At 59.9% G+C, this 112,856-nt stretch carries 107 protein-coding genes and 1 pseudogene (1 of these 108 running past the window's edge); 53 read left to right on the top strand and 55 right to left on the bottom strand.

Annotation, left to right across the window (positions count from 1 at the left end):
• Positions 1–865, top strand: the 3' end of a protein-coding gene (locus J2Y86_RS07470; protein WP_253429275.1) for a long-chain-acyl-CoA synthetase. The gene continues 974 nt to the left of window position 1, outside the view; only the last 865 of its 1,839 coding nucleotides appear in the window; its start codon lies beyond the left edge, outside the window; it ends in the stop codon at positions 863–865.
• 96 nt (positions 866–961) lie between these two features.
• The gene (locus tag J2Y86_RS07465) at positions 962–1,480 is read left to right on the top strand and encodes an ankyrin repeat domain-containing protein (RefSeq protein ID WP_253429272.1); all 519 of its coding nucleotides are present in this window, start codon (positions 962–964) and stop codon (positions 1,478–1,480) included.
• A 222-nt stretch (positions 1,481–1,702) separates the two neighbouring features.
• Here the strand turns inward: J2Y86_RS07465 and J2Y86_RS07460 are convergent, their stop codons facing one another.
• Positions 1,703–3,043 carry a substrate-binding domain-containing protein gene (locus J2Y86_RS07460; RefSeq protein WP_253429270.1) on the bottom strand — a complete coding sequence of 447 codons (1,341 nt, stop codon included), beginning with the start codon at positions 3,041–3,043 and terminating at the stop codon, positions 1,703–1,705.
• A gap of 188 nt (positions 3,044–3,231) precedes the next feature.
• Positions 3,232–4,044, bottom strand: a complete 813-nt coding sequence (gene xthA / locus J2Y86_RS07455; protein WP_253429269.1) for an exodeoxyribonuclease III — start codon at positions 4,042–4,044, stop codon at positions 3,232–3,234.
• 329 nt (positions 4,045–4,373) lie between these two features.
• Between xthA and J2Y86_RS07450 the strand changes: the two genes are divergently transcribed.
• From J2Y86_RS07450 to J2Y86_RS07420, 7 genes are all read left to right on the top strand, one after another.
• A complete protein-coding gene (locus J2Y86_RS07450) occupies positions 4,374–5,024 on the top strand; it encodes a GNAT family N-acetyltransferase (protein WP_214377235.1) in 651 nt (216 codons plus the stop codon).
• Positions 5,025–5,090: 66 nt separating this feature from the next.
• Positions 5,091–6,818: an autotransporter assembly complex protein TamA gene (locus J2Y86_RS07445; protein WP_253429267.1), complete on the top strand. Its 1,728-nt coding sequence runs from the start codon at positions 5,091–5,093 to the stop codon at positions 6,816–6,818.
• Positions 6,815–10,483, top strand: coding sequence for a translocation/assembly module TamB domain-containing protein (locus J2Y86_RS07440; RefSeq protein WP_253429265.1), 3,669 nt, complete (start codon positions 6,815–6,817; stop codon positions 10,481–10,483). The genes J2Y86_RS07445 and J2Y86_RS07440 overlap by 4 nt, the downstream gene beginning before the upstream one ends.
• A 274-nt stretch (positions 10,484–10,757) precedes the next feature.
• Entirely contained in the window at positions 10,758–11,231 is a 474-nt protein-coding gene (locus J2Y86_RS07435) for a MarR family winged helix-turn-helix transcriptional regulator (RefSeq protein WP_253429263.1), read from the top strand.
• Positions 11,228–12,697 (top strand): efflux transporter outer membrane subunit, encoded by a 1,470-nt coding sequence (locus tag J2Y86_RS07430; protein ID WP_253429261.1) that lies wholly within the window; start codon positions 11,228–11,230, stop codon positions 12,695–12,697. Before J2Y86_RS07435 ends, J2Y86_RS07430 begins: the two co-directional genes overlap by 4 nt.
• Before the next feature lie 15 nt (positions 12,698–12,712).
• The gene (locus J2Y86_RS07425; RefSeq protein WP_253429259.1) at positions 12,713–13,918 is read left to right on the top strand and encodes an HlyD family secretion protein; all 1,206 of its coding nucleotides are present in this window, start codon (positions 12,713–12,715) and stop codon (positions 13,916–13,918) included.
• Between the two features lie 236 nt (positions 13,919–14,154).
• On the top strand, positions 14,155–15,684 hold the full coding sequence (locus J2Y86_RS07420; RefSeq protein WP_253429257.1) for a DHA2 family efflux MFS transporter permease subunit: 1,530 nt from the start codon (positions 14,155–14,157) through the stop codon (positions 15,682–15,684).
• Positions 15,685–15,808: 124 nt separating this feature from the next.
• On the opposite strand, the gene lpxH is transcribed toward J2Y86_RS07420, so the two are convergent.
• Both lpxH and J2Y86_RS07410 read right to left on the bottom strand, forming a co-directional pair.
• Positions 15,809–16,561 (bottom strand): UDP-2,3-diacylglucosamine diphosphatase, encoded by a 753-nt coding sequence (gene lpxH / locus J2Y86_RS07415; protein ID WP_253429255.1) that lies wholly within the window; start codon positions 16,559–16,561, stop codon positions 15,809–15,811.
• Positions 16,558–17,061, bottom strand: coding sequence for a peptidylprolyl isomerase (locus J2Y86_RS07410; RefSeq protein ID WP_253429253.1), 504 nt, complete (start codon positions 17,059–17,061; stop codon positions 16,558–16,560). The genes lpxH and J2Y86_RS07410 overlap by 4 nt, the downstream gene beginning before the upstream one ends.
• Before the next feature lie 260 nt (positions 17,062–17,321).
• On the opposite strand from J2Y86_RS07410, the gene J2Y86_RS07405 reads away from it, so the two are divergent.
• Complete coding sequence (locus J2Y86_RS07405) at positions 17,322–19,022, top strand: glutamine--tRNA ligase/YqeY domain fusion protein (RefSeq protein WP_253429251.1); 1,701 nt, start codon at positions 17,322–17,324, stop codon at positions 19,020–19,022.
• 17 nt (positions 19,023–19,039) lie between these two features.
• Positions 19,040–20,422, top strand: a complete 1,383-nt coding sequence (gene cysS / locus J2Y86_RS07400; RefSeq protein ID WP_253429249.1) for a cysteine--tRNA ligase — start codon at positions 19,040–19,042, stop codon at positions 20,420–20,422.
• A 216-nt stretch (positions 20,423–20,638) separates the two neighbouring features.
• Here the strand turns inward: cysS and J2Y86_RS07395 are convergent, their stop codons facing one another.
• Complete coding sequence (locus J2Y86_RS07395) at positions 20,639–22,486, bottom strand: sigma-54-dependent Fis family transcriptional regulator (protein ID WP_253429247.1); 1,848 nt, start codon at positions 22,484–22,486, stop codon at positions 20,639–20,641.
• Between the two features lie 383 nt (positions 22,487–22,869).
• Between J2Y86_RS07395 and J2Y86_RS07390 the strand changes: the two genes are divergently transcribed.
• Genes J2Y86_RS07390 through J2Y86_RS07365 form a run of 6 tightly spaced genes read left to right on the top strand, consistent with a single transcriptional unit; the run spans position 22,870 to position 28,806 of the window.
• A complete protein-coding gene (locus J2Y86_RS07390; RefSeq protein WP_084321340.1) occupies positions 22,870–23,964 on the top strand; it encodes an ABC transporter ATP-binding protein in 1,095 nt (364 codons plus the stop codon).
• On the top strand, positions 23,964–25,061 hold the full coding sequence (locus J2Y86_RS07385; protein WP_253429244.1) for an ABC transporter ATP-binding protein: 1,098 nt from the start codon (positions 23,964–23,966) through the stop codon (positions 25,059–25,061). The genes J2Y86_RS07390 and J2Y86_RS07385 overlap by 1 nt, the downstream gene beginning before the upstream one ends.
• Complete coding sequence (locus J2Y86_RS07380; RefSeq protein WP_253429242.1) at positions 25,058–25,924, top strand: carbohydrate ABC transporter permease; 867 nt, start codon at positions 25,058–25,060, stop codon at positions 25,922–25,924. The genes J2Y86_RS07385 and J2Y86_RS07380 overlap by 4 nt, the downstream gene beginning before the upstream one ends.
• 8 nt (positions 25,925–25,932) lie before the next feature.
• Positions 25,933–26,733 (top strand): carbohydrate ABC transporter permease, encoded by an 801-nt coding sequence (locus tag J2Y86_RS07375; protein ID WP_017339615.1) that lies wholly within the window; start codon positions 25,933–25,935, stop codon positions 26,731–26,733.
• 10 nt (positions 26,734–26,743) lie between these two features.
• A complete protein-coding gene (locus J2Y86_RS07370; protein ID WP_253440156.1) occupies positions 26,744–27,016 on the top strand; it encodes a DUF2160 domain-containing protein in 273 nt (90 codons plus the stop codon).
• Positions 27,017–27,063: 47 nt separating this feature from the next.
• Positions 27,064–28,806: an ABC transporter substrate-binding protein gene (locus tag J2Y86_RS07365; protein ID WP_253429240.1), complete on the top strand. Its 1,743-nt coding sequence runs from the start codon at positions 27,064–27,066 to the stop codon at positions 28,804–28,806.
• A gap of 1,567 nt (positions 28,807–30,373) precedes the next feature.
• Here J2Y86_RS07365 and nuoN read toward each other — a convergent pair.
• The 14 genes from nuoN to J2Y86_RS07295 form a co-directional block, all read right to left on the bottom strand.
• Positions 30,374–31,837 carry an NADH-quinone oxidoreductase subunit NuoN gene (nuoN, locus tag J2Y86_RS07360; RefSeq protein WP_253429238.1) on the bottom strand — a complete coding sequence of 488 codons (1,464 nt, stop codon included), beginning with the start codon at positions 31,835–31,837 and terminating at the stop codon, positions 30,374–30,376.
• 7 nt (positions 31,838–31,844) lie between these two features.
• Positions 31,845–33,377 (bottom strand): NADH-quinone oxidoreductase subunit M, encoded by a 1,533-nt coding sequence (gene nuoM, locus J2Y86_RS07355; protein WP_253429236.1) that lies wholly within the window; start codon positions 33,375–33,377, stop codon positions 31,845–31,847.
• 40 nt (positions 33,378–33,417) lie between these two features.
• On the bottom strand, positions 33,418–35,271 hold the full coding sequence (gene nuoL / locus J2Y86_RS07350) for an NADH-quinone oxidoreductase subunit L (RefSeq protein ID WP_253429234.1): 1,854 nt from the start codon (positions 35,269–35,271) through the stop codon (positions 33,418–33,420).
• Positions 35,268–35,576: an NADH-quinone oxidoreductase subunit NuoK gene (gene nuoK / locus J2Y86_RS07345; RefSeq protein ID WP_007940879.1), complete on the bottom strand. Its 309-nt coding sequence runs from the start codon at positions 35,574–35,576 to the stop codon at positions 35,268–35,270. Before nuoK ends, nuoL begins: the two co-directional genes overlap by 4 nt.
• A 2-nt stretch (positions 35,577–35,578) precedes the next feature.
• The gene (nuoJ, locus tag J2Y86_RS07340; RefSeq protein WP_253429232.1) at positions 35,579–36,082 is read right to left on the bottom strand and encodes an NADH-quinone oxidoreductase subunit J; all 504 of its coding nucleotides are present in this window, start codon (positions 36,080–36,082) and stop codon (positions 35,579–35,581) included.
• A 9-nt stretch (positions 36,083–36,091) separates the two neighbouring features.
• Positions 36,092–36,637 carry an NADH-quinone oxidoreductase subunit NuoI gene (gene nuoI, locus J2Y86_RS07335; RefSeq protein WP_007946418.1) on the bottom strand — a complete coding sequence of 182 codons (546 nt, stop codon included), beginning with the start codon at positions 36,635–36,637 and terminating at the stop codon, positions 36,092–36,094.
• A 12-nt stretch (positions 36,638–36,649) separates the two neighbouring features.
• Positions 36,650–37,657 carry an NADH-quinone oxidoreductase subunit NuoH gene (nuoH, locus tag J2Y86_RS07330; RefSeq protein WP_214377217.1) on the bottom strand — a complete coding sequence of 336 codons (1,008 nt, stop codon included), beginning with the start codon at positions 37,655–37,657 and terminating at the stop codon, positions 36,650–36,652.
• Positions 37,654–40,368: an NADH-quinone oxidoreductase subunit NuoG gene (nuoG, locus tag J2Y86_RS07325; protein ID WP_253429230.1), complete on the bottom strand. Its 2,715-nt coding sequence runs from the start codon at positions 40,366–40,368 to the stop codon at positions 37,654–37,656. Before nuoG ends, nuoH begins: the two co-directional genes overlap by 4 nt.
• 136 nt (positions 40,369–40,504) lie before the next feature.
• Complete coding sequence (nuoF, locus tag J2Y86_RS07320) at positions 40,505–41,860, bottom strand: NADH-quinone oxidoreductase subunit NuoF (RefSeq protein ID WP_017339604.1); 1,356 nt, start codon at positions 41,858–41,860, stop codon at positions 40,505–40,507.
• Positions 41,857–42,354, bottom strand: a complete 498-nt coding sequence (nuoE, locus tag J2Y86_RS07315; RefSeq protein WP_253429228.1) for an NADH-quinone oxidoreductase subunit NuoE — start codon at positions 42,352–42,354, stop codon at positions 41,857–41,859. The genes nuoF and nuoE overlap by 4 nt, the downstream gene beginning before the upstream one ends.
• A 2-nt stretch (positions 42,355–42,356) precedes the next feature.
• The gene (gene nuoC, locus J2Y86_RS07310) at positions 42,357–44,141 is read right to left on the bottom strand and encodes an NADH-quinone oxidoreductase subunit C/D (RefSeq protein WP_253429225.1); all 1,785 of its coding nucleotides are present in this window, start codon (positions 44,139–44,141) and stop codon (positions 42,357–42,359) included.
• Positions 44,142–44,213: 72 nt separating this feature from the next.
• Positions 44,214–44,888: a NuoB/complex I 20 kDa subunit family protein gene (locus J2Y86_RS07305; protein ID WP_007946424.1), complete on the bottom strand. Its 675-nt coding sequence runs from the start codon at positions 44,886–44,888 to the stop codon at positions 44,214–44,216.
• 10 nt (positions 44,889–44,898) lie between these two features.
• Entirely contained in the window at positions 44,899–45,312 is a 414-nt protein-coding gene (locus J2Y86_RS07300; RefSeq protein WP_003223812.1) for an NADH-quinone oxidoreductase subunit A, read from the bottom strand.
• Positions 45,313–45,958: 646 nt separating this feature from the next.
• Positions 45,959–46,720 (bottom strand): SDR family NAD(P)-dependent oxidoreductase, encoded by a 762-nt coding sequence (locus tag J2Y86_RS07295; protein ID WP_253429223.1) that lies wholly within the window; start codon positions 46,718–46,720, stop codon positions 45,959–45,961.
• A 26-nt stretch (positions 46,721–46,746) separates the two neighbouring features.
• Between J2Y86_RS07295 and J2Y86_RS07290 the strand changes: the two genes are divergently transcribed.
• The 9 genes from J2Y86_RS07290 (at position 46,747) to J2Y86_RS07250 (ending at position 54,834) form a co-directional block, all read left to right on the top strand.
• Positions 46,747–46,923 (top strand): hypothetical protein, encoded by a 177-nt coding sequence (locus J2Y86_RS07290; RefSeq protein WP_253429221.1) that lies wholly within the window; start codon positions 46,747–46,749, stop codon positions 46,921–46,923.
• 123 nt (positions 46,924–47,046) lie between these two features.
• Positions 47,047–48,285, top strand: a complete 1,239-nt coding sequence (locus J2Y86_RS07285; protein ID WP_253429219.1) for an aminotransferase class I/II-fold pyridoxal phosphate-dependent enzyme — start codon at positions 47,047–47,049, stop codon at positions 48,283–48,285.
• Positions 48,286–48,294: 9 nt separating this feature from the next.
• Positions 48,295–49,122, top strand: a complete 828-nt coding sequence (locus J2Y86_RS07280) for an HpcH/HpaI aldolase/citrate lyase family protein (protein ID WP_253429217.1) — start codon at positions 48,295–48,297, stop codon at positions 49,120–49,122.
• Between the two features lie 10 nt (positions 49,123–49,132).
• Complete coding sequence (locus J2Y86_RS07275) at positions 49,133–49,657, top strand: MaoC family dehydratase (protein ID WP_253429215.1); 525 nt, start codon at positions 49,133–49,135, stop codon at positions 49,655–49,657.
• 66 nt (positions 49,658–49,723) lie between these two features.
• Positions 49,724–50,713, top strand: a complete 990-nt coding sequence (locus J2Y86_RS07270) for an ornithine cyclodeaminase family protein (RefSeq protein WP_253429213.1) — start codon at positions 49,724–49,726, stop codon at positions 50,711–50,713.
• Positions 50,714–50,776: 63 nt separating this feature from the next.
• Positions 50,777–51,760, top strand: coding sequence for a C-terminal binding protein (locus J2Y86_RS07265; RefSeq protein ID WP_253429211.1), 984 nt, complete (start codon positions 50,777–50,779; stop codon positions 51,758–51,760).
• Positions 51,748–52,491: a class II aldolase/adducin family protein gene (locus tag J2Y86_RS07260; RefSeq protein WP_253429209.1), complete on the top strand. Its 744-nt coding sequence runs from the start codon at positions 51,748–51,750 to the stop codon at positions 52,489–52,491. The genes J2Y86_RS07265 and J2Y86_RS07260 overlap by 13 nt, the downstream gene beginning before the upstream one ends.
• Positions 52,488–53,612: a pyridoxal phosphate-dependent aminotransferase gene (locus J2Y86_RS07255; protein WP_253429207.1), complete on the top strand. Its 1,125-nt coding sequence runs from the start codon at positions 52,488–52,490 to the stop codon at positions 53,610–53,612. Before J2Y86_RS07260 ends, J2Y86_RS07255 begins: the two co-directional genes overlap by 4 nt.
• A 28-nt stretch (positions 53,613–53,640) precedes the next feature.
• A complete protein-coding gene (locus J2Y86_RS07250; RefSeq protein ID WP_253429205.1) occupies positions 53,641–54,834 on the top strand; it encodes an MFS transporter in 1,194 nt (397 codons plus the stop codon).
• A 127-nt stretch (positions 54,835–54,961) separates the two neighbouring features.
• On the opposite strand, the gene aceA is transcribed toward J2Y86_RS07250, so the two are convergent.
• The 9 genes from aceA to J2Y86_RS07205 all read right to left on the bottom strand — a co-directional run bounded on the left by aceA (position 54,962) and on the right by J2Y86_RS07205 (position 65,599).
• Complete coding sequence (gene aceA, locus J2Y86_RS07245; RefSeq protein WP_008032724.1) at positions 54,962–56,287, bottom strand: isocitrate lyase; 1,326 nt, start codon at positions 56,285–56,287, stop codon at positions 54,962–54,964.
• A gap of 476 nt (positions 56,288–56,763) precedes the next feature.
• A complete protein-coding gene (locus J2Y86_RS07240) occupies positions 56,764–57,525 on the bottom strand; it encodes a secretin N-terminal domain-containing protein (RefSeq protein ID WP_253429203.1) in 762 nt (253 codons plus the stop codon).
• Between the two features lie 216 nt (positions 57,526–57,741).
• Positions 57,742–58,167, bottom strand: a complete 426-nt coding sequence (locus J2Y86_RS07235) for a GNAT family N-acetyltransferase (protein WP_253429201.1) — start codon at positions 58,165–58,167, stop codon at positions 57,742–57,744.
• On the bottom strand, positions 58,160–59,329 hold the full coding sequence (locus tag J2Y86_RS07230) for a ribosomal protein uL16 3-hydroxylase (RefSeq protein ID WP_253429199.1): 1,170 nt from the start codon (positions 59,327–59,329) through the stop codon (positions 58,160–58,162). Before J2Y86_RS07230 ends, J2Y86_RS07235 begins: the two co-directional genes overlap by 8 nt.
• 86 nt (positions 59,330–59,415) lie before the next feature.
• Positions 59,416–60,786, bottom strand: a complete 1,371-nt coding sequence (gene purB, locus J2Y86_RS07225) for an adenylosuccinate lyase (protein ID WP_027925117.1) — start codon at positions 60,784–60,786, stop codon at positions 59,416–59,418.
• A 127-nt stretch (positions 60,787–60,913) separates the two neighbouring features.
• Positions 60,914–61,537 (bottom strand): high frequency lysogenization protein HflD, encoded by a 624-nt coding sequence (hflD, locus tag J2Y86_RS07220; RefSeq protein ID WP_017339598.1) that lies wholly within the window; start codon positions 61,535–61,537, stop codon positions 60,914–60,916.
• Complete coding sequence (gene mnmA, locus J2Y86_RS07215) at positions 61,534–62,667, bottom strand: tRNA 2-thiouridine(34) synthase MnmA (RefSeq protein WP_253429197.1); 1,134 nt, start codon at positions 62,665–62,667, stop codon at positions 61,534–61,536. The genes hflD and mnmA overlap by 4 nt, the downstream gene beginning before the upstream one ends.
• Before the next feature lie 59 nt (positions 62,668–62,726).
• A complete protein-coding gene (locus tag J2Y86_RS07210; protein WP_253429194.1) occupies positions 62,727–63,173 on the bottom strand; it encodes an NUDIX hydrolase in 447 nt (148 codons plus the stop codon).
• A gap of 200 nt (positions 63,174–63,373) precedes the next feature.
• Positions 63,374–65,599, bottom strand: a complete 2,226-nt coding sequence (locus J2Y86_RS07205) for an NADP-dependent isocitrate dehydrogenase (protein WP_253429193.1) — start codon at positions 65,597–65,599, stop codon at positions 63,374–63,376.
• Between the two features lie 494 nt (positions 65,600–66,093).
• On the opposite strand from J2Y86_RS07205, the gene icd reads away from it, so the two are divergent.
• Positions 66,094–67,350, top strand: coding sequence for an NADP-dependent isocitrate dehydrogenase (gene icd / locus J2Y86_RS07200; protein ID WP_027925122.1), 1,257 nt, complete (start codon positions 66,094–66,096; stop codon positions 67,348–67,350).
• 62 nt (positions 67,351–67,412) lie between these two features.
• Here icd and J2Y86_RS07195 read toward each other — a convergent pair whose 3' ends face one another.
• On the bottom strand, positions 67,413–67,694 hold the full coding sequence (locus J2Y86_RS07195) for a cold shock domain-containing protein (RefSeq protein WP_253429191.1): 282 nt from the start codon (positions 67,692–67,694) through the stop codon (positions 67,413–67,415).
• A gap of 225 nt (positions 67,695–67,919) precedes the next feature.
• Here J2Y86_RS07195 and clpS point away from each other — a divergent pair, with 225 nt between their 5' ends.
• Positions 67,920–68,282, top strand: coding sequence for an ATP-dependent Clp protease adapter ClpS (gene clpS / locus J2Y86_RS07190; protein WP_015094394.1), 363 nt, complete (start codon positions 67,920–67,922; stop codon positions 68,280–68,282).
• Positions 68,283–68,312: 30 nt separating this feature from the next.
• Positions 68,313–70,583, top strand: coding sequence for an ATP-dependent Clp protease ATP-binding subunit ClpA (gene clpA, locus J2Y86_RS07185; RefSeq protein WP_007946437.1), 2,271 nt, complete (start codon positions 68,313–68,315; stop codon positions 70,581–70,583).
• Positions 70,584–70,757: 174 nt separating this feature from the next.
• On the opposite strand, the gene infA is transcribed toward clpA, so the two are convergent.
• From infA to trxB, 4 genes are all read right to left on the bottom strand, one after another.
• Positions 70,758–70,976: a translation initiation factor IF-1 gene (infA, locus tag J2Y86_RS07180; RefSeq protein WP_002553999.1), complete on the bottom strand. Its 219-nt coding sequence runs from the start codon at positions 70,974–70,976 to the stop codon at positions 70,758–70,760.
• Positions 70,977–71,076: 100 nt separating this feature from the next.
• Positions 71,077–71,784: an arginyltransferase gene (locus tag J2Y86_RS07175; protein ID WP_253429189.1), complete on the bottom strand. Its 708-nt coding sequence runs from the start codon at positions 71,782–71,784 to the stop codon at positions 71,077–71,079.
• Between the two features lie 57 nt (positions 71,785–71,841).
• Entirely contained in the window at positions 71,842–72,522 is a 681-nt protein-coding gene (aat, locus tag J2Y86_RS07170) for a leucyl/phenylalanyl-tRNA--protein transferase (RefSeq protein ID WP_253429187.1), read from the bottom strand.
• A gap of 63 nt (positions 72,523–72,585) precedes the next feature.
• Positions 72,586–73,545, bottom strand: a complete 960-nt coding sequence (gene trxB, locus J2Y86_RS07165) for a thioredoxin-disulfide reductase (RefSeq protein ID WP_253429185.1) — start codon at positions 73,543–73,545, stop codon at positions 72,586–72,588.
• Positions 73,546–73,839: 294 nt separating this feature from the next.
• Between trxB and J2Y86_RS07160 the strand changes: the two genes are divergently transcribed.
• From J2Y86_RS07160 to cysG, 6 genes are all read left to right on the top strand, one after another.
• Complete coding sequence (locus tag J2Y86_RS07160) at positions 73,840–76,248, top strand: DNA translocase FtsK (RefSeq protein WP_253429183.1); 2,409 nt, start codon at positions 73,840–73,842, stop codon at positions 76,246–76,248.
• Positions 76,249–76,314: 66 nt separating this feature from the next.
• Entirely contained in the window at positions 76,315–76,938 is a 624-nt protein-coding gene (lolA, locus tag J2Y86_RS07155; protein ID WP_017339587.1) for an outer membrane lipoprotein chaperone LolA, read from the top strand.
• A gap of 212 nt (positions 76,939–77,150) precedes the next feature.
• Positions 77,151–78,473 carry a replication-associated recombination protein A gene (locus J2Y86_RS07150; RefSeq protein ID WP_253429181.1) on the top strand — a complete coding sequence of 441 codons (1,323 nt, stop codon included), beginning with the start codon at positions 77,151–77,153 and terminating at the stop codon, positions 78,471–78,473.
• On the top strand, positions 78,473–78,847 hold the full coding sequence (gene crcB, locus J2Y86_RS07145; protein WP_027614675.1) for a fluoride efflux transporter CrcB: 375 nt from the start codon (positions 78,473–78,475) through the stop codon (positions 78,845–78,847). Before J2Y86_RS07150 ends, crcB begins: the two co-directional genes overlap by 1 nt.
• A 15-nt stretch (positions 78,848–78,862) precedes the next feature.
• On the top strand, positions 78,863–80,143 hold the full coding sequence (gene serS / locus J2Y86_RS07140; RefSeq protein WP_253429180.1) for a serine--tRNA ligase: 1,281 nt from the start codon (positions 78,863–78,865) through the stop codon (positions 80,141–80,143).
• Positions 80,144–81,538 carry a siroheme synthase CysG gene (gene cysG / locus J2Y86_RS07135; RefSeq protein WP_253429178.1) on the top strand — a complete coding sequence of 465 codons (1,395 nt, stop codon included), beginning with the start codon at positions 80,144–80,146 and terminating at the stop codon, positions 81,536–81,538. It begins immediately after the preceding gene.
• 132 nt (positions 81,539–81,670) lie between these two features.
• Here the strand turns inward: cysG and J2Y86_RS07130 are convergent, their stop codons facing one another.
• The 9 genes from J2Y86_RS07130 to J2Y86_RS07090 form a co-directional block, all read right to left on the bottom strand.
• The gene (locus tag J2Y86_RS07130; protein ID WP_253429176.1) at positions 81,671–82,672 is read right to left on the bottom strand and encodes a glutathione S-transferase family protein; all 1,002 of its coding nucleotides are present in this window, start codon (positions 82,670–82,672) and stop codon (positions 81,671–81,673) included.
• Between the two features lie 90 nt (positions 82,673–82,762).
• Positions 82,763–83,764, bottom strand: a complete 1,002-nt coding sequence (locus J2Y86_RS07125; RefSeq protein WP_253429174.1) for a glycosyl transferase family protein — start codon at positions 83,762–83,764, stop codon at positions 82,763–82,765.
• A complete protein-coding gene (locus tag J2Y86_RS07120) occupies positions 83,761–84,096 on the bottom strand; it encodes a TusE/DsrC/DsvC family sulfur relay protein (protein WP_253429172.1) in 336 nt (111 codons plus the stop codon). The genes J2Y86_RS07125 and J2Y86_RS07120 overlap by 4 nt, the downstream gene beginning before the upstream one ends.
• On the bottom strand, positions 84,093–84,386 hold the full coding sequence (gene tusB / locus J2Y86_RS07115; protein WP_253429170.1) for a sulfurtransferase complex subunit TusB: 294 nt from the start codon (positions 84,384–84,386) through the stop codon (positions 84,093–84,095). Before tusB ends, J2Y86_RS07120 begins: the two co-directional genes overlap by 4 nt.
• Entirely contained in the window at positions 84,386–84,748 is a 363-nt protein-coding gene (gene tusC, locus J2Y86_RS07110; RefSeq protein WP_253429168.1) for a sulfurtransferase complex subunit TusC, read from the bottom strand. The genes tusB and tusC overlap by 1 nt, the downstream gene beginning before the upstream one ends.
• 1 nt (position 84,749) lies before the next feature.
• Entirely contained in the window at positions 84,750–85,142 is a 393-nt protein-coding gene (tusD, locus tag J2Y86_RS07105; RefSeq protein WP_253440154.1) for a sulfurtransferase complex subunit TusD, read from the bottom strand.
• A gap of 195 nt (positions 85,143–85,337) precedes the next feature.
• Complete coding sequence (locus J2Y86_RS07100) at positions 85,338–86,042, bottom strand: YoaK family protein (protein WP_253429166.1); 705 nt, start codon at positions 86,040–86,042, stop codon at positions 85,338–85,340.
• Between the two features lie 28 nt (positions 86,043–86,070).
• A complete protein-coding gene (locus J2Y86_RS07095; RefSeq protein ID WP_253429164.1) occupies positions 86,071–86,400 on the bottom strand; it encodes a DUF6388 family protein in 330 nt (109 codons plus the stop codon).
• A 20-nt stretch (positions 86,401–86,420) separates the two neighbouring features.
• Entirely contained in the window at positions 86,421–86,669 is a 249-nt protein-coding gene (locus tag J2Y86_RS07090) for a hypothetical protein (RefSeq protein ID WP_253429162.1), read from the bottom strand.
• A 160-nt stretch (positions 86,670–86,829) separates the two neighbouring features.
• On the opposite strand from J2Y86_RS07090, the gene J2Y86_RS07085 reads away from it, so the two are divergent.
• A complete protein-coding gene (locus tag J2Y86_RS07085) occupies positions 86,830–87,180 on the top strand; it encodes a hypothetical protein (protein WP_253429160.1) in 351 nt (116 codons plus the stop codon).
• A 148-nt stretch (positions 87,181–87,328) separates the two neighbouring features.
• Here the strand turns inward: J2Y86_RS07085 and J2Y86_RS07080 are convergent, their stop codons facing one another.
• Entirely contained in the window at positions 87,329–87,754 is a 426-nt protein-coding gene (locus J2Y86_RS07080) for a GNAT family N-acetyltransferase (protein ID WP_253429158.1), read from the bottom strand.
• Between the two features lie 149 nt (positions 87,755–87,903).
• On the opposite strand from J2Y86_RS07080, the gene J2Y86_RS07075 reads away from it, so the two are divergent.
• Positions 87,904–88,341, top strand: coding sequence for a hemerythrin domain-containing protein (locus tag J2Y86_RS07075; protein WP_253429156.1), 438 nt, complete (start codon positions 87,904–87,906; stop codon positions 88,339–88,341).
• A gap of 52 nt (positions 88,342–88,393) precedes the next feature.
• A complete protein-coding gene (locus J2Y86_RS07070) occupies positions 88,394–88,981 on the top strand; it encodes an NUDIX domain-containing protein (protein WP_253429154.1) in 588 nt (195 codons plus the stop codon).
• 107 nt (positions 88,982–89,088) lie between these two features.
• Here the strand turns inward: J2Y86_RS07070 and J2Y86_RS07065 are convergent, their stop codons facing one another.
• Positions 89,089–89,598, bottom strand: a complete 510-nt coding sequence (locus tag J2Y86_RS07065) for a methylated-DNA--[protein]-cysteine S-methyltransferase (protein WP_253429153.1) — start codon at positions 89,596–89,598, stop codon at positions 89,089–89,091.
• Positions 89,599–89,747: 149 nt separating this feature from the next.
• Here J2Y86_RS07065 and ggt point away from each other — a divergent pair, with 149 nt between their 5' ends.
• Both ggt and J2Y86_RS07055 read left to right on the top strand, forming a co-directional pair.
• The gene (gene ggt / locus J2Y86_RS07060; RefSeq protein ID WP_253429152.1) at positions 89,748–91,475 is read left to right on the top strand and encodes a gamma-glutamyltransferase; all 1,728 of its coding nucleotides are present in this window, start codon (positions 89,748–89,750) and stop codon (positions 91,473–91,475) included.
• Between the two features lie 69 nt (positions 91,476–91,544).
• Complete coding sequence (locus J2Y86_RS07055) at positions 91,545–92,078, top strand: cysteine hydrolase family protein (protein WP_253429151.1); 534 nt, start codon at positions 91,545–91,547, stop codon at positions 92,076–92,078.
• On the opposite strand, the gene J2Y86_RS07050 is transcribed toward J2Y86_RS07055, so the two are convergent.
• Positions 92,075–92,434 carry a DUF3630 family protein gene (locus tag J2Y86_RS07050; protein ID WP_253429150.1) on the bottom strand — a complete coding sequence of 120 codons (360 nt, stop codon included), beginning with the start codon at positions 92,432–92,434 and terminating at the stop codon, positions 92,075–92,077. The two genes, J2Y86_RS07055 and J2Y86_RS07050, sit on opposite strands and share 4 nt — an antisense overlap.
• Positions 92,435–92,797: 363 nt before the next feature.
• Between J2Y86_RS07050 and J2Y86_RS07045 the strand changes: the two genes are divergently transcribed.
• Both J2Y86_RS07045 and J2Y86_RS07040 read left to right on the top strand, forming a co-directional pair.
• Positions 92,798–93,904, top strand: a complete 1,107-nt coding sequence (locus J2Y86_RS07045) for a sterol desaturase family protein (protein ID WP_253429149.1) — start codon at positions 92,798–92,800, stop codon at positions 93,902–93,904.
• Positions 93,805–94,263, top strand: coding sequence for a GNAT family N-acetyltransferase (locus tag J2Y86_RS07040; RefSeq protein ID WP_253429148.1), 459 nt, complete (start codon positions 93,805–93,807; stop codon positions 94,261–94,263). The genes J2Y86_RS07045 and J2Y86_RS07040 overlap by 100 nt, the downstream gene beginning before the upstream one ends.
• Before the next feature lie 4 nt (positions 94,264–94,267).
• Here the strand turns inward: J2Y86_RS07040 and J2Y86_RS07035 are convergent, their stop codons facing one another.
• From J2Y86_RS07035 to msrA, 4 genes are all read right to left on the bottom strand, one after another.
• A complete protein-coding gene (locus tag J2Y86_RS07035) occupies positions 94,268–95,704 on the bottom strand; it encodes a M15 family metallopeptidase (RefSeq protein ID WP_253429146.1) in 1,437 nt (478 codons plus the stop codon).
• Positions 95,705–95,756: 52 nt separating this feature from the next.
• Complete coding sequence (locus tag J2Y86_RS07030) at positions 95,757–96,083, bottom strand: NIPSNAP family protein (protein WP_253429144.1); 327 nt, start codon at positions 96,081–96,083, stop codon at positions 95,757–95,759.
• Positions 96,084–96,184: 101 nt separating this feature from the next.
• A complete protein-coding gene (locus J2Y86_RS07025) occupies positions 96,185–96,472 on the bottom strand; it encodes a helix-turn-helix transcriptional regulator (protein ID WP_437180653.1) in 288 nt (95 codons plus the stop codon).
• A gap of 59 nt (positions 96,473–96,531) precedes the next feature.
• Positions 96,532–97,038 (bottom strand): peptide-methionine (S)-S-oxide reductase MsrA, encoded by a 507-nt coding sequence (gene msrA, locus J2Y86_RS07020; protein WP_253429142.1) that lies wholly within the window; start codon positions 97,036–97,038, stop codon positions 96,532–96,534.
• 226 nt (positions 97,039–97,264) lie between these two features.
• On the opposite strand from msrA, the gene J2Y86_RS07015 reads away from it, so the two are divergent.
• The 6 genes from J2Y86_RS07015 (at position 97,265) to J2Y86_RS06990 (ending at position 103,952) form a co-directional block, all read left to right on the top strand.
• The gene (locus tag J2Y86_RS07015; RefSeq protein WP_253429140.1) at positions 97,265–97,792 is read left to right on the top strand and encodes a hypothetical protein; all 528 of its coding nucleotides are present in this window, start codon (positions 97,265–97,267) and stop codon (positions 97,790–97,792) included.
• A gap of 484 nt (positions 97,793–98,276) precedes the next feature.
• Positions 98,277–99,626 carry a GntT/GntP/DsdX family permease gene (locus J2Y86_RS07010; RefSeq protein WP_253429138.1) on the top strand — a complete coding sequence of 450 codons (1,350 nt, stop codon included), beginning with the start codon at positions 98,277–98,279 and terminating at the stop codon, positions 99,624–99,626.
• A 143-nt stretch (positions 99,627–99,769) separates the two neighbouring features.
• Positions 99,770–101,095 (top strand): OprD family porin, encoded by a 1,326-nt coding sequence (locus J2Y86_RS07005; protein WP_253429136.1) that lies wholly within the window; start codon positions 99,770–99,772, stop codon positions 101,093–101,095.
• A 963-nt stretch (positions 101,096–102,058) separates the two neighbouring features.
• A complete protein-coding gene (locus J2Y86_RS07000; RefSeq protein WP_253429134.1) occupies positions 102,059–102,700 on the top strand; it encodes a hypothetical protein in 642 nt (213 codons plus the stop codon).
• The gene (locus tag J2Y86_RS06995; protein ID WP_253429132.1) at positions 102,700–103,131 is read left to right on the top strand and encodes a phage holin family protein; all 432 of its coding nucleotides are present in this window, start codon (positions 102,700–102,702) and stop codon (positions 103,129–103,131) included. The genes J2Y86_RS07000 and J2Y86_RS06995 overlap by 1 nt, the downstream gene beginning before the upstream one ends.
• Positions 103,128–103,952 carry a DUF3618 domain-containing protein gene (locus J2Y86_RS06990; RefSeq protein ID WP_253429130.1) on the top strand — a complete coding sequence of 275 codons (825 nt, stop codon included), beginning with the start codon at positions 103,128–103,130 and terminating at the stop codon, positions 103,950–103,952. The genes J2Y86_RS06995 and J2Y86_RS06990 overlap by 4 nt, the downstream gene beginning before the upstream one ends.
• 60 nt (positions 103,953–104,012) lie before the next feature.
• Here J2Y86_RS06990 and J2Y86_RS06985 read toward each other — a convergent pair whose 3' ends face one another.
• Both J2Y86_RS06985 and J2Y86_RS06980 read right to left on the bottom strand, forming a co-directional pair.
• Positions 104,013–104,252 (bottom strand): hypothetical protein, encoded by a 240-nt coding sequence (locus J2Y86_RS06985; protein ID WP_253429128.1) that lies wholly within the window; start codon positions 104,250–104,252, stop codon positions 104,013–104,015.
• 93 nt (positions 104,253–104,345) lie between these two features.
• Positions 104,346–104,534, bottom strand: a complete 189-nt coding sequence (locus J2Y86_RS06980) for a hypothetical protein (protein ID WP_253429126.1) — start codon at positions 104,532–104,534, stop codon at positions 104,346–104,348.
• Between the two features lie 52 nt (positions 104,535–104,586).
• Between J2Y86_RS06980 and J2Y86_RS06975 the strand changes: the two genes are divergently transcribed.
• The gene (locus J2Y86_RS06975) at positions 104,587–105,471 is read left to right on the top strand and encodes a manganese catalase family protein (RefSeq protein ID WP_253429124.1); all 885 of its coding nucleotides are present in this window, start codon (positions 104,587–104,589) and stop codon (positions 105,469–105,471) included.
• 62 nt (positions 105,472–105,533) lie between these two features.
• Positions 105,534–106,454, top strand: a pseudogene (locus J2Y86_RS06970) (ZIP family metal transporter).
• A gap of 17 nt (positions 106,455–106,471) precedes the next feature.
• Here J2Y86_RS06970 and J2Y86_RS06965 read toward each other — a convergent pair.
• Positions 106,472–106,729: a DUF6555 family protein gene (locus tag J2Y86_RS06965; protein WP_253429123.1), complete on the bottom strand. Its 258-nt coding sequence runs from the start codon at positions 106,727–106,729 to the stop codon at positions 106,472–106,474.
• Between the two features lie 207 nt (positions 106,730–106,936).
• On the opposite strand from J2Y86_RS06965, the gene J2Y86_RS06960 reads away from it, so the two are divergent.
• Positions 106,937–107,191: a hypothetical protein gene (locus tag J2Y86_RS06960; protein ID WP_253429121.1), complete on the top strand. Its 255-nt coding sequence runs from the start codon at positions 106,937–106,939 to the stop codon at positions 107,189–107,191.
• A gap of 60 nt (positions 107,192–107,251) precedes the next feature.
• On the opposite strand, the gene J2Y86_RS06955 is transcribed toward J2Y86_RS06960, so the two are convergent.
• A complete protein-coding gene (locus tag J2Y86_RS06955) occupies positions 107,252–108,964 on the bottom strand; it encodes an amidase (protein WP_253429119.1) in 1,713 nt (570 codons plus the stop codon).
• A 186-nt stretch (positions 108,965–109,150) separates the two neighbouring features.
• On the opposite strand from J2Y86_RS06955, the gene solA reads away from it, so the two are divergent.
• Complete coding sequence (solA, locus tag J2Y86_RS06950; RefSeq protein WP_253429118.1) at positions 109,151–110,320, top strand: N-methyl-L-tryptophan oxidase; 1,170 nt, start codon at positions 109,151–109,153, stop codon at positions 110,318–110,320.
• Between the two features lies 1 nt (position 110,321).
• Here the strand turns inward: solA and J2Y86_RS06945 are convergent, their stop codons facing one another.
• Positions 110,322–111,167 (bottom strand): LysR family transcriptional regulator, encoded by an 846-nt coding sequence (locus tag J2Y86_RS06945; RefSeq protein ID WP_253429116.1) that lies wholly within the window; start codon positions 111,165–111,167, stop codon positions 110,322–110,324.
• A 124-nt stretch (positions 111,168–111,291) separates the two neighbouring features.
• Here J2Y86_RS06945 and J2Y86_RS06940 point away from each other — a divergent pair, with 124 nt between their 5' ends.
• Complete coding sequence (locus J2Y86_RS06940; protein ID WP_253429113.1) at positions 111,292–112,218, top strand: DMT family transporter; 927 nt, start codon at positions 111,292–111,294, stop codon at positions 112,216–112,218.
• Here J2Y86_RS06940 and J2Y86_RS06935 read toward each other — a convergent pair.
• The gene (locus J2Y86_RS06935) at positions 112,215–112,631 is read right to left on the bottom strand and encodes an ester cyclase (RefSeq protein WP_253429111.1); all 417 of its coding nucleotides are present in this window, start codon (positions 112,629–112,631) and stop codon (positions 112,215–112,217) included. The genes J2Y86_RS06940 and J2Y86_RS06935 overlap by 4 nt on opposite strands.
• Positions 112,632–112,856: the final 225 nt, after the last annotated feature.

Raw genomic sequence — 112,856 nt, 5'->3', positions numbered from 1 at the left:
CAGCCGCCACGGTGTGACGAAAATGATCGGCAACGGCCTGCGCCCCGGCGCCTGGCGCGAATTCAAGACGCGCTTTGGCGTGAACCACATCTGCGAGTTGTACGCGGCCAGCGATGGCAATATCGGTTTCACCAACATGCTCAACTTCGACAACACCGTCGGTTTTTCCCTGATGTCCTGGGAACTGGCGGCCTACGACCACGACACCGGCGCGCCGACCCGGGACGCCACGGGTTTCATGCGCAAGGTAGCCAAGGGCGAGCAGGGGCTGTTGCTGGCGAAGATCGACGAGAAGGCGCCACTGGACGGCTACACCGATCCGCAGAAGACCGAAAAAGTCGTGCTCCACGACGTGTTCGAGAAGGGCGACCGTTACTTCAACACCGGCGACCTGCTGCGCAACATCGGTTTTGGCCACGCGCAATTCGTCGATCGCCTGGGCGATACCTACCGCTGGAAGGGTGAAAACGTCTCGACCACCGAAGTCGAGAACATCCTGCTGCAACACCCGAACATTTCCGAAGCCGTGGCCTATGGCGTGGAAGTGCGCAACACCAACGGGCGGGCGGGGATGGCGGCGATCACACCGGCCGAATCCCTGGCGACCCTGGACTTCAGCGAACTGCTGGCCTTCGCCCGTGAACACATGCCGGCATATGCGGTGCCGTTGTTTTTGCGGGTGAAAGTGAAAATGGAGACCACCGGCACCTTCAAATACCAGAAGACCCGGCTCAAGAATGAAGCCTTCGACCCTGGCAAGACCGGCGACGATCCGATCTACGCCTGGCTGCCGGGGAGCGAGACTTACGTGCAGGTCACCGAACAATTGCTGGCGGACATTCACGGTGGCAAGTACCGCTATTGAATGTGGCTATGGCGTGCCTTGAGAAAAAAGAAGTGACAGTGTCGGGGCCGCTCGGGAAACTGTCGGCTTTGCGAATAACTGTAAGTGGAGTCCCCAATGTCCGATCAAAGCCGCCAGATGTCCCCCGAAGAAGCCGCCGAGTTTGCCGAACAGGTCTTCAACAAGGCGCGCGAGGGCGATGCGGCCATGATGGCTGCGCTGCTGACCAAAGGCCTGCCGCCGAACCTGCGCAACCACAAGGGCGATACCCTGTTGATGCTCGCCGCTTACCACGGTCATGTGGAAACCGTGAAAGTCCTGCTGGAGCACAAGGCCGACCCTGAGATCCGCAACGACAACGGCCAGAGCCCGATAGCCGGTGCGGCGTTCAAGGGCGACCTGGCGGTGGTCAAGGCACTGGTCGAAGGTGGCGCGCAAGTGGAAGGCTCGTCGTTCGACGGCCGTACGGCGCTGATGATGGCGGCGATGTTCAACCGCGTGGAAATCGTCGATTACCTGATCAGCAAGGGGGCTGACCCGAAAGCCAAGGATGCCAATGGTGTGTCCGCGCTGGACGCCGCTAAAACGCTGGGCGCGGTGGATACCACGGCGCAGCTTGAGAAACTGCTGGGCTGATTTTGCAAAATCCTGAGGCGAGTAGAAATCCTGTGGCGAGGGGATTTATCCCCGTTGGGTGGCGCAGCCACCCCATTCCAGTCACCGATGTTTTTCAGGAAGACCGCGTTAACCGGATTGACGACTGCTTCGCAGCCGAACGGGGCGGTGCGACGTTTCGCTAAATCCCCTCGCCACAGGTAATTCCCCTCACCAGACTGCGGTAACTGAATCAGGCGGGTTTCAGTACACCCAAACCTCAACCCGCCGATTCTTGATCCGCCCTTCATCCGCACTGTTGGCCGCCACCGGCATCTCGGCGCCAAAGCCGCGAATCTCGCGAAACACCACGCCGCTTTTCACCAGCTCCCGCCGCACCGCCATGGCCCGCAGTTTCGACAGCAGGTCGGCCCGCGCCGGATCGCTTTTGGCATCGCCAAACCCCACCAGCGTCACCTGCCGGTTGGTCTTCTCGTTCTGCCGGATGTAATCGAGCACCCGCGTCAGGTCCTGCCGGGCCTTGTTGTCCAGCGTCGCGCTGCCTTCTTCAAAACGGAAATTCACGGTCAGGCGCTGGGCGTGGCGGCTGAGTGCCTGATAGCCTTCGGGCATCAGCGCATTCGGTGTGACGGCCATGGCCTGGACGGTCTGGGCAATAAACCCGTTGGCCGCGACGATGGCCTGGCCTTTGCTGCTCTGTGCGAATTTCACCAACGCGTCGGCCCAGGGATTCTTACCGTTGGGCGGCAGGTATAAGAACAGCCGGCGCGACAGCGGATAGTCTTCGGTGGCAATCAGGCTGTTGAGCGGCAACATGGCCTGGGACTGGCCGTCGACGATCGCCACGGCTTTGGCCTGGCGCACGTAGGGCAGGCCGATGAAGCCGATGCCTTGCGGGTCGAGGCTGACTGCGTCAGACAATTGCTCGCTCGATTCGAAACGTTTCGCTGCGCTGTTCAGCGTTTTCCCACGACGACTGAGCACCACTTCCTTGAAGGTGTCATACGTGCCCGATTGGTCATCCCGCGCATACAGATGAATCGTCCCACCGCTGCCGCCGATCTCTTCCCAGGTGCGTGCCTCGCCACTGAAGATGCGCGCCAGTTGTTCGGTGTTGAGTTGATTCAGCGGGTTTTGCGGATGAAGGATGATTGCCAGGCCGTCGATGGCGATGACCTGTTCGGCGCCGGGGCTCTTCAGATCGCCGAGGGACTGCAGGGCCAGCAGTTCGCTGTCCTTGATCGGACGCGAGGAGGCGGCAAGGTCCGCGGTGGCGTTTTTCAGGGCGCTGAAGCCGGTGCTGGAACCGTGGGCCGCGATTTCCACCTCGACCCGTCGCCCTTGCACGGTTTCGCCGACCACCCGCAGTTCGTTGGCGGTGTCCGGGGCTTCGCTGTGAACCTTGAGCAAGCCTTGCTCGCGCATCAAACCCTCGACCAGCGCGGGCCCCAATGCCGCGCCAATGGTGTTGGAACCCTGGATGCGCAACACCGGACCCTGCTTGGGCGTCGGCAAGTCACCCGCCGATGCGGTGACTGGCAGCCCGGCGCACAGTATCAACAGGAAAAAAACGCGCAGCGTCATGCCCGCACCTTATAAAGCCAAAGAAAGTGCGGGGAGAATAAGTCAGTAAGGTTTCTGAAAGATGACAGATCATTCCCACGCTCTGCGTGGGAATGCATCCCGTGACGCTCTGCGTCACCCTCACATTCGGGACGCGGAGCGTCCCAGGCGGCATTCCCACGCGGGAGTGGGAACGATCACTGCAAATTTCAGCTCAACTCAAGCCAGATCGGCGCGTGATCCGAAGGCTTTTCCATCCCGCGCAGGTCGTAATCCACGCCGGCGTCCTTCACCCGCGGCAACAAACCGTGGGACGCCATGATCACGTCGATCCGCAGCCCGCGCTTGGGTTCATCTTCGAAGCCGCGGCTGCGGTAGTCGAACCAGCTGAAACGGTCGGCCACGTCCGGGTTCAGGTGGCGGAAACTGTCCACCAGGCCCCAGTTCTTCAAGCGGGCCATCCACTCGCGTTCTTCCGGCAGGAAACTGCATTTGCCGGTTTTCAGCCACCGTTTCATGTTGTCCGGGCCGATGCCGATGTCGCAGTCTTCCGGGGAAATGTTCACGTCGCCCATCACCACCAGCGGCTGCTCGTTGTTGAACTGGCTTTCCAGCAGGTGCTGCAGATCGTTGTAGAAACGTTCCTTGGCCGGGAACTTGGTCGGATGGTCGCGGCTTTCTCCCTGTGGGAAATAGCCGTTCATGATGGTCACCGGCACGCCATTGGCGTCGGCAAACGTGCCCCAGATGAAGCGGCGCTGAGCGTCTTCTTCATCGGTGACGAACCCTTTGTGCAGCGCCAGCGGTTCCTTGCGCGAGAGCAGGGCGACGCCGTAGTGACCCTTTTGCCCGTGGAAATACACGTGATAACCCAGCGCCTGAACCTCGGCCAACGGGAACTGGTCATCGTGGACCTTGGTTTCCTGCAGGCCGATCACGTCGGGTTGATGCTTTTCGATCAGCGCCGCCAGCTGATGGGGGCGAGCGCGCAGCCCGTTGATGTTGAAGGAGACGATCTTCATGGTCGGCAGTCCTGGCAAAAGGGCGATGCTAGCTGACCTGTGGGATTGGGGCCAGTCTGGGGTGAGGGGATTCTCGGTGTTCTGTCAGATCTTCATTGGCTGTTTCGGGCCTCTTCGCGGGCAAGCCCGCTCCCACAGGTTCCGTGTTTGCCGAATCATTTGGGTACGACACAAAACTTGTGGGAGCGTGGCTTGCCCGCGAAGAGGCCGGTTCAGTCGATAAAGATCCTGACTTTGGTCTATACCTGTCTGGGGAACTGTGAAGCCACCCAAACGCTCGTACCAATAAGAGCACAGCCATTTGAGCTGTGCCGGGGAGATCTACCGCTATGCCCGAAACCTCGACCGCCATCGCCGATATCCACATGCTCGACAGCGGCTACTCCCGCGAAGCCCGCTCCCTGCTTTATCAGGCCTACCGCCACGAACCGACGTTCGGCTACCTCTTCGAAGCCGAGCGCCCCGGGTATGAACAGCGGGTCCGAGCCACCGTGCGCGAACTGGTCAAGCAACACTTCCTTCAGGACTTGCCCGCCATCGGCCTGCTGGTCAACGACCGCTTGATCGGCATCGCCCTGATCGCGCCGCCGCAACGTCGCCTGGGCATTACCGAAAGCTGGGCCTGGCGCCTGCGAATGGTGCTCAGCACCGGGTTTCGCTGCACGCGCCGCTACCTCGAATACCACGATGCGGTGATGGCGTGCGTGCCGTCCGACTCGGTGCACTTGCTGCCGTTGCTGGGGATTCATCCGCAATTCCAGGGCAAACACTTCGGCGAGCAGCTGTTGCAAGCCGTGCACAACTGGTGCGCGGTCGATGAGCACTCTGAAGGTGTAGTGCTCGATACCGGTAATCCGCGTTATCTGGAGTTCTACAAGCGTCAGGGTTATGAGGAAATCGGTGAGGTCGCCGTAGGACCGATCCGCGAACACGTGTTTTTCCATGCCAATCCGCAGGTGCTGCAAACCGCTTCGGCATAAACGGTAGAACTTTCGCGGGACGCGAGGCTCTATCACGCTCCCAAGCTCGTGATAGCATCCGCGCCTATGAAGTTTCCAGGAAGAATTACCAGCGGCGTGCTGATGCTGATCACCAGCTGCGCGGCGCTGGCGCAAAGTGAATTGGATGTGCGGATCAAACCGTCCAACGACGAACTGAAGGCCAATATAGAAGGCTATATCGGCAGCCTCGGCGATCGTGATGAAGAAGCCTTGTTGCGCTTCAGTCGTGGCGCCGAAGAACAGGCACGCAAGGCCGCCCAGGCCCTGGGTTATTACCAGCCGCAGATCGACACGGACGTGAAGGGCGGCAAGACGCCGCGCCTGGTCATGAACATCGAGCCCGGCGAACCGGTGCATTTGCGCACTGTCACCATTCGCATCGACGGTCCGGCCGCTTCCCTGAAATCCTTTCGCGTACCGAAAAGCGACGCGCTGAAAACCGGCGCAGTGCTCAATCATGGCCGCTACGAAGACGCCAAGCGGCTGATCCAGAACCAGGCGTCGCGTTTCGGTTTTTTCAGTGGCCACTTCACGCGGCAGAAACTGGCGGTCGACCCGCGAGCGGGCGTTGCCGACATCGAACTGATCTATGAAAGCGGCCCGCGCTACGCCCTCGGCAAGGTCAGTTTCGAGGGGGATACGCCGTTCGACGAAGAACTGCTGCAACGCATGGTGCCGTTCAAGGCGGGTGCGCCTTACGACTCCGAACTGATCGCCGAACTGAATCAGAATCTGCAATCGAGCGGCTACTTCGAAGGCGTTCGCGTTGATGCCGCGCCAACGGCGTCCAAGAACGACGTGATCCCGGTGGACGTCAAACTCGAAACCCGCAAACCACGGACGATGGGCCTCGGTCTGGGTTATTCCACCGACGTTGGCCCACGGGTCAAGGCCAACTGGACCCGGCACTGGGTCAACCCGCAAGGCCACAGTTATGGCTGGGAAACCGAAGTCTCGGCGCCACGGCAGAACGTCGGGCTGTTCTACGACATTCCGCTCGACCCGCCGCTGACCGACAAGCTGCGCTTCGCCGGTGGCTATCAAAGTGAAGAAATTGCCGACAAGGACAGCCTGAGCAAATTGCTGACCCTCGGTCCCGAGTGGCACAGCAAGTTGCCCAGCGGTTGGCAGCGGGTGGTGTCGCTGAAATGGCAGCGCGAAGAATATCGACTTGGCGACGACTCGGGGCTGAGCAACTTGCTGATGCCCGGCGTCAGCTATTCGTACCTGAAAAGCGACAACCGCATCGATCCGCACAACGGCTATCGCCTGCAATTCGAAACCAAGGTTGCCAAGGAAGGATTGGGTTCGGATACCAACCTGGTTTACGGCACGGCGCTGGTGAAAGGCCTGACCACGGTGTTCGATAAACACCGCTTGCTCGGTCGGGTACAAGTGGGCGGCAGTGCCACCAACGGCTACAAATCGGTGCCGCCGTCGCTGCGTTTCTTTGCCGGTGGCGATCAGAGCGTGCGCGGTTACGATTATCAAAGTCTGTCCCCGGAAAACTCTGACGGCGACCGCATCGGTGGCCGCTACATGATTGCCGGCAGCGTCGAGTATCAATATTCCATCGCCGAAAAATGGCGGGTTGCGACCTTCATCGACCAGGGCAACTCCTTCAACAAACTCGAACTGCCCGATCTCAAGACCGGCGTCGGCATCGGCGTGCGCTGGGTATCCCCGGTGGGGCCGATTCGCCTCGACCTGGCCCACGCGATGGACGACGACGGCGGCATTCGACTGCACTTTTCCATGGGGCCTGAGCTGTGAAGCGTGGTTTGAAAGTAACGCTGCTGGCGATTCTGGCGCTATTGATGCTGGTCCTGCTGACCGTGACCACGGTGCTGGGCACGGCGACCGGCAGTCGTTGGGCGCTAGGGTTTGTGCCGGGTTTGACCCTCGAGAATTTCCAGGGCCGTCTGGGCGGGCAGTGGAGCGCTGACCATCTGGTCTGGCAGCAGGACACCAGCCGGGTTGAACTGAGCAAAGTGATTTTCGCCTGGTCGCCGTTGTGCCTGACGCGCATGACGTTGTGTATCGAGCAGTTGAAGGCCGACCAGGTCAGCCTGCAATTTCCACCGGGCGACGAAGAAGCAAGCAGCGGACCGATTACGCTGCCGGACCTGAAGTTGCCATTGGCGATCGAACTGGGCGACGTGCAGATCGGCAGCTTGCTGTTCAATGGCAGCGAAGAACTCAAAGGCCTGCAACTGGCGGCGCACTGGACCGAACAGGGCTTGCAGATCGACGCCGTGAGTCTGCAACGCGACGAGCTGAGCCTGAATCTGTCGGGCCTGCTGCAGCCCTCCGGCAACTGGCCGCTCAAGGCCGAGGGCAAACTGACCCTGCCAGCCCCGGAACCCTGGGCGCTGGCCCTGAAGATTGACGGCGACCTGCTGAAAACCCTGAACCTGAAAGCCGACAGCAGCGGTTACCTGAACGGCCAGTTGACCGGCGAATTGCAGCCGCTGGTGGATAACCTGCCAGCCAAGGTGCGAATCACCGCTGACGGGTTCAAACCCGCCGCCGACCTGCCGGACACCCTGCAACTCAATCAACTGGAGCTCACCGGCGACGGCGACCTGAAAAACGGCTACCAATTGCACGGCAGCGCCACGCTGCCCGCCGAACAAGGCCCGGTCGCGTTGTTGCTGCAAGGCAAGGTCGACGCCAACGGTGCGCAGATCGCCGCGCTGGACCTGACCGCCAACGACAAGCAAAGCCTCAAGCTCACCGGCGTACTGGACTGGAGCAAAGGCCTGAACGCCACGGCGAAAATCGATTGGCTGGATTTCCCCTGGCATCGGCTCTATCCGGTGATCGACGAGCCGGAAGTGGCCCTGCGCAGCTTCAACGGTGAAGTCTCTTACACCGACGGCAAATACCTCGGCAACTTCAAGGCCGCGCTGGATGGCCCGGCCGGCGCGTTCAGCCTGAGCAGCCCTTTCGCCGGTGACCTGACGAAAATCTACCTGCAACAAATCCAGCTTGAAGCCGGACAGGGCAAGGCCGAAGGGCACTTGAACCTGCAATTTGCCGATGGCATTGCCTGGGACACTGCGCTCGACCTTTCGGCGATCAACCCGGCGTATTGGGTCGCCGAGTTGCCCGGCACCCTGGCCGGACCGTTGCGCAGCAAAGGTGAGATGAAGAATGAAAAACTCAGCCTGAACGCGGACCTTGATCTGAAGGGCAAGCTGCGCGGCCAACCGGCCGTCCTGCAAGCCAAGGCGGATGGTGCCGGAGAACTGTGGAACCTCAGCGCGCTGCAAATCCGTCTGGGTGATAACAGCATCACCGGCAAGGGCAGCCTGCAACAAAAACTCACCGGCCAGATCGACATCAAACTGTCGCGCCTGGCCCAGCTCTGGCCGCAATTGCGAGGTCAGCTCAACGGCCGCGTCGATGTCGCCGGCACGCTCAAGGCGCCACAAGGCAAACTCGGGTTGCAGGGCACGCAATTGGCATTCCAGGACAATCGCCTGCAAAGCCTGAACCTCGACGCTACCCTCGACAGCGCGCAGCGGGCGAAAATCGACCTCAAGGGCAGCGGCATCCAGGCCGGCGATACCTCGCTGGGCACGCTGACCGCCAGTGGCAGCGGCGATATCAAAAACCAGAAACTCAGCCTCGACCTGCAAGGCCCGCAACTGAAGCTGGCCCTGGGACTCGACGGTAATCTGGACAAAGGCAACTGGCGCGGGCGTCTGGCCAGTGGCGATATCCAGGCCGGCGGTCAGGACTGGAAGCTGCAAGGGCCGGCGAAACTCGAACGGCTGGCGGACGGCAAAATCAATTTCGGCGCCCATTGCTGGATGTCCGGACCGGCCAGTCTGTGCGGTGAAGACCAGCGGCTGATGCCGGAGCCGAAGCTGCGCTACCACCTCAAGCAATTCCCGATCGACAGTATGGCGCAGTGGTTGCCGAAGGATTTCGCCTGGAAGGGCCGGCTCAACGCCGACCTGCAACTGGACCTGCCGGCCAGCGGCCCGAACGGCCAGATCAGCCTCGATGCCAGCGGCGGCACCTTGCGTATCAAGGACAAGGATCAGTGGCTGGATTTTCCCTACCAGACCTTGAGACTCATCAGCAAACTGACGCCCAAGCGCATCGACACCGACTTCAATTTCGTCGGCGGCAAGCTCGGCGAATTGAGTGTGCAGGCGCAGATCAATCCGCTGCCGAAGAACAAACCGCTGACCGGATCGTTCCGTCTCAATGGCCTGGATTTGTCCGTCGCTCGACCGTTTGTGCCGATGGTCGAGAAACTGACCGGACGCCTGAACGGCAGCGGCACGATTTCCGGTGGCTTGATGGCGCCTTTGGTCAACGGCAACCTGTTGCTCAGCGACGGCGAAATCTCCGGTCCTGAATTGCCGATGGACCTGGAAGCCTTGCAGCTTCAAGCCGTGATCGCCGGTGAAACCGTGCAATTGAATGGCGGCTGGAAAAGCGGCAAGAACGGGCAGGGCAGTCTGAACGGCAATATCGCCTGGGGTCAGGCGCTGGTGGTGGATCTGGCGCTCAAGGGCACGCAATTGCCGGTTACTGTCGAGCCTTATGCCAAGCTGGAAGTGGCGCCAGACCTGAAGATCTCAATGAAGGGCGACGAGTTGGCCATCGCCGGCAAAGTGCTGGTGTCGCGGGGGGACATCACCGTGCGCGAGTTGCCGCCGTCGACGGTCAAGGTGTCCGATGACACGGTGATCATCGGTCAACAGACCGAAGAGGGCAAACCGCCGCTGGCAATGAAAATGGACATCGATGTGGTGGTCGGCGAGGACAAACTGAGCTTCGCCGGGTTTGGCTTGACCGCCAATCTGCAAGGGCACGTGCACATCGGCGACAACATGGACACGCGTGGCGAGCTGTGGCTCAACGACGGGCGTTATCGCGCCTATGGCCAGCGGTTGACGGTGCGCCGGGCGCGCTTGCTGTTTGCTGGCCCGATCGATCAGCCCTATCTCGACATCGAAGCGATTCGCCAGACCGACGACGTCATCGCCGGTATTCGCCTGAGTGGCAGCGCCGAGCAGCCGACCACGCAGATTTTCTCCGAGCCGGCGATGAGTCAGGAACAGGCCTTGTCCTATCTGGTGCTCGGCCGTCCGCTGAGCACCACCGGTGAAGACAACAACATGCTGGCCCAGGCCGCACTCGGCCTGGGGTTGATGGGCAGTTCCGGGATGACCGGCAAACTGGCCAGCGATCTGGGGATTCAGGATTTCCAGCTGGATACCGAAGGCAGCGGCAACACGACGAGCGTGGTGGCCAGCGGCAACATCTCCGAGAAGCTCAGTTTGCGGTATGGCGTTGGGGTATTCGAGCCGGCCAACACCATTGCCTTGCGCTACAAGCTGAGCAAGAAGGTGTACCTCGAAGCGGCGGGCGGCGTGGCCAGTTCGCTGGATATCTTCTACAAGCGGGATTTCTAGACCTGTGGCGAGGGGGCTTGTCGGAGCGCCGCATCGCCCCGTTGGGCCGCGCAGCGGCCCCCTCAGCTGCAACTCCATTCCTTCTGAAACCCTGCACATCTAAAAGTGACGACTGCTGCGCAGCCGAACGGGGGTGAACCCCCTCGCCACAGGATTTGTGGGTCGCCATTTATCCGCTAAATACAAAGCAACCTAACTATTACGTTGACATTCGCTGCCTAGGCAGTAACATCTCGACATACATTCTCTGCCTAGGCAGCTAATTGGTGGTCAGATGAAGCATTTCACCCCGGACGAATTCCACACCTGCCATCTCGGCCTCTTGCTCGGGCGCGCTGCGCTGCTCAAAGACCGGATCATCGACACGCACATGGAACCCCATGGCATCACCGCCGCGCAGTTCAAAGTGCTGATCATCATGGCTCAGTTCGGCGTTGATACCCCGGCCGAGCTGTGCCGCCACCTGTCGCTCGACAGTGGTTCGATGACCCGCATGCTCGATCGTCTGGAACAGAAAGGTTTCCTCGCCCGCCAGCGTTCCGAGGCAGATCGCCGTCAGGTGCAGCTTGTGTTAACTGAGCAAGGCCAACGGTTGACCGACCGCCTGCCGGAAATCGGCGCCGACGCCATGAACGAACTGGCCGGCGCGATCACCCCGGAAGAGTTGAAAACCCTGGAACAGATCCTGAAGAAAATTTTGGTGGCAGCCGGTGACTCGATCACGCTGCTGCGGGTAGGTGACAAATGAGCAGCAAAACCTTGCGCGCCGGCCTGAGCCTGGTGCTCGCGGCCATGACCCTGGCCGGTTGCGCCAGCTACAGCGGCCTGACCACCGAAGGCAAAAGCCTCGATGCGAAAACCCTCAAGGCCGGGCAATCCCTCAGCGGCGTGACCCTGTCGCCGGCGGCCTGGCCGAAAAGCGACTGGTGGAAAAGCCTCGGCGACCCACAGCTTGACGGTCTGATTCGCGAAGCCCTGCACGACAGCCCGGACATGCAGATCGCCGACGCTCGCGCCCATCAGGCCAGCGCCGCCGCGTACGCCGCCGATGCTGCGCGCATGCCGACCCTCGATGCCAGCGCCGGCGTCAGCCGTTCGCGTCTGGCCCGGGATCAAGACCCGCGAGGCGAGGGCGATGCGTACTCCACCGTGCGTAACATCGGCGCCAGTTTCAATTACAACTTCGACCTCTGGGGCGGTCAGCGTGACGCCTGGGAAGCGGCGTTGGGCCAGGCCCGCGCGGCCGAAGTCGATCAGCAGGCCGCGCAACTGACCTTGGCCGCCGACGTTGCCCGCGCTTATAGCGATCTGGGGCAGGCGCATATCGTCCATGACCTGGCACAGGAAGATCTCAAGCGCACCAAACAAATGCTCGACCTGAGCCAACGGCGCCTGAGTTCCGGGATCGACAGTCAGTACCAGTTCCAGCAAACCGAAAGCCTTGAAGCTACCTCCGAAGCCAGCCTGATCGACGCCGAAAAACGCCTGCAAAGCGCGAAAATCGCCTTGGCGGTATTGCTCGGCAAAGGCCCGGATCGGGGCAACGACATCGCCCGGCCGAAGATTCTGCAGGCCAGCGCCGTCGCATTGCCATCGGTCCTGCCCGCCGAGTTGCTCGGTCGGCGCCCGGATCTGGTCGCCGCACGTTGGCGCGTAGAAGCCGCGAGCAAGAACATCGACGCCGGCAAAACCCGGTTCTATCCCAACCTCAACCTGAGCGCCGCCGCCGGTGCCGAATCGTTGCTGGGTGACGCGATGTTCGGATCGGCCAGTCGTTTCTTCAACATCGCGCCGACGATCTCGGTGCCGATTTTCGACGGTGGCCGCCTGCGCGCCGACCTCGATGCTCGCGACGCCGATTACGACCTCGCGGTGGCGCAGTACAACAAAAACCTGGTGAGAGCGCTGGGTGATGTCAGCGACACGATCAACCAGTTGCGCGATATCGGCCGGCAGATCGGCGCTCAACAGCACGCCACCGACATTGCCCAGGATTCTTACAACACCGTGGTCCAGCGTTACGGTTCCGGCATCGGAAACTACCTGGACGTGCTCAGCATCGAGCAGCAATTGCTCCAGGCCCAGCGTCAGCTGGCCAACCTGAATGCCGAGCAGATCGACCTGTCGATCCAACTGATGCAAGCGCTGGGCGGCGGTTTTCAGGGCGAAACCCTGACCGCGGCCAACGCAACCCCAGCCACGCAGCACAACTAATTCAAGGTAATTGTCATGGCCACTGCCGATACAACTCCTGCTTCAACTGACAACGCACCAGGCACCAGCAATCCGCGCAAACGCAAAGTCATGCTGGTGATCCTCGCGATCGTGGTGATCCTCGCCGGTATCGGCGTCTGGGGTTATCACGAGTTCTACGGGCGCTGGAACGAAAGCACCGACGATGCCTATGTGAACGGCAACGTGGTGGAAATCACCCCGCTGGTCACCGGCACCGTGGTCAGCATTGGCGCCGACGATGGCGACCTGGTCCATGAAGGCCAGGTGCTGATCAACTTCGACCCGAACGACGCCCAGGTCGGTCTGCAAAGTGCCCAGGCCAACCTGGCCCGCACCGTGCGCCAGGTGCGCGGTTTGTACAGCAACGTCGACGGCATGAAAGCCCAGGTCAACGCCCAGCAGGCGGAAGTGCAAAAGGCCCAGGACAACTTCAATCGCCGGAAAAACCTGGCCGCTGGCGGGGCGATTTCCCAAGAAGAGCTGTCCCACGCTCGTGACGACCTGACCTCGGCGCAAAACGCCCTGGCCAATGCCAAGCAGCAACTGAAAACCACCAGCGCCCTGGTCGATGACACCGTGGTGTCGTCGCACCCGGACGTGATGTCGGCCGCCGCGCAATTGCGTCAGGCCTACCTCAACAATTCCCGCAGCACCCTGATTGCACCGGTGACCGGCTACGTCGCCAAGCGCTCGGTACAACTCGGTCAACGGGTCCAGCCGGGCACCGCGCTGATGGCCGTGATTCCGCTGGATCAGCTGTGGATCGACGCCAACTTCAAGGAAACCCAGTTGCGCGACATGCGCATCGGTCAGCCGGTGGATATCCAGGCCGACCTCTACGGCAGCGACGTGAAGTTCAGCGGCACCATCGACAGCCTCGGCGCGGGCACCGGCAGCGCGTTCGCTTTGCTGCCGGCACAGAACGCCACCGGTAACTGGATCAAGATCGTGCAGCGGGTGCCGGTGCGGATCCACATCAACGCCGAAGAACTGGCCAAGCACCCATTGCGCGTGGGGCTGTCGACGCAGGTCGATGTGAACCTGCGTGACCAGAGCGGCCCGGTGCTGGCGCAACAGCCACCGCAAAAGGCCTCGTTCAGCACCAACGTCTACGACCGTCAGTTGGCCGAGGCTGACGCGATGATCACGCAGTTGATTCACGACAACAGCGCTGCGGTCAGCAAGACCGTTCAACGCTGATTCGTCCATCACACAGAATCTGTGGGAGCGGGCTTTTGTGGCGAGGGGATTTATCCCCGTTCGGCTGCGAAGCAGTCGCAAAGCTTTTGGGGCCGCTTCGCGACCCAACGGGGATAAATCCCCTCGCCACAAAAGCTATCTCGCCACAAAAGCTCCTTTGCCACAAAGGCTCGCTCCCACACGGTCAGCTGCGTCTGTAACAGGCGCAGCGCCCATCAGGTTTCAAAGGACTCGCGATGAGCAATAACGCGTCTTTCACGCCGCCCAGCCTGCTGCTCAGCACCATCGGCCTGTCGCTGGCGACCTTCATGCAAGTGCTCGACACCACCATCGCCAACGTGGCGTTGCCGACGATTTCCGGCAACCTGGGCGTGAGTTCTGAGCAGGGCACCTGGGTGATCACCTCGTTTGCGGTGAGCAACGCCATCGCGCTGCCGCTGACCGGTTGGCTGAGCCGGCGGTTTGGTGAGGTGAAGCTGTTTTTGTGGGCGACGATTCTGTTTGTACTGGCTTCGTTTCTCTGCGGTATTTCCACCTCGATGCCGGAGCTGATCGGCTTTCGCGTGCTGCAGGGCCTGGTGGCCGGGCCGTTGTACCCGATGACCCAGACGCTGCTGATTGCGGTCTATCCCCCCGCCAGGCGTGGCATGGCCCTGGCGTTGCTGGCGATGGTCACGGTGGTGGCGCCGATTGCCGGGCCGATTCTTGGCGGCTGGATCACGGACAGCTACAGCTGGCCGTGGATCTTCTTCATCAACGTGCCGATCGGGATTTTCGCGGTGATGGTCGTGCGCTCGCAGCTCAAGGCGCGTCCGGTGGTGACCAGTTATCAGCCGATGGACTACGTCGGTCTGATCACGCTGATCATCGGCGTCGGTGCGTTGCAGGTGATCCTCGACAAGGGCAACGACCTGGACTGGTTCGAATCGAATTTCATCCTCATCGGTGCAGCGATTTCGGTGATTGCGCTGGCGGTGTTCGTGATCTGGGAAATGACCGACCAGCACCCGGTGGTCAACCTGCGGTTGTTTGCGTATCGCAACTTCCGCATCGGCACGATTGTGCTGGTGTTGGGTTACGCCGGGTTCTTCGGGATCAACCTGATCCTGCCGCAATGGCTGCAAACGCAGATGGGCTACACCGCGACCTGGGCCGGCTTGGCGGTCGCACCGATCGGGATTCTGCCGGTGCTGATGTCGCCATTTGTCGGCAAGTACGCGCACAAGTTCGACCTGCGGTTACTGGCGGGCCTGGCGTTCCTGGCGATTGGCCTGAGCTGCTTCATGCGCGCCGGGTTTACCAACGAGGTGGACTTCCAGCACATCGCCCTGGTGCAACTGTTCATGGGCATTGGTGTGGCGCTGTTCTTCATGCCGACCTTGAGCATTCTGATGTCGGACCTGCCGCCGAGCCAGATCGCCGATGGTGCGGGCCTCGCGACCTTCCTGCGGACGCTGGGCGGCAGTTTTGCGGCGTCGTTGACGACCTGGATCTGGATTCGCCGGGCGGACCAGCATCATGCCTACATGAGCGAAAGCATCAGCACGTATGAACCGGCGACCCGTGAGGCGTTGAACAGCCTGGGCGGTGCGAGCAACCCGGCGTACGCGCAGCTCGATCATGTGCTGACGAGTCAGGCGTACATGCTCTCCACCGTGGATTACTTCACGTTGCTGGGGTGGGCGTTCATGGGGTTGATCGTGATTGTGTGGCTGGCGAAGCCGCCGTTTGCGGCGAAGGCGGGGCCTGCGGCTTCCGGTCATTGAGATAAACACAAACCCCTGTGGGAGCGGGCTTGCCCGCGATAGCGGAATCACATTCAACAACGTTGTTGACTGATCCACCGGCATCGCGGGCAAGCCCGCTCCCACAGGTTTTTGTGTTTGGTCGTTAGTTTGTGGGTGCTGCCAACTGAGGTGGCGGGGCAAAGTCGAACGGCGCCAGCGCAAACCCGTGCTCATCCACCTGCAATGCCCAGCCTTGACGATCCCAATCCCCCAGCACAATACGCCTGGCCGCCTGATCGCCAATCTGCAACTTGTGGATGGCGGGGCGGTGGGTGTGGCCGTGGATCAGGGTTTTCACGCCATGTTCCTGCATGATCCGTGGCACTTCTTCCGGGGTGACATCCACGATGTCATTGGCCTTCATCCGAGTCTGCGTCCGGCTTTCGCTGCGCAGCTTGCGCGCCAGTTTGTGCCGGGTGCCCAAGGGCAGGTGGCGCAGGATGAATAGGGTAATCGGGTTGCGCAGATAGCGACGCAGCTTCATGTAAGCCTCGTCGCGAGTGCAAAGGCTGTCGCCGTGCATCAACAGCACGGGCTCGCCTGCGAGTTGCACGACACTCGGGTCCTTCAGCAATGTGCAGCCGGCCTGTTTGCAGAAGGCCTGGCCCAGCATGAAGTCGCGATTGCCGTGCATCAGAAAAATCGCCGTGCCGCTGTCGCTGAGGTCGCGCAGGGCCTGGCAGATGGAACGCTGGAACGGCGTCATGGCATCGTCGCCAATCCACGCCTCGAAAAAGTCGCCCAGGATGTACAACGCACTCGCCGAACGGGCGCGTCCGGCGAGCAAATCCAGAAACGCCCGGGTAATGTCCGGGCGCTCCTCTTCCAGATGCAAGTCTGAAATCAGCAGTATCACTCAATGATCTCGGCTTTCTCGATGATCACGTCGTCTGCTGGTACGTCCTGGTGGCCGGCTTTGGAAGTCGTGGCCACACCTTTGATCTTGTCGACCACGTCGGTGCCTGCGACGACTTTGGCGAATACGGCGTAGCCCCAGCCCTGGGTGGTCTTGGCGCTGTGGTTCAGGAAGCCGTTGTCAGCCACGTTGATGAAGAATTGCGCGGAAGCCGAATGCGGCTCCATGGTGCGGGCCATGGCCACGGTGTACTTCTCGTTCGGCAGGCCGTTGTCGGCTTCGTTCTGGATGCTCGGGCGCTTGTCTTTCTTTTCTTTCATGCCTGGCTCGAAACCGCCGCCCTGGATCATGAAGTTACCGATGACGCGGTGGAAAACGGTGTTTTCGTAGTGACCGGCTTTGACGTACTCGATGAAGTTGGCAACGGTGAGCGGTGCCTTTTCAGCGTTCAGTTCCAGGACGATGTCGCCATGGTTGGTGGTCAGTTTGACTTGGGTCATGATCGGTACTCTTTCAAGGAATTCATGGGTTTCGAGGCTCTGCAGCCCTCAACCGGTCCGGCCAGATTCGGCCAAGGCAGGCAGTTTAGCGTGCCGGGCGCGAATTTCGAGGCTGTTTTTCATTGGCAACCGATTAAATGCAGCCGATTGCCGGCCTGTACTGTCAGCGGCTTGACGGCATCGGCTATGATAAGCCCCTTTGTTTTAACCGCCGCTTTGATTTGGCCAACTGGCCGCGCACTTGTACGTTCAAGGATCCTATGAGCAAGCCCACTGTCGACCCTACCTCGAATTCCAAGACCGGCCCTGCCGTGCCGGTCAATTTCCTGCGCCCGATCATCCAGGCGGACCTGGACTCGGGTAAGCACACGCAGATCGTCACCCGTTTCCCGCCTGAACCCAACGGTTACCTGCACATCGGTCACGCCAAGTCGATCTGTGTGAACTTCGGTCTGGCCCAGGAGTTCGGCGGCGTCACCCACCTGCGTTTCGACGACACCAACCCGGCCAAGGAAGACCAGGAATACATCGACGCGATCGAAAGCGACGTCAAGTGGCTGGGCTTCGAATGGTCCGGCGAAGTGCGCTACGCCTCGCAGTATTTCGACCAGTTGCACGATTGGGCCGTTGAACTGATCAAGGCCGGCAAGGCCTACGTGGACGACCTGAGCCCTGAACAGGCCAAGGAATACCGCGGCAGCCTGACCGAGCCGGGCAAGAACAGCCCGTTCCGTGATCGCAGCGTCGAAGAGAACCTCGACTGGTTTGCCCGCATGCGCGCCGGCGAATTCCCGGACGGCGCACGGGTGCTGCGGGCCAAGATCGACATGGCCTCGCCGAACATGAACCTGCGCGACCCGATCATGTACCGCATCCGTCATGCGCATCACCACCAGACCGGCGACAAGTGGTGCATCTACCCGAACTACGACTTCACCCACGGTCAGTCGGACGCCATCGAAGGCATTACCCACTCGATCTGCACCCTGGAGTTCGAAAGCCACCGTCCGCTGTACGAATGGTTCCTCGAGAACCTGCCGGTCCCGGCGAACCCGCGTCAGTACGAGTTCAGCCGTCTGAACCTGAACTACACCATCACCAGCAAGCGCAAGCTCAAGCAACTGGTCGATGAAAAGCACGTATTCGGTTGGGACGATCCGCGCATGTCCACGCTGTCCGGCTTCCGCCGCCGTGGCTACACGCCGGCGTCGATCCGCAACTTCTGCGACATGGTCGGCACCAACCGTTCCGACGGCGTGGTCGACTTCGGCATGCTTGAATTCAGCATCCGTCAGGACCTCGATGCGAACGCCCCGCGCGCCATGTGCGTGCTGCGTCCGTTGAAAGTCGTGATTACCAACTACCCGGAAGACAAGGTCGATCACCTCGAACTGCCGCGTCATCCGCAGAAAGAAGAACTGGGCGTTCGCAAGCTGCCGTTCTCCCGTGAAATCTACATCGACCGCGATGACTTCATGGAAGAGCCACCGAAGGGCTACAAGCGCCTGGAGCCGAACGGCGAAGTGCGCCTGCGCGGCAGCTACGTGATCCGTGCCGACGAAGCGATCAAGGACGCCGATGGCAACATCGTCGAGCTGCGTTGCTCCTACGACCCGGAAACACTGGGCAAGAACCCTGAAGGCCGCAAGGTCAAAGGCGTGGTTCACTGGGTGCCGGCCGCGGCCAGCATCGAGTGCGAAGTGCGTCTGTACGATCGCCTGTTCCGCTCTCCGAACCCTGAGAAGGCCGAAGACAGCGCCAGTTTCCTGGACAACATCAACCCTGACTCGCTGCAAGTTCTCACTGGTTGTCGTGCCGAGCCTTCGCTGGGCAACGCACAGCCGGAAGACCGTTTCCAGTTCGAGCGCGAAGGCTACTTCTGCGCGGATATCAAGGACTCGAAACCCGGTCATCCGGTATTCAACCGTACCGTGACCTTGCGTGATTCGTGGGGCCAGTGATTCAAGGAACCTCTAACGTGCTTTCGATCTACAACACGCTCACCAAGAGCAAAGAAGTCTTCAAGCCGCTGGATGGCAACAATGTGCGCATGTACGTCTGCGGGATGACCGTGTACGACTACTGCCACATTGGCCATGGTCGCAGCATGGTCGCGTTCGACCTGGTGACCCGCTGGCTGCGGTTCAGCGGTTATAACCTGACGTATGTGCGCAACATCACCGACATTGAAGACAAGATCATCAATCGGGCCAAGGAGAACGGCGAGCCGTTCGACGTGCTGACCGAGCGCATGATCACCGCGATGCATGAGGACGAGGCGCGCCTCAACATCCTCAAACCGGACATGGAGCCGCGGGCCACCGATCACATCGCTGGCATGCAGACCATGATCCAGACCCTGATCGACAAGGGTTATGCCTACGCACCGGGCAATGGCGACGTGTACTACCGCGTCGCCAAGTTCATGGGCTACGGCAAGCTGTCGCGCAAGAAAATCGAAGACCTGCGCATCGGTGCGCGGATCGAAGTCGATGAATCCAAGCAGGACCCGCTGGACTTCGTGCTGTGGAAAGGCGCCAAGCCAGGCGAGCCGAGCTGGCCTTCGCCGTGGGGCGATGGTCGTCCGGGCTGGCACATCGAATGCTCGGTGATGTCGACCTGCTGCCTGGGCGAGACCTTCGACATTCATGGCGGCGGCAGCGACCTCGAGTTCCCGCACCACGAAAACGAAATCGCCCAGAGCGAAGCGGCCACTGGCAAGACCTACGCCAACGCGTGGATGCATTGCGGCATGATTCGCATCAATGGCGAGAAGATGTCCAAGTCCTTGAACAACTTCTTCACCATTCGCGACGTGCTGGAAAAGTACCACCCGGAAGTCGTGCGCTACCTGCTGGTGTCGAGCCACTACCGCAGCGCGATCAACTATTCGGAAGACAACCTCAAGGACGCCAAGGGCGCACTCGAGCGTTTCTACCATGCGTTGAAAGGCCTGCCGAGCGTGGCGCCGGCCGGTGGCGAAGCCTTTGTCGAACGCTTCACTCAGGTGATGAACGACGACTTCGGCACGCCGGAAGCCTGCGCGGTGCTGTTCGAGATGGTCCGCGAGATCAACCGTCTGCGCGAGAGCGATCTTGAGGCGGCGGCGGGTCTGGCGGCGCGCTTGAAGGAACTGGCCAGTGTGTTGGGGGTGTTGCAGCTTGAGGCGGATGACTTCCTGCAGGCCGGTGCCGAAGGGCGGGTTGATGCGGCTGAAGTCGATGCGCTGATTGCTGCGCGTCTGGCGGCTCGTGCGGCCAAAGACTGGGCCGAATCCGACCGCATCCGCGACCAGCTCACCGCCATGGGCGTGGTGCTGGAAGACGGGAAGGGCGGCACGACCTGGCGTCTGGCTGACTGATTGCTGTGATTGCTTCAAAACAAAACCCGCCTTGTGCGGGTTTTTGTTTGTGCGCTGGGCTCATTTGCCGTGGTGTCTGGGCCGACGCCTTCGCGGGCAAGCCCGCTCCCACAGTGATTGAGGTGGATTCCGATTTTGCGAACGACACAAAACCCTGTGGGAGCGGGCTTGCCCGCGATTGGTCTCGAGCCGGGCAAAGCCAGTGCGGTCAACTCATCACTCGGTCTGGCGCAACCGCTTGTAAAGGGTGTTACGGCTAACCCCGAGTCGCCGGGCCAAGTGCGAAATATTCCCCCCCGCCGCCTGCAACTGCCGATTCAACGCTTCGGCATCATTCAAATCCACTGCCAGGGTTTCCGGCGAATCCACCGGCTCCATCTCCAGATCGACAAAAAAATCATCCGGCAAATGCTCAGGCCGCACCGGTTGTTCCTCGGCCATCGCCAGCGCCACCTGCATGACGCTGCTGACCTGCCGCAGATTCCCCGGCCACGGATGACGGCTGAACAACTCCATCACCTCACCGCTCAAGCCGGCCCACTGTGACGGTTCACGGTGCTGCTCCCACAAGCGCTTGAACAGCGCCTGTTTGTCGCTGCGTTCCCTGAGCGGCGGCAACTCCAGGGTCAAACCGCCGATGCGGTAATACAGGTCTTCACGGAACCGTCCCAGCTGCACTTGCTCACGCAGCGAGCGGTTGGTCGCCGAAATGATGCGGATGTCCACCGGGAACAGTTCGCTGCTGCCCACCGGTTGCACGCAACGTTCCTGCAACACCCGCAAGAGTCGCGCCTGCGTCGGCAGCGGCATGTCGCCGATTTCATCGAGGAACAGCGTGCCTTTGTCGGCCTTGCGGATCAGCCCGATGCTGCCTTTCTGATTGGCGCCGGTGAACGCACCTTTCTCGTAGCCAAACAGCTCGGACTCCACCAGTTCGGCGGGGATCGCCGCACAGTTGACCGCAATGAACGGTTGTTTGCTGCGGGAACTCGCTTGATGCAGGGCTTTGACGAAGACTTCCTTGCCGACTCCTGTTTCACCGTGGATCAACAGGGGAATGTCTTTTTCCAGCAAGCGTTCGGCCTGGCGCACGGCTTTTTCCACGCGGCTGTCACCGAAGTGAAGCGTATTGAGGCTGATCACGGCGGGCGCGTTTACGGCAGGTTCGGCACTCTTGGTTTCAGAGAACAGCCGCGCCTGAATCGGTGCTTGTTTCGGTCGCTTCAACAGACACTGGAAGCGGTTACGCCCGGAGGCCTGGAGGGAGAAGGGCAAGCCGTCCGGCTGGTTCAGCAATTCCAGGAGCGACACCTTGAACAGGCTTTCGACACTGACCCGCGACAGGCTGATGCCCAACAGATTGTCGGCGCGACGATTGGCAGACAGTACCTGACCGCTCTCATCGAAAATCAACAGTCCGGCCCATTGGCTGTCGAGGTTGTTCAAACCGGTGTTGAAGGTGAGTTGAAAGTGCTGGCCATGAAACAGGTTGAGGATCAGCCGGTTTTCCACGGTCTGGCTCATCATCTTGACCATGCCGAGGGTGTGGGACGGCGGCAGGTAGCTATCGCTGGACACGTCCAGCACCGCGATCACCTTGCGTTCGGCATCGAAAATCGGCGCGGCGGAACCGGTCATGAAGCGGTTGGCCTTGAGGAAATGTTCATCGTGTTCGATGTGCACCGCCTGCTCACAGGCCAGTGCGGTGCCGATGGCATTGGTGCCGCTGCAACGCTCCATCCAGCTCGCGCCGGCGCTGAAACCGCGGGTCAGGCTTGGCTCGATGAAGCGCTGGGTTCCCCATGACGTCAGCACCTGGCCCTGGTTGTCGGCGAGCATGATCAGGCAATTGGAATTGCTCAGGATGTTCTCGTAGTAGGGCAGGACTTCCTGGTGGGTGGTCTGCACCAGTGAATGCTGGCTCTCCAGCAACTGGGCGATGCCTTCCGCCGGCAGTTGATCGAACGCCGGGGCACTCTGATGGTCGAGGCCGAACGCGCGGCAACGGGACCAGGAGTCCTGGATGATGGCGTCGTGGGAGAGCGGCGAGGCGGGTGCGGCCATGGCAGTCGATCTCTGAGCAAGCTTTTATTGTTTTTATAGGTTTCCCGCACATCACGTTGAATCTCTCGCGTGATGGTTCTGGCACACCACTGACCTGTAGGAGCCAGGCTTGCCGGCGAAGGCGTCATTGAAATCGCCTTCGCCGGCAAGCCTGGCGCCTACAAGGGGAGTGAACAGTCCGTAGAGTGTTGTTCACTATTGTTCATTGTCAACCGTTGAGCTGTTCAATTGTTCAGTCGTGGTTGTTCATTTCTGTTCAGCAACGAAAGCGGTTTTTCCTCTGTTTCCATAAATTCCAAACCACATCAACGACTTGCAATTTCTGGCACGAAAGTCGCTCTGTAGCTTCGGTCGCTTGACTCCAATAATAAAAAGGCCGAGCCATGTCACTCACTCTGGAGCACGTCAGCCGCACCGTCGAGGGTCAGACCTGGATCGACGATGCGTGCCTTAGTTTTGAACCCGGTTCCTTCAACGTTTTGCTTGGCCGCACGCTGTCCGGCAAAACCAGTCTCATGCGCCTGATGGCCGGTCTGGACAAGCCCGACAGCGGCCGCATCCTGATGAACGGCGTCGACGTCACCCAGCGCCCGGTGCGTTTGCGCAACGTGTCGATGGTCTATCAGCAGTTCATCAATTACCCGACCATGACGGTGTTCGAGAACATCGCCTCGCCGTTGCGCCAGGGCGGTGTCTCCAACGAGCTGATCCAGAGCAAAGTGCTGGAAACCGCGAAGATGCTGCGCATCGAGAAGTTTCTCCAGCGCTACCCGCTGGAGCTCTCCGGTGGTCAGCAACAGCGCACGGCCATGGCCCGCGCATTGGTCAAGGACGCCGAGCTGATCCTGTTCGACGAGCCGCTGGTCAACCTCGACTACAAACTGCGCGAAGAACTGCGCCAGGAAATGCGCGAGCTGTTCAAGGCGCGGCACACCATCGCCATTTACGCCACCACCGAGCCCAACGAAGCGCTGGCACTGGGCGGCACCACGACCATTCTTCACGAAGGCCGGGTGATCCAGAGCGGCAAGTCGTCCGAGGTCTATCATCAGCCGCAATCGGTGCTCGCTGCCGAACTGTTCTCCGAGCCGCCGATCAACCTGATGCCGGGGCGCATCGCCGGCAATGAAGTCAGCTTCGCCAACTTCGTGCACTTCCCGCTGAACGTGGATTTACGCCCGGTGGGCGAGGGCGAGTTCCGTTTCGGCGTGCGTCCCAGCCATATTTCGCTGGTGCCGAGCAACGACGATGACCTCGAACTGGCGGTGACCGTCGAGGTCGCCGAGATCAGCGGTTCGGAAACATTCCTGCACGTGCGCAACGAGCATTTCCTGCTGGTGCTGCACCTTCCGGGCGTGCACGAGTACGACGTCGATGCGCCGATTCGCATTTACATCCCGACCCATAAACTGTTTGTGTTCGATGCGCAGGGACGACTGGTCCAGGCGCCCGGCCGCCGTATCGCGAGGGTTGCCTGATGGCCGAAATCCGTTTGCAGAACCTCGCGCACAGTTACACGCGCACGCCGAGCGGTCCCGAGGATTACGCGATCCGCGAGATGGACCACATCTGGGAGCAGGGCGGTGCCTATGCCTTGCTCGGACCTTCGGGCTGCGGCAAGTCGACCTTGCTCAACATCATTTCCGGGTTGCTCAGTCCGTCCCAGGGCCATGTCCTGTTCGACGGCAAAGCGGTCAACGACCTGACCCCGGAGAAGCGCAACATTGCCCAGGTGTTCCAGTTCCCGGTGGTCTACGACACCATGACGGTGTTCGACAACCTGGCCTTCCCACTGCGCAATCAGGGCATGGCCGAAGCGAAAATCCACAGCAAGGTGCAGGAAATTGCCGAGGTCCTCGACCTTCAGGCACTGCTGAGCAAGAAGGCGCGCAACCTCACCGCCGATGAAAAACAGAAAGTCTCCATGGGTCGCGGGCTGGTGCGCGATGACGTCTCGGCGATCCTGTTCGACGAGCCGCTGACGGTGATCGACCCGCACCTGAAGTGGAAGCTGCGGCGCAAGCTCAAGCAGATCCACGAGCAATTCAACATCACCATGGTCTACGTGACCCACGATCAGCTGGAGGCCTCGACCTTCGCCGACAAGATTGCGGTGATGTATGGCGGGCAGATCGTGCAGTTCGGTACGCCGCGAGAACTGTTCGAACGGCCGAGCCACACGTTTGTCGGCTACTTCATCGGCAGCCCGGGGATGAACCTGATCGAGGTGCAGCCGCAACCGGGTGGTGTCGGTTTCGCTTCGACGCATTTGCCGTTATCCGACGCGCAACAAAAACGCATTGCCGAGTCCGAGTGGAAAACACTGAAGGTCGGCATCCGTCCGGAGTTCGTGCATGTGTGGGACGAGCCGTTTGATGACGCGATGCAGGCACAGGTCGTACACGTCGAAGACCTGGGGACCTACAAGATCATGACCCTGAACCTCGACGGCGCGCCGTTGAAAGTGCGCCTGGCCGAGGACAAACCCGTACCGGAGGGCACGGCGTACATCAGTTTTCCGGCGCAGTGGCTGATGGTCTATGCCGACGATTACCTGCTGGAGGTGCAGCCATGAACAAGGTGCAGAACAACAAGGCCTGGTGGCTGGTCCTGCCGGTGTTTTTGCTGGTGGCGTTCAGTGCGGTGATCCCGATGATGACCGTGGTCAACTATTCGGTGCAGGACATCTTCGACCAGTCCAGCCGCTACTTCGTCGGCGCCGACTGGTACAAACAGGTGCTGCTCGACCCACGCCTGCATGATTCGCTGCTGCGCCAGTTCATCTATTCCGGCTGCGTACTGCTGATCGAAATTCCGCTGGGCATCGCCATCGCCCTGACCATGCCGACCAAGGGCCGCTGGTCGTCGCTGGTGCTGATCATCCTGGCGATTCCGCTGCTGATTCCGTGGAACGTGGTCGGGACGATCTGGCAGATCTTCGGCCGGGCCGACATTGGCCTGCTCGGGTCGAGCCTCAACGCCATGGGCATCAGCTATAACTATGCGGCGAACACGATGGACGCGTGGGTCACGGTGCTGGTGATGGATGTCTGGCACTGGACGTCGTTGGTGGCGCTGTTGTGTTTCTCCGGGTTGCGGGCGATACCGGACGTGTATTACCAGGCCGCGCGGATTGATCGCGCATCCGACTGGGCGGTTTTCCGACACATCCAGTTGCCCAAGCTCAAGAGCGTGCTGTTGATCGCGGTGATGCTGCGGTTCATGGACAGTTTCATGATCTACACCGAGCCGTTCGTGCTCACGGGCGGCGGGCCGGGGAATGCCACGACCTTCCTCAGCCAGACCCTGACGCAAATGGCCATCGGGCAGTTTGACCTCGGCCCGGCGGCGGCTTTCTCGCTGGTGTACTTCCTGATCATCCTGTTGGTGTCCTGGCTGTTCTACACCGCCATGACTCACTCTGACGCCAACCGCTGAGGCCCATCATGAGCAAGAGAAAGCTGATTCCATTGCTGATCTACATCCTGTTCCTGCTGGTGCCGATCTACTGGCTGCTGAACATGTCCTTCAAGAGCAACACCGAAATCCTCAGCGGCCTGACGCTGTTTCCGCAGGATTTCACCTTCGCCAACTACAAGGTGATCTTTACCGATCCGGCCTGGTACACCGGTTACCTCAACTCGCTGTACTACGTGAGCCTGAACACGGTGATCTCCCTGAGCGTGGCGCTGCCGGCAGCGTATGCGTTCTCGCGTTATCGCTTCCTGGGCGACAAGCACCTGTTCTTCTGGCTGCTGACCAACCGCATGGCGCCGCCGGCGGTGTTTCTGTTGCCGTTCTTCCAGCTGTACTCCTCGATCGGTCTGTTCGACACGCACATCGCGGTGGCACTGGCGCATTGCCTGTTCAACGTACCGTTGGCGGTGTGGATTCTCGAGGGCTTCATGTCCGGCGTTCCGAAAGAAATCGACGAAACCGCCTACATTGATGGCTACAGTTTTCCCAAGTTCTTCGTGAAGATTTTCGTGCCGTTGATTGGCTCCGGGATCGGTGTGACGGCGTTCTTCTGCTTCATGTTTTCCTGGGTCGAACTGCTGCTGGCGCGGACGCTGACGTCGGTGAATGCCAAGCCGATTGCGGCGGTCATGACCCGCACCGTCTCGGCATCCGGCATCGACTGGGGGGTGCTGGCGGCGGCAGGGGTGTTGACCATCCTGCCGGGCATGCTGGTGATCTGGTTTGTCCGTAACCATGTGGCCAAGGGCTTTGCCCTGGGCCGGGTATGAGGAACTGATGATGGAATGGATGAGCTGGACCGTCCCGACGGCAACGTTTTTCTGCGTCATAGCCTTGATCCTGGTCGGCATGACGACCTGGGAATTGCGTTCGCCGAGCATTCTTCGGCGTGGTTTTTTGCCGATTGCCACCACCCGTGGCGATCGGCTGTTTATCGGTCTTCTCAGCAGCGCCTACCTGCATTTGCTGGTAATCGGCGTCACCGACTGGAGCATCTGGGTAGCGTTCGCGTTGTCCCTGGTGTGGCTGTTGGCTGTGATGCGTTGGGGCTAGTCGAATCGCTCGGCAATGTTGCTCCGAAACCCAATAAGGAGGTCTCTATGTTCGACAAAAACAATAAGCTGCGACATAGCATTTCATTGGCAGCCATGCTGGCACTCAGCGGTCTGAGCGCTTCGGCCTGGGCCGATGCCTATGAAGACGCCGCGAAGAAATGGATCGGCAGTGAGTTCAAGCCGTCCACGCTGACGGCCGAACAACAACTCGAAGAGTTGAAGTGGTTCATCAAGGCGGCCGAGCCGTTTCGCGGGATGAGCATCAAGGTGGTGTCGGAAACCATCGCGACCCACGAATACGAATCCAAAACGCTGGCCAAAGCCTTTACCGAGATCACCGGGATCAAGCTGACCCACGACCTGCTGCAGGAAGGCGACGTGGTGGAAAAGCTGCAGACCCAGATGCAATCGGACAAAAATATCTATGACGGCTGGGTCAACGACTCGGACCTGATCGGTACGCACTTTCGCTACGGCAAGACCGAGTCGATCACCGACCTGATGGCCAACGAGGGCAAGAACTTCACCTCGCCGACCCTGGACATCAAGGACTTCATCGGCATCTCCTTCACCACCGCGCCGGACGGCAAGATCTATCAGCTGCCCGACCAACAGTTCGCCAACCTCTACTGGTTCCGCGCCGACTGGTTCGAACGCGCGGACCTGAAAGCCAAGTTCAAGGAAAAGTACGGCTACGAGTTGGGCGTACCGGTGAACTGGTCGGCCTATGAAGACATCGCCAAGTTCTTCAGCGAAGACGTCAAGGAAATCGACGGCAAGCGTGTTTACGGGCACATGGACTACGGCAAGAAAGATCCGTCCCTGGGCTGGCGCTTCACCGACGCCTGGTTCTCCATGGCCGGTGCCGGCGACAAAGGTATCCCCAACGGGTTGCCGGTGGACGAGTGGGGCATCCGCGTCGAAGACTGCCATCCGGTCGGTTCCAGCGTAACCCGCGGTGGCGACACCAACGGCCCGGCGGCCGTGTTTGCCACCACCAAATACGTCGACTGGCTGAAGAAGTACGCGCCTCCGGAAGCGGCGGGCATGACCTTCTCCGAATCCGGTCCGGTGCCGTCCCAAGGCAACATCGCCCAGCAGATCTTCTGGTACACCGCCTTCACCGCCGACATGACCAAGCCGGGTCTGGCGGTGATGAACGCTGATGGCACGCCGAAATGGCGCATGGCGCCATCACCACGCGGGCCGTACTGGGAAGAGGGCATGAAGCTGGGCTATCAGGACGTGGGTTCCTGGACGTTCATGAAGTCCACGCCTGAGAAACAGAAACTCGCTGCCTGGCTCTATGCGCAGTTCGTGACGTCGAAAACCGTATCGCTGAAGAAAACCATCGTCGGCCTGACCCCGATCCGCGAGTCGGACATCAACTCGCAAGCCATGACCGACCTGGCACCGAAACTGGGTGGCCTGGTGGAGTTCTACCGCAGCCCGGCCCGTGTGCAATGGACCCCGACCGGGACCAACGTGCCGGACTATCCGCGTCTGGCGCAACTGTGGTGGAGCCACATCGCCGAAGCCGCCAGCGGCGAGAAAACCCCGCAACAGGCATTGGACGGTCTGGCCAAGGATCAGGACGCGATCATGTCCCGTCTGGAACGCTCGAAGGCCCAAGCCACCTGCGCACCGAAAATGAACCCCGAGCGCGATGCGCAATACTGGTTCGATCAGCCGGGTGCACCGAAACCGAAACTGGCGAACGAGAAGCCTAAAGGCGAGACCGTGAGCTATGCCGAACTGCTGAAATCCTGGGAGGCGGCGCGTAAGTAAGCTGTTTGTACTGTGAAAGGCGAACGGCACCGGAAGGTGCCGTTTTTGTTGGTGTCTGTCCCACCGCTTTCGCGGGCAAGCCCGCTCCCACAGGTATTGCGTCAGTCGCAGTAGGTGCGTACACCCCAAGTCACTGTGGGAGCGGGCTTGCCCGCGAAGAGGCCCACTGTTCGCCAGTCTAAACACAGTCATCAGGACAACAGGTTACCTGTGCCCACTGAACGCAAAAACTACCCGAAGGTGCCGTTTCTGTTGGTGTCTATTCCACCGCTTTCGCGGGCAAGCCCGCTCCCACAGGTATTGCGTCAGTCGCAGTAGGTGCGTACACCCCAAGTCACTGTGGGAGCGGGCTTGCCCGCGAAGAGGCCATCTGAGCCACCACTGTTCGCCAGTCTAAACACAGTCATCAGGACAACAGGTTACCTGTGCCCACTGAACGCAAAGACGGTACCCGAAGGCGCCGTTTCTGTTGGTGTCTGTTCCACCGCTTTCGCGGGCAAGCCCGCTCCCACAGGTATTGCGTCAGTCGCAGTAGGTGCGTACACCCCAAGTCACTGTGGGAGCGGGCTTGCCCGCGAAGAGGCCATCTGAGCCACCACTGTTCGCCAGTCTAAACACAGTCATCAGGACAACAGGTTACCTGTGCCCACTGAACGCAAAAACGGTACCCGAAGGTGCCGTTTCTGTTGGTGTCTGTTCCACCGCTTTCGCGGGCAAGCCCGCTCCCACAGGTATTGCGTCAGTCGCAGTAGGTGCGTACACCCCAAGTCACTGTGGGAGCGGGCTTGCCCGCGAAGAGGCCATCTGAGCCACCACTGTTCGCCAGTCCAAACACAGTCATCAGGACAACAGGTTACCTGTGCCAACTGAACGCAAAAACTACCCGAAGGTGCCGTTTTTGTTGGTGTCTGTCCCACCGCTTTCGCGGGCAAGCCCGCTCCCACAGGTATTGCGTCAGGCGCAGTAGATGCGTACACCCCAAGTCACTGTGGGGGCGGGCTTGCCCGCGAAGAGGCCATCTGAGCCACCACTGTTCTCCAGTCTAAACACAGTCATCAGGACAACAGGTTACCTGTGCCCACTGAACGCAAAGACGGTACCCGAAGGTGCCGTTTTTGTTGGTGTCTGTCCCACCGCTTTCGCGGGCAAGCCCGCTCCCACAGGTATTGCGTCAGGCGCAGTAGATGCGTACACCCCAAGTCACTGTGGGGGCGGGCTTGCCCGCGAAGAGGCCATCTGAGCCACCACTGTTCTCCAGTCTAAACACAGTCATCAGGACAACAGGTTACCTGTGCCCACTGAACGCAAAAACGGTACCCGAAGGTGCCGTTTTTGTTGGTGTCTGTTCCACCGCTTTCGCGGGCAAGCCCGCTCCCACAGGTATTGCGTCAGTCGCAGTAGGTGCGTACACCCCCAAGTCACTGTGGGAGCGGGCTTGCCCGCGAAGAGGCCCACTGTTCGCCAGTCTAAACACAGTCATCAGGACAACAGGTTACCTGTGCCCACTGAACGCAAAAACGGCACCCGAAGGTGCCGTTTCTGTTTTCTACCGGGTATCGCTAAGCGATCAACCCGCCAACCCTGATTGTTGCACCAGGACCAGCAACGGCTGAGGATACAGCCCGAGGAAGAACGCCAGTACGGCGATGGCCAGCAACATCACACCGCCTGCTTTCTGTTCCCAGTGCAGTTGCGCATCGTGGCGACGCAGGTTGGGTTCCATCAGGTACAGGGTGACCATGACGCGCAGGTAGTAGAAGACGCCGATGGCGCTGCCCAGTACCAGGGAACCGACCAGCCACCATTGGTGCGACTCGACACCGGTGGCGATGATGTAGAACTTGCCGATGAAGCCCGCGGTCAGCGGGATACCGGCCAGGGACAGCATCATCACGGTCAGGACGGCGGTCAGGTACGGACGGCGCCAGAACAGGCCACGGTATTCGTACAGGGCATCGGCGTCACGGCCGTTGTACGGCGAGGACATCAGGGTGATCACGCCGAACGCGCCGAGGCTGGTGATGACGTAGGTGACCAGGTACACGCCGATGGCTTCCACGGCCAGACCCTTGCTTGCTACCAGAGCGATCAGCAGGTAACCGAAGTGAGCGATGGACGAGTAACCCAGCAGACGCTTGAGGTTGCTCTGGGTCAGTGCCAGCAGGTTACCGAACAGGATCGAGGCGATGGCGATGATGGTCAGCACGTCGCTGAGTACACCGCTGCTCGCCGCTGGCGAGATCTGGAACAGACGCACCATTACCGCGAACACCGCGACTTTGGAAGCCGTCGCCAGGAACGCGGCCACCGGTGCCGGAGCACCTTCGTAAACGTCCGGGGTCCAGAGGTGGAACGGCACCAGCGACAGCTTGAACGCCAGGCCGATCAGCATCATGCCCAGGCCCAGTTGTGCCAACGAGCTTGGCAGGCCAGTAGCCGCAAGCGCCTGACCGATACCGACGAAGCTCAGGGAACCCGAGTCTGCGTAGAGCAGCGCCATACCGAACAACAGGAACGCGGAACCGGCGGCCGACAGCACCATGTACTTGATACCGGCTTCCAGCGAACGCTTGTTGAAGAAGGCGTAAGCCACCAGACCGTAGACCGGCACCGACAACAGTTCCAGACCGATGAACAACCCGGCCAGGTGCTGCGCGCTGACCAGAACCAGGCCACCGGCGGCGGCCATCAGGATCAGCAGGTACAGTTCTTCGCGGTTGCCCGGGTAACCCGAACCGCCATCGCCGAGGTAGGCGTGGGCGAGGGTCACACAGGCGAGGGTGGCGACCAGGATCAGCGCCATGTACAAGCAGGCGAAGTTATCGATCTGCAGCAGTGGAGTCACAGCCAGTGGTGCGACTTTCAGGGCTGGCAGGATCGACAGCAGCGCCAGGTTCAGACCCGCCACGGAAATCAGGAAGGTCTGCGAGTGGTTGCGGCGCCAGGCGATCGCCAGCATCACCACGATGATCGTGGCGCTGGTGATCAACAACGGCGCTAGCGCGATAAAGTGTTGAGTCGTGAATTCCATAGCGCTCTTACCGGGCCGAAGCGAGTTGAGTGAAGGCGGTGCCGAGCCATTGCTGCACGCCATGCATCGTCGCGGCAGAGGTATCGAGGAACGGTTGCGGGTACACGCCGATGTAGATCAGCAGCGCCGCAAGCCCGACGACCATGATCAGTTCGCGACCGTCCATGCCGTGCAGTACCGCGTCCGATTTGGCCGGACCGAAGTACGCGCGGTGGATCATGATCAGCGAGTAGACCGAACCGAACACCAGGCCCGACGTCGCGATGATGGTGACCACAGGCGCCGCCGGGAAGGTGCCGATCAGGATCAGGAACTCACCGACGAAGTTGCCGGTACCCGGCAAGCCCAGGGACGCCGCTGCAAAGAACAGGCTGAGGGCCGGCAGGTAAGCGATCTTCGACCACAGGCCGCCCATTTCACGCATGTCACGGGTGTGGGTGCGTTCGTACAGCTGGCCACTCAGGATAAAGAGTGCCGCGGCCGACAGACCGTGCGCCAGCATCTGCATCACCGCGCCCTGCAGCGCCAGTTGGCTGCCCGAGTAGATGCCGATCAGTACGAAGCCCATGTGGGAAACGGACGAGAAGGCGATCAGACGCTTGATGTCGGTTTGTGCGAAGGCCAGGAACGCGCCGTAGAAAATCCCGATCAGACCGAGGGTCATGGCGATCGGCGCGAACTCGGCCGAGGCATTCGGGAACAGCGGCAGGGCGAAACGCAGCAGACCGTAGGCAGCGGTTTTCAGCAAGATACCGGCCAGGTCGACCGAACCCGCTGTCGGTGCCTGGGCGTGAGCGTCAGGCAACCAGGAGTGGAACGGCACGACCGGCAGCTTCACCGCGAAGGCGATGAAGAAACCGAGCATCAGGATGTACTCGGTGGTCAGCGACATCTTGGTTTTCAACAGGTCGGCGTAGTTGAAGGTAATCACGCCGGTGTCGTTGAAGTTGACCAGAACCAGACCGAGGATCGCCACCAGCATGATCAGGCCGGAAGCCTGAGTGAAGATGAAGAACTTGGTCGCCGCGTAGATCCGGGTTTTCTTGCCGTCCGAAGAACTGTGACCCCAGAGCGCGATGAGGAAGTACATCGGCACCAGCATCATTTCCCAGAAGAAGAAGAACATGAACAGGTCGAGAGCGAGGAACACGCCGACGACACCGCCCAGGATCCACATCAGGTTCAGGTGGAAGAAGCCAACGTGACGTTGAATTTCTTTCCACGAGCAGAGAACCGAGAGCACGCCCAGCAGACCGGTGAGCATGATCATCAGCAGCGACAGGCCGTCGAGGGCCAGGTGCACGCTGATGCCGAAGCGCTCGATCCAGATGTGCTTGAACTCAAGCGCCCAGGTCGGGTCGGCGCCAGGCTTTGGTGCAAATGAATAGTCACCGGTTGCCCACAGCCAGAGGCCGAGGGAGAGCAACAGGGACATGGTGATCAGCGCAATCCAGCGGGGGAGGGTGGCGCCGAAGCGCTCACCCATCCAGCACAGCAGGCCGCCGATGAAGGGGATCAGGATTAGCCAAGGCAGAATCATGACGGGCTCAATTCCTTTCGCAAGTTCGCAAGGTTCATATTCAGACCGCTACCAGCACGATGGCGCCGATGACCAGCACGGAGCCGGCTGCCATCGATGCCGCGTACCAACGCAGTTGACCGGTTTCGGTACGACTCAGGGCGGTGTGACCGCCTTTGGCCATACGCGGGATCAGACCGATGGTCTGGTCGAGCGGGTCTTTGCGCAGTACGTGGCTGATCGCCAGGTATGGCTTGACGAACAGTTTGTCGTAGATCCAGTCGAAGCCCCAGGCAGCGAACCACCAGGCCGAAAGGAAGCGGCCGATGCCGCTGTTGGCGATTGCAGTGACGAAACGACGCTTGCCAAGGAACAGCAGCGCGGCCAGCAGGATACCGGCCAGGGCGATGGCGCCCGAAGCGATTTCCAGACTGTGCTTGGCTTCGCCGCCGGCGTGGCCGACGCTCTGCGGCAGCACACCGTGCAGCGGCGGAACGATCATCGCGCCAATGGCGGTGGACAATACGATCAGCACCGACAGCGGCAGCCAGTGAGCAATGCCATGACCGGCGTGCGCTTCAGTCTTCGCTTCACCGTGGAACGCGATGAAGATCAGGCGGAAGGTGTACAGCGAGGTCATGAACGCACCGACCAGACCGGCGTACAGCAGACCGTTGTTGCCGCTGGCGAACGCTTCCCAGAGGATTTCGTCCTTGGAGTAGAAGCCTGCGGTCACCAGTGGCAGGGCCGCCAGGGCCGCGCCGCCGACGATGAAGCTGGCGTAGGCCAGTGGCAGTTTCTTCCACAGGCCGCCCATCTTGAAGATGTTCTGCTCGTGGTGGCAGGCAACGATCACCGCACCGGAAGCAAGGAACAGCAGGGCCTTGAAGAAGGCGTGGGTCATCAGGTGGAAGATCGCGCCATCCCAGGCACCGACGCCCAAAGCCAGGAACATGTAGCCGATCTGGCTCATGGTCGAGTAGGCGAGGATACGTTTGATGTCGGTCTGAACCAGAGCCGCGAAGCCAGCCAACACCAGGGTCACGCCACCGACGATTCCTACTAGATGCAGGATCTCCGGCGCCAGGGTGAACAGACCGTGGGTACGGGCGATCAGGTAGACACCGGCGGTCACCATGGTCGCGGCGTGGATCAGTGCCGAAACCGGGGTAGGACCCGCCATCGCATCCGCCAGCCAGGTTTGCAGCGGCAGTTGCGCGGATTTACCGACAGCGCCGCCCAGCAGCATCAGGGTGGCCATGACCATCCAGAAGTCGCCGGCCTGGAATTTCTGCGGTGCCAGCACCAGCAGTTCCTGAACGTTCAGCGTGCCCAGTTGGGCGAACAGGATGAACAGGCCGATGGCCATGAACACGTCGCCGATACGGGTGACGATAAAGGCTTTCAGTGCCGCGTTACCGTTGTTGCGGTTGCTGTAGTAGAAACCGATCAACAGGTACGAGCACAGGCCCACGCCTTCCCAGCCGAAGTACAGGAACAACAGGTTATCGCCGAGGACCAGGAACAGCATGCTGGCGATAAACAGGTTGGTGTAGGCGAAGAAGCGCGAGTAACCGGCTTCACCGCGCATGTACCAGGACGCGAACAGGTGGATCAGGAAGCCGACGCCGACGACCACACCGAGCATGGTCACGGACAGACCATCCAGGTACAGCGCGAAGTTCGGCGTGAAGCCTTCCACCGCCATCCACTGCCACAACACCTGGGTGTAGTGACCGCCTTCAGGTGGCGCGATGTTGAATTGCCAGATCACGTAAGCCGTGACGATGGCGGACAAGCCGATGGAACCGACGCCGATCAGCGCCGACAGGTTTTCCGAGAGGCGTCCACGGGAGAACGACAGCAGCAGAAAACCTATGAGAGGGAATACGAAAGTCAGATAGAGAAGATTCATCCGCGCATCTCGCTGGCAGCGTCGATATCGAGAGTGTGGAAGCGGCGATACAGCTGCAACAGAATCGCCAGGCCAATACTGGCCTCGGCCGCTGCCAGGCTGATCACCAGGATGAACATGATCTGTCCATCCGGCTGCGCCCAGCGGCTACCGGCAACGATGAACGCCAGTGCGGAGGCATTCATCATGACCTCCAGGCTCATCAGCACGAAGAGAATGTTGCGGCGGACCATCAGGCCGACCAGACCGAGGCAGAACAGGATGCCGGCGACCGCCAGACCATGCTCCAAAGGGATAGCAGGCATCGTCATTGCTCCTTGGCTTCGTTGCGGCCCAAGTGGAACGCCGTGACGGCTGCGGCGAGCAGCAGCATCGAGGCGAGTTCGACCACCAGCAGATACGGGCCGAACAGGCTGATGCCCACGGCCTTGGCGTCTACGGTGGTGTGACCGATGGCCTGGCCGCTCTGATGGGCGAACAGCACGTACAGCAGTTCAACCAGCAGCAGGCTGCCGAGAATCACCGGGCCGAGCCAGATGCCGGGCTTGAGCCAGACGCGCTCTTGCTGAACCGAGGCCGGGCCCAGGTTCAGCATCATCACCACGAACACGAACAGCACCATGATGGCGCCAGCGTAGGCGATCACTTCCAGAACACCGGCAAACGGTGCGCCGAGGGCGAAGAACGTCATGGCCACGGCGATCAGCGAAATGATCAGGTAGAGCAGGGCGTGCACAGGGTTGGTGTGGGTGATCACGCGAAGCGTGGACACCACAGCGATACCCGATGCGAAATAGAAAGCGAATTCCATCTTTCTTCCTTAAGGCAGCAAGCTCTTCACGTTGATCGGCTGGGCTTCATTCTGCGCGGAGCCTTTCGGCTTCCCGGCAATCGCCATACCTGCAACACGATAGAAGTTGTAATCAGGGTTTTTGCCGGGGCCGGAGATCAGCAGATCTTCTTTCTCGTAAACCAGGTCCTGACGTTTGAACTCGGCCATCTCGAAATCCGGTGTCAGCTGGATCGCGGTGGTCGGGCAGGCTTCCTCGCAGAGGCCGCAGAAAATGCAGCGCGAGAAGTTGATGCGGAAGAAGTCCGGGTACCAGCGACCGTCTTCGGTTTCAGCTTTCTGCAGCGAGATGCAGCCGACCGGGCACGCCACGGCGCACAGGTTGCAGGCTACACAGCGCTCTTCGCCATCAGGGTCGCGGGTCAGGACGATACGGCCACGGTAGCGCGGCGGCAGGTACACGGCTTCTTCCGGGTACTGCAGCGTGTCGCGCTTGCGGAAGGCGTGGCCGAAAATCATCACCAGGCTGCGAAGCTGGGTGAAGAAGCCATGCACGATGTCAAATATGTACTTCATGATTCTCTATCCTCACTGAGCCGCGACGGCGGGCGTGTTGAGCAACACGATCGCAGCGGTCACCAGCATGTTGACGAGGGTCAGCGGCAGGCAGAACTTCCAGCTGAAATCCATCACTTGGTCATACCGTGGGCGCGGAATCGAGGCGCGCAGCAGGATGAAGATCATGATGAAGAACGCGGTTTTCAGCGCGAACCAGATGAACGGGATCTGCGGCAGAATGCCGAACGGACCGTGCCAGCCACCGAAGAACAAGGTCACCAGCAGCGCCGAAATCAGCACGATGCCGATGTACTCGCCGACGAAGAACATGCCCCATTTCATGCCGGCGTATTCAATGTGGTAACCGTCGGCCAGTTCCTGCTCCGCTTCCGGCTGGTCGAACGGGTGACGGTGAGTCACGGCCACGCCAGCGATGAAGAAGGTCAGGAAACCGAAGATCTGCGGAATGATGAACCACAGGTTCTGCGCTTGATAATCAACGATGTCGCGCATGTTGAACGAGCCGACCTGGATCACGATGCCCATCAGCGACAGGCCCATGAACACTTCGTACGACACGGTTTGTGCCGAGGCCCGCAAGCTGCCCAGCAGGGCGAACTTGTTGTTGCTCGACCAGCCGGCGAACAGCACCGCGTAGACCGACAGACCGGCCATGGCGAAGAAGAACAGGATGCCGATGTTCAGGTCCGCCACGCCCCAGGTCGGGGTGATCGGGATGATCGCGAAGGCAATCAGCAGGGCGCTCATGGCCACGACCGGTGCCAACGTGAAGATCATCTTGTCGGCGAACGGTGGCGTCCAGTCTTCCTTGAAGAACATCTTGATCATGTCGGCCGCGATCTGGAACGCGCCGAACGGGCCGACGCGGTTCGGACCGTAACGGTCCTGCCAGAGGGCGAGCAAACGACGCTCGACCCAGCTCAGCAGCGCGCCGCAGACCACAACGGCGAGCAGGATCACGATGGCCTGGATGACCGAGATGATCACATCGATCACTTCAGGAGTGAACCAAGTCATAGCGCTGCCTCCTGCAGACCGTCAACGGATTTGCCAAAGATCGCCGGTGGAATGCCGGCGATGCCCGCAGGCAATGCAACCAGACCGGCACCCAGTTCTTCGTTGATGCGCAGCGGCAGACGCAAGGTCTGGCCAGCAACGTTCAAGCTGAGCATGGCGCCGTCATTGACACCCAGGCGATCGGCTTCGGACTTGGCCAATGCCACGTAAGCGGCCGGGATGCGTTCCTGGACCGGTGCGGCTTTCGAAGAGTTCTCTTCGCTGCCGAGCAGGTGGAAGAACGGCACAACCTGCCAGGTGCCCGGTGCCGGGTTGAATGCACGCGGTACAGCAGCGAACCAGTTCAGCGAGTCACCGCTGCTTTCGATCAGGCGGGTGCCCGGGTCGCCAGCGCGGATGTGACCACCGACTTCGTCCTGGAACTTGTTCCAGGCTTGCGGCGAGTTCCAGCCCGGAGACCAGGCGAATGGCACTTGCTGACGCGGTTCGACCGAGCCCGAGTAACCTTCCATCGAGAAGTTGAACGCGGTGTCATTGTCTTGCGGGGTACGCGGTTCGTGCACGCTGATATCGGCGCGCATGGCGGTACGACCGGAATAACGCAGCGGTTCGCGGGCCAGTTTCATGCCCTTGATGCGGAACGCGGCGGACGGAGCGGCATCGACGATACGCGCCAGTTGCGGTGTACTCGAAGCGACGGCAGCGGTGACGTGGTCCAGTTGGGTCCAGTCGATCGGCTGGTTCAGCAGGGTGGCGCGCAGGGCATGCAGCCAACGCCAGCCTTCGTGGACCAGGATGCTCGCGTCCATGTATTTCGGGTCGAAGACCTGGAAGAAGCGCTGGGCACGACCTTCCTGGCTGACCAGCGTACCGTCGCCTTCGGCGAAGCTGGCGGCTGGCAGAACCAGGTGCGCGCGATCGCTGGTGGCGGTCTTCTGATGGTCTGCAACGATCACCACTTTAGCGGCGGTCAGCGCAGCATCGACCTTGGCTTTGTCGGTGCGGGTGTACAGATCGTTTTCCAGCACGACGATGGCGTCGGCCTTGCCGTCGATCACTGCTTGCAGCGCTTCGTCGACCGAGTTGCCACCAAGCATGGCCAGGCCGAGGCTGTTGGCTTCTGGCACGATCAGGCTGATGGAACCGTTCTTCTCGCGCAGCTTCAGGGCTTTGGCGATGTTGGCGGCGGCTTCGATCAGCGCCTTGGAACCCAACGAGGTACCGGCAATGATCAGAGGGCGCTTGGCGGCGAGCAGGGCATTGGCGATGCGCTGAGCCAGTTCAACGGCTTCGGCGTCGAGGCCTTCAACCGCTGGAGCGCTGGCGTCGAGGGCGTGCGCCACGGCGAAACCGATGCGGGCCAGGTCGTCGGGCGCTGCGTGAACGCACTCTTCGGCGATGTCGTCGAGCTTGGTTTCTGCCAGGCTGGCGATGAACAGCGGGTTCAGTTCGTGCTGACCGATGTTCTTCACCGCAGCGTCGAGCCAAGGCTGAACGCGCATGGCGTCGGCCATGTCTTCGGCCTTGCCCTTGACCGATTGACGCAGGGACAGGGCCATGCGAGCAGCGGTCTGGGTCAGGTCTTCACCGAGGACGAAGATCGCGTCGTGGTCTTCGATGTCGCGCATGTTCGGGATCGGCAGCGGGCTGTCTTTCAACACCTGCATGACCAGACGAATGCGTTCCAGCTCGGAGGCTTCGATACCGGAGTAGAAGTGCTCGGCACCGACCAGTTCGCGCAACGCGTAGTTGCTTTCCAGGCTGGCACGCGGCGAACCGATACCAACGATGTTGCGACCGCGCAGCAGGTCGGCGGCTTTATCCAGCGCTTCGTCGAGGCTTAGCTTGGCGCCATTGGCCAGCAATGGCTGACGCGGGCGGTCTTCGCGGTTGACGTAGCCATAGCCGAAACGGCCACGGTCGCACAGGAAGTACTGGTTGACCGAACCGTTGAAACGGTTTTCGATCCGACGCAGTTCACCGTAGCGTTCGCCCGGGGAAATGTTGCAACCGCTGGAGCAGCCATGGCAGATGCTCGGCGAGAACTGCATGTCCCACTTGCGGTTGTAGCGCTCGGAGTGAGTCTTGTCGGTGAACACACCGGTCGGGCAGACCTCGGTGAGGTTGCCGGAGAACTCGCTTTCCAGGGTGCCGTCTTCAACGCGACCGAAGTACACGTTGTCGTGGGCGCCGAACACACCGAGGTCGGTGCCGCCGGCGTAGTCCTTATAGAAGCGCACGCAGCGGTAGCAGGCGATGCAGCGGTTCATCTCGTGGGAAATGAACGGGCCCAGTTGCTGGTTCTGGTGGGTACGCTTGGTGAAGCGATAACGGCGCTCGTTGTGGCCGGTCATCACCGTCATGTCTTGCAGGTGGCAGTGACCGCCTTCCTCACAGACCGGGCAGTCGTGAGGGTGGTTGGTCATCAGCCATTCAACGACGCTGGCGCGGAATACTTTCGCTTCTTCGTCGTCGATGGAGATCCAGCTGCCGTCGGTGGCGGGGGTCATGCAGGACATGACGATCCGACCACGCTTGTCGTTTTCGTCGGTGTACTGCTTGACCGCGCACTGGCGGCAAGCGCCAACGCTGCCAAGGGCTGGGTGCCAGCAGAAATAAGGGATATCGAGGCCTAGCGACAGACATGCCTGTAACAGGTTGTCTGCCCCATCGACTTCGAGCTCTTTGCCGTCTACGTGGATAGTGGCCATGGTTCAAAGTTCTTCGTTGGCCCGGTATCAGCGGGCGTGGCTAATGGAATCTTGTTGTTCGTCCGAATCCAAACAGCCCATGAAAGGCGTCATCGAACGAAAGGCGAAGGGCACGGACCCTTCGCCTTTTAAAGCGTTAAGCGCCGACTACGATCGGCCTTGCCAGAGGCGGGACGACGGCGCTGGTAGGCGCGATGCCGGCTTCGAACTCATGGCGGAAGTATTTGATTGCGCTGCCCAACGGCTCCACGGCGCCCGGTGCGTGAGCACAGAAGGTCTTGCCCGGGCCGAGGAAGCCGACCAGACCCAGCAGGGTCTCGATGTCGCCGGCTTGCCCTTCACCGTTCTCGATCGCGCGCAGCAGCTTGACGCTCCACGGCAGACCATCACGGCACGGGGTGCAGAAACCGCACGACTCACGGGAGAAGAACTCTTCCATGTTGCGCAGCAGGGAAACCATGTTGACGCTGTCGTCCACCGCCATGGCCAGGCCGGTACCCATGCGGGTGCCAACCTTGGCGATGCCGCCGGCGTACATTTGTGCGTCGAGGTGTTCCGGCAGCAGGAAACCGGTACCGGCGCCGCCTGGCTGCCAGCACTTGAGCTTGTAACCGTCGCGCATGCCGCCGGCGTAGTCTTCGAACAACTCGCGACCGGTGACGCCGAATGGCAGTTCCCACAGGCCAGGGTTCTTGACCTTGCCGGAGAAGCCCATGAGCTTGGTGCCCATGTCTTCACTGCCTTCGCGGGCCAACGATTTGTACCAGTCCACGCCGTCGGCAATGATCGCCGGGACGTTGCACAGGGTTTCAACGTTGTTCACGCAAGTCGGCTTGCCCCACACGCCAACGGCGGCAGGGAAGGGCGGCTTGGAGCGCGGGTTGGCGCGGCGACCTTCGAGGGAGTTGATCAGTGCGGTTTCTTCACCGCAGATGTAACGCCCGGCGCCGGTGTGGACGAACAGCTCGAAATCGAAGCCGCTACCCAGGATGTTCTTGCCCAGCAGGCCGGCTGCCTTGGCTTCTTCCACGGCACGGTTGAGGTGCTTGGCGGCGGTGGTGTATTCGCCACGCAGGAAGATGTAGCCACGGTAGGTTTTCAGTGCGCGGGCACTGATCAGCATGCCTTCGATCAGCAGATGGGGCAGTTGCTCCATCAGCATGCGGTCTTTCCAGGTGTTCGGCTCCATTTCATCCGCGTTGCACAGCAGGTAGCGGATGTTGATGGATTCGTCCTTGGGCATCAGGCCCCACTTCACGCCCGTGGGGAAGCCTGCACCGCCGCGACCTTTGAGGCCGGCGTCTTTCACGGTCTGGACGATGTCGTCCTGAGCCATGTCGGCAAAGGCCTTGCGCGCAGCGGCGTAACCGTTCTTGGCCTGGTACTCGTCGAGCCATACGGCTTCGCCGTCGTCACGCAGACGCCAGGTCAACGGGTGAGTCTCGGCCGAACGCTTGATGCGGTTGGCTGGACCGAAGGAAGTCAGGGTCATACGTAGCCCTCGAGCAATTTGGCAACGCCGGCAGGCTGCACATCACCGAAAGTGTCGTCGTCGATCATCAACGCCGGCGCCTTGTCACAGTTGCCGAGGCAGCAGACCGGCAGCAGGGTGAAACGACCGTCGGCGGTGGTCTGACCGAGGCCGATGCCCAGCTTGCCCTGGATTTCGCTGACCACGGACTCGTGGCCGCCGATGTAGCAGACCATGCTGTCGCAGACGCGAATGATGTGACGGCCGACGGGCTGACGGAAGATCTGGCTATAGAAAGTGGCCACGCCTTCAACGTCGCTCGCCGGGATGCCGAGGATTTCGCCGATGGCGTAGAGCGCGCCGTCAGGGACCCAGCCACGTTCCTTCTGGACGATCTTCAGGGCTTCGATCGACGCCGCGCGCGGGTCTTCGTAGTGATGCAGCTCGTGCTCGATGGCCGAGCGCTCGGTTTCACTCAAGGTGAAACGGTCTGTCTGGATAAGCGTGCTGTTCATGCTTAGCGGTCCACGTCGGCCATAACGAAATCGATACTACCCAGGTACGCGATCAAGTCCGCGACCATGCTGCCTTTGATCACCGAAGGGATCTGCTGCAGGTGCGGGAAGCTTGGGGTGCGAATCCGGGTGCGGTAGCTCATGGTGCCGCCATCGCTCGTCAGGTAATAACTGTTGATGCCCTTGGTCGCTTCGATCATCTGGAAGGATTCGTTGGCCGGCATGACCGGGCCCCACGAAACTTGCAGGAAGTGCGTGATCAGGGTCTCGATGTGCTGCAGCGTGCGCTCTTTCGGCGGCGGCGTAGTCAGCGGGTGATCCGCCTTGTACGGGCCTTCCGGCATGTTGCGCATGCACTGCTCGATGATCTTGATGCTCTGGCGCATTTCTTCGACGCGCACGATGCAACGATCGTAGGCATCGCCATTGGCGGCCAGCGGCACTTCGAATTCGAAGTTCTCATAACCGGAGTACGGACGCGCTTTGCGCAAGTCGAAGTCGCAACCGGTCGAACGCAGGCCGGCACCGGTGACGCCCCATTCGAAGGCCTCTTTGGTGTTGTAGGCTGCAACGCCGATGGTCCGGCCTTTGAGGATGCTGTTGTCCAGTGCGGCTTTCTGGTATTCGTCCAGACGCTTTGGCATCCACTCGACGAAGTCTTTCACCAGTTTTTCCCAGCCGCGCGGCAGGTCGTGGGCGACGCCACCGATGCGGTACCAGGCCGGGTGCAGACGGAAACCGGTAATGGCTTCGATCACCGTGTACGCCTTCTGACGGTCGGTGAACGTGAAGAACACCGGGGTCATGGCGCCGACGTCCTGGATGTAGGTACCCAGGAACAGCAGGTGGCTGGTGATCCGGAAGAACTCGGCCATCATGATGCGGATGACGTCGACCTTCTCGGGCACCTTGATGCCGGCCAGCTTCTCGACCGAGAGCACGTACGGCAGGTTGTTCATCACACCGCCGAGGTAGTCGATACGGTCGGTGTACGGGATGAAGCTGTGCCAGGACTGACGCTCGGCCATCTTCTCGGCACCACGGTGGTGGTAACCGACGTCCGGCACACAGTCGACGATCTCTTCACCGTCCAGCTGCAGAATGATGCGGAACGCACCGTGCGCGGAAGGGTGGTTGGGACCGAGGTTGAGGAACATGTAGTCCTCGTTCGCACCGGAACGCTTCATGCCCCAGTCTTCAGGCTTGAAGCGCGCGGCTTCTTCCTCAAGCTGTTGCTTGGCCAGGTTCAGGGTGAACGGGTCGAACTCGGTGGCACGGGCCGGGAAGTCCTTGCGCAGCGGGTGACCTTCCCAGGTCGGCGGCATCATGATGCGGGTCAGGTGCGGGTGGCCGGCAAAGTCGATGCCGTACATGTCCCACACTTCACGCTCGTACCAGTTGGCGTTCGGCCAGATACCGGTGACGGTCGGAACGCTGAGGTCGCCCTCGGACAAGGCGACCTTGATCATCACGTCACTGTTACGTTCGATCGACATCAGGTGATAGAACACAGTGAAGTCGGCGCCGCTTGGCAGCCCTTGACGCTTGGTGCGCAGACGCTCGTCCACGCCGTGCAGGTCATAGAGCATGACGTACGGCTTGGGCAGATTGCGCAGGAAGGTCAGGACTTCGACGAGTCTGGCGCGGGCAACCCAAAGTACCGGCATGCCGGTGCGGGTAGGCTGGGCGGTGAACGCCTCGGGGCCAAAACGGTTGTTCAGTTCGACGACCACATCCTGGTCGTCTGCCTTATAAGGCGGGATGTACAGAGCACTGCCTGTAGTCATGGTTATTTATCGCTTTCGGTCAACGTAAAGAATGAAGCCAGTGTCACGTTCTATTAAAGAAGCAGATCTGGATCAGACTTCGTCGGGGCTGCGCAGGTTGGTGACTGCGATTCGCTGTTCGCGGCGCTTTTCCTTCTCCGAAGGCATCTCGGCGCGGTATACGCCTTGATCACCAACGACCCAGGAAAGCGGACGACGCTCCTGTCCAATCGACTCCTGCAAGAGCATCAAGCCTTGCAGAAAAGCTTCAGGACGGGGCGGGCAGCCAGGCACGTAGACGTCCACGGGCAGGAACTTGTCCACCCCTTGAACGACAGAGTAGATGTCGTACATGCCACCGGAGTTGGCGCACGAACCCATGGAGATAACCCATTTAGGTTCGAGCATTTGCTCGTAGAGACGCTGAATGATCGGCGCCATCTTGATGAAGCAGGTACCGGCGATAACCATGAAATCCGCCTGGCGCGGCGATGCCCGGATAACCTCGGCGCCAAAGCGCGCGATGTCGTGGGGCGCCGTGAAGGCGGTGGTCATTTCCACGTAGCAGCACGAAAGACCGAAGTTATACGGCCACAGGGAGTTCTTGCGCCCCCAGTTGATCGTGCCGTTAAGCACGTCTTCGAGCTTGCCCATGAAGATGTTTTTGTGGACTTGATCTTCTAACGGATCGGAAACGGTTTCCCGTTCGCCAATCGGATACTGCTCGTTAGGAGCATCGGGGTCGATCCTGGTGAGATTGTATTGCATTGCCAAAGCCTCATTGTTTCAGCTTCGCCTGCCGCTTGCGACGAGCTTCCGGAGCCCAGTCAAGGGCGCCCACTCGGAACAGGTAGACAAGACCTGCCAACAGAATTGCTATGAAAACGAGAGCTTCGACGAATCCGGTCCAGCCGCTTTCGCGGACGGACACAGACCATGCAAAGAGAAAGAGGGCTTCGATATCGAAGATCACGAAGAGCATCGCGACCAGATAGAATTTGGCTGAGAGCCGCAAGCGGGCGCCACCTGTAGGTAGCATGCCGGACTCGAACGGTTCGTTTTTGCTGCGGCCCCAGGCTTTTGACCCGAGGAGGCTGGAGACACCGAGCATGAAGGCGCAAAGGCCGACAACGCCCAGAAGGAAAATGGCAAAGCCCCAGTTGTGGGCCATGAGTCCTGTCGCTTCGGGCATGCTGGTAATCCTTAACAGAGAGCAAAGGTCTCTGAGCTTGAAAAGAAACAAAGCAGTGACGATATGTCGCAGCAATCAATCCCGCTGATTTTATGGCACAACACCGTGCAAGTAAAATTCAGATAGCGAAATTATTTAGCGGAATAAGGACATAGCGAGCCTCCAAACCCACGCAGCCCATGCGTTGCGGGCATTAGCCGGCTTTTCATCAATATTGTTTTGTAAGGAATGTAACGAACATAGCTGCAGCTAAATGATAATCAATAGTGTTTGGCTTGGTTTTTAAAGTGTTTAACGGGTGGGTGGTTGGGAAGTTGTCTTATATGCGCGTTACTGCAAGTAGCGGGCGGGGTCGTTTTACCCTGTTTTCCGGGTCGTGAGACTGCTCTGGATCAAGGTTTTTGAGCACGGTTTTTCGGCTTGACACAGTCCTTGTGGGAGCCGGGCTTGCCCGCGATGGCGGCTTATCAGTCGGCATCCTCGGTGTCTGACACAATGCCATCGCGGGCAAGCCCGGCTCCCACAGGGTTCGCGGTGTTTATGAAATCCCGGGCAAAAAAACACCCCGAACCGGTCGGGGCGTCATATGTGCGGCGTTGCGGTCGCCTTTTTATTCGGTCCGCAACGGCCGATCGTTCCGGCATCTCTATATGCAGCTGTGACCTCCGTCGATAACCAGGTCGGCACCGGTCATCCATGCAGATTCATCAGATGCCAGAAGGATGGCAGCGCCGGCCATATCTGAAGGCATTCCGGCGCGCTGCATGGGAATGTCCTTTTTTCTGTTTTGCCAAATCTCCGGAGCGTCCCGCCACTGGTTGGCGTTACCACTGGTCGCAGTCAGTCCGGGTGAAATAGTGTTGACTCTGATGCCATAGGGAGCCAGTTCCAGCGCGCAGCTTCGTGAGAGCATCGACAGCGCGGCTTTGCTCGCCTGATAAGCTGACATTCGGCTGACCGCCCTGAAGGCGCTGACCGATGAAATATTAATGATGCTGCCGCCTTGTTTACGAGCAATGCAGGCTTTTGCAAAGCATTGAGTCATAAAGAAGGGAAAGCGGAGATTGACTTCAAGGGTCTGTTCATATTCGTCTTCGCTCAATTCCAGAAATGGAGTGCGGGTTATATAGGCTGGATTATTGACGAGTATGTCTAATGGGCCGATGGCAGCATGCGCTTTCTCAAGAAGTGCATCAGCACTAGTACTCGCAGCGTCCATGAGGGTGAAAGCGGCCCGCTGGCCAGGGTGCTTAGCTAATGCAATGACTGCATGAGCCCCGGTTTCATCGGTACGGGCGGTAATGAAAACATCGGCGCCCTCCGCAATGAAAGTTTCTGCGATAGCTCTTCCAATACCGGCCGATGCGCCAGTTATAAGTGCTCGTTTGCCTCTTAGTCTTTCATTCATAAGTGATTCTCTGCAGGACACGTCTGATGGCCGCGCGCGTGCGGCGGGCGGAGGAGTTGGTTTTATCTGATTTGCGGGAGGATTTAGTAAAGCTGATTATCACAGTTTCAGGATATGTAATGATTTTTCAGAGAATTCCTACGGATCATTCGTTTTCTGGTGAAGGGATTTTCTTGAGTGTTGGTAATGGGTGGTTTTTTTAAGCTGATGGAGAGTTTTTATTAGGTAGGATCAACCGCTAAATAGTTGGGGCGTATTGGATGTTGGCTGAGGGTTGTTTGTTCAGATGATCCTGTTATATAGGCTCTTATAAAAAGAGGTCGTGTATGCCAGAGCAAAAAAACAAGTATATAAATACCGCTAAGGCCGTCGAAATCGGTAATCCATCCTGGTCACTTGCGCAAGATTCCGGGCTTACCGATTTGAGTGTCGAGCATACTCGGCAGGGTCGCATGCAAGATCAGAGCGGTCATGAGTTCATGAATATGTGCTCTTGTTCATATTTGGGGCTTGAGGTCGATGAGCGTTTGGCGCGCCGTGCCGCAGACTACGTATTGAGCTGCGGTACCGTGAATTTGCCCACCTCGCGTATCAGAATAAGATTGAAAGAACTCGATGAGCTGGAAGACGCCTTGTCTGCGCATTTCAATTGTCGAGCATTTACAGCGACTTCTTGCAGCGCGGGCATCGTCGCGTCTCTGCCCCTGCTGGCAGCCGGTATGTTTACTGATGGCCAGCGCCCTGTGATGGTTTTTGATAAGCATGCCCATTTCGCATTGAACCAGGTCAAGGCCATCTGTGGAAATGAAACGCAGGTTGTCACTTGCAATCACAATGACGTCGACTTCATTGAGGATATGTGCAAGCGTCATCCTTTGGTCGCTTATATTGCCGACGGTGCTTACAGCATGGGGGGAAGTGCACCCATTGAGCGGCTGATGGATTTGCAGGACAAGTACGGGTTGTTTCTCTACTTCGATGACTCTCACTCATTGAGTGCCAACGGCCAACGGGGCGAGGGCTATGTTCGTACTTTCATGCCTGAGCTCAATCCACGGACTCTGCTGGTTTATTCATTGGCCAAGGCATTTGGCGCCAATGGTGGCGGCATATTCATGTCAGAGAAGGCCAACTATCAAAGTATTTTCCGTCGTTTTGGCGGTCCTATGTCCTATTCGCAATATATAAATCCCGCCGCTATAGGCGCGGCCATGGCTTCTCTGGATATTCACCAGACCAGTGAACTTGGTGTTTTGCAGCAGAAGCTCGATGCCAATATTCGTTTGTTCGACAGCTTGATTGAGACGGAATACTCGGGATCGGGTCTACCGATTCGGGTTATTCCATTGGACAGTCCGGATATGGCGATTGACGTTTCCGAGGGAGTCTTCAAACGAGGCTATTACACCTCGGCAGTATTCTTCCCCATCGTGGCCAGGAACAAGTCCGGCCTGCGCGTGATGATGCGTGCAGACATGTCCCACGGAGATGTTCGGAGTTTCTGCTCTGCTGTCGAGGCAGCAGTCGAAGAGTCCCGTCTGAACATGAAACCTGTCCAGCGTTGAGAGGATACGATGACCAATCCTATACCAAGAAGTTTGCTGTATTGCTCGGCCTTACACCCTGAACAATATGCCAAAAGTGCTCTGACAGATGTCATGGTGATTGATCTGGAGGATGGTGTTCCGCTTGCCAGGAAAGCTGAAGCCCGGTTGTGTGTCGAACAGTTCTATCGTTCTCCTGTTGCGCAGCGTACGGCACTGCGTATCAATCCTCTGCGTGATAATCAAGGGTTGCTCGATCTGCTGCTGGTGCAGTCGCTTGAACAGCGGCCCGAATTTATTGTCTTGGCAATGACTGAAGCGGCGGCCGAGATAGAGGTGGTGCGCGCCAATTTATATCGCAATGGAGAAAGTCCGAAAATACTGGTCACCGTCGAAACACCGACCTGTCTGCGGGATATTTATGCCATTGCATCAAGTGCCGACGGACTGATCTTTGGTTCCGCTGACTATGCGGCCAGTCTGGGCGTGCAGATTGGTGGCTGGAGCAACATCCTGCATGCACGTGGGAGCATCGTCGCGGCCGCAAGCGCCGCGGGTATTCCAGCGTTCGACACCGCTTACTTCAATCTCGACGACGAGGCGGGGCTGCTGAAGGAATGCCAGGACACCCGGGAGTTGGGATTCAGTGGCAAGACCTCCATTCACCCAGGGCAGATTCCCATCATCAATGATGTATTCACTCCTTCCATTGCTGAGTACGAACATGCTTTGGCAGTTGTGCAGGCTGCGGAGAACAGTGGTGAAAAAATCACCCGGTTGAAAAATCTCATGGTGGGACCGCCGTTTGTGAAGCAAGCCAGGAAACTTATCCAGCGCGCCCAGGAACTGGGCCTTTGAGGAGAACGTTATGGAACCGATGATTTCGGCCCATGTACGGATCGGTGCAAATCGCTACCGGGAGTCTTATGGCCTGCATTACGAAGAGTTTGTGGTGGGGGATGTGTTCGAACACCGCCCCGGCCGAACTGTGACTGAGCTGGACAACATCTGGCAGTCACTGGTGAACATGAACAACCATCCTGCACATATCGACGTTGCTTATGCTCAGCGCACCGAATTCGAGAAGTTGCTGGTCAACAGCTCGGTGACCTTGTCGATTATCAGCGGCATGACGGTAGCGACAATGAGTGCCCGGGCAATCGCAAACCTGGGCTGGGACGAAATTCGTCTGCCCAATCCGGTTTATGTTGGCGACACCTTGTACGCCGAGAGCGAGGTTGTCTCCAAGCGTGAATCCCGATCGCGTCCCGGCCAGGGCATTGTCACCATCAGGGTTGTTGGGCGTAAGCAGGATGGCACCCCCGTGATCACTTACCTGCGCACCTTTCTGGTTCCAAAGCAGGGGTATTCCCAGGACTACCCGGTCGGCTAGATGTCTGTGCTGCCAGCTCGAGGATGGCTGGTTACTTCAGAAAGCGTTGATGGAAAAGGAAAAGCCATGCTGCTTCTTAATCGCGAAGATATCGGGCGTTGTGTCGAGTTGCCAACGCTTGTCCGCGCACTTGAAAAAGCCCACCAGGGGTTTGCGCTCTCGCCTCCCGTGGTTCCGCAGCGCTCGATCATCACTCACGAGCGACAAAAAGCATTCTCATTGTTCATGCCGGCCTTTTTGCCCGGAAGCCAGACGCTGGGCATCAAAGTGTCGTCGTTTCATCCCGGCAACGCGGTGCACGGATTATCGGCTGTCAATGGTGCGGTCTTGTTGATCGATATCGAAAGCGGGCAATTGTTGGCGATGCTTGACAGTGCAGCCCTGACGGCGATTCGTACCAGTGCCATGAGTGCGCTGGCGACGGACAAGCTCTGCCCTCGGATACGGCTTGATCTGGCGGTGATCGGCGCAGGGGCTCAGGCTGCTGCGCACATTAAGGCGATGGCTGCTATCAGGGATCTTGGCCAGATCAGGATATTTTCCCGTTGCCTGGCCCGAAGTGTCGCTTTGGCCGAGCGCCTGTCCATTGAGCTTTCGCTACCGATAGAGGCCGTGAGCCGGATGGAGGAGGCTCTGGCCAATGCGGACATTGTCTGCACGACGACCTCCCATGACAGCCCGCTGCCCTTGATTTGGGCGAATCAGCTCAAACCCGATGCACATATCAATGCCATTGGTGGCAGTACGCCGCAGGCGTGCGAAATCGATCCCCGGTTACTGGGCAATGCGCAGGTTCATGTCGATCATCTGGACGCCGCATGCCGTGAGTCGGGCGAAATTGCCGAGGCGCTGGCGTTGTCGGTGATTGATCTCAAGGACATTCAGGAGATCAGTGCCTTGGCTGTCGAGCAGCCGTCGCCGGCAACCCGCAAACAAGGTCTGAGTTACTTCCGCAGCGTTGGACATGCCAGTCAGGACATGGTGGTTGCCGCCTGCCTCTACGACGTGGCCGTGTCGGGGCATATCGGCAAACAGTGCGACTACCTCAGTGCCTGAGAGTCGCGAGGTGGGTAATTTTGAATCGGCGGTGCTGCCGGTCAGGGAGGGAAAAGGATGCCCATGAATATTCTGATGATCGATTCGCAGAGAGTGAATTATGTCGACCCCGGGGAGTATGTCCCGGGTCCGGAGCATCGACGCTATAGCGTTGAGGTCACATCCCGGCCCTCGGATGAACAATTGGCCCGGGCCGACGGGATCATCGCCTTTCATTCGGTCGTCATCGACGCGCCATTGGTTGCCAGGATGCATCGTTGCCGCGCATTGGTGAAGGCAACCATTGGCCTTGATGATGTGGATGTCGAGGCTTTGAGCGCGAAAGGCATTCTTTGCTCGAACATCGGCTCTGTGGGGGCGGAGGAAGTCGCGGAGCACGCCCTGGCGTTGATCCTCTTCGCCCAGCGCAAGCTTCTCGACTACGCCAGGCACACCCGGCAGGGCGGCTGGAGCTGGCGAGCTCATACCAGCGAGGTCAAAGCCTGCGCAGACACAGTTCTGGGGTTGATCGGTTATGGCGCAACAGGGAGAGCATTGGCGCGCAGAGCGACGGCCCTGGGTTACCGGATCCGTTTTTACGATCCAGGGGTCGAGCGGTGTGTCGAAGGTATAGCGCAGGGCGGCACACTGGAGTGGTTGCTCGATACGGCCGATGTCATATCGCTGCATCTGCCTCTTACCCCGGACACAGCGCATTTGATGAACGATGGGCGATTTTTGCGGATGAAGCGCGGTGCGACCCTGGTCAATACCGCGCGAGGTGGCATCGTCGATACCGATGCTTTGCTCCGGGCTCTGCAATCCGGTGGTGTGTCCATGGCACTGCTGGATGTCGTGGAAGAGGAGCCGGCACCTCCCCGGGCCTTGATCGAGCATGAGCGTGTGTTACTGACACCGCATGCCGCTTTTTACAGCGAGCGTTCTCTGGCGCAATTGAAGGCCAATGCCTTGGAAACGATGCTCTGTCTGCTACAGGGCAAAACAGTCAAAACGGTGGTTAATCCCGATTGCGTATCGGGAGGAGGCAAAAGGGAATGCCTGAACTAAAGCATGTGGGACTCGAACCTTCCCGAGCCGGGTTGCCAGCCTGGTTCGATGTGACGATCGGCAACAGCATTGTTCAATACGGTCAGCGTCTGGCGGCGCGACAGCTATTGGTCAATACGCTGGGCAATATCGCCGTACGCAGTCACTGCCCGTATTGGCAGCGCGAAGTGATCTACACCAAACATCGCGGCGTCTCCCTGGAAGAGTGCGGTCTTGAACATCTGGCTGTGCTGGATATGCAATCCGATGAGCTTTTGCACGGTCGTTTCAGGCCGAGCCTGGGGCATCAGATGCACCGGGAAATCATGCGCTGTCGCGCTGATGTCAATGCCACGGTGCATCTTCATCCCAATGAAGTCATTTCCTTCTTCGCTGTCATGCAGTGGCGTGAAATGGAGTACGTGTCGAACGACACGGCACTGGTCATGGGCAAGCCGCCGTGCATTCTGGGCGAAGGTGTGAATATAGAGCTGGATGTCAGTGCCATCGGCCGCTGCGCCAGTGACACCAACTGCATTGTCATGCCCAGTCATGGCATTACCTGTTTTGGCCGCGACCTGTCCGAGGCGTTTCATCGTGCCGTGGCATTCACTGCGGAAATCAGCCGTTTGATTACCAGCCAGTATTTGTCGGCAGCCACGGGGAAGTCGGTGGTGTATGCCAGCGGCGAAGAAGTCAGGCAGATGTATGCGGCTGGTGAACGGGTTATCTATGGAGGGATGCACAAATGAAGTTTCATGATCACATCTCGTGTTCCGGATTATGGAAAGCGCCGGAGCGCGATCTTTCATCGGTGTTGCTGGATCTGAATGAAAACCAGTTTTTACATAAGTTTCTGGCAGGGTTCATTGCCAGCGAATTGAAGCCCCAGGATCTGTTCGCCTATCCCAATTATCAGCCTCTCCTTAACGAACTGTCACAGTATTGCAAGGTTTCGACCGACAGTTTGCTGCTGACCAATGGGGCGGATCAGGCCATCGATCTGGTGATACGGTCAGTGTTTTCGCCAGGGGACAGGGTGGTGGTTCCTTCTCCGGTTTTTTCCTTCTATTACCAGATGCTCGAAGTCAATGGCGTGGTGCCGGTGATCGTGGGGTTTGAGAAGCAAGCCGAAAAATTCGTGCTACCCACCGAGGCTGTACTCCAATCCTTGCAAACCAGCCATGGACTGATCCTGTGTAACCCCAACAACCCCCTGGGCGTACGCATCGATCCTGAGCAATTGAAAGTTCTGGTCGAGGCTTGTGTAAGGCAAGACAAGCCGATGATCGTTGACGAATGCTACTTTGAGTACCTGCAACAATCGTGTCTGGATACATTCGGTGCGGTCAGGCAGCTATTTGTCATTCGTTCGTTCTCCAAGTACTTCGGTCTCGCCGGGTTACGCCTGGGGTATGTGGTCACGCGACCGGAATCAGTCCGTGAACTGTTGAAAGTGCGCGGCCCTTGGGATGTAAACCATGTGGCGGTGAAAGCGGCGTTGTTCTGTTTGCAGAACCAGCAAGCCTTGCAGCAGGCGCACGATAATCTCGCGCAGATCAAAAGTGAAATTGTCGAAGTCTGTCGGGCCAACTCGATCGTCGTGTACGAGAGCGATACGAATTTTCTGCTGCTACAGGATGAGTGCGATGGTCGTCTGGCCAACGCTTTCGCTCAGGCCAATATTCGCGTAAGCAACTGTTCGCAATATCCTCACAGCTTTGGCCTGCTCAACAATTTATTGCGTGTGGCCGTTCCTTCGTCGTCGGATCTCAAAACATTCCTGATGGCGATATTGCGTGGGAGCTGCAGTGCGGCTTGCTTGAGCGATGTGAAACTGGAGCACTGGATTGCCCAAAGGCCGGCGTTGTGAACCTGCGGAGTATCAAGGTGATCCTCAAGTGACGGTGTGGCTGAAAAGGATCGGTCTGGCGGCAGGGATGCGCAATATCGTTCTTCTCCGGTTGTTGTTTGTCATGGCCAATGCGTTGGGGCCTTTTGCTGCCCTGTTTTTCCAGCGGCACTACCAGCTCGACAGCTCGGCGGTGGCCTGGGTGATCACGCTGATGTCGGCGTTTTATCTGCTGGGCAATCTGTTGGGCGGGGCGCTGATCGGTCGTTGTTCCTTCCGGTCACTTTTGATCTGTACCTCTTCCTGTTCATCGCTGTTTTTGTTGATCGCTGCCGTGCTCGGTTCATCGATCGCATCCATTGCGATGGTGCTGCTGTTCATGCTGTGCGCGGGCCTGATCACGCCGGTATTCAGCGTTCTTACGTCCCTGGCGGCGGACGAAAGCAATCGCATCGCCTCTTTTGGCTATCTGCACCTGGCCAGCAATCTGGGGGGCGCGTTGCTGTTCGTGATCGGTGGGTACTTGCTCGGCCTCGACAGCCACTATCTGGTGCTGTTTGCGATGGTCGCCAGCGTGTTGTGCCTTTTGGCGAGTGGCTTTCTGGCGCTGCCGGAACGCCAGAGCGCTATGACTGAAGCCAGAAGGACCTCCATTGGCGCTTTAGTTGATGTGCCAAGGATCGTGATCGTTGCGGGCGCGATGTTCTTTGCGTTGTCGGTGCTGGATGCGCAGCGCGAATATCAATTGCCTCTATGGCTTGATGGGGTGACGGCGGGCAAGGCCGCCGGCCTGTTCGGTGCGGTAGGTATCGTCAATGCGTTGCTAGTGGTCGTGTTGACGCAACCACTGATTGCATTGACGTCGCGTTTCGGAGCGTTGACCAATCTGTCCCTGGCGGCGGTTTTTTACGGTATCGGATTTGGCGCCTATGCCTTTTTCGAGCAGACCATTCTGATCCTCTCGTTTGTGTTTTTCTGGACGCTGGGTGAGATTCTCGGCGTTACCTACGTCACTGCGTTGATTGCGCAGAAAACCACATTGCAGACCCAGGCCAGTCTGTTTTCCCTTATTCCTATCCTGCTGGCGGGGGCGAGGATGGTGTCCGTAGGCATTGGCGCCTCGTTGATCACAGGGGTCGGTTTCCAGCTGAGCTGGAGTATCTATGGGCTGTTGGGCGTCTTGTTCGGGGGAGGTTGTCTTCTGCTTGCTGCCAGGAGGAACCGCTACGCGACCTCAGTATGATCGGGCGCAGTGATGGAAAAAACGCAGGCAAAAAAAAACGCCCCGAACCAGTCGGGGCGTCAGATGTGCGGCGTTGCGGTTAGCTTTTTACTCGGTCCGCAACGGCCGATCGTTCAGGCGAAGCAGATCAGTGGAACTGTTCTTCTTCAGTCGAACCGGTCAGTGCGGTTACCGAAGACGAGCCGCCCTGGATCACGGTGGTCATGTCGTCGAAGTAGCCGGTGCCCACTTCCTGCTGGTGAGCCACGAAGGTGTAACCCTTGGCGGCGTCAGCGAATTCCTGCTCTTGCAGTTTCACGTAGGCAGTCATGTCGTTGCGGGCGTAGTCGTGCGCCAGGTTGAACATGCTGTGCCACATGTTGTGAATGCCGGCCAGGGTGATGAACTGGTGCTTGTAACCCATGGCGGACAGTTCGCGCTGGAACTTGGCGATGGTCGCGTCGTCCAGGTTTTTCTTCCAGTTGAAGGAAGGCGAGCAGTTGTACGACAGCAGTTGGTCCGGGTATTCCTTTTTGATCGCTTCGGCGAAGCGACGAGCCTCGTCCAGATCCGGCTTGGCGGTTTCGCACCAGATCAGATCGGCGTACGGCGCGTAAGCCAGGCCGCGAGCGATAGCCTGGTCGAGACCGGCGCGCACTTTGTAGAAGCCTTCCTGGGTACGTTCGCCAGTCACGAACGGCTGGTCGTACGGGTCGCAATCGGAAGTCAGCAGGTCAGCCGCGTTAGCGTCGGTACGGGCCAGAATGATGGTCGGCGTGCCGGCAACGTCAGCTGCCAGACGGGCAGCGGTCAGCTTCTGCACAGCTTCCTGGGTAGGAACCAGTACCTTGCCGCCCATGTGGCCGCATTTTTTCACGGAAGCCAGTTGGTCTTCGAAGTGAACGCCGGCGGCGCCTGCTTCGATCATGCTCTTCATCAGCTCGTAAGCGTTCAGTACGCCGCCGAAACCGGCTTCAGCGTCAGCCACGATCGGCGCGAAGTAGTCGATGTAGCCTTCGTCGCCCGGGCCTTTGCCGGCTTTCCACTGGATCTGGTCGGCACGACGGAACGAGTTGTTGATGCGCTTGACCACGGTTGGAACCGAATCCACCGGGTACAGCGACTGGTCCGGGTACATCGATTCGGCGGAGTTGTTGTCCGCAGCAACCTGCCAGCCCGACAGGTAGATCGCCTGGATGCCGGCTTTGACTTGCTGTACAGCCTGGCCGCCGGTCAGGGCGCCCATGCAGTTGACGAAATCTTTCTCAGGACGGAAGGACGGCTTGGCGCCCTGGGTCACCAGGTTCCAGAGCTTCTCGGCGCCGAGTTTCGCAAAGGTGTGCTCAGGTTGAACCGAGCCACGCAGGCGGACGACGTCAGCAGCGGAGTAAGCGCGTGTCACGCCTTTCCAGCGTGGGTTTTCAGCCCAGTCTTTTTCGAGGGCTGCAATTTGCTGTTCGCGTGTCAGTGCCATGGAGATAAACCTCGTCGCGTCTTTTACGGAAAGTTGTTCTGCGGTGGAAAATTCATGCGCTCGCTGACCAGAAGCTTAGGTGGTCAAGGAGGATTCGGCGGGATTGGCGACGGGATGAACGATGGGCTCGAGGGGAAGTGAGCAGGTAAGGGCGGACTGGCGAGCGCATTCGGGCGTCGTGGGCCTCTATACGAACTTCAGTGTGATGCCGGGTTTACCTAAATACGCTTCCGTCCCTCGGGACAACTTCGTTCCAGTCGGCAACCTCGTCAAACACACCTTTTGGGCGGTACAGACACGAAACGGCTCACGGGGTAGGTGCGAGCATCGCTTCGAAGGCCCTTGCCAGGGCCCCTGATTAGCGGGAGCGAGGCCATCATGCCTTTGCTTTTTTGGCTCGTCAAACGTTTTGTAGTGCTTTTTTTCAAGCACTACATCTTTGGTCTAATACGACTAATCAGTCAGTTTTCGGTGGTTTAGTCCAAAGTATCGACTTTCACCCGCAGGGTCATGTCATCCCGGCCCTGAGTCGAGTAGCTGCGGGTCAGGCCCTGTTTGTCGGCCTGAGTCTGGCGATTTACGCCGGCCAGAGTGATCCATTCGCCGAGCCGTCCGGTGACGGTTGTGTCGGTGCTTTGCACGTTCACTACATCGGGACGTTCCTGGCTCATGCGGTCACGGTTGGTACTGATCGACAGGTGAACGATGTCGCCGGTGACGCTCGCGGTGACGTAGAAGCCCTGGGTGACGTTGCGGTATTCCGTCTGGCTGCGCGGATCGCCGTAGGAATCGGTCTGCGTACTGGTCAGCGGCACGCTCTGGCCGACCTGGATCAGTGCGGGTGCGCCTTCGCTGGCCTGGACTTGCTGGATGCCGCCGTCGCGACTGTCGGTGCTGCGATTGATGATTCGGGTCTGGCTCGGTTTGGCGCCATTGACCGAATAACCCTGGTCGCCCTGGAAGTTGTTTTCGTTGGTATCGACGGTGATCAGCAGGCGCTTTGGCTGAGTGTCGAGTTGGGCGATAAGGGCTTTAAGTTCGTCGATCTTGCGCTGATCCGCGTTGACGATCAGTTGGTTGCCATAGGCGCTGACCTGGCCATCCTTGCCGATGAAATCCTGGGCCATCGGCAGCATGTCGGCGCTGGTGTGGTAGTTCAGCGGCACGATCTCGGTGGCGGCCATGACCGAAAAACTGCAGGTCAGCAGCAGCGTGGTGAGCAGGGTGCGTAGGGACATATCCGTTATCTCCGACTTCTTGATGTCTTGAGTTTGCCAGTTTGTCGGCCCGGCGTGGGGCAAGTTGAATCGTAGACAGCAAAACGCCCCGGCATCTGAAGATGGCGGGGCGTTTTGTGTGTTCTTTCGGGCCTCTTCGCGGGCAAGCCTCGCTCCTACAGGTTCAGTGCAATCCCTGTAGGAGCGAGGCTTGCCCGCGAAGGCTTCACCTCGGTTTCAGGCGGAGTGCCGCACCATGTCCACATGCGGAATCCCGGCTTCCAGGAATTCCTCACTGACCAGGCTGAAGCCCAGGCGTTCATAGAACGCCGTGGCCTGAACCTGCGCACTCAGCATCTGCTGTTTCAGCCCGCACTTCTCGGCTTCACCGATCACCGCTTGCATCAGCGCATCGCCGACCTTCAAGCCGCGCCAGTCTTTCAGCACCGATACCCGGCCAACATGCCCGTCGGGCAGCAGGCGAGCCGTGCCAATCGGAAAGTCGCCTTCGAAGGCCAGGAAATGCACAGCTGTTGCGTCATCTGCATCCCATTCCAGTTCAGGCGGAACGGATTGCTCGGCGATGAACACCGTCTCACGAATGCGCCGGATCTCGGCGTTGTCCTTTTGCCAGTCTGCGACACGTACGTGAATTTTATTCATCAGCGAACCCCAGGCTTCCCTGTTTGACCAATTCGCACAGCAGGCCGCGACCGTCTTCGTCGCTCAGCCACTCGCCGAGGTTGTCGATGTGCAACGCATCGGCGGCGCAGACCATTTTCAGCAGCTCACGCAGTTTGCCTGGCAGGTAGCGGCTCTGGCCGCTGGCGAACAGCAGCAGGTCGTCATCGACTTCGGACCAGGCCATGCGCGCGCTCGGGTTGCGGATCAGCACAGCGCCTTGCTCGAGGCTGGCGAGCAGGTCGTCTTCTTCGATCTCTTCCGGGCCGACCACCAGTTCCGGGTAGCGCGGCTCGGTCATGAACTGGCCGAACCAGGTCAGCAGCAGGCGCTCGTCGCTCATGTGCTCGGCCAGCAAGCCTTTCAAGCGATCAAGGGCGTCGTGCTGGATCTGGTGCGGATCGACCGCAGGCAGGGCGTCGGCGTCGGTGTAGCGCTCTTCGTCCGTCAGGAACTGGCTGAGGAAGTCAGTGAAGTGGGTCAGCACTTCAGCGGCGCTCGGCGCACGGAAACCGACGGAGTAGGTCAGGCAATCATCAACGGCCACGCCGCAATGGGCCAGGCGCGGCGGCAGGTACAGCATGTCGCCCGGTTCCAGCACCCACTCATCGGTGGCTTCGAAGTCGGCGAGGATGCGCAGGTCCGCGTGTTGCAGCAGCGGGCTCTCGGAGTTGCACATCTGGCCGATCTTCCAGTTGCGCTTGCCGTGACCTTGCAGCAGGAACACATCGTAGTTATCGAAATGCGGACCGACGCTGCCACCTGGGGCGGCGAAGCTGATCATCACGTCGTCGATGCGCCAGCTCGGCAGGAAGCGGAACTGTTCCAGCAACTCGCTGACTTCCGGCACGAACTGGTCAACCGCTTGAACCAGCAGGGTCCACTCGCGTTCCGGCAATTTGCTGAATTCGTCTTCGGCAAACGGGCCGCGGCGCAATTCCCAAGGACGCTCGCCGTGCTCGATGATCAGGCGCGATTCGACTTCCTCTTCCAGCGACAGGCCGGCCAGTTCGTCGGCGTCGATCGGGCTTTCGAAATCAGGAATTGCCTGGCGGATCAGCAGTGGTTTTTTCTGCCAGTAGTCGCGCAGGAATTCGCGCGCCGTGATGCCGCCCAGAAGTTGAAGAGGAATATCAGGATTCATGTGTAACCTATTGAAAAAAAGCACTTTTCAGACGGGAATAAAAACGCCCGGCGCTGCCGGGCGTCTCAAACGGGTAAAGCGGTCGATCAGATGCGTTTGGCTTGTTCTACTGCGTTGCCGATGTAGTTCGCCGGGGTGAGCAATTTCAGCTCGGCCTTGGCGGCGGCAGGCATGTCCAGGCCGTCGATGAAAGTTTGCAGCGCTTCAGGGCTGATGCCCTTGCCGCGGGTCAACTCTTTCAGCTTCTCGTACGGGTTTTCGATGTTGTAGCGACGCATGACGGTCTGGATCGGCTCGGCCAATACTTCCCAGCACGCGTCCAGGTCGGCAGCAATCTTCTGAGCGTTGAGCTCCAGTTTGCTGATGCCTTTGAGGCTGGCTTCGTACGCGATCACGCTGTGGGCGAAGCCGACACCGAGGTTGCGCAGAACGGTGGAGTCGGTCAGGTCGCGCTGCCAGCGGGAGATCGGCAGCTTGCTCGCCAGGTGCTGGAACAGTGCGTTGGCGATGCCCAGGTTGCCTTCGGAGTTTTCGAAGTCGATCGGGTTGACCTTGTGCGGCATGGTCGACGAACCGATTTCGCCAGCGATGGTGCGCTGCTTGAAATAACCCAGGGAGATGTAGCCCCAGATGTCGCGGTCGAAGTCGATCAGGATCGTGTTGAAACGGGCGATCGCGTCGAACAGCTCGGCGATGTAGTCGTGCGGTTCGATCTGCGTGGTGTACGGGTTGAAGCCCAGGCCCAGCTCGTCTTCGATGAAGGCGCGAGCGTTTTCTTCCCAGTCGATCTCAGGGTAGGCCGACAGGTGCGCGTTGTAGTTGCCGACGGCGCCGTTGATCTTGCCCAGCAGCGGAACGGCAGCGACTTGAGCGATTTGACGCTCCAGACGGTAAACCACGTTCGCCAGCTCTTTACCCAGGGTGGTCGGCGAAGCCGGTTGACCGTGGGTGCGCGACAGCATCGGCACGTCGGCGAAACGGATGGCCAGTTCGCGGATGGCTTCGGCGGTCTGGCGCATCAGCGGCAGCATCACGTCATCACGGCCTTCGCGCAGCATCAGGGCGTGGGACAGGTTGTTGATGTCCTCGCTGGTGCAGGCAAAGTGGATGAATTCGCTGACGGCCGCCAGTTCCGGCAGCTTGGCCGCTTGCTCTTTGAGCAGGTATTCGATGGCTTTGACGTCGTGGTTGGTGGTGCGCTCGATCTCTTTGACACGCTCGGCGTGCTCCAGAGCGAAGTTTTCCGCCAGGGTGTTCAGCACCGCGTTGGCTTCGGCGGAGAACGCCGGCACTTCGCTGATGCCAGGGTGAGCGGCCAGGCGCTGAAGCCAGCGCACTTCAACCAGAACGCGAGCACGGATCAGACCGTATTCGCTGAAAATTGGGCGCAGGGCCTGGGTTTTGCCGGCGTAGCGGCCGTCAACAGGGGAAACCGCAGTGAGCGAAGAAAGCTGCATGGGGTGTTCTCGGACAGTCGGGCAACGAAATGGGGCGCGTATCATACATGAAAAAATCCGCCGGTCCGTCGCCAACTGACCAGCGTATTACGCGTTACTGACTACAAAACGGTGTTGCGGGCGCGCTTCAGCTGCTGCGCATCAGCGGGTAAAGCTCTTTGAGCAATTTGCGACGGCTGACCACCAACTGCCAGCGATGACCGCCCAGCTGCCGCCACAGTCGCGCCGAACGAATCCCCGCCAGCAACAGCGCGCGGATCTTCGAGGCGTTGCTCGGTTGCTGCAGATTGCGCATGTCACCGTGGACCTGAATCCGTTGGCGCAAGGTGCTCAGCGTGTCCTGATACAGCGCACCGCACGCCGCGATCACGTTTTCATGCGCCGGGCCGAAGTGCTCGACCTGCGACTGAATCTGCGGCAGGCGCTTGCCGATCACGTCCAGCATGTCGCCACGCTTGGCCAGTTGACGCTCCAGCCCGAGCATCGCCAGGGCGTAACGCAGCGGTTCGCGCTGCAGGGTGCTCGGGTCGCGTTCGAGGGCACCGATCAGTGCGCGATAACCTTCGCGCAAGTTGATGTCGTCACCGCCGTAGACCTCCAGGGTGTCCTTGGGGTCGCGAATCAGCAGGCTGCCGAGCATACAGGTCAGGCCGGCTTCGGTGGTCTGGCCGGTCTTGGCGATCTTGTCCACCAGCACGGCAGCGAGAAAAACACCGCCCAGCGCCGTTAGTTGCTCCTGAGTCGGGCTCATTGTTGCTGGCCTTTGCTGGTCCACGGTTCCGCCACTTCGATGACGCCGCCGCCAAGACAGATTTCACCGTCGTAGAACACCACGGACTGGCCTGGGGTGACCGCGCGTTGCGGGTCATCGAAGGTTGCGCGGTAGCCGGTGGCGGTTTTTTCCAGCGTGCAGGGTTGATCGCTCTGGCGATAACGAACCTTGGCGGTCAGCTTGCGTGGTTCGGTGAGGTCGATCGGGTTGACCCAATAGATGTCCGAAGCGAGCAGGGCGCGGGAGAACAGGTACGGGTGGTCATTGCCCTGGCCAACGATCAGCTCGTTGTTCACCAGATCCTTGATCAGGACGTACCACGGCTCGTCACTGGCGTCTTTCAATCCGCCGATGCCCAGGCCCTGACGCTGGCCGATGGTGTGGTACATCAAGCCGTGGTGGCGGCCGATGACTTCACCTTCGGTGGTCTTGATTTCGCCAGGCTGCGCGGGCAGGTATTGCTTGAGGAAATCGCTGAAGCGGCGTTCGCCGATAAAGCAGATCCCGGTGGAATCCTTTTTCTTCGCGGTCGCCAGGTCGTGTTTCTCGGCAATCGCCCGCACTTCGGGTTTTTCCAGTTCGCCGACCGGGAACAGGGTCTTGGCGATCTGTTCGCCGCCGACGGCGTGCAGGAAGTAGCTCTGGTCCTTGTTCGGGTCCAGGCCCTTGAGCAGTTCGGTACGGCCATCGATGTCGCGGCGGCGCACGTAGTGACCGGTGGCGATCAGGTCGGCGCCAAGCACCATGGCGTAGTCGAGGAACGCCTTGAACTTGATCTCGCGGTTACACAGGATGTCCGGGTTCGGCGTGCGACCGGCCTTGTATTCGGCCAGGAAGTGCTCGAACACGTTGTCCCAGTACTCGGCGGCGAAGTTGGCGGTGTGCAGCTTGATGCCAATCTTGTCGCACACGGCCTGGGCGTCCGCCAGGTCATCCATGGCGGTGCAGTATTCCGTTCCATCGTCTTCTTCCCAGTTCTTCATGAACAGGCCTTCCACCTCGTAACCCTGCTCGATCAGCAGGAGAGCGGAAACGGAAGAGTCCACGCCGCCGGACATGCCGACAATGACGCGCTTCTTTTGTGTGTCAGAAGGGGCTGGATCACGCATAGGGATTCAATGAGTGTCTTGAAAAAGGACGCGATTCTAGCAGGCCGAAGCCCGCAAGGCTAAAGAGAAGGGCGGATCAGTTCGAGACTGAAGTGTTTGCCGTCCAGATAATCATCAATACAGCGGATGATCAGCTCACTGCGCCAGTTTGCGCGCTGTGCCAGCAGTTCGTCACGCGTCAGCCATTTTGCGCCGACAATACCGTCGTCCAGTTGGTAGTCGGGGTGATGCTTGAGTGGTTTTGCGGTGAAGCAGACCCGCTGGTAGGTCACGCCGTTGCTGGGGGCGGTGTAGAGGTAAATGCCCACCACGCCGGTCGCCTCGACGTCCCAGCCGGTTTCTTCAAGGGTTTCGCGCACGGCGGCTTCGATCAGGGTTTCGTCCGGGTCGAGGTGGCCGGCGGGCTGGTTGAGCACCGTTCGTCCGTGCTTGGTTTCTTCAACCATCAGGAAGCGGCCGTTGTCTTCGACGATGGTGGCGACGGTGATGTGGGGTTTCCAGTCCATGAAGCTTCCTCAATTCTTGAAAAATGAAACACGGTCAAATGTGGGAGCGGGCTTGCTCGCGAAAGCGGTAGGCCAGTCAGTAGAGATGTTGAATGATAAACCGCATTCGCGAGCAAGCCCGCTCCCACATTTGATTTGTGTGATGGCTGAAAAACAGAAACCCCGGCACTAGGCCGGGGTTTCTTTGCATCCTTACAACCTTAAACCAGCGCAGCGATCGCGGCGTTGAAGGTGTTGCTCGGGCGCATCGCCTTGCTGATCAGCTCGGCATTGGCGTGGTAGTAACCGCCGATGTCCACTGGCTTGCCCTGAACGGCATTGAGCTCGGCAACGATGGTTGCTTCGTTCTCGGTCAGAGTCTTGGCCAGTTCACCGAACTGCGCTTGCAGTGCAGCGTCTTCAGTCTGGGCGGCCAGGGCCTGAGCCCAGTACAGCGCCAGGTAGAAGTGGCTGCCGCGGTTGTCGATGTTGCCGACTTTGCGCGATGGCGACTTGTTGTTGTCCAGGAACTGGCCGGTGGCCTGATCCAGGGTCTTGGCCAGAACCAGCGCCTTAGGGTTGTTGTAGGTCACACCCAGGTGCTCGAGGGAGGCGGCCAGGGCCAGGAACTCGCCCAGGGAATCCCAGCGCAGGAAGTTCTCTTCCAGCAGCTGCTGAACGTGCTTCGGTGCCGAACCGCCGGCGCCGGTTTCGAACAGGCCGCCGCCATTCATCAGCGGAACGATCGACAGCATCTTGGCGCTGGTGCCCAGTTCCATGATCGGGAACAGGTCGGTCAGGTAGTCGCGCAATACGTTGCCGGTCACCGAAATGGTGTCCTTGCCTTCGCGGGTGCGCTGCAGGGTGAACTTCATCGCGTCAACCGGCGCCATGATGCGGATGTCCAGGCCCGACGTGTCGTGATCCTTCAGGTAAGCCTGAACTTTCTCGATCACTACGCCGTCGTGGGCGCGCATTGGGTCCAGCCAGAAAATCGCCGGAGTGCTGCTTGCGCGAGCGCGGTTGACGGCCAGTTTGACCCAGTCCTGGATCGGCGCGTCTTTGGTCTGGCACATGCGGAAGGTGTCGCCGGCTTCAACCGACTGTTCCAGCAGCAGGGCGCCTTTGCTGTCCGTAACGCGGACAACACCGTTGCTCTTGATCTGGAAAGTCTTGTCGTGCGAGCCGTACTCTTCGGCTTTTTTCGCCATCAGGCCAACGTTTGGCACGCTGCCCATGGTGGTCGGATCGAAAGCGCCGTTGACCTTGCAGTCTTCGATGACCGCCTGGTAGATGGTGGCGTAGCAGCGATCCGGGATCACAGCCTTGGTGTCGTGCAGCTGGCCGTCAGTGCCCCACATTTTGCCGGAGTCACGGATCATCGCCGGCATCGAGGCGTCGACGATGACGTCGCTCGGCACGTGCAGGTTGGTGATGCCTTTGTCGGAGTTGACCATGGCCAACGACGGACGAACGGCGTAGACCGCCTGGATGTCCGCTTCGATCTGCGCTTGTTGCTCGGCAGGCAAGGCCTTGATGCGAGCGTACAGGTCGCCGATGCCGTTGTTCAGGTTGAAGCCGATCTGTGCCAGCACGTCTGCGTGCTTGGCCAGTGCGTCTTTATAGAACTCGGCAACGATCTGGCCGAACATGATCGGGTCGGAGACCTTCATCATGGTGGCTTTCAGGTGAACCGACAGCAGCACGCCCTTGGCTTTGGCGTCTTCGATCTCGGCAGCGATGAAGCTGCGCAGAGCGTTTTTGCTCATGACCGCGCAATCGAGGATCTCACCGGCTTGTACGGTGGTCTTTTCTTTCAGGACGGTGGTGGTGCCGTCTTGAGCGATCAGTTCGATTTTGACGGCGTCAGCGGCGTCGATCAGGGCAGCTTTTTCGCTGCCGTAGAAATCACCGGTGCTCATGTGCGCGACGTGGGACTTGGAGTCCGCAGCCCAGGCGCCCATTTTGTGCGGGTGCTTGCGTGCGTAGTTCTTGACCGACAGCGGTGCGCGACGATCGGAGTTGCCTTCGCGCAGAACCGGGTTCACGGCGCTGCCCTTGATCTTGTCGTAACGCGACTTGGCTTCTTTGTCGGCGTCGCTGGTCACGGTTTCCGGGTAGTCCGGCAGTGCGAAGCCCTGGGCTTGCAGCTCTTTGATCGCGGCCTGCAGTTGCGGAACCGAAGCACTGATGTTCGGCAACTTGATGATGTTGGCTTCAGGCGTAACGGCCAGGTCGCCCAGTTCGGCGAGGTGGTCGGCTACGGCTTTGTCACCCAATTGCTCGGGGAAGCTGGCCAGGATGCGCCCTGCAAGAGAGATATCGCGGGTTTCAACGGCGATATCAGCCGAAGCGGTGAACGCTTCTACGATAGGCAGCAGTGAATAGGTGGCGAGGGCGGGAGCTTCGTCGGTGAAGGTATAGATGATCTTCGAGCGGGTGGGCATATTCGGATTAACTCTCTCTTCTTTGCTAAAGCGTGCGCAGAAACTCGAGGGGCGCCGGGTAAGCGCGTTCGTTCAAAGTCATCCATGAGCCGAATGTCGAGGTTTGTGCGCGGTGATGTTGGGTGCATCAGTCGAGCGGCAAGCGGGTGGACTGCGATAACAATCCTGCTTTTTCAGGTCCAAAGTCTCGTGCTAGAGAGGTCGGCCGTCGTGACTCTGTGGTCAGCGGGCGGCATTATACATAGGTAGCTGGCAATCTGCCGATGGTTCATATGCAACGATTCTCGTCCATTGGTCTAAAGGTCGCAGGGGAGCGGGGGGCGTAGAGTCTTGCACCGTGCTTGAGTTTGGCGCTTTTCCCTTTGCTTTCAGGCTTGTACGTCGCGAACTGTGCAGCTTTGCGGCAGATGGATGGAACATAGGGTTTGCGTGCCGATTTAACTGGGGTACGCTCGAACGAAGCCAGATGTTCAATCCAAACAATGGAGTTCAGCATGGGATACAAGAAGATTCAGGTTCCAGCCGTCGGCGACAAAATCACCGTCAACGCGGACCATTCTCTCAATGTTCCTAACAACCCGATCATCCCCTTCATCGAAGGCGATGGTATTGGCGTTGATATCAGCCCGGTCATGATCAAGGTTGTCGATGCTGCTGTTAAGAAGGCTTACGGCGGCGAGCGCAAAATTTCCTGGATGGAAGTCTACGCCGGGGAAAAAGCGACTCAGGTTTACGATCAGGACACCTGGCTGCCTCAGGAAACCCTGGACGCAGTCAAGGATTACGTGGTTTCCATCAAGGGCCCGCTGACCACTCCGGTCGGTGGCGGCATCCGTTCCCTGAACGTGGCCCTGCGCCAGCAACTCGACCTGTACGTCTGCCTGCGCCCGGTGCGCTGGTTCGAAGGTGTGCCGAGCCCGGTCAAGAAACCAGGCGACGTCGACATGACGATCTTCCGCGAAAACTCGGAAGACATCTACGCCGGTATCGAATGGAAAGCCGGTTCGCCGGAAGCGACCAAAGTCATCAAGTTCCTCAAAGATGAAATGGGCGTGACCAAGATCCGTTTCGACGAAAACTGCGGTATCGGCATCAAGCCGGTTTCGCTGCAAGGCACCAAGCGTCTGGCGCGCAAGGCCCTGCAGTATGTGGTCGACAACGACCGCGACTCGCTGACCATCGTGCACAAAGGCAACATCATGAAGTTCACCGAAGGTGCCTTCAAGGAATGGGCCTACGAAGTGGCGGCTGAAGAGTTCGGCGCGACCCTGCTCGACGGCGGTCCGTGGATGCAGTTCAAGAACCCGAAAACCGGCAAGAACGTCATCGTCAAGGACGCCATCGCCGACGCCATGCTCCAGCAGATCCTGCTGCGCCCGGCCGAATACGATGTCATCGCGACCCTGAACCTGAACGGCGACTACCTCTCCGACGCCCTCGCGGCCGAAGTGGGCGGTATCGGTATCGCGCCGGGTGCCAACCTGTCCGACACTATTGCCATGTTCGAGGCCACCCACGGTACTGCGCCGAAATATGCCGGCAAGGACCAGGTCAACCCGGGTTCGCTGATCCTGTCTGCAGAGATGATGCTGCGTCACATGGGCTGGACCGAAGCGGCTGACCTGATCATCAAGGGCACCAACGGCGCGATTTCCGCCAAGACCGTGACCTATGACTTCGAACGTCTGATGGACGGCGCGAAGCTGGTGTCGTCTTCCGGGTTTGGCGATGCACTGATTTCGCATATGTAAGCGAGTCGGCACAAAAAAAACCGCCTTCGGGCGGTTTTTTTATGACTGGGTGACGGGTTTATTCAGTTCGACACGGTGTCCTGCCGGGTGACAGGCGAGGTGTGTTCGTTCGCAACGGCCGCAGACGTAATCTTCACGGCGTGCAGGCCTTTAGGGCCCTGAACGATTTCGAAGTTGACGGCTTGTCCGGCCTTGAGGGTCTTGTACCCGTCCATGTCAATGGCCGAATAGTGGGCAAAGAAATCGATATCCTTGCCATCCTCGTCACGACCTTCTCTGGCGTCGGTGTTAATGAAACCGAACCCTTTGGCATTGTTGAACCATTTCACCTTACCGACAGCCATGCTCATATCCCTCTGCAACAGACTCCATCACTGGAGTATCATCCAGTACATCCGCAGCCAGATCCTGTAAATAAGATTGACTCCGCGGACCTTTTTTACCCACTGTGGGCTCTATTGGTTGTAACACCGTTTTGCCGATAGTCAAGGTGACCAGGCAGTCGGAGTTGAAATCGTTGATAGCCGTCCCCACTACTGTATTCGCACAACTGACGAACCTTTCTTTCCATGCATGCAATCAGCCAGATTCGACTAACATTCAATCAGGATCGCCCTGATTTACACGACGACGATTCCGCAGGCATTGCTGTTCAGGAGGCCAAGCCTGCTTTACAGGCGCCGCCGATGTACAAGGTGGTTTTGTTTAACGATGACTACACACCGATGGATTTCGTCGTCGAAGTGCTCGAGGTGTTTTTTAACCTGAATCGCGAGCTGGCGACCAAGGTCATGCTGGCCGTCCACACAGAAGGGCGGGCAGTATGTGGAGTGTTTACCCGCGACATTGCCGAGACCAAGGCCATGCAGGTCAACCAGTACGCCAGGGAAAGCCAGCATCCGCTACTCTGTGAAATCGAGAAGGACGGTTAATCGCCGACCACTTGGGTATGAGGTGAAGCTATGTTAAACCGCGAGCTCGAAGTCACCCTCAATCTTGCCTTCAAGGAAGCCCGTTCGAAGCGTCATGAGTTCATGACCGTCGAGCACCTCCTGCTGGCCCTATTGGATAATGAGGCTGCCGCCACCGTTTTGCGTGCCTGCGGCGCAAACCTCGACAAACTCAAGCATGATCTGCAGGAGTTCATCGACTCCACCACGCCGTTGATCCCCGTCCATGACGAGGATCGCGAGACCCAGCCAACCCTGGGCTTCCAACGTGTCCTGCAGCGTGCTGTTTTCCACGTACAGAGCTCGGGCAAACGCGAAGTGACTGGCGCCAACGTGCTGGTCGCGATCTTCAGTGAGCAAGAAAGTCAGGCAGTGTTCCTGCTGAAACAGCAGAGCGTTGCGCGCATCGATGTCGTCAACTACATCGCTCACGGCATTTCCAAAGTGCCGGGGCATGGCGATCACTCTGAAGGTGAGCAAGATATGCAGGACGACGAGGGCGGTGAGTCTTCTTCTTCAGGCAATCCTCTGGATGCTTATGCCAGCAACCTCAACGAACTCGCGCGCCAGGGTCGAATCGATCCGTTGGTAGGCCGTGAGCTGGAAGTCGAGCGTGTCGCGCAGATCCTCGCGCGTCGTCGTAAAAACAATCCGCTGCTGGTGGGCGAGGCGGGCGTGGGTAAAACCGCGATTGCCGAAGGCCTGGCCAAACGTATTGTCGACAACCAGGTGCCGGACCTGCTGGCCAACAGCGTGGTGTATTCCCTCGACCTGGGCGCCTTGCTGGCCGGGACCAAATACCGTGGCGATTTCGAGAAACGCTTCAAGGCGTTGCTCAATGAGCTGAAAAAACGTCCGCAGGCGATTCTGTTCATCGACGAGATCCACACCATCATTGGTGCGGGTGCCGCGTCCGGTGGCGTCATGGATGCCTCGAACCTGCTCAAGCCGCTGCTGTCGTCCGGTGATATCCGTTGCATCGGTTCGACAACCTTCCAGGAATTCCGCGGGATCTTCGAGAAAGACCGTGCCTTGGCACGACGTTTCCAGAAGGTCGATGTGTCGGAACCTTCGGTGGAAGACACCATCGGTATCCTGCGCGGCCTGAAAGGGCGTTTCGAAGCGCACCACAATATCGAATACAGCGATGAAGCGTTGCGTGCGGCGGCTGAGCTGGCCTCGCGCTACATCAACGACCGGCACATGCCGGACAAAGCCATCGATGTGATCGACGAGGCGGGCGCCTACCAGCGTCTGCAGCCGATCGAGAAACGCGTGAAGCGCATCGAAGTGCCTCAAGTCGAGGACATCGTCGCGAAAATCGCGCGGATTCCGCCAAAACACGTCACCAGCTCCGACAAGGAGCTGCTGCGTAATCTTGAGCGTGACCTGAAGCTGACGGTATTTGGCCAGGATGCTGCGATCGACTCGCTGTCGACTGCGATCAAACTGTCCCGTGCCGGCCTCAAGTCGCCTGACAAGCCTGTCGGTTCGTTCCTGTTCGCAGGCCCGACCGGTGTCGGTAAAACCGAAGCGGCGCGTCAGCTGGCCAAGGCGTTGGGGATCGAACTGGTTCGTTTCGACATGTCCGAGTACATGGAGCGCCACACCGTATCGCGTCTGATCGGTGCGCCTCCTGGCTATGTCGGGTTCGATCAGGGTGGTCTGCTGACCGAAGCCATCACCAAGCAGCCTCACTGCGTGCTGTTGCTCGATGAGATCGAGAAGGCGCATCCGGAAGTCTTCAACCTGCTGCTGCAGGTCATGGACCACGGTACGCTGACCGATAACAACGGGCGCAAGGCGGATTTCCGTAACGTGATCGTCATCATGACGACCAACGCCGGTGCCGAAACCGCAGCGCGTGCTTCGATCGGTTTCACCCATCAGGACCACTCGTCCGATGCGATGGAAGTGATCAAGAAGAGCTTTACGCCAGAGTTCCGCAACCGTCTGGACACCATTATCCAGTTTGGTCGCCTCAGCCATGAGGTCATCAAAAGCGTGGTGGACAAGTTCCTTACCGAGCTTCAGGCGCAGCTGGAAGACAAGCGCGTGCAGCTGGAAGTGACCGATGCTGCGCGTAGCTGGCTGGCAGCGGGTGGTTACGATTCGGCGATGGGCGCTCGACCAATGGCGCGTTTGATCCAGGACAAGATCAAGCGTCCGCTGGCGGAAGAGATTCTCTTTGGCGAACTGGCTGACCATGGTGGTGTGGTGCATATCGATCTGAAGGACGGCGAGCTGACCTTCGAGTTCGAAACCACGGCAGAGATGGCCTGACGTTAAATCGCAACAAAGCAAAAGGCGCCGAAAGGCGCCTTTTTGCTGTGTAGCATTCGACACATAACCCTGTGGGAGCGGGCAAGCCCGCTCCCACAGAGAGCGATGCGCGGCAAGCAAATCCCGGACAAACAAAAACGCCCGGCATAAGCCGGGCGTCTTGTATTGACTTGATTAACGAGCGCGGTAAGTGATGCGCCCTTTGCTCAAGTCATAGGGCGTCAGCTCGACGCGCACTTTGTCACCGGTAAGAATACGAATGTAGTTCTTGCGCATCTTGCCGGAGATATGCGCGGTTACGACGTGCCCATTTTCCAACTCCACGCGAAACATGGTGTTGGGCAGGGTGTCGACGACAGTGCCTTCCATTTCGAAGCTGTCTTCTTTCGACATGCAGTAAAGCCCTCGGTGTCCAATGAATGGCCCGGTGCAACTGCGCCAGGCAAAAGCGGCGTGCATTGTGCCCGAAAAATGGGGTTTAAGCCAAGGGGTTCTAGTTCAGGATGACCCAGCGCTGATTAATCAGCAGTTCGATAGGGCGATATTGGGTCTTGTAGCTCATCTTTTTGCAGTTTTTGATCCAGTAGCCCAGGTAAACCGCTTCCAGCCGCAGTCGTTGGGCCTCGGCGATTTGCCAGAGAATCGCATAGCGCCCCAGGCTGCGTCGTTCTTCAGCGGGTTCGTAGAAGGTGTACACCGCCGACAGACCGTTCGGCAGCAAGTCGGTGACGGCCACCGCCAGTAGTTGGCCGTCCAGGCGAAATTCGTAGAAGCGGGAAAACGGCAGGTCGCGCACCAGGAACGTCGAGAACTGGTCACGGCTCGGCGGGTACATGTCGCCATCGGCATGCCGCTGTTCGATGTAGCGCTGATACAGGTCGAAGTATTCTTCGCTGAACTTGGGTTTGGCGGGGCGTACCTGCAAGTCGGCGTTGCGCTTGAAAATGCGTTTCTGCTGACGGTTGGGCGTAAATTGCGCCACGGGAATGCGCGCCGGCACACACGCATTGCAATTCTGGCAATGAGGCCGGTAAAGATGATCGCCGCTGCGGCGGAAACCCATTTCAGACAGGTCTGCATAGACATGCACATCCATGGGCTGACTAGGGTCGAGGAACAAGGTCGTGGCCTGCTCCTCGGGCAGATAGCTGCAAGAGTGGGGCTGAGTGGCATAAAACTTCAAACGCGCCAACTCGGTCATGATCAACCCTCGGGGATAAGCTTTGAATTAAGTGTAAGCCACACGGGCAAAAGTCGCTCAGCAAACCCAGCTGGCGCGGTTGGGTTGATCCAGATGCTGCGCCAGGTAGCGGGCAAACTCGCGACGGGGAATGGCGCGGGCCCCCAGGCTGTGCAGATGGTCGGTGGGCATCTGGCAGTCGATCAGTACGAACCCTGAGTCTTTCAGATGTTTGACCAGGGTGGCAAAGCCAAATTTGGAGGCATTGTCGGCGCGGCTGAACATGGATTCGCCGAAAAACAGCTGGCCCATCGCCAATCCATACAGCCCGCCCACCAGTTCGCCCTGGTCCCAGACCTCAACCGAATGCGCGTAGCCACGCTGGTGCAGGGCGAGGTAGGCGTTCTGCATGGCTTCGGTGATCCAGGTGCCGTCGGCGTAGTCCCGCGGCGCGGCGCACGCGCGGATGACCGCCGAAAAATCCTGATCGAAGGTCACTTGATAGCGTTGCTGGCGCAGCAATTTGTTCAGGCTACGCGAGACATGCAGTTCGTCGGGAAACAGGACGGTGCGCGGATCCGGCGACCACCAGAGGATCGGCTGGCCTTCCGAGAACCAGGGAAAGCAGCCGTGGCGATAAGCCTGAATCAGACGATCGGCAGACAGATCACCCCCCGCAGCCAGCAATCCGTTGGGATCGCGCATGGCTTTTTCCAGCGGCGGGAACGTCAGGGTGTTGCGTTGTAACCAAGTCAGCATGGCATCCGGGCTTACAGAAGGGGAGGGCAGTGGTGGGCGTCAGGCCCACCGTCAAGTTTGCCGTCAAACGCTCGGAATGTCGTCGAGGTATTTCTCGGCGTCCAGCGCGGCCATGCAACCGGCCCCGGCGGAGGTGACGGCCTGGCGATAAACGTGATCGGCCACATCGCCGGCGGCAAACGCGCCGGGGATCTCGGTGGCGGTGGCTTCGCCTTCGCTGCCGCCCCTGACTCGCAGGTAGCCGTCGTGCATCTCCAGCTGGCCGATGAACAGGTCGGTGTTGGGTTTGTGGCCGATGGCGATGAACACGCCGGCCAGCGGCAGCTCGGTGGTTTCACCGGTATGGCTGTCACGCAGGCGGGCGCCGGTCACGCCGCTGGCATCGCCCAGGACTTCGTCGAGATTTTGATTCCAGTGCAGGCGAATATTACCGTTGGCGGCTTTTTCGAAGAGTTTGTCCTGCAATATTTTCTCCGAGCGCAACTTGTCGCGTCGGTGAACCAGGTGAACTTCCTTGGCAATGTTGGACAAGTACAGCGCTTCTTCAACGGCAGTATTACCGCCACCAACGACGGCGACCACTTGATTGCGGTAGAAAAACCCGTCGCACGTCGCGCAGGCTGAAACTCCTCTGCCGGCAAAGGCTTCTTCGGAGGGCAGGCCCAGGTATTGCGCCGAAGCGCCGGTGGCGATAATCAGTGCGTCGCAGGTGTAAGTGCCGCCATCACCGATAAGTTCGAACGGGCGCTGTTGCAACTTGGCGGTGTGGATATGGTCGTAAACGATCTCTGTGTCAAAACGCTCGGCGTGTTTTTGCATGCGTTCCATCAGTACCGGGCCGGTCAGGCCTTCGACGTCACCGGGCCAGTTATCGACTTCGACGGTGGTGGTGAGCTGGCCACCTGCCTGTATCCCGGTAATGACCACCGGTTTGAGGTTGGCGCGGGCGGCATAGACGGCTGCGCTGTAACCGGCAGGGCCGGAACCCAGAATGATCAGGCGGCAATGCTTGGATTCGCTCATAAAACACCTCATAAGCCTTTGTCACAAAAGAGAATGCGTGCTCAAATTGAATCGCAGGTGATGTGCCGTTAGCTATGCTGTTCCATGGCCTGCCAGCATGGCATCGTACGAACAAACCCGTACAATGCGTGCCGGTCACTTGAATATTCAGTGCATGCCGTGTTTATAAAAACCGGAGTGCAGTGTTAAAAGTAGTCCCAGTTGCGCCAGTTAACTTTTTTACCTGCCTGGATTGGGCAGTTTTTATAGTCATTCAACAGATGGACGCGCCATAGGCGCAGGAAAAGAAGCGTTTTGAAGAAATCCACCGCAGCACCTAAACCAGCCGTCGTTCCGCTTTGGCGCCAGCATTTGCACTACCGACTCAAGGAAGGTGCATTGATCGCCATCGGCGGCTTGTGCCTGTTCCTGATGATGGCCTTGCTGACTTACGGCAAGGACGATCCGGGCTGGAGCCATAACAGCAAGATCGACGATGTGCAGAACTTCGGCGGACCGGTCGGCTCCTACAGCGCCGACATCCTGTTCATGGTGCTGGGTTACTTCGCTTACATCTTCCCGCTGTTGCTGGCGATCAAGGCCTGGCAGATCTTCCGTCAACGCCACGAGCCGTGGCAGTGGAGCGGCTGGCTGTTCTCCTGGCGCCTGATCGGCCTCGTGTTCCTGGTGCTGTCGGGCGCGGCGCTCGCGCATATCCATTTCCATGCCGCGACCGGTCTGCCGGCCGGTGCGGGCGGTGCGCTGGGCGAAAGCCTTGGCGACCTGGCCCGGAACGCGCTGAACATCCAGGGCAGCACCTTGCTGTTCATCGCCCTGTTCCTGTTCGGCCTGACGGTGTTCACCGACCTGTCGTGGTTCAAGGTGATGGACGTCACCGGCAAGATCACCCTCGACCTGTTCGAACTGTTCCAGGGCGCGGCCAATCGCTGGTGGGCGGCCCGTGTCGAGCGCAAGCAGCTGGTTGCGCAGTTGCGTGAAGTCGACGACCGCGTGCATGACGTGGTGGCGCCGACCGTTACCGACAAACGCGAGCAGGCCAAGGTCAAGGAGCGCTTGATCGAGCGCGAGCAAGCCCTCAGCAAACACATGTCGGACCGCGAGAAGCAGGTGCCACCGGTGATTGCCCCCGCGCCACCCAAACCCGCCGCGCCGAGCAACCGCGTGGAAAAAGAGAAACAGGCGCCACTGTTCGTCGACAGTGCCGTCGAAGGCACTTTGCCGCCTATCTCGATTCTCGATCCTGCAGAAAAGAAACAACTCAATTACTCGCCTGAATCCCTGGCGGCCGTCGGCCATTTGCTGGAAATCAAGCTCAAGGAATTCGGCGTCGAAGTCTCGGTGGATTCGATTCATCCGGGGCCGGTGATTACCCGTTACGAAATCCAGCCAGCGGCCGGGGTCAAAGTCAGTCGTATCGCCAACCTGGCGAAAGACCTCGCGCGTTCCCTGGCCGTGACCAGTGTGCGAGTGGTGGAAGTGATTCCGGGCAAGACCACCGTCGGTATCGAGATTCCTAACGAAGACCGCCAGATCGTGCGCTTCTCCGAAGTGCTGTCGACCCCTGAGTACGACAACTTCAAGTCGCCGGTGACCCTGGCCCTGGGCCACGACATCGGCGGCAAGCCGGTCATCACCGACCTGGCGAAAATGCCGCACTTGCTGGTGGCCGGTACGACCGGTTCCGGTAAATCGGTGGGTGTGAACGCGATGATCCTGTCGATCCTGTTCAAGTCCGGCCCGGAAGACGCCAAGCTGATCATGATCGACCCGAAAATGCTTGAGCTGTCGATCTACGAAGGCATCCCGCACCTGCTGTGCCCGGTGGTGACCGACATGAAGGACGCGGCCAACGCCCTGCGCTGGAGCGTGGCGGAGATGGAACGTCGCTACAAGTTGATGGCGAAGATGGGCGTGCGAAACCTGTCCGGCTTCAACGCCAAGGTCAAGGAAGCCCAGGACGCCGGCACGCCGCTGACCGATCCGTTGTACAAGCGCGAAAGCATTCACGACGAAGCACCGCTGCTGACCAAGCTGCCGACCATCGTTGTGGTCGTCGACGAATTCGCCGACATGATGATGATCGTCGGCAAGAAGGTTGAAGAACTGATCGCCCGGATCGCCCAGAAGGCCCGTGCGGCCGGTATCCACTTGATCCTCGCGACCCAGCGTCCGTCGGTTGACGTGATCACCGGTCTGATCAAGGCGAACATTCCGACGCGCATGGCGTTCCAGGTGTCGAGCAAGATCGACTCGCGGACCATCATCGACCAGGGCGGCGCCGAGCAACTGTTGGGCCACGGTGACATGCTCTACATGCCGCCGGGCACCAGCCTGCCGATTCGTGTTCACGGCGCGTTCGTGTCCGATGACGAGGTTCACCGGGTGGTTGAAGCCTGGAAACTGCGCGGTGCACCGGAGTACAACGACGAGATCCTCGCCGGTGTCGAAGAGGCCGGCAGCGGCTTTGAGAATGGCGGCGGTGGCGGTGATGACGATGCCGAAACCGATGCGCTGTACGACGAAGCGGTGCAGTTCGTCCTGGAAAGCCGTCGTGCGTCCATTTCCGCGGTTCAACGCAAGTTGAAAATCGGCTACAACCGCGCCGCACGCATGATCGAAGCCATGGAAATGGCCGGGGTCGTGACGTCCATGAACACCAACGGTTCCCGTGAAGTCCTGGCTCCTGGCCCGGTACGCGACTGATTTTGATTTGAAAGGACGGTGCAGTGACGCGCCGCCCGAACTCCCACGAATGTTAAGAGGACTCCCATGCGTCTTATCCGCATGCTGTTGCTGCCGGTTCTGGCTTTGACCACGCTCTCGGCCCACGCCGATGACAAGGACGTGGCGCGTCTGACCCAACTGCTGGAAAAATCCCAGACCCTGACGGCCCGTTTCTCGCAGCTGACCCTCGATGGCAGCGGCACCCAGTTGCAGGAAACGGCGGGTGAAATGTCCCTGCAGCGGCCGGGCCTGTTCTACTGGCACACCGATGCGCCGGCCGAGCAGGTCGTGGTTTCCGACGGCAAGAAGGTCACGTTGTGGGACCCGGACCTGGAGCAGGCCACCATCAAGACCCTTGATCTGCGCCTGAGCCAGACCCCGGCGTTGCTGCTCTCCGGTGACGTGTCCAAGATCAGCGAGAGCTTTGCCATCAGCGCCAAGGAAGCCGGCGGCGTGATCGACTTCACCTTGAAGCCGAAAACCAAGGACACCCTGTTCGACAGCCTGCGCCTGTCGTTCCGCAATGGGCTGGTCAACGACATGCAACTGATCGATAGCGTCGGTCAGCGCACCAACATCCTGTTTACCGGCGTGAAGGCCAACGAGCCGATCCCTGCGTCGAAATTCAAGTTCGACATCCCTAAAGGTGCGGACGTGATCCAGGAGTAAACCGCATAACCTGCGGGGTGAGCCTTTGTGGCGAGGGGATTTATCCCCGTTGGGCCGCGAAGCGGCCCCAGATCTGCCAGTGCGGTGTATCAGGAATACCGCATGCAATGATTTCGCGACTGCTGCGCAGCCGAACGGGGATAAATCCCCTCGCCACAGGTTTTCGGCAGGCTTGAGAGAGTTGTTCTAACCCGAGGTTTTAAACGTACGTGATGGACCTGTTTCGCAGCGCCCCGATCTCCCAGCCCTTGGCCGCCCGTTTGCGCGCAGCCAATCTGGACGAGTACGTCGGTCAGGAACACCTGCTCGCTCGCGGCAAGCCATTGCGCGAAGCGCTGGAGCAGGGGGCCCTGCACTCGATGATTTTCTGGGGCCCGCCGGGCGTGGGTAAAACCACGTTGGCGCGGTTGCTGGCGGAAGTCTCGGACGCGCATTTCGAAACGGTCTCGGCTGTCCTGGCCGGGGTGAAGGAAATCCGCCAGGCGGTGGAAGTCGCCAAGCAGCAGGCCGGTCAGTACGGCAAGCGCACCATCCTGTTCGTCGATGAAGTGCATCGTTTCAACAAGTCGCAGCAGGATGCGTTTCTGCCGTACGTTGAGGACGGCACGCTGATTTTCATCGGCGCGACCACGGAAAACCCCTCGTTCGAACTCAATAACGCCTTGCTCTCCCGGGCGCGCGTCTATGTGCTGAAAAGCCTCGACGAAGCGGCCCTGCGCAAGCTGGTGCATCGTGCGCTGACGGAAGAGCGGGGCTTGGGCAAACGGCAACTGACCCTCAGCGATGAAGGTTTCCAGATGCTGTTGTCCGCTGCCGATGGCGATGGTCGGCGCCTGCTCAATCTGCTGGAAAACGCCTCGGACCTTGCCGAAGACAACAGTGAAATCGGCATCGATCTGCTGCAAAGTCTTTTGGGCGATACCCGCCGCCGATTCGACAAGGGCGGCGAAGCGTTTTACGACCAGATTTCCGCGCTGCATAAATCGGTACGCGGTTCCAATCCCGACGGTGCGCTGTACTGGTTCGCGCGGATGATCGACGGCGGTTGCGATCCGCTGTACCTGGCCCGGCGCGTGGTGCGCATGGCCAGCGAGGACATCGGCAATGCCGATCCCCGCGCCCTGAGCCTGTGCCTGGCGGCGTGGGAAGTGCAGGAGCGCCTCGGCAGCCCGGAAGGCGAACTGGCGGTGGCCCAGGCCATCACTTATCTGGCTTGCGCGCCGAAAAGCAACGCGGTGTACATGGGCTTCAAGGCGGCCATGCGCAGCGCCACCGAACATGGCTCGCTCGAAGTGCCGTTGCACCTGCGCAACGCGCCGACCAAGCTGATGAAGCAATTGGGTTATGGCGACGAATACCGTTATGCCCACGATGAGCCAGACGCCTACGCCGCTGGCGAAGATTACTTCCCCGAAGAGCTTGAGCCACAACCGTTCTATCAACCGGTGCCCCGTGGCCTGGAGCTGAAGATCGGCGAAAAGCTCAATCACCTCGCGCAACTTGACCGTTTAAGCCCCCGGCAGCGGAGAAAATAGTGCTTCCATTGATCGTTGCGGTTTCCGTCGGCGGGATCGCTGGCACCCTGTTGCGCTTCGCCACAGGTAATTGGGTCAACGCTAATTGGCCGCGGCACTTCTATACCGCGACGCTGGCCGTTAATATCGTCGGCTGTTTGCTGATCGGCGTTCTATACGGTCTGTTTTTGATACGCCCGGAGGTGCCGATCGAGGTGCGTGCCGGGTTGATGGTCGGCTTCCTCGGGGGGCTGACGACTTTTTCATCCTTTTCACTGGATACGGTGCGCCTGCTGGAAAGCGGGCAAGTGCCGCTGGCCCTGGGCTATGCTGCCATCAGCGTATTCGGCGGGCTGCTCGCCACCTGGGCCGGCCTGTCCTTGACCAAACTTTGATAACGAGAGACCGACATGCTCGATTCCAAACTGTTACGTAGCAACCTTCAGGACGTAGCGGACCGCCTGGCTTCCCGTGGCTATACGCTGGATGTTGCGCGCATCGAAGCGCTGGAAGAACAGCGCAAGACCGTCCAGACCCGCACCGAAGCACTGCAGGCTGAACGTAATGCGCGCTCCAAATCCATCGGTCAGGCCAAGCAGCGCGGTGAAGACATCGCGCCGTTGATGGCGGACGTCGAGCGCATGGCGAATGAATTGAGCGCCGGTAAAGTCGAGCTGGACGGCATCCAGACCGACCTGGATTCGATCCTGCTCGGCATCCCGAACCTGCCGCACGAGTCCGTGCCGATCGGCGATGACGAAGACGGCAACGTCGAAGTGCGCCGCTGGGGCACCCCGACCGCGTTCGATTTCCCGGTCCAGGACCACGTTGCACTGGGCGAGAAGTTCGGCTGGCTGGATTTCGAAACTGCCGCCAAGCTGTCCGGTGCCCGTTTCGCTTTGTTGCGCGGCCCGATTGCGCGTCTGCACCGCGCCCTGGCGCAGTTCATGATCAACCTGCACACCAGCGAACACGGTTACGAAGAGGCTTACACGCCTTATCTGGTCCAGGCGCCGGCGCTGCAAGGCACCGGTCAGTTGCCGAAATTCGAAGAAGACCTGTTCAAGATCGCTCGCGAAGGCGAGGCCGATCTGTACCTGATTCCGACCGCTGAAGTGTCGCTGACCAACATCGTGGCCGGCGAAATCGTCGATTCGAAACTGCTGCCGATCAAGTTCGTCGCTCACACCCCGTGCTTCCGTAGCGAAGCCGGCGCATCGGGTCGCGATACCCGCGGCATGATTCGCCAGCACCAGTTCGACAAGGTCGAGATGGTCCAGATCGTTGAGCCATCGACCTCGATGGAAGCGCTGGAAGGCCTGACCGCCAACGCCGAGAAAGTCCTGCAACTGCTGGAACTGCCTTACCGCACACTGGCGCTGTGCACCGGCGACATGGGCTTCAGCGCGGTCAAGACCTACGACCTGGAAGTGTGGATTCCGAGCCAGGACAAGTACCGCGAAATTTCGTCGTGCTCCAACTGCGGCGACTTCCAGGCCCGTCGTATGCAAGCGCGTTTCCGCAACCCGGAAACCGGCAAGCCTGAACTGGTTCACACCCTGAACGGTTCCGGTCTGGCGGTCGGTCGTACGCTGGTGGCGGTGCTGGAAAACTACCAGCAGGCCGACGGTTCGATCCGTGTGCCGGAGGTGCTGAAACCGTACATGGGTGGCCTTGAGGTCATCGGCTAAATGGACTATCTGCCGCTGTTTCATAACCTTCGCGGCAGTCGTGTGTTGGTCGTCGGCGGGGGGGAGATTGCCTTGCGCAAATCCCGCCTGCTGGCCGATGCCGGTGCGCTGCTGCGGGTGGTCGCACCTGAAATCGAACCGCAACTGCGCGAGCTGGTTTCCGGCAGCGGTGGCGAGTGCCTGTTGCGTGGCTACGTTGAAGCGGATCTGGATGGTTGCGGGCTGATCATCGCCGCCACCGACGACGAACCGCTGAACGCACAGGTTTCCGCCGATGCCCATCGGCGTTGCGTGCCGGTCAATGTGGTGGATGCGCCTGCGCTGTGCAGCGTGATTTTCCCAGCCATCGTCGACCGTTCGCCGCTGATCATCGCCGTGTCCAGCGGCGGCGATGCGCCGGTGCTGGCGCGTCTGATCCGCGCGAAAATCGAAACCTGGATTCCTTCCACCTACGGTCAACTGGCCGGGCTGGCGGCGCGTTTTCGCAACCAGGTCAAAGGTCTGTTCCCGGATGTACAGCAGCGTCGGGCGTTCTGGGAGGATGTGTTCCAGGGCCCGATTGCCGACCGGCAACTGGCCGGGCAGGGCGCCGAAGCCGAGCGTCTGTTGCAGGCAAAAATCGATGGTAAAGCGCCCGTCGCCACGGGCGAAGTCTATTTGGTCGGTGCCGGTCCGGGTGATCCGGATCTGCTGACCTTCCGCGCCTTACGCCTGATGCAGCAAGCCGATGTGGTGCTGTACGACCGCTTGGTGGCACCGGCGATTCTCGAGTTGTGCCGTCGCGATGCCGAGCGCGTCTACGTCGGCAAGCGTCGCGCCGATCACGCCGTGCCGCAGGATCAGATCAACCAGCAATTGGTGGACCTGGCCAAACAGGGCAAGCGTGTCGTGCGGTTGAAGGGCGGTGATCCGTTCATCTTCGGCCGTGGCGGGGAAGAGATTGAAGAGCTGGCAGCCCACGGCATCCCGTTCCAGGTCGTGCCGGGCATTACGGCGGCCAGCGGTTGCGCGGCGTATGCCGGGATTCCGCTGACCCACCGCGATTACGCGCAGTCGGTGCGATTCGTTACCGGCCACTTGAAGGACGGCTCCACCGATTTGCCATGGGCCGATCTGGTCGCACCGGCGCAAACCCTGGTGTTTTACATGGGGCTGGTGGGCTTGCCGATCATCTGCGAGCAGTTGATCAAGCATGGTCGCGGAGCGGATACCCCGGCGGCGTTGATCCAGCAGGGGACCACGGTCAATCAGCGGGTGTTTACCGGCACCCTGGCCGATCTTCCACGGCTGGTGGCGGAGCATGAAGTGCATGCGCCGACGCTGGTGATTGTGGGGGAAGTGGTGCAGCTGCGCGAGAAACTGGCGTGGTTTGAAGGGGCTCAATCACAAGTCTGAGCACCGCATTGTCCCCATCGCTGGCAAGCCAGCTCCCACAGGTTTTTTGGTGAAGCTGCAATCTCTGGCATCACAAAAATCCCTGTGGGGGCTGGCTTGCCAGCGATGGGGCCCTCAAATACTGCACAAACCTCAGGCCTTGCGCCAAACCCCTTTCCCGCTCAACCGTGCCCGATCATGGGCTGCGGTGAAATCCTGCTCCGGCCCTTTCGGCACGATACCCGTTGGGTTGATGGTCTTATGGCTACCGTAGTAGTGGTTCTTGATGTGAGTGAAATCCACCGTCTCGGCAATCCCCGGCCACTGATAAATCTCCCGCAGCCAGTTCGACAGGTTCGGATAATCGGCAATCCGCCGCAGGTTGCACTTGAAGTGTCCGTGGTACACCGCATCAAAGCGAATCAACGTGGTGAACAGCCGAATGTCCGCCTCCGTCAGGTATTCACCGGTCAGGTAGCGATTGGCGCCGAGCAATGACTCCAGCCGATCCAGCTCGGCAAACACCTCATCGAACGCCTCTTCATAAGCCTTTTGCGACGTGGCAAACCCGGCACGGTACACGCCGTTGTTCACCGCCGGATAAATCCGTTCGTTCAGCGCATCGATCTCGCCCCGCAACGGCGCCGGATAGAAGTCCAGGTCATTACCGGTCAAGTCATCGAAGGCACTGTTGAACATGCGGATGATCTCCGCCGATTCATTGTTGACGATGCGGTTCTGCTGTTTGTCCCAGAGCACCGGCACGGTGACGCGCCCGGTGTAGTCGGCGGTATCGGCGGTGTAACGTTGGTGCATGAAGTCGAAGTGATCGAGCTTGTCGCCCGTCGAGCCAAAGTGCTTGTCGAAGGTCCAGCCGTTTTCCAGCATCAGCCAGCTGACCACCGACACGTCGATCAGGCTTTCGAGACCTTTGAGTTTGCGCAGAATCAACGTGCGATGCGCCCACGGACAGGCGAGGGACACATACAAATGATAGCGACCCGCTTCGGCCGCAAAGCCACCGACACCGGTCGGACCCGGTATGCCGTCGGCGGTCAGCCAGTTGCGACGCTGTGCCTGTTCACGCTGGAACGCACCGTCCTTGCTGCTTTCGTACCACTGGTCATGCCAGCGACCTTCAACTAACAAACCCATGTTCAAGACTCCTCAACCGATAAGCGTTGGAGAGGAGTCTATTCCGATAGGTTCGATAAAATAGCGCAAAGATTGCAGGGTTATGATCGGTTAAATCGATCTGTCCCGGGCATCCCAATACTGCTGGGCAGTTGCAAAGGCTTGTTCGCGCGTCTGGCCAAGGCCGCGCAAGGCGAGGGCCATGGTCGCGATCAGGGCCATTTGCGGGTAGCTGTCGACCACATCACCACGCCACACGGCTTTCAAATGTCCGGGGTCGAGCGAGGCGGGTTTGACGTGGCGCTGGCCCGACAGCTGCGGCCATTCCTCGTCCCAGCTCTCGCCGCCGGTGGTGCCGTACAAGTGGCTGTCGGCGTCCGGGTTGATCTCGATCTCGCCGCCATCACCCTTGACCACGATCGCCGTGTCGCCGAGCAAGCCGCTGGCATCGCGGTGCACTGCCTGATAGCCGGGATGGAAAATGCTTTGCAGGCCACAGCGAGCGCTCAACGGGTTGAGAATCCGCGCCAGGGAATGGATCGGCGAGCGCAGGCCGAGGGTGTTGCGCAGGTCGATCATGCGTTGCAGTTGCGGCGCCCAATCCACCAGCGGCATGAATGCGAGGCCGATGTTATCGAGGGCTGCCCCGACCTGTTGCCAGTTGCGGCACAACGGGATTTTCAACTCTTCCAGCAGTTGCTCGCTGTACAGCCGCCCGGCAGTGTGCGCGCCGCCGCCGTGCATGAAAATCCGCACGCCGTTCTGCGCCAGGCACTTGGCCGCCAGCAGATACCACGGCAAATGACGCTTCTTGCCGGCGTAGGTCGGCCAGTCCAGATCGACATTCAATGACGGTGCCAGCAAACGTTCACGCAAGGCTTCGGTGAACCCGGCCATCTCTTCGGCGCTTTCTTCCTTGTGCCGCAACAGCATCAGAAAGGCGCCGAGCTGGGTGTCCTCGACCTTGTCGTCGAGCACCATGCCCATGGCTTCGCGGGCTTCTTCCCGGGTCAGGTCCCGGGCGCCACGCTTGCCTTTGCCGAGGATCCGAACGAATTGGGCGAACGGGTGTTCGGCGGGCGTTTCGAGGGTCAACGCTGGGTAGTCGGTCATAAGCAGTTCGTCGGTTTGGGCAGGCCCGCCAGTTTCGCGGCGAGTTTGGCAGGGGTGCCTTTGAACAATCGGTTCAGGTGCAGGCTGTTGCCTTTCAGCGGGCCGAGCTTCAATGCGGTGTACTTGATCAGCGGACGAGTGGCCGGCGACAGCTGGAATTCGTCGTAGAAGCTGCGCAGCAGTTCGAGGATTTCCCAATGGTCCGGGCTCAACTCGATGTCTTCGGCCGCGGCGAGAGCGCTTGCTACCTCGGCGGACCAGTCACTCAGTTCAACCAGGAAGCCATCCTTGTCCAGCTCGATGGCGCGGGCGCCGACGGTCAGTGAATTCATAGCCAGCTGTTGACCTTGTCGTAGTGAATCGACAGTTCGACGAAGGCGGGATAATCGATGGCCTTGGCGCTGTCAGGAATCTCCAGGGCGCGTGCCTGGGCGTCTTCGGTCAGCACGAACAGCGTCGGGTGGCGAGCGTTCAGCGCGTTGCTGGGCGCGGTGCCCGGCTGCAACGCGTACACCGCGTCGCCGGTCAGCAGCAGCGCATCGTTCGCACCGATCACGCGCAGGCAACTGGTCAGGCGATCGTCGCCGAACGGGGAATGAGACAACACATGCAAAGTCGACATCAGAGGGTGATCACCTGGTCGTAACGGTCAATGAGGGCGGTGATTTCATCGGTGGCCAGCAACTGCGCTTCTTCGAGCGCCAAAGCAGTCGGGTCCAGACCGCGTTCAGCGGCGCTGTCGCCACAGACGAACAGGTCTTCGACACCGAACATCGGTAGCGCTTGCAGGTTGGCGCTCAGGTCTTTCTGTTGCAGGGCCTTGGCATCCTGTTTCGCGGCGAGCTGGAACACCCCGTCATCGAGAAACAGCAGGCCGATCGGCAGGTCGAACGCGCCGCCGGCCAGCACGATGTCCAGTGCTTCCCGCGCATTCGGCCCGGACCACGGAGCCTGACGGCTGATGATCAGCAGGGATTTGGGCATGTCACGCACCTCCGAAGCAGATCAGGCGGTCGGCATCCTGCACCGCGTCATGCAACTGGCCGAGCCCGGACAATTCCCACGGCGCGCCGACTGCAATGGCTTCACGCTGATAGCGCCCGGCTTCTTCTTCGTTCAGCACGCCACGGCGCAGGGCGGCGGCGATGCAGACCACGCCGTCCAGCTGGTGCTCGGTGACAAACGTACGCCATTGCCTGGGCAAGTCCAGCTCATCCTGGGGCGTGACCACGCTGGAAGAGGCGTTGTACACGCCATCCTGATAGAAAAACAGCCGGACAATTTCATGCCCGCCGGCCAGCGCCGCCTGGGCGAACAGCAAGGCGCGGCGCGAGGAGGGCGCATGGGCGGCGGAAAACAGCGCGATGGCGAACTTCATGACGGACTCGATCAGCGAAACTGCGGCCATGATAAAGCTTTATCGGTGGTGCGGCGAAGGGCGTTTAGCGGATGACCGTGTCGCCGCCTTCGCGAGCAAGCCCGCTCCCACATTTGACCGAGTTCCCACAGAAAAATACGGTCAAATGTGGGAGCGGGCTTGCTCGCGAAGGCGGCCTGACAGGCAACCCCATACTTAGCGCGGCATATACCCCAACTGCCAACGCCGCGGAATCTTCAGCGACAGCACCCCCAGCGCACCCGCCAGCAACCCGCTGACAAACAGCGCCTGAAGCCCGAGATGATGTTCCAGCACAGCCCCCAGCACTGCGCCGGCAAACATCCCGGTCCAGGGAATCAACTGCACCCGCCAACCGTTGCGCCGTTCGCCGAGCATCCAGCGTCCCAATCCACGGCCGAAGCGAGACAAGGCGCCCGTGACGTAGGTCAGGCCCACCGGCAGGCCATTCACTTCTTCGACCGCGGCATTGAGCATGCCCATGGCGATGATCGCTGCCAGCAGCGCCGGCAGTTGTTCGTCATAAGGCCAGGCCGCAGCCGCGCACAACAGCATGGCGATGCACAGCAACAACGGCAGCGCCCGACGCCCGCCCACACGACTGACCACAATGCCCAAGGCGTTACCGAGGATGAACGTCGCCACGAGGAGCAGCAGGCGCAACGTCAGGCCCATGTCGCCGTCGCTGATCGCCACGGCGAGGCGGGTCGTGTTGCCGCTCATGAAGGAAACGAAGTCGCCGCTGGCCATGAAGCCGATGGCGTCGGTCATGCCGGCGAGTACCGAGAGTGCGGCGACCAGCGACAGACCGATACGTCCGCGCCATTTCTGGGTGTGCAGGTGCCCCGGACTGGCGCGGGTGGTGGAGGACGAAGGCAGCATCGGTGGCGGTGTCCTTGAGCGGTGACGGTTACGGATTCAATCCATATAACTCGCAATATTCCCGCCAGTCCATCCCTGCCATTTCCGCCACTTCCCTGTGCACCTCCATACGCTGGGCCTGATAAGCCTCGGCCGTCGCGGCAGTCAGTTGCAGCGTCAGCTCCCAGGCGAACAACCCCAGGCGCTCGGCTTCGGCTTCGAACGCTTCGTGCAGACGCTCGTCGCGATACTGAGCCGCGGTTTCACCCTTGGCCTGGGCCAGCAGCGGATTGAGGTTGTCGAGTTCGTGGCGCAGTTCGGGGCGCTCATCGAGAAACTTCTGCAGCGCCTGCTCGTGTTGCTGTTCGGTTGCCGCCATGGTCGCTCCTTGAGAATGGGTTACGAAGACTGCTTCTTGCTGGCCTTGGCCGCAGCGGCCAGGCATTCGAGGGCCCACTGCTCGGGGTAGGTCATCTGGATCTGCGTGGTTTCGCCTTTGACGGTGCGTTCGCCGTCGAGGATGTAACGTATGCGCTTGTCGGTGACGCCAATTCGCTTGGCGATCCAGGAAGGTGTCTGACCGATCTGGCTGATTAGCTTGTCGGCATATTCAGCGGTCGGTTTGTAGAATTCGGCGTTAGGTGTCATGGACGTTCCAGAAAAAATGGGCCCGGAAATAGGGCGAAGCTGCGTTTGGCGCGACAGGGTGCGCGAATCGTTGCGCGGTGTCGCGGTATAAATGAAGTAAAGCAGAACGATACGCCAGCCCACGGTGATACAGTCCGCTTTTTCTTGATGAGCACATGCAATGCGAATTCTGATGGTGGCGCTGGCCGCAACGTTGCTGACGGGATGTGCCGGTTCGGCAATGAACGATGCCCGCACCGGAACCCCGTACAAAACCCTGACGTCGGACAAACCGGAAAAGGTGGTTGCCCAGTGCGTGCAGTTTTCCTGGCAGGACGAGGCGGTGTTTGGCGTTGATGCGGGCGCGTACCTGCAGCCGGGCAAGAAGGGCGGGTCGACGGTTTATACGCGTTCGGCGGAATCCTTTGTCGACATCACCGCCGATGCGTCGGGTACGGCGTTGAGTTATTACGCGCAGCATGACGACTTTGTCGCCAAGCGCCGGTTGGCGGCGCTGGCGACTTGCCTGTGATCTGATGGATTGACGCAGTATCCCTGTGGGAGCGGGCTTGCTCGCGAAAGCGGTGGTTCAGTCAATATCAATGTTTAATGACCCACCGCTTTCGCGAGCAAGCCCGCTCCCACATTTGTTCGGTGTCGATCAGGTAAATGGGGCTCGATCAGTTGAGCAGGCGCTTCTGGAAAAAGAAGCGGCTGTGCCCCGGCGGGTAGTCAACGATCTGCCCCAGTTCGCTATACCCAAGCTTCTTGTAAAACTCCGGCGCCTGAAAGTCGAAGGTGTCCAGCCAGATCCCCACGCATTCCTTCTCCCGCGCCAGGTCTTCTGCCATCTGCATCAGCCTGGAGCCGATGCCTTGTCCTCGGCCCTGTTCCGGCACCGACAGCAGTTCGATAAATAACCACTGATAGAAAAACCGCCCATACAGTCCGCCCAGGATTTCACCCTGGTCATCGCGCACCAGCAAGGCCAGCGGTTGCGCTTTGCCGTCACCCGCTTGGGCGACGTTGTAGGCCCGCAACGGTGCGAGGATCGCCTCGCGATCTTCCGGTGTCGGGTTTTGCGACAGTTCAATGCTGAGTGTCATCGGCTACATCCTTATGGCGGTGAGGCACGAGCGTATCCGGGTCGCGACGATTGTTCTATCCCCCGACAAACAGAGGAACCCTCGCCAGCGCGCAGATGTCTAGCCTTTACAGCGTCATTCCAGAAGACAGCCGATGAGGGCCACCTGCCTTGAACATTTTTGAAGCCTTGCGCGAAAGCCATGACCGCCAACGCACCTACGCGGATGCATTGATCAAGACCAGCGGCGACACCCCGGAGCGCGTGGAAGCCTACAAACAGCTCAAGTCCGAACTCCAGGCCCACGAAACCGCAGAAGAGCGGCATTTCTACATGCCATTGATGGAGTTCGACAACGGCGTCGACCTCAGCCGCCATGCGATTTCCGAACACCACGAAATGGACGAAATGATGGAAGAACTCGACGAGACCGAGATGTCCAGCCCCGCTTGGCTGGCGACCGCGAAGAAGCTCTCCGAAAAGGTCCATCACCACTTGAAAGAGGAAGAGCAGAAGTTCTTCCAGATGGCCGGTAAATTGCTCGACGACAAGCAGAAAGAAACGCTCGCCGGGCAATATGAGAAGGAATACAAGGCTCAACTGTCATGAGGGTTTTTTCGTCTAAGATGGGCGTCTTCTGACGATTTAAGGACGCCTTGTCATGCCGAACACAGCCGAGCGGGTCAACATCATCGAATCCCAGGTGTTGTCCCACGACTGGTATTTGCTGAAGAAAATCACCTTTGATTACCTGCGCAACAATGGCGAATGGCAACGCCAGACGCGCGAGGTCTACGACCGTGGCAATGGTGCGGCGATTCTGCTGTTCAACCGCGAGAAGAGAACCGTCGTGCTGACGCGGCAGTTCCGCTTGCCGGTGTTCGTCAACGGTCACGACGGTTTGCTGATCGAAGTGGCGGCGGGGTTGCTTGAAGGTGCCGCGCCGGAAGAGCGCATACGCGATGAAGCGGAAGAGGAAACCGGTTATCGCGTGCACCATGTGCAGAAGGTCTTCGAAGCCTACATGAGCCCCGGTTCGGTGACTGAAAAACTGCACTTCTTCATCGCCGAATACGATGCGTCATCGAAAGTCGGCGAGGGTGGCGGGCTGGAAGAAGAGACCGAAGAGCTGGAAGTGCTGGAGTGGTCATTCGAGGCGGCGCTCGAGGCGTTTTATCGCGGCGAAATCTGCGATGCGAAGACCATCATGCTGTTGCAGTATGCGGCGATGAAAAACATCTTCTCCTGAGCACGCAATTCTCTGTAGGAGCGAAGCTTGCTCGCGAAGGTGTGTCAGGCGACAGCAACGTTGCTGACACACCTTCGCGAGCAAGCTTCGCTCCTACATAAAGCAAATCAAAAGCCTTCGAGACGTCCAGTTTTACCTCGACCGCCTTCCAGCGTCAGCAACAACTCCTTCGCCTCCAGCCCACCCGCAAACCCCGTCAGTTTCCCCGACGCGCCGATCACCCGATGACACGGCGCAACAATCGAGATCGGGTTCTTGCCATTCGCCGCGCCCACCGCGCGAACCGCGCTCGGGTTGCCGATCTGCTCGGCAATCTGGCTATAGCTGCGGGTTTCGCCGAACGGAATGGTCAACAGTGCCTGCCACACCTTCTTCTGAAAGTCGGTCCCGGTGAAATCCAGTTCCAGGTCGAAGCGATTTCGTGTGCCGGCGAAGTATTCCGTCAGCTGTTGTCGGGCGCGAACCAGGATCGGGTTGTCCGGGGCTTCGTTCAGCGGGCCGAGCCTCACCCGGCCCGGTTTGTCGTTTTCCCAGAGGATGGCCGCCAGTCTCGAGCCGTTCGCGACCAGCTTCAATTCGCCGACCGGGGAGGCCATGGTGGTGAAGGTAAACGTCATGCCGGCGAACTCCGAAAACAGGTGTGCAGAGGGCAAGCATACTGCCTCGTCAGGGAGGCGCAATACGTAATCCCAGCCATACTGCGTACTGCTCTTGAAACGTTTTCTCTGTTTTTTTTCCGACCCTAAAAACAAAAAGAGACCGACTCATGAAGTTCGAACCTTTTGCCAAATCGCTCATCGCGACCTCCTTGGCGCTCAGCTGCCTGATGGCCCATGCGGCCTCCGTCGCGCCCGTCGCCGCCGAAAACGGCATGGTGGTCACCGCCCAGCATCTGGCCAGCCATGTGGGCGTGGATGTGCTCAAGAACGGTGGCAACGCGGTCGATGCCGCCGTTGCGGTCGGGTATGCGCTGGCGGTGGTGTATCCCGCGGCGGGTAACCTGGGTGGCGGCGGTTTCATGACCATTCAACTGGCGGACGGGCGCAAGACCTTCCTCGACTTCCGCGAAAAAGCCCCCCTGGCCGCGACGGCCGACATGTACCTCGACAAAGCGGGCAATGTCGTCCCCGACCTCAGTACCCGCGGCCACCTCGCCGTCGGCGTGCCGGGCACGGTGTCCGGCATGGAACTGGCGCTGAGCAAATACGGGACCAAACCGCGCAAGGAAGTGATCGCCCCGGCCATCAAGCTCGCTGAAGACGGTTTCACGCTGGAGCAGGGCGATGTCGATTTGCTGGAATACGCCACCGACGTGTTCAAGAAGGACATCAAGGATTCCGGCGCGATTTTCCTGAGCAACGGCGAGCCGATGCAGGTCGGGCAGAAACTCGTCCAGAAAGACCTGGGCAAGACCCTGCGGGAAATTTCCGAAAAAGGTGCCGACGGTTTCTATAAGGGCTGGGTGGCCGATGCCATCGTCACCTCCAGCCAGGCCAACAAGGGCATCATCACTCAGGCCGACCTCGACAAATACAAGACCCGCGAACTGGCACCGATCGAGTGTGACTATCGCGGCTACCACGTGGTCTCGGCACCGCCGCCAAGCTCCGGCGGCGTGGTCATCTGCGAGATCATGAACATCCTCGACGGCTACCCGATGAAGGACCTGGGTTACCACTCGGCGCAGGGCATGCACTATCAGATCGAAGCCATGCGCCACGCGTATGTGGACCGCAACAGCTACCTCGGCGACCCGGACTTCGTGAAGAACCCGATCGCGCATCTGCTGGATAAAAACTACGCGACCAAAATCCGCGCCGCCATCAACCCACAGAAGGCTGCTGTGTCCAGCGAGCTCAAACCCGGGGTCGCGCCGCACGAAGGCAGCAACACCACCCATTACTCGATCGTCGACAAATGGGGCAACGCGGTCTCGGTGACCTACACCTTGAACGACTGGTTCGGCGCCGGCGTCATGGCCAGCAAGACCGGGGTCATCCTTAACGACGAAATGGACGACTTCACCTCGAAAATCGGCGTGCCGAACATGTACGGCCTGGTGCAGGGGGAGGCCAACGCCATCGCGCCCGGCAAGGCACCGCTGTCGTCCATGAGCCCGACGATCGTCACCAAGGATGGCAAAGTCGTGATGGTGGTCGGCACGCCGGGTGGCAGTCGCATCATCACCGCGACCTTGCTGACCATCCTCAACGTGATCGACTACGGCATGAACATCCAGGAAGCGGTGGATGCGCCGCGTTTCCACCAGCAGTGGTTGCCGGAAGAGACCAACCTGGAGACGTTCACCACCAGCCCGGACACGGTGAAGCTGCTCGAAAGCTGGGGGCATAAGTTCGCCGGGCCGCAGGATGCCAACCATATCGCGGCGATTCTGGTCGGCGCGCCGTCGCTGGACGGGAAGCCCGTGGGCAAGAACCGCTTCTACGGCGCGAACGATCCGCGTCGCAACACCGGGTTGTCGCTGGGTTACTAAAGGTTGTGTTTGCCGGGGGGCGGATTTATTTTCTGTCCCCTGGCTCACCGACAGATCAAGGAAGGAACCATGACCACCGCACTGTTAATCATCGACGTCCAGCAAGCGCTTTGCTCGGGTGAATACGAGTGCTTCGAGATTGCGCGTGTCATCGACAACATCAACGGCCTCAGCACTCGCGCCCGAAAGGCCGGGATTCCGGTGGTGCTGATCCAGCATGAGGAAGAGGGCAGTCCGCTGGCGTATAACGCTAACGGCTGGCAACTGGCTGCAGGGCTGGATGTTTCGCCCAAGGATGAGCGTGTACGCAAGACCACACCGGATTCGTTCTACCAGACCAACCTGCAAAAGCTGCTGCCGCTGCCGGATTTCGAACGGCTGGTCATCTGCGGCCTGCAAACCGACTATTGCGTCAACGCCACCGTGCGTCAGGCGCTGAAACTGGGGTACGACGTGGTGCTGGCGGCTGACGCTCACTCCACGGTCGACAACGGAAACCTCGCCGCCGAAGACATCATTGCCGAGCACAACAAGGACCTGGGGCATTTGACCGGTTCGGTGGCGCGGATCGACGTGACGCCCGCGGCGGACATCACCTTCTAGCGCCAGTGCCAGAACCGTTTTTTCACAGGAACCTGGCTTGTCGGCGATGGCGCATTCAAGGGCGCCACCGCTGGCAACTCAACCGCCTGCAATTGCTGCACCAGCGCCTGGAAACGCGCCGATGCCACCCAGTCGGGATCGGCGTCGTCCACCAGCAGCATGATCCCCAGGTAATGTTCCAGGTGCAGCGTGATGACCTGTCCCTCGGCCTCCAGATCCCAATAACGCTGGTCCAGCCCGCTGGCCTGTACGACCCACGTCCCGTCGAGTGCTTGCCTCAATTCATCGGCGATCCGGTCGAACAGCGCCCGGTCGGATGTGTCGGACAGGTAGATTGTTGATGCGGGTTCGGTCATGTCGGCCTCCGGAAAGTCCCGTGACTTTACGCCAGCCACAAAACCTGTGGCGAGGGTGATGCTGTTCACTTAAGCGCTGGAGCCCACATTTGTGGCGAGGAGATTTAGCGAAACGTCGCACAGCCCCGTTCGGCTGCGAAGCAGTCGTGAGTCCGGACAACTCAGTTTTGTTTGAATGGACGCAGGGGGCCGCTTCGCGACCCAACGGGGATAAATCCCCTCGCCACAAAATTGCAGTGACAAGGGAGCTTGCCCTTACTCCGAAAGGGAAGTGCAGCGCCCGGAACTGCAACTACACTTAAGAACCGTTCTCGGTTACGGTGTGGTTGGTAATGCCCTTGGTTTGATGGAGGCGAGCCCGTCGTGGATGCTCTTGCGCTGCTCTATAACGGCCTGACGGAATGGGTGATCGAGCCTGTCATCCGTCAGTTCCTGAGCCTTTTCGATCTGAATGGGCGCATGGGGTTACTGTTTCTGTTCACGTCTTACAGCATCGCCTACGCTCTGTTCCGGTTCAGAAAGCTTCGAGGTCTCACCGACGCACGATCCTTCGGCCAGTTTATCGGCGGGCGTCGCGTGTATTTCCATCGTTCGGCGTTGCTCGATTACCGCTACTACTTTGTGCGCGCGGTCCTGAAAGTCGCGCTGGTGTTGCCCATTGTCGGCCTGGTCGATCCGCTCGTCCTGCGTTCCGGCGACTACATCGCCTTTTTTACCAACCTGTGGGGCGCGCGGGTGCAAGTGCAGGAAAACCTGTCACTGTCCTTGCTCTACGGCCTCGGCGTTTTCCTGGTGAAAGACTTCATGGCCTACTGGGCGCATCGCGCCTTCCATTCTCGATGGCTCTGGGCCTTTCACAAAGTCCATCATTCGGCGCCCGTGCTCGTGCCGGCGACGGCCAGCCGGGTTCATTTCGTCGAGAAGATAGTCGAGAAGCTGTCGACGATTATCGGCATCGGCGCCTATGCCGGCCTCTTCTGGTACGCCTGTGGTGGCGAGATCAGCCGCTACTCGCTGTTTGGCGTGACCTGGCTGGTGTTCATCCTCAATGCGCTGGCGGCCAACCTGCGTCACAGCCACGTCTGGCTGTCGTTCGGTCCCGCGCTCGAACATGTGCTGAACAGCCCGGCCCAGCACCAGATCCACCACAGCGACGCACCGCAACATTTCAACCGCAATTTCGGCATCAACCTGTCACTGTGGGACTGGATGTTCGGTACGCTCTACGTCACCACGTCGAAGCCTGAAGCCCTGCGGTTCGGCACCGGTGAACAGGATCACGACAGGTACCTGACGGTCTACAGCCTGATCGTCACGCCGTTTATCGACATCGCCCGACACACCACTGCTGCCTCACGGAGACCCCTCTCATGGATGTCCAGGTCCATCGCGCCGACGCCACCCACCTCGATAACATCGCCAGTCTGTTCGACGCCTATCGAGGTTTCTACGGTCAACCCTCAAACCTGACGCAATCCCGTGACTTCATCGCCGAGCGCATCGCCCGCGATGAGTCGGTGATCTTCTTCGCCCAGGACGCCACGGGCGAAGCGTTGGGTTTCGTCCAGTTGTTCCCGACTTTTTCCTCCATCGTCGCGCATCGCACCTGGCTGCTCGGCGACCTGTTCACCGCGCCCGCCGCCCGAGGCCGCGGGGTCGGGACGCAACTGATGAACACCGCGCGGTCCTTCGCATTGCTGACCGGCGCGAAAGGCATGACGCTGGAAACGGCCACGGACAATCACCAGGCACAGCGCTTGTATGAATCCCTGGGTTACGTGCGTGACACGGGTTACTACACCTATTGCCTCGATTTGAAGCAGGGTTGATGCCTCACCGTTCCGGGAGATTCCAGCGTTCGCGCAGGTGTTCGTATTGCGCCTCGGGCATTTGCACCAGCAGGGGTGACTGGCGAGGATCGAGCCAGTCGAAAAAACGGGAAATGTCCGCCTGATCCATGGCCGTGCAGCCCGCCGTCGGCGAGGTGGGGCCACGCCAGATGTGGAAGAAAATGCACGAGCCCGAGGCGGGGGACGCCGGCGTGTTGTGCTCGATGACGATGCCTTTGCGATAGCCTTCTTCGCTGCGCATGCGTTCGGCGCTGTTCCAGTCCTTCGCGATCTTCGAGCCGTCGACCAGTTCGTTGTAGCGAGTCGAATGGCTGTCGTCCACGCATTCGATGGTCGGCGTCAGGGCGAGGTAAGGCAGTTTCGTTTCGGCCGTGGGGTCGTAGCCAAACGCCATGCCGAGCTTGAACACCCCGGCCGGTGCTTTGCCGTCACCTTCACGTTTGAGCGGACCGTCGTATGGCTCTGCATCGCTCAAACCCTTGCCCCAGGCCATGCCGTTTTTGCCGACCACGACCGCAAACGCATTACCCGATTTTCGAAAGGTCTTGCCGTCCCGCTCATAGCGTTGGGCGGTGCCCTGGATGTCGCCCCAGTTTTTGCTGGTGACCACAATCAGCTGATGGCTGGCTGTGAGCGCGTCGCTGACGCTGAGCGGTGTAATCGGAAAATCCATCACCTCGTTCGGCGCGCCGGCGGCTGCGTAAGTGAAGTGCCACCACTCTTTCGAGTACCCGGAAAACCCTTCTTTTTCCATCGCGCGGCTTAGCCGCTGACGATTGTCCTTCGCGGTCGCGTTGATCGTCGGGTTGGCGGTATGCGTCCGCTCATCGAAGCAATCGAAACCGGTGCCCATGTCGAGCGCGCCGTCGTGCCAGCGCTGGGCATAGGGCGCTGTGCAATCGACCTGCGCCGCCGAGGGTGACCAGGTTGCGGCGGGCATTGCTTTCGGGCCGGTGAGTGTCAGATCGACGGTCGAGCCGCGGGAGTGATTCGACACTCGTGCCACATACCCCAGGCGCCAGAAGTCCTGCTTGTCCACGCGCGGGTAGAACTCGGCCTTGCGCGGGTCGTCCGGGACGGAAGCGAAGCGCCCCATATCGGCGACTGCACGACTGGGCCGATAACAGTCGAACACCTTCAAGCCATAGCCTTGCGCCTGCAATGACGCCTGCACCCGGGCCAGCGCTTTAGCCGCGTCCAGCGTCATCAGGCACTCGGCGGCGGCATACCCGTCGAGTGGGTGACCGGTGAAGTTGTGGGCGCTGGCGTAGCGGATGTCCTGCTCGATGGTGGGGTCGATCGTGCGCAGATAGACCATGTGTTCGGGGCGTGGCTCGGCGCTGGTCATGGCGGGGATGACGAGGGTCAGGAGCAGCAGTGATTGCAGCGAGAGGCGGGCGATTTTGCCGGGACGGTTCATACGTAGTCTCCAAGACCTCTGGCTGCATTCATGCAGACGTCGCGGGCCGGCATCAGGCTGGCTGTTGAGCCGCGTCACCAAACACCGGCCTGAAAAATGACCGCTCATAACTGAGAATGCATTTTGTCTCTTCAGCGAACTTGAACGCCGCGATGCACTCGGGATCTTTCATCGAGTCCTGTCGATAACGCTCGTACGCGGCAAGGCTTGGAAAGCTGAACATTGCCATGGCGATATTGTTTGCGCCTTCGGACGGCAGGAAGTAGCCGTGATGCTGGCCGCCGAATTTTTCAACGAGTGGAATCCACAACTTTCCGTAGTGTTCGAACGCTTCGATCTGGTACGGGTCAAGCACGTATTTCAGGTAGCAAGTGATCACGTTTTTGCTCTCTCAGGGTGGAAGGTCAGGTCATTTGAAGTGCGTCGTCGGACTCGCTTTGCTGCACGTGCGCTGTCACCAGGGGACGCTCCTCAACGGCATCACGCTTGAGCCATTCGGCGGGGCGAGCCCACCACGTTAACGAAGGTTCTGGAGAAAGACGCTTGCGAACTGTACCCGACCGACGCAGCGATGACTTTGATTTGAACGCCGTCGCGAAGCAAGTCCTGGACGACTTTCATTCGCCACGCGGTGACGTAGCCCATCGGTGGGACCTCCATGATCCGGGTGAAGCACGCCGAGAATTTCGAGCGGGACATGTGGGCCAGCGCTGCCAGTTTTTCCACGGTCCAGGCGGCCTCGGGCTCTTGGTGAATGCGGTTGAACACGGCGCCAAGGGGGCATGAAACAACAGAGGCGGCTCATTCGAGCCGCCTCTGGTTCGTGACTACCCGCGCACGGGCAATTTCCAGTTTGGCCGTATGAAGTGACAGGTATAGCCGTCGGGCAGGCGTTCGAGGTAGTCCTGGTGTTCCGGTTCGGCCTCCCAGAACGGTCCGGCCGGGGTGATTTCGGTGACCACTTTGCCTGGCCAGAGGCCAGACGCTTCGACGTCGGCCACGGTGTCTTCGGCAACCGCCCTCTGCTCGGCGCTGAGGTAGAAGAGGGCAGAGCGGTAGCTGGCACCGACATCGTTGCCCTGGCGATTGGGGGTCGTCGGGTCATGGATCTGGAAGAAAAACTCGAGGATCTGGCGGTAGCTGATCTGCTGCGGGTCGAACACGATTTCGATCGCTTCCGCGTGGTTACCGTGGTTGCGATAGGTCGCATTCGGCACATCGCCTCCTGAGTAACCCACCCGCGTGGACAGCACGCCGGGATAGCGCCGCAGCAGATCCTGCATGCCCCAGAAGCAACCACCGGCCAGAATGGCGGTTTCGGTTTGTGTCGTCATGGACGGTCATTCCCCTCAAAGTATTGGCACGCTACTGATTGCCGATCGGGCTGTTGAACTGGTCGGAGTAGCTGCCGTCCATCAGCGAGGATGCCACCCGATCCGATCCTATGCCACTGCGGGAGTATGCAAGACGAGCAGCACCGACATGATCCGTACCATCGGCGGCGACGGCCCCGGCGCCAACGTGATCGGCGCCATCTGAGGCGACGGCTCCTGCGCCAACGTGATCAGCGCCATCGGCAGCGACGGCTCCGGCACCAACGTGATCGGCGCCATCCGCTGCGACGGCACCGGCACCAACGTGATCGGCGCCATCGGCGGCAACAGCTCCGGCACCGACGTGATCAGCGCCATCCGCTGCGACGGCACCGGCGCCAACGTGATCGGCGCCATCGGCGGCAACAGCCCCGGCACCAACGTGATCAGCGCCATCGGCGGCGACGGCTCCGGCGCCAACGTGATCGGCACCATCGGCGGCGACGGCTCCGGCACCGACGTGATCAGCGCCATCGGCGGCAACAGCCCCGGCACCGACGTGATCAGCGCCATCGGCGGCGACGGCTCCGGCACCGACGTGATCAGCGCCATCCGCTGCGACGGCCCCGGCACCGACGTGATCCGCGCCATCCGCTGCGACGGCCCCGGCACCGACGTGATCCGCGCCATCGGCGGCGACGGCTCCGGCACCGACGTGATCAGCGCCATCCGAGGCCAGGGCTCGTGCCTCTGCAGCCCAGACACCGGGGGTTAGCGCTGTTGTAGCCAGCACCAATAAAACGCCTGAAAAGAGTTTGTTTTTCATGATGCTCTCCACCCATCAGCCATGAAGCCATTGAGCACGACCAGTCATCTGATGCTGGACGGCACGACACGTGGGGCCAGGCTGATTACATTTGCGATTGGCACGGGCGCGCTTTCCCACGCACGGGTGTCGACGGATTTTCCTGTCACAGAGAAGAGGAACTGAAGAAGTATAAGTCTCCGGTGGCGATTGATCCGAACCGGTGACCACCGGTGCGGATACCGAACCTGTTATGCCTGAAAACCGGGCACAAACAGCGCAAGCGCGATGAAAATCCGACTGACCCAATTTCAAAAACCACGACCCTCCATACCTCTACGCGACAACCCTTATCCCTCTACGAAAATTACTTTCGCCTCGTTTGAAAATCGCGTCTCGAAATGTTTTATGAGTTTCACAACCCATTCGACGTGACCCTTTCGAGGAGTACCGCATGACCCTGTCCTTCGGCTATTGGCTGCTGGTGTATGCCGCCATCGCCATCATCGCCCTGATCGTTCTGATCGCCCGTTACCGGCTCAATCCCTTCATCGTCATCACCCTGGTCTCCATCGGCCTGGCGCTGCTGGCCGGCATGCCGCCGTCCGGGGTGGTCGGTGCCTACGAGGCCGGCGTCGGCAAGACTCTGGGGCACATTGCGCTGGTGGTGGCGCTGGGCACGATGCTCGGCAAGATGATGGCCGAGTCCGGCGGCGCCGAGCAGGTGGCGCGAACCCTGATCGACCGTTTCGGCGAGAAGAACGCGCACTGGGCGATGGTCTGCATCGCGTTCCTGGTCGGGCTGCCGCTGTTCTTCGAGGTCGGTTTTGTGTTGCTGGTGCCGATCGCCTTTACCGTGGCGCGGCGCGTCGGCGTGTCGATCCTGATGGTCGGTTTGCCGATGGTCGCCGGGCTCTCGGTGGTGCATGCCCTGGTGCCGCCGCACCCGGCGGCGATGCTCGCAGTGCAGGTGTATGGGGCGTCGGTCGGGCAGACCTTGATGTACGCGATTCTGATCGGCATTCCGACCGCGATCATCGCCGGTCCGCTGTACGCCAAGTTCATCGTGCCGCGCATTCAGCTGCCGGCGGAAAACCCGCTGGAGCGGCAGTTCCTCGAGCGCGAACCACGCGACAGCCTGCCGGGCTTCGGCATCACCATGGCGACCATTCTGTTGCCGGTGGTGCTGATGCTGATCGGTGGCTGGGCCAACCTGATTTCCACGCCGGGCAGCGGCTTCAATCAGTTTTTGCTGTTCATCGGCAACTCGGTGATCGCGCTATTGCTGGCGACTTTGCTGAGTTTCTGGACCCTCGGCATCGCCCAGGGCTTCAACCGCGAATCGATCCTCAAGTTCACCAACGAATGCCTGGCGCCGACCGCCAGCATCACCCTGCTGGTCGGTGCCGGCGGCGGGTTGAACCGGATCCTGGTGGACGCCGGGGTCACTGACCAGATCGTCAGCCTGGCCCACGAATTTCACCTGTCGCCGCTGCTCATGGGTTGGCTGTTCGCGGCGCTGATGCGCATCGCCACCGGCTCCGCCACCGTGGCCATGACCACCGCGTCGGGGATTGTGGCGCCGGTGGCCATTGGTCTGGGCTATCCGCATCCGGAGTTGCTGGTGCTGGCGACGGGCGCGGGGTCGGTTATCTTTTCCCACGTCAACGACGGCGGCTTCTGGTTGATCAAGGAATACTTCAACATGAGCGTCGCCCAGACCTTCAAGACCTGGACCGTGCTGGAGACCATCATTTCGGTGGTCGCCTTCGCGCTGACTGTGGGTCTTTCTTACCTGATCTAGCTCGAACCCTCCGATCGCTCTCCAGTTTCATGCTCATGGTCACTCATTGGGCGCGTCATCGTGCGCGCCGGTGTTGGGTGTCAGCGGCGGATTGCGGTCGGGCAACACTCAAAAACCATAAAAAAATCACCCTGGAGCACCGTATGTTCAAGCGAGCAATTCCCACCGCACTCTTGTTGGCCACCGGTTCGATCTGCGCACAGGCAGCCGATTCTGCCGCGCACGGTTTTCTGGAAGACAGCAAAGCCAGCCTCTCGATGCGCACGTTGTATTTCAACAGCGACAACCGCGACGGTGCGGCGGAGCCCTCGAAAACCGAGGAGGCCGCTCAGGGTTTCGTGCTGCGTTATGAGTCCGGGTTTACCCAGGGCCCGGTCGGTTTCGGGCTGGATGCCCAGGCGCTGCTGGGTGTGACGTTGGACAGTGGGGCCGGACGCCACGTCGGTAGCGGCATGATCCCGAGTGATGGCGACGGTGCTGCCGATAGCTGGAGCAGCTTTGGTCCCACGGCGAAGATGCGTATTTCGAAGACGGAGTTCCGCTACGGCACGCTGCTGCCAAAACTGCCGATCCTGCTGTCGAACGATGCCCGCGTGTTGCCGCAATCGTTCACCGGTGCCCAGATCACGTCGAATGACATCGACGGGCTGATGCTGACCAGTGGTGTGCTTGAACATGCGGTCGGTCGCGCTTCGACGGACCGGACCGGTTTGTCCGTACCGGGCGCCACACAGGACAGCAACAAGTTCTACTTCGCTGGGGGTGATTACTTCATCACCAAGGACCTGAAAGCTCAGTATTACTTCGCGCAGATGGAAGACTTCTATAACCAGAACTTTTTCGGTCTGACTCACGTGTTGCCGATCGACAGCAAGAGTTCGTTCACCACTGACCTGCGTTACTTTCGCACCACGTCGACCGGTGCCAACAGTTCCGCCGCTGGCCGCGCACAAGGCTACCGCGCCTCTGGCTACACCGAGGATAACAATGGTGAAATCGACAACAACACCTGGGTTGCGATGATCACTTACATGAACGGTGGGCATTCGGTTGCGCTGGGGCATCAGCAGGTGGGTGACGGCAGCAACTTCGTCCAGCCGAACCAGGGCAGCCTGGTTGATAAAGGGGCGGGTGGCGGCAGTGTTTATCTGCCGACGGACCGCATGATCCAGAGTTTTACCCGTGCGGGGGAGCAGACGAACTTTGGGCAATACAGCTATGACTTTGCGCCGTTGGGCGTGCCGGGGCTGAAAGCGTCGATCGTGTATTTGAAGGGGACTGATATCAAGGTTCGCAATGCAGGGGATCAGTCTGAGTGGGAGCGTGATATGACCCTGGACTATGTGTTGCAGTCGGGGTCGCTCAAGGGGCTTGGGTTCAGTGTGCGCAATGGCAAATCGAACACTGATGCGGGGCGTAATGTTGACCAGAATCGCTTTATCATCAATTACACGTTGTCGTTGTTGTAAGCGCGAGGTTAGTAAGACACTTGAACCGGTAGGTAATGCTGCTCAGGCGGGACTGTGGGTATATCCGTTTCTGCGGTAACGGCGGCTTATGGTTTCGCCCTTACGGCGAGTCACTTGGAGAAGCGCCAAGTAACCAAGCGCTTTTGCCCCTTTCGTTCGGTGGCTCGCCATGCCCTCCTTCCGGTCCTGCTCCGTGGGCCCGCCGCCATCGGCCATCCATGGCCGGGGGCGGCTAACCCGGCATCCATGCCGGGTTGCCCACTGCGCAGAACCTCCACTCGGCCTCTCGAGGGGGCGACCATCGCCACAGCACCGCGAGGCGGCCTTCGGGCCGACCTGGCTCTTCGGATGTATGCATTCCCCTGTGGGAGCTGGCTTGCCAGCGATGGTCGTTAACGATGACGCGTGCTGTCTGAAAGAACACGGTGTCTGGGCATCCATCGCTGGCAAGCCAGCTCCCACAGGTTTTTTTGGCGGTCGTGACATTGGTGTTCACCCCCGATGATCCTGACGGACTTCAGGCCGGCTATCAGGCCGCCTCGCTTTGTTTTTGATCTTGATCTGCCCCGTCGGAAGGCCGAGCGCAGGTTCTGCGCAGTGGGCAACCCGGCATGGATGCCGGGTTAGCCGCCCCCGGCCATGGATGGCCGATGGCGGCGGGCCCACGGAGCAGGACCGGAGTGAGGGTATGGCGAGCCTTAGCGAGCCACCGTACGTCAGGGGCGCCGGGCGCTTGGTTACTTGGCGCTTTTCCAAGTAACCCGCCGTAAAGGCGGAACCAATAGCCGCCGTTACCGCAGCAACGGATATGCACACGATCAAAAAAAACATCGGCCCCCCACATCACTCATCATTTCATTGGAACTCCCCATCACCTCCCTTCGTCATCTGAACTGAGGGGATGCTACGGGTAATTCGTGGCGAACCCGATAACGCTTTTTCATCCAGAAGGCGAGGGGCGACATGAATACTTCAGACACTACGACCGGGAATCAACACAACCCCGCAAGACCGGAGCATGACTTTCAACACTTGAAGGAGGACGTCACAGAAGCGCTCGGTGGCGCGCGACAACAGGCGGACGCGCAGTTCGGGCAGTACCGCGACACCGCAGCCGACCAGATCGAAGCCTTGGCCAAGGGCGCGAAATCCGTCGTTTCCGAACTGGAAAGCAAGGACACCCTCGGCATGTCCGACTACCTCGCCGACATGGCGGATTCCATGAGCGGCCTGGCCGGCAATCTGCGCGGAAAAAGTGCCGAACAGCTGTTGCACGATGGCGCGGAACTGGCGCGTAACAATCCGGCGCTGTTCATTGCCGGCAGCATTGCGCTGGGCTTTGGCCTGTCGCGGTTTCTGAAAGCCGGCAGCGCTCCGGCATCGACAGTCGCCGGCTCTCGCGATCCCGCCGAAGGCCACTCGATGCCACCGTCAGGCGGCTTCGGCGCCCACCACCCTTACGAAACTTCAGTGCCGCCACGCGCCGATCAAGGCCCCGGCCTGGCCACGGGCATCACGCCGGCTGCGCCAAGTGAACAGGACCACCCATCAGACTTCGCAACGACCTCGACACCGGGTTCGAGCACCTTCAATGGAGCTGTGTGATGAACAGAGAAAATCAAGATCTGCCGGGCGCAAGACCGATGCCCGCACCTGAACATGAGGCTTCGGTCGTCGGCCTGTTGCGTCAGCTGTCCCGCGAAGTGCCCGAGCTGTTCAGCAAGGAACTGGCATTGGCCAAAGCCGAGTTACAGGCCAGCCTCACGACACTCAAGGCCGGCATCGCCGGGGTGGCGGGCGGTGCGATTGTGCTGCTCGCGGGGTTCATCATCCTGTTGATGTCCGCGGTCTACGGCTTGAGCATGGTGATGGCGCCGTGGCTGGCCGCGCTGATTGTCGGCGTGCTCGTGATGATTGTCGGGTTCGCCATGCTGCAGTCCGGGAAGAAACAGTTCGAGCCGTCCCACTTCAAGCCCGAACGCACGCTGGACGCCTTGAGCAAAGACCAGGAAGCGCTGCGGAGGAAAGTCTCATGAACAATGAATATGTCACCGAGACAGGAAAAAGCCCCGAAACCATCGAGCGTGAAATCGATGCGCAGCGGGCGAGTATCGGCAACATTGTCGATGCCCTGGAAAGCAAGTTCACCCCCGGTCAGATGTTCGATCAGGCGTTGGGTTTGATGCAGAGCAACGGCACCACCTTCCTGACCAACCTGGGCACCAGCGTGCGCAATAATCCGGTGCCGGCCGTGCTGACATCCGTCGGCTTGCTGTGGTTGATGATGAGTCAGAATCGTCCGCCATCGCCTCGTCCGGTCTATCGGACCGGTCCGGATCAGGACAGGGTCGGGGAATGGGCCGACGGACTGGCCGACAGCATCGACGGTGCGCGTGAACATTTGCATCAGACCGCTGACACCCTCAAGGACGGCTACCAGAGCGTCAAGGGCAAGGCGGCGCACCTGGGCGATAACCTTGGGGCGGCCACGGAAAACATCAGCCATGCGGTGCATGACGCCGGCGACCGTCTGCTGCGCAGCACGCAAGTGATGAGCAGCCAGTTCAATCATCTGCTCAAGGAACAGCCGCTGATGGTCGCCGCTGCCGGGATCGCGCTAGGTGCGATGATCGGCGCTGCGTTTCCATCGACGGCAACCGAGCAACGTTACCTGGGCAAGACCAGTGCGGACCTCACCGACAAGGTCAAGCAACAGGCTCGGGAGGGCTTCGAGGCAGTGCGCGATACCGTGACGAAAACCACGGATCATTCGGATGTGCCCGTCACGCCAAGCGGGGAGCCGCGCACCGGATCGACGACGTCAGCCGATCTGTCACAAGGTCTGGGTACTTCGTAAAGGGGCATGAAAAAGCGGGAGGTCTGACACAGACCTCCCGCTAAATCCCCTCGCCAACGGCTAATTACCGTCGGCGACCTTGCGTTCTATCTCATCGATTTTTCGCTGCAGTTCCTCGGCATCCTGCTCTTTTGTTCGGGTGGAAGAGGGCGTGATGGCTTGATCGACACCTTCGGCTTCACCGTCTCTGTCCTGTAAATCCCTTTCGACCACATTCACCGGTTTACCCGACGAATCGATGGGCGGAGCGTTTGATGTCGCTTGCGATTCGAGCGCGTTGTCACGGTCATCATTGTTCATGTCGCGTACCTCCGTTGGCCTATACATTGGATGCGACGCTTACCCGCGAGTTCGAGATTTCTTCCACGAGGGTCGATGACAAGTCAGCGAAATTCAGCCCGAAAATTTCACGACAGCGGTTGAGATCAGCGGGCCGATAAAAGTTTGAATCGTTTGCTCGAAGGCCGACGATTGGTGGCGAATCGGCCTGACAAACACCGGAAAATGCCGCCTGTCGCGAGCGATCAATCTTTTTAAAATTTTCGCCAGAGCCTCAGCTTCAGATGTTTGTGGACGGCGCATTCGGTCAACCGTCGAATGAGTTATGTCGTCTCAAGACCTGAGGAGATTCGTCATGTTCTTACATAACAAACGACTTCAATACACCGTACGCGTTGCTCAACCCAATCCAGGGCTGGCCAACCTTTTACTCGAGCAATTCGGCGGCGCGCAGGGCGAGCTGGCGGCGGCATCACGCTACTTCACACAGGCGCTGGCCGAAGATGATCCGGGAAGAAAGGATCTGCTGATGGACATTGCCACCGAAGAACTCAGTCATCTCGAGATCGTCGGCTCGATCATTGTCATGCTCAACAAGGGCGCCAAGGGTCGCATGGCCGAAGGCGTGGAAGAGGAGGGCGAACTGTATCGCGCCATCAACGGCGCCGGTAACGACTCGCATATCACCAGCCTGTTGTATGGCGCCGGCGCGCCGCTGACCAACTCGGCCGGCGTGCCGTGGTCGGCCGCTTACGTCGACACCATCGGCGAGCCCACTGCCGACTTCCGCTCCAACATCGCTGCGGAGGCACGGGCGAAAATCGTTTACGAACGGTTGATGAATGTCACCGACGATCCGGGTGTGAAAGAGGCGCTGGGGTTTCTCATGACCCGCGAAATTGCGCATCAGCTATCCTTTGAAAAAGCCTTGCACGCGATCCAGCCTAATTTTCCACAGGGCAAGCTTCCCGGCATGCCCGAGTTCACCAACGTTTACTTCAACCTGTCCCAGGGCGAAGGCAGCACGCGCGGGCCGTGGAATCAGGGCGACGATTGGGACTATGTTGAAGATCCGATGCCCGCCGTCGATGGCGGGGAGGGTACGGCCAGCGTGCAGCTGAGCGCTGATGAAGAAGCGCTGTTGATGGACATGAAAGCCCGGACGATGTCCGACCCTGAAAGCAATCCCGTCACGGGAGCGGATCTGGGTGCAGGTGTTCAAGGCAGACCGCAAGCTTGATGAGGATCACCGCACGCCATCAGGCGTGCGGTTTTTTTGCTCGGATGGAAACAGGAGTGCTTATGTCCGAACCGTTGCCATCAACACGAGTGCCCTGGTTTGACCAGGGAAAGAACGCCGGCTGGCTGGGCATTTTTTTCTGGTCAACGCTGGTGGGTGTCTCGGTCCTTTTGCTGATCAGTGGCTACAGCGCCTTCACCGGGGCGAACAAGGACAACCTGCACTTCGCGTTGCTCGGCGGTCTCGGTGGGTTTGCCGCGACGGCGTTGGGCGCGATGGTCGCGGTGATTCTGCGCGACATCGCTGCGCGCACCTAGGACATCATGCTGGGATTTGCCGCCGGCATGATGCTCGCGGCCAGTTCGTTTTCACTCATCCTGCCCGGCATCGCCGCAGCGCAGACCATTTGCGATAACAAGTTGTTGGCGGCCTGCGTCGTGGTCCTGGGGCTGGGGCTGGGCGTGGCGCTGATGATCGGACTGGATCGCTTCGTCCCGCATGAGCATCAGCAGAGTGGACGCAAGGGGATTGAGGCTCAGCGGATCAATCGAGTCTGGCTGTTCGTGCTGGCGATCACCCTGCATAACTTGCCCGAAGGCATGGCCATCGGCGTCAGCTTTGCCAACGGCGACATGAAGGTGGGCTTGCCGTTGACCACGGCCATTGCCATCCAGGACATCCCCGAGGGTCTGGCTGTTGCATTGGCGTTGCGCGTCACGGGGATCTCGGCATTGCGGGCGGCGTTGATCGCCGTCGGGTCAGGAATGATGGAGCCGTTGGGTGCCGTGTTCGGCCTCGGCCTTTCCACGAGTTTTGCATTGGGCTATCCCGTGGCCCTGGGCCTCGCCGCGGGGGCGATGATCTTTGTCGTATCCCATGAAGTCATCCCTGAAACCCACCGTAATGGCCACGAAACGCCTGCGACGCTGGGGCTGATGCTGGGCTTCGGAGTGATGATGTTCCTCGATACGGCGTTAGGTTGATCCACCGCTTTACGCGCTCACGACGTTGATACCTCCGTCCAGTCCAGCGTCGCGGATTCGCGCCATTTCACATCGGCGACACCGTACTTTTCCGCCTGCGGCCGGGACACCACTTTCAGTGGCGGCTTGCCGGGTTTCGGAATGGGCGCGATCCCGGCGTCGCAACTTGCCCAATGCCAGGCTTCGGCATTGCTCATTGTTTTCGCCCGGATGATGAAGGACTTCGGCTCCCCATGGAGCTGGTATTCAATGACGAAGAGATCAGTGCGATTCATGAGGCGCTCCTTTTGCTCATAGACAAATGAGTGAGCGCGTCAAAAAAAATTCAAAGAGTTTCCCGGACGCCGACAGGTTGTTGAAATCAGGGTTTTTCTACCGCGCCTGCGCGCTGGAAAACCGAAAATTTTCACCTCTGGTCGGGCGTGATGAACCTGTGTCGCACCCGACTGCTCCATTCAGAAACGACTGTGGAAGCCGCCGCCATGAATTCATTCAGAAACCTGCTGACGAGGGCTCAGGAGCAAAAACTTCGGGCGCTGGATGCCTGGCACCGTGCGCTCGACAACTGTTCGCTGCGCATGGACTGCCCGGATGCCTACCATGAGGAATTGCTGAGGCAGGCGGATGAAATGGATCGTCAGGGCATCATCGATTGGGAGGAGTGGCGAGACTTGCGCACGAAGGGTGACGAGGCTTATTTGCGTGCGGTCGCGGGGGAGGATTATCACAGCCGCTGAAGCGAGGGCCGGCTGAAAAAAAAACGGGATTGGCGCGTGTGCCCCAATCCCGTTTTTCCATTATTTACCGGTCGCCAACGGCGGAGTTCGAGGCGGGATTGCTCGCTTCGATCCGGTCGATTCAAACGCCGAGGCAAAGCGCAGCAGCGCCGAATCGTCATAGGCACGACCGGCAAAGGTCAGCCCCACCGGCATGCCGATGTCCGGCATGATGCCCATCGGCACAGTGACCGTCGGAACACCGAGGTGGCGGATGGCGAGGTTGCCGTTGGCGACCCAGACACCATTGCTCCACGCGATGTCGGCCGAAGCCGGGTCGACATCGGCGTTCGCCGGCGCAACATCGGCCACCGTCGGGAACAGCACCGCATCGAGGCCCAGTCGGTCCATCCAGTCTTCAAGGTCGATGCGACGGGTCTGTTCAAGTCCGCGCAGGCCGTCGGGAACGGTGGTGATCTGGTCCCACGGCGTGATGCCGCGCTCGGCCATCCGCACGTACTCGTCCATGCCCGCGACGAGGTCGCCTTCGCGGTTGGGCAGGGTGCCCGGGTCGTGGGGGAAAATCAGCGGCCCGTCGACGTCGACCAGGCGGTTCAGTTTCGGATCGCCGTTGGCTTGCAGGAAATCATCGAAGGCCCAAGCCGTCAGATCCCACAACTCATGGTGAAGGAACTCTTTCGACACCAGGCCCCGGGTGAACACCGTCGGCGCGCCCGGGCGATCACCTTCGCAATTGGACACCAGCGGGAAATCGACTTCGATCACCTCGGCGCCCGCGGCTTCGAGTGCCTTGCGCGCCTCTTCCCAGAGAGCAATCACTGAAGGCCGGGTGTTGATGCGCTGCCCCGTTGGCCCACCAATCCCCGGCGCCTCGCTGGTGCCGACTTCGGGATCAGCGTTGATGAACATGCGCGGAACACCTAGGCGCTTGCCGGCGAGGGCGTCGGGCTTCGCGGCCAGTTGGGCATAGGAAGCGGGGCGCACCGAGGTGACACTCGGAATCGGCACCCAGGGCTGCATCCGCCACAGGTCGCCACGGGTGTCGGGGTCTTCCGCCACCACCACGTCGAGCACTTCGAGCAGGTCAGCCATGGTTCTGGCGAACGGCACGACCACGTCCATCGTCGGCGTCAGCGGCCAGTTGCCGCGCACCGAAATCACCCCACGAGACGGCGTATAGGCGCATAGCCCGTTGTTCGAGGCCGGGCCGCGACCGCTCGACCAGGTTTCTTCTGCCAGGCCGAATGCCGCGAAACTGGCGGCGGTGGCGGTGCCGGCGCCGTTGGACGAACCCGAGGCGAACGGCGCGGTGAGATAGCCGGCGTTGTACGGACTTTCCGCACGGCCATAAACGCCGCGCTGCATGCCGCCATTCGCCATGGGCGGCATGTTGGTCTTGCCCAGGCAGATCGCCCCGGCGGCGCGAAGCCGTTCGATGGTGAACGCATCGCGGTAGGCAATCAGGTCGGCAAAGGCGGGACTGCCAGAGGCGGCGGTCAGCCCTTTGACCAGGTAACTGTCCTTGGCCGTATAGGGAATGCCATCGAGTGGCCCCATCGTCTTGCCCTGCGCTCGTCGGCTATCGGACGCCTGCGCTTCCTTGAGGGCTTCGGGATTGCGCACCACCACCGCATTCAGGGCGGTGGGCGTGTCGGTGCCGTCGTAGGCGTCGATTCTGGCGAGATAGGCCTGGACCAGTTCCACCGCAGTGGTCTGGCCGGATTCGAGCGCCGCGCGCAGGTCGGCAATGGAAACCTCGGTGACCTCGATCATGCTGTTACCGCCGTTTACTGATGGAGATGAAGTGAATGCGCGGCATGGTATGTCCAATGAAGGGGTCGTTGCCAGTACCCAGGTGTTTTATGGCCGCGTGATCCCACCCGCCACTGAAGGTTTTTTCAGCCCTTGAGTTTTCATCGGTTTTCAGACTCAAATGGTCCTTTTGTGGACGGTGATGATATGGAACATCGATGTGAAGTAGCCGTGCTCGGGTTGGGTGCGATGGGCGCTGCGACGGCGTATCAGCTGGCCAAATCCGGGGTCAGGGTGATCGGTGTCGACCGATACCATCCGCCCCACACCCAGGGCTCCAGCCATGGCGACACGCGCATCACCCGATTGTCGGTCGGGGAAGGCGCGGCTTATCTGCCCATCGTCCGTAACTCCCACCGGATCTGGCGCGAACTTGAAGCACTGTCCGGCGAGTCGCTGTTCGAGCAGTGTGGGGTGCTGGTCATGACCTCCAGCCCCGACTATGACGCCGACGATGCCAACGATTTCACTAACCGCACGTTTCAACTGGCGAAAACCTACGGCATCGAGCATGAAGTGTTGTCCGCCGAGCAGATTCGCCAACGATTCCCGCAGTTCTCCACCGTACTGGACAGCGCCGTCGGCTACTTCGAACCGGGTGGCGGTTATGTCCGTCCGGAACGCTGCATCGCCGTGCAACTGCAACTCGCCGAGGAACACGGCGCGACGCTGCTGAAGGGCGAAACCGTCACGGGCATCACCTCGCACGGACAGGGCGTCACCATCACCACCGACCAGCGAACGATCCATGCCGACAAAGTCGTGGTCAGTGCCGGCATGTGGTCGCGGGAGTTGTTGGGGCAACCGTTCGACCGGTTGTTGCGGGTGTGTCGGCAGAAGCTGTTCTGGTTCGAACGGGAGGAGAATGCCCGCTTTGCCCAGGTCTCGCCGACGTTCATCTTCACCCACGGGGCAGGGCAGTCTCACTACGGCTTTCCGCCGTTACCCGGCGAAGGCAGCCTGAAAGTCGGGACTGAACAATACAGCGAAGTATCTTCCCCGGACGCCCTCGACCGCACCGTCAGCGCCGCCGAAGCGAGCGAGATGTTCGAGACACACGTGCGCGGCAACATCGCCGGCGTGACCTCGCGAGTGGTCAAGTCAGCGGTGTGCGCCTATACCGTCACGCCGGATTCGCACTTCATCATCGACGAGCATCCGACGTTGAAAAATACCCTGGTGGTTTCGGCCTGTTCAGGGCATGGCTTCAAACATTCCGCTGCGTTGGGCGAGGCGGTGGCGCAGTGGTGCGTGCGTGGCAGCAGCGATCTGGATCTGTCGGCGTTTTCGCTGAAGCGGTTTGCAGGGCAATCCTGATTCATTGTTCGAAGCACGACACCAGAAAACGCATCACCGCCTGCACGGCCGGGGTGTGCCGGATATCGCTGTGCACCACCAGCCACACTTCACGCTCAAGGCCCGCGCCGATCGTCTCGATCGCTTGCAGGCCATAGTGCTCGCCCAGGAATGAGGGCAGGGCGGCGATACCGGCGCCCGCCTGGGCGACGGTGGCTTGGATGTTCAGGTCATTGCTGCGCAACAGGATCGGCCGGTCACCTGCTTGCTGCTTGAGCCAGATCTGTTGCGGGGTTTGCTCCATGGACTCGTCGTAAGCGATGAACACCCGATCCTGCGCAGCGGTCCTGGATAGATAATCCGCCGAGCCATACAGGTAGAACGGTACTGTCGCGACCTTGCGGGCTACCAGGTCTGGCTCCTTTGGCCGGCTCAGGCGCACGGCGATGTCGGCTTCCCGTCGCGACAACGATGCGCTGCCCAGACTGCCAATCAACTGCAAGGACAGCTGCGGATGCTTCAAGCGCAGTGCATTGATGCGCGGTGCGATCAACGCACAGGCCAGCGCCGGCGGGGCGCTGACCGTGACTTCGCCGCTAAAGCCTTCCTGCCCCGCGAGCGCGGTGCGCTGCACCGCGAAGGATTCGCTCTCCATGCGTCGCCCCAACGCCGCGATGCGTTGCCCGTCTTCGGTCATGACATAGGCACGAGGTCGCCGGTCCACCAGCTTGAGGTTCAGCGATTGCTCCAGGGCGCTGATGCGTCGCGCTACGGTGGCATGGTCGACCTTGAGCGTGCGCGCGGCTGCGGACAACGACTGCTCGTGGGCGAAGACGATGAAGTACCGCAGATCCTCCCAATCGAACATGGGCGTTTTCTCACATCAAGGGTGAATAAATGGGGAGTTTTACCCCGTCGGCATGACTGCAAGAATCGTCGAAACACTCAGCGGTCTGCTGAGCATTCATCGCCGATCTGATGAGGAAACAGCCATGTCAAAATCAACGCCTCTCGCCTACGCCGGTATTGTCGGCGCCACGTTTTTCTGGGGCACCAACTTCAACGCCGGTGCCTACATCATCAAGAGCATGGCACCGATCAGCGCTTCCATTGAGCGCTTTGCCATTTCGACACTGCTGCTGGTGCTGATTTTCGGTCTGGCCGGCAAGTTGCGTCTCCACACATTGAAGAACAATCTGCCAGCCTTTATCGGCCTCGGTCTGCTCGGATTTACCGCATTCAACCTCGCGACGTTTTTCGGCCTGCAAACCACCACGCCGATCAACGGCGCGCTGATCCTGGCGACCACGCCGCTGTGGACGATGATCTTCGCGGTACTGCTGGAAGACGAACGCATTGATCGCGGTCGGGGCATCGGTCTGGTGCTGGGCTTGCTGGGCGTCGGCCTGGTGATCACCCGTGGCGATATTCACGTGTTACTCGGACTGAAAGTGGCCACCGGCGACGCGTTCATTCTGGCCGGCAGCATGGCTTGGGCGGCGAACATGGTGGGCACCCGGCGTTTCGTCAAAGATGCCACGCCACTGGAAACCACGACCTTTTCCATGTTGTTCGGGGTCATTGGCCTGATCGTGCTGGGCCTGGTTTTTGAAGATCCGATTGCCAGCATCCGCAGTGCTTCACTGTCGGTGCAGGGCGCGGTCATCTACCTGGCGGTCTGCGGTTCCCTGGTTGCCTATCTGCTGTGGTTCAAGGGCATCCACGCCATCGGTGCCGCGCGCACGTCGATCTTCTTCAACCTCGCGCCGGTGTTCACCATGCTGGTTTCTTCGATACTGGGTGTGCTGCCCAATATCTGGCAACTGCTGGGCGCGGGCGGGGTGATTCTCGGCGTGGTGTTTGCTTCGGGGCTGGTGTTCAGAGCGGCTCCGCCCGCGACGCTGACGGTGCAGGATTAAGCCAGGCCGATGATCTCCCGGTGCACTTCCAGCGCGTTACGCTCCACCCAGTTGTGCGCCAGCAGGCCGTCCGGACGAATTTCCCACACCGCTGTCCCGAGCATTTCAAACGCACTCAGGCAGGCACGGCCGCCGATGAACCCGTTGTTTTTCCCCGCCAGTTTCCAACGGGAGGCGACGCGCGTGCCCTGGGCATTCTGGAAGGTTTCGAGGCTGGCAAAATCGAAGTCTTCGATTTTCGACAGGAACACACCGATCCATTCAATGAAGGCTTCACGGCCGACAATGTCGACGCCGCCGGACGTGATCACGAAGTCGTGCGCCACGAAGCGCGCTGCCGCTTGCGGATCCCTGGCCTGCCAGACTTCACGCCAGAAGCGTTCGACAGTTTCTACTGCGTTGTTTTCGTTCATTTGCAATGCCTCGTGTTGGGGGAATGCTGTCCGTTTAAGAAATCTTCTGGGGCAGAAAATCTGTGGCGAGGGGATTTAGCGAAACGTCGCACCGACCCGTTTGGCTGCGCAGCAGTCGCCAATCTGGATAATTCAACCTGTCTGGCCTGACGCTGGGGCCGCTTCGCGACCCAACGGGGATAAATCCCCTCGCCACAAATTTAGCTGGCCGCGCTTAAGTGAACG

This window comes from Pseudomonas migulae (assembly GCF_024169315.1).
Taxonomy (GTDB): Bacteria; Pseudomonadota; Gammaproteobacteria; order Pseudomonadales; family Pseudomonadaceae; genus Aquipseudomonas; species Aquipseudomonas migulae_B.
This window is presented reverse-complemented; position numbering and strand designations above follow the sequence as displayed.

What these genes read in the sequence shown, in the direction of transcription:
- J2Y86_RS07465 (WP_253429272.1), top strand. Translation starts at nt 962, where the DNA reads ATGTCCGATCAAAGCCGCCAGATGTCCCCCGAAGAAGCCGCCGAGTTT.
- J2Y86_RS07460 (WP_253429270.1), bottom strand. Translation starts at nt 3,043, where the DNA reads ATGACGCTGCGCGTTTTTTTCCTGTTGATACTGTGCGCCGGGCTGCCA.
- xthA (WP_253429269.1), bottom strand. Translation starts at nt 4,044, where the DNA reads ATGAAGATCGTCTCCTTCAACATCAACGGGCTGCGCGCTCGCCCCCAT.
- J2Y86_RS07450 (WP_214377235.1), top strand. Translation starts at nt 4,374, where the DNA reads ATGCCCGAAACCTCGACCGCCATCGCCGATATCCACATGCTCGACAGC.
- J2Y86_RS07445 (WP_253429267.1), top strand. Translation starts at nt 5,091, where the DNA reads ATGAAGTTTCCAGGAAGAATTACCAGCGGCGTGCTGATGCTGATCACC.
- J2Y86_RS07435 (WP_253429263.1), top strand. Translation starts at nt 10,758, where the DNA reads ATGAAGCATTTCACCCCGGACGAATTCCACACCTGCCATCTCGGCCTC.
- J2Y86_RS07430 (WP_253429261.1), top strand. Translation starts at nt 11,228, where the DNA reads ATGAGCAGCAAAACCTTGCGCGCCGGCCTGAGCCTGGTGCTCGCGGCC.
- J2Y86_RS07425 (WP_253429259.1), top strand. Translation starts at nt 12,713, where the DNA reads ATGGCCACTGCCGATACAACTCCTGCTTCAACTGACAACGCACCAGGC.
- J2Y86_RS07420 (WP_253429257.1), top strand. Translation starts at nt 14,155, where the DNA reads ATGAGCAATAACGCGTCTTTCACGCCGCCCAGCCTGCTGCTCAGCACC.
- J2Y86_RS07410 (WP_253429253.1), bottom strand. Translation starts at nt 17,061, where the DNA reads ATGACCCAAGTCAAACTGACCACCAACCATGGCGACATCGTCCTGGAA.
- J2Y86_RS07405 (WP_253429251.1), top strand. Translation starts at nt 17,322, where the DNA reads ATGAGCAAGCCCACTGTCGACCCTACCTCGAATTCCAAGACCGGCCCT.
- J2Y86_RS07395 (WP_253429247.1), bottom strand. Translation starts at nt 22,486, where the DNA reads ATGGCCGCACCCGCCTCGCCGCTCTCCCACGACGCCATCATCCAGGAC.
- J2Y86_RS07390 (WP_084321340.1), top strand. Translation starts at nt 22,870, where the DNA reads ATGTCACTCACTCTGGAGCACGTCAGCCGCACCGTCGAGGGTCAGACC.
- J2Y86_RS07385 (WP_253429244.1), top strand. Translation starts at nt 23,964, where the DNA reads ATGGCCGAAATCCGTTTGCAGAACCTCGCGCACAGTTACACGCGCACG.
- J2Y86_RS07380 (WP_253429242.1), top strand. Translation starts at nt 25,058, where the DNA reads ATGAACAAGGTGCAGAACAACAAGGCCTGGTGGCTGGTCCTGCCGGTG.
- J2Y86_RS07375 (WP_017339615.1), top strand. Translation starts at nt 25,933, where the DNA reads ATGAGCAAGAGAAAGCTGATTCCATTGCTGATCTACATCCTGTTCCTG.
- J2Y86_RS07370 (WP_253440156.1), top strand. Translation starts at nt 26,744, where the DNA reads ATGGAATGGATGAGCTGGACCGTCCCGACGGCAACGTTTTTCTGCGTC.
- J2Y86_RS07365 (WP_253429240.1), top strand. Translation starts at nt 27,064, where the DNA reads ATGTTCGACAAAAACAATAAGCTGCGACATAGCATTTCATTGGCAGCC.
- nuoN (WP_253429238.1), bottom strand. Translation starts at nt 31,837, where the DNA reads ATGGAATTCACGACTCAACACTTTATCGCGCTAGCGCCGTTGTTGATC.
- nuoM (WP_253429236.1), bottom strand. Translation starts at nt 33,377, where the DNA reads ATGATTCTGCCTTGGCTAATCCTGATCCCCTTCATCGGCGGCCTGCTG.
- nuoL (WP_253429234.1), bottom strand. Translation starts at nt 35,271, where the DNA reads ATGAATCTTCTCTATCTGACTTTCGTATTCCCTCTCATAGGTTTTCTG.
- nuoK (WP_007940879.1), bottom strand. Translation starts at nt 35,576, where the DNA reads ATGCCTGCTATCCCTTTGGAGCATGGTCTGGCGGTCGCCGGCATCCTG.
- nuoJ (WP_253429232.1), bottom strand. Translation starts at nt 36,082, where the DNA reads ATGGAATTCGCTTTCTATTTCGCATCGGGTATCGCTGTGGTGTCCACG.
- nuoI (WP_007946418.1), bottom strand. Translation starts at nt 36,637, where the DNA reads ATGAAGTACATATTTGACATCGTGCATGGCTTCTTCACCCAGCTTCGC.
- nuoH (WP_214377217.1), bottom strand. Translation starts at nt 37,657, where the DNA reads ATGACTTGGTTCACTCCTGAAGTGATCGATGTGATCATCTCGGTCATC.
- nuoG (WP_253429230.1), bottom strand. Translation starts at nt 40,368, where the DNA reads ATGGCCACTATCCACGTAGACGGCAAAGAGCTCGAAGTCGATGGGGCA.
- nuoF (WP_017339604.1), bottom strand. Translation starts at nt 41,860, where the DNA reads ATGACCCTGACTTCCTTCGGTCCAGCCAACCGCATCAAGCGTTCGGCC.
- nuoE (WP_253429228.1), bottom strand. Translation starts at nt 42,354, where the DNA reads ATGAACAGCACGCTTATCCAGACAGACCGTTTCACCTTGAGTGAAACC.
- nuoC (WP_253429225.1), bottom strand. Translation starts at nt 44,141, where the DNA reads ATGACTACAGGCAGTGCTCTGTACATCCCGCCTTATAAGGCAGACGAC.
- J2Y86_RS07305 (WP_007946424.1), bottom strand. Translation starts at nt 44,888, where the DNA reads ATGCAATACAATCTCACCAGGATCGACCCCGATGCTCCTAACGAGCAG.
- J2Y86_RS07300 (WP_003223812.1), bottom strand. Translation starts at nt 45,312, where the DNA reads ATGCCCGAAGCGACAGGACTCATGGCCCACAACTGGGGCTTTGCCATT.
- J2Y86_RS07295 (WP_253429223.1), bottom strand. Translation starts at nt 46,720, where the DNA reads ATGAATGAAAGACTAAGAGGCAAACGAGCACTTATAACTGGCGCATCG.
- J2Y86_RS07290 (WP_253429221.1), top strand. Translation starts at nt 46,747, where the DNA reads ATGGCCGCGCGCGTGCGGCGGGCGGAGGAGTTGGTTTTATCTGATTTG.
- J2Y86_RS07285 (WP_253429219.1), top strand. Translation starts at nt 47,047, where the DNA reads ATGCCAGAGCAAAAAAACAAGTATATAAATACCGCTAAGGCCGTCGAA.
- J2Y86_RS07280 (WP_253429217.1), top strand. Translation starts at nt 48,295, where the DNA reads ATGACCAATCCTATACCAAGAAGTTTGCTGTATTGCTCGGCCTTACAC.
- J2Y86_RS07275 (WP_253429215.1), top strand. Translation starts at nt 49,133, where the DNA reads ATGGAACCGATGATTTCGGCCCATGTACGGATCGGTGCAAATCGCTAC.
- J2Y86_RS07270 (WP_253429213.1), top strand. Translation starts at nt 49,724, where the DNA reads ATGCTGCTTCTTAATCGCGAAGATATCGGGCGTTGTGTCGAGTTGCCA.
- J2Y86_RS07265 (WP_253429211.1), top strand. Translation starts at nt 50,777, where the DNA reads ATGAATATTCTGATGATCGATTCGCAGAGAGTGAATTATGTCGACCCC.
- J2Y86_RS07260 (WP_253429209.1), top strand. Translation starts at nt 51,748, where the DNA reads ATGCCTGAACTAAAGCATGTGGGACTCGAACCTTCCCGAGCCGGGTTG.
- J2Y86_RS07255 (WP_253429207.1), top strand. Translation starts at nt 52,488, where the DNA reads ATGAAGTTTCATGATCACATCTCGTGTTCCGGATTATGGAAAGCGCCG.
- aceA (WP_008032724.1), bottom strand. Translation starts at nt 56,287, where the DNA reads ATGGCACTGACACGCGAACAGCAAATTGCAGCCCTCGAAAAAGACTGG.
- J2Y86_RS07240 (WP_253429203.1), bottom strand. Translation starts at nt 57,525, where the DNA reads ATGTCCCTACGCACCCTGCTCACCACGCTGCTGCTGACCTGCAGTTTT.
- J2Y86_RS07235 (WP_253429201.1), bottom strand. Translation starts at nt 58,167, where the DNA reads ATGAATAAAATTCACGTACGTGTCGCAGACTGGCAAAAGGACAACGCC.
- J2Y86_RS07230 (WP_253429199.1), bottom strand. Translation starts at nt 59,329, where the DNA reads ATGAATCCTGATATTCCTCTTCAACTTCTGGGCGGCATCACGGCGCGC.
- purB (WP_027925117.1), bottom strand. Translation starts at nt 60,786, where the DNA reads ATGCAGCTTTCTTCGCTCACTGCGGTTTCCCCTGTTGACGGCCGCTAC.
- hflD (WP_017339598.1), bottom strand. Translation starts at nt 61,537, where the DNA reads ATGAGCCCGACTCAGGAGCAACTAACGGCGCTGGGCGGTGTTTTTCTC.
- mnmA (WP_253429197.1), bottom strand. Translation starts at nt 62,667, where the DNA reads ATGCGTGATCCAGCCCCTTCTGACACACAAAAGAAGCGCGTCATTGTC.
- J2Y86_RS07210 (WP_253429194.1), bottom strand. Translation starts at nt 63,173, where the DNA reads ATGGACTGGAAACCCCACATCACCGTCGCCACCATCGTCGAAGACAAC.
- J2Y86_RS07205 (WP_253429193.1), bottom strand. Translation starts at nt 65,599, where the DNA reads ATGCCCACCCGCTCGAAGATCATCTATACCTTCACCGACGAAGCTCCC.
- icd (WP_027925122.1), top strand. Translation starts at nt 66,094, where the DNA reads ATGGGATACAAGAAGATTCAGGTTCCAGCCGTCGGCGACAAAATCACC.
- J2Y86_RS07195 (WP_253429191.1), bottom strand. Translation starts at nt 67,694, where the DNA reads ATGGCTGTCGGTAAGGTGAAATGGTTCAACAATGCCAAAGGGTTCGGT.
- clpS (WP_015094394.1), top strand. Translation starts at nt 67,920, where the DNA reads ATGCATGCAATCAGCCAGATTCGACTAACATTCAATCAGGATCGCCCT.
- clpA (WP_007946437.1), top strand. Translation starts at nt 68,313, where the DNA reads ATGTTAAACCGCGAGCTCGAAGTCACCCTCAATCTTGCCTTCAAGGAA.
- infA (WP_002553999.1), bottom strand. Translation starts at nt 70,976, where the DNA reads ATGTCGAAAGAAGACAGCTTCGAAATGGAAGGCACTGTCGTCGACACC.
- J2Y86_RS07175 (WP_253429189.1), bottom strand. Translation starts at nt 71,784, where the DNA reads ATGACCGAGTTGGCGCGTTTGAAGTTTTATGCCACTCAGCCCCACTCT.
- aat (WP_253429187.1), bottom strand. Translation starts at nt 72,522, where the DNA reads ATGCTGACTTGGTTACAACGCAACACCCTGACGTTCCCGCCGCTGGAA.
- trxB (WP_253429185.1), bottom strand. Translation starts at nt 73,545, where the DNA reads ATGAGCGAATCCAAGCATTGCCGCCTGATCATTCTGGGTTCCGGCCCT.
- lolA (WP_017339587.1), top strand. Translation starts at nt 76,315, where the DNA reads ATGCGTCTTATCCGCATGCTGTTGCTGCCGGTTCTGGCTTTGACCACG.
- J2Y86_RS07150 (WP_253429181.1), top strand. Translation starts at nt 77,151, where the DNA reads ATGGACCTGTTTCGCAGCGCCCCGATCTCCCAGCCCTTGGCCGCCCGT.
- serS (WP_253429180.1), top strand. Translation starts at nt 78,863, where the DNA reads ATGCTCGATTCCAAACTGTTACGTAGCAACCTTCAGGACGTAGCGGAC.
- cysG (WP_253429178.1), top strand. Translation starts at nt 80,144, where the DNA reads ATGGACTATCTGCCGCTGTTTCATAACCTTCGCGGCAGTCGTGTGTTG.
- J2Y86_RS07130 (WP_253429176.1), bottom strand. Translation starts at nt 82,672, where the DNA reads ATGGGTTTGTTAGTTGAAGGTCGCTGGCATGACCAGTGGTACGAAAGC.
- J2Y86_RS07125 (WP_253429174.1), bottom strand. Translation starts at nt 83,764, where the DNA reads ATGACCGACTACCCAGCGTTGACCCTCGAAACGCCCGCCGAACACCCG.
- J2Y86_RS07120 (WP_253429172.1), bottom strand. Translation starts at nt 84,096, where the DNA reads ATGAATTCACTGACCGTCGGCGCCCGCGCCATCGAGCTGGACAAGGAT.
- tusB (WP_253429170.1), bottom strand. Translation starts at nt 84,386, where the DNA reads ATGTCGACTTTGCATGTGTTGTCTCATTCCCCGTTCGGCGACGATCGC.
- tusC (WP_253429168.1), bottom strand. Translation starts at nt 84,748, where the DNA reads ATGCCCAAATCCCTGCTGATCATCAGCCGTCAGGCTCCGTGGTCCGGG.
- tusD (WP_253440154.1), bottom strand. Translation starts at nt 85,142, where the DNA reads ATGAAGTTCGCCATCGCGCTGTTTTCCGCCGCCCATGCGCCCTCCTCG.
- J2Y86_RS07100 (WP_253429166.1), bottom strand. Translation starts at nt 86,042, where the DNA reads ATGCTGCCTTCGTCCTCCACCACCCGCGCCAGTCCGGGGCACCTGCAC.
- J2Y86_RS07095 (WP_253429164.1), bottom strand. Translation starts at nt 86,400, where the DNA reads ATGGCGGCAACCGAACAGCAACACGAGCAGGCGCTGCAGAAGTTTCTC.
- J2Y86_RS07090 (WP_253429162.1), bottom strand. Translation starts at nt 86,669, where the DNA reads ATGACACCTAACGCCGAATTCTACAAACCGACCGCTGAATATGCCGAC.
- J2Y86_RS07085 (WP_253429160.1), top strand. Translation starts at nt 86,830, where the DNA reads ATGCGAATTCTGATGGTGGCGCTGGCCGCAACGTTGCTGACGGGATGT.
- J2Y86_RS07080 (WP_253429158.1), bottom strand. Translation starts at nt 87,754, where the DNA reads ATGACACTCAGCATTGAACTGTCGCAAAACCCGACACCGGAAGATCGC.
- J2Y86_RS07070 (WP_253429154.1), top strand. Translation starts at nt 88,394, where the DNA reads ATGCCGAACACAGCCGAGCGGGTCAACATCATCGAATCCCAGGTGTTG.
- J2Y86_RS07065 (WP_253429153.1), bottom strand. Translation starts at nt 89,598, where the DNA reads ATGACGTTTACCTTCACCACCATGGCCTCCCCGGTCGGCGAATTGAAG.
- ggt (WP_253429152.1), top strand. Translation starts at nt 89,748, where the DNA reads ATGAAGTTCGAACCTTTTGCCAAATCGCTCATCGCGACCTCCTTGGCG.
- J2Y86_RS07055 (WP_253429151.1), top strand. Translation starts at nt 91,545, where the DNA reads ATGACCACCGCACTGTTAATCATCGACGTCCAGCAAGCGCTTTGCTCG.
- J2Y86_RS07050 (WP_253429150.1), bottom strand. Translation starts at nt 92,434, where the DNA reads ATGACCGAACCCGCATCAACAATCTACCTGTCCGACACATCCGACCGG.
- J2Y86_RS07040 (WP_253429148.1), top strand. Translation starts at nt 93,805, where the DNA reads ATGGATGTCCAGGTCCATCGCGCCGACGCCACCCACCTCGATAACATC.
- J2Y86_RS07035 (WP_253429146.1), bottom strand. Translation starts at nt 95,704, where the DNA reads ATGAACCGTCCCGGCAAAATCGCCCGCCTCTCGCTGCAATCACTGCTG.
- msrA (WP_253429142.1), bottom strand. Translation starts at nt 97,038, where the DNA reads ATGACGACACAAACCGAAACCGCCATTCTGGCCGGTGGTTGCTTCTGG.
- J2Y86_RS07010 (WP_253429138.1), top strand. Translation starts at nt 98,277, where the DNA reads ATGACCCTGTCCTTCGGCTATTGGCTGCTGGTGTATGCCGCCATCGCC.
- J2Y86_RS07005 (WP_253429136.1), top strand. Translation starts at nt 99,770, where the DNA reads ATGTTCAAGCGAGCAATTCCCACCGCACTCTTGTTGGCCACCGGTTCG.
- J2Y86_RS07000 (WP_253429134.1), top strand. Translation starts at nt 102,059, where the DNA reads ATGAATACTTCAGACACTACGACCGGGAATCAACACAACCCCGCAAGA.
- J2Y86_RS06995 (WP_253429132.1), top strand. Translation starts at nt 102,700, where the DNA reads ATGAACAGAGAAAATCAAGATCTGCCGGGCGCAAGACCGATGCCCGCA.
- J2Y86_RS06990 (WP_253429130.1), top strand. Translation starts at nt 103,128, where the DNA reads ATGAACAATGAATATGTCACCGAGACAGGAAAAAGCCCCGAAACCATC.
- J2Y86_RS06985 (WP_253429128.1), bottom strand. Translation starts at nt 104,252, where the DNA reads ATGAACAATGATGACCGTGACAACGCGCTCGAATCGCAAGCGACATCA.
- J2Y86_RS06980 (WP_253429126.1), bottom strand. Translation starts at nt 104,534, where the DNA reads ATGCGCCGTCCACAAACATCTGAAGCTGAGGCTCTGGCGAAAATTTTA.
- J2Y86_RS06975 (WP_253429124.1), top strand. Translation starts at nt 104,587, where the DNA reads ATGTTCTTACATAACAAACGACTTCAATACACCGTACGCGTTGCTCAA.
- J2Y86_RS06965 (WP_253429123.1), bottom strand. Translation starts at nt 106,729, where the DNA reads ATGAATCGCACTGATCTCTTCGTCATTGAATACCAGCTCCATGGGGAG.
- J2Y86_RS06960 (WP_253429121.1), top strand. Translation starts at nt 106,937, where the DNA reads ATGAATTCATTCAGAAACCTGCTGACGAGGGCTCAGGAGCAAAAACTT.
- J2Y86_RS06955 (WP_253429119.1), bottom strand. Translation starts at nt 108,964, where the DNA reads ATGATCGAGGTCACCGAGGTTTCCATTGCCGACCTGCGCGCGGCGCTC.
- solA (WP_253429118.1), top strand. Translation starts at nt 109,151, where the DNA reads ATGGAACATCGATGTGAAGTAGCCGTGCTCGGGTTGGGTGCGATGGGC.
- J2Y86_RS06945 (WP_253429116.1), bottom strand. Translation starts at nt 111,167, where the DNA reads ATGTTCGATTGGGAGGATCTGCGGTACTTCATCGTCTTCGCCCACGAG.
- J2Y86_RS06940 (WP_253429113.1), top strand. Translation starts at nt 111,292, where the DNA reads ATGTCAAAATCAACGCCTCTCGCCTACGCCGGTATTGTCGGCGCCACG.
- J2Y86_RS06935 (WP_253429111.1), bottom strand. Translation starts at nt 112,631, where the DNA reads ATGAACGAAAACAACGCAGTAGAAACTGTCGAACGCTTCTGGCGTGAA.